This is a genomic window from Sphingobacterium sp. GQ94 (assembly GCF_059758715.1).
The window spans coordinates 1-115343 of sequence record NZ_JCAXEC010000006.1; the positions used below are offsets into that span (position 1 = coordinate 1).

At 36.2% G+C, this 115343-nt stretch carries 107 protein-coding genes (1 of these 107 running past the window's edge); 49 read left to right on the forward strand and 58 right to left on the reverse strand.

Going from position 1 to position 115343, the window contains the following annotated elements; genetic code table 11:
* Window positions 1–220 precede the first annotated feature (220 nt).
* Window positions 221–1903, reverse strand: a complete 1683-nt coding sequence (ettA, locus tag AC6CHH_RS07350; protein WP_498281329.1) for an energy-dependent translational throttle protein EttA — start codon at window positions 1901–1903, stop codon at window positions 221–223.
* A gap of 168 nt (window positions 1904–2071) precedes the next feature.
* On the opposite strand from ettA, the gene AC6CHH_RS07355 reads away from it, so the two are divergent.
* Window positions 2072–4636 carry an ATP-dependent Clp protease ATP-binding subunit gene (locus tag AC6CHH_RS07355; protein ID WP_498281331.1) on the forward strand — a complete coding sequence of 855 codons (2565 nt, stop codon included), beginning with the start codon at window positions 2072–2074 and terminating at the stop codon, window positions 4634–4636.
* 192 nt (window positions 4637–4828) lie between these two features.
* The gene (locus tag AC6CHH_RS07360; protein WP_498281333.1) at window positions 4829–5239 is read left to right on the forward strand and encodes a hypothetical protein; all 411 of its coding nucleotides are present in this window, start codon (window positions 4829–4831) and stop codon (window positions 5237–5239) included.
* A 63-nt stretch (window positions 5240–5302) separates the two neighbouring features.
* On the opposite strand, the gene recN is transcribed toward AC6CHH_RS07360, so the two are convergent.
* Window positions 5303–6961: a DNA repair protein RecN gene (gene recN, locus AC6CHH_RS07365; RefSeq protein WP_498281335.1), complete on the reverse strand. Its 1659-nt coding sequence runs from the start codon at window positions 6959–6961 to the stop codon at window positions 5303–5305.
* 92 nt (window positions 6962–7053) lie between these two features.
* Here recN and AC6CHH_RS07370 point away from each other — a divergent pair, with 92 nt between their 5' ends.
* The 3 genes from AC6CHH_RS07370 to AC6CHH_RS07380 are packed head-to-tail and all read left to right on the forward strand — an operon-like array spanning window position 7054 to window position 9842.
* Window positions 7054–7683: a SprT-like domain-containing protein gene (locus AC6CHH_RS07370; RefSeq protein ID WP_498281337.1), complete on the forward strand. Its 630-nt coding sequence runs from the start codon at window positions 7054–7056 to the stop codon at window positions 7681–7683.
* A gap of 34 nt (window positions 7684–7717) precedes the next feature.
* Window positions 7718–9382, forward strand: a complete 1665-nt coding sequence (locus AC6CHH_RS07375) for a M28 family metallopeptidase (protein ID WP_498281339.1) — start codon at window positions 7718–7720, stop codon at window positions 9380–9382.
* A 31-nt stretch (window positions 9383–9413) separates the two neighbouring features.
* The gene (locus AC6CHH_RS07380) at window positions 9414–9842 is read left to right on the forward strand and encodes a hypothetical protein (protein ID WP_498281341.1); all 429 of its coding nucleotides are present in this window, start codon (window positions 9414–9416) and stop codon (window positions 9840–9842) included.
* A 163-nt stretch (window positions 9843–10005) separates the two neighbouring features.
* Here AC6CHH_RS07380 and AC6CHH_RS07385 read toward each other — a convergent pair whose 3' ends face one another.
* The 4 genes from AC6CHH_RS07385 to proS all read right to left on the reverse strand — a co-directional run bounded on the left by AC6CHH_RS07385 (window position 10006) and on the right by proS (window position 13784).
* The gene (locus tag AC6CHH_RS07385; RefSeq protein ID WP_498281343.1) at window positions 10006–10260 is read right to left on the reverse strand and encodes a hypothetical protein; all 255 of its coding nucleotides are present in this window, start codon (window positions 10258–10260) and stop codon (window positions 10006–10008) included.
* Window positions 10261–10334: 74 nt separating this feature from the next.
* Complete coding sequence (locus AC6CHH_RS07390; RefSeq protein ID WP_498281659.1) at window positions 10335–11483, reverse strand: cystathionine gamma-synthase; 1149 nt, start codon at window positions 11481–11483, stop codon at window positions 10335–10337.
* A 31-nt stretch (window positions 11484–11514) separates the two neighbouring features.
* Entirely contained in the window at window positions 11515–12303 is a 789-nt protein-coding gene (locus AC6CHH_RS07395) for a Rossmann-fold NAD(P)-binding domain-containing protein (RefSeq protein WP_498281345.1), read from the reverse strand.
* An 8-nt stretch (window positions 12304–12311) separates the two neighbouring features.
* Complete coding sequence (proS, locus tag AC6CHH_RS07400) at window positions 12312–13784, reverse strand: proline--tRNA ligase (RefSeq protein ID WP_498281348.1); 1473 nt, start codon at window positions 13782–13784, stop codon at window positions 12312–12314.
* Between the two features lie 179 nt (window positions 13785–13963).
* On the opposite strand from proS, the gene AC6CHH_RS07405 reads away from it, so the two are divergent.
* Window positions 13964–15028, forward strand: a complete 1065-nt coding sequence (locus AC6CHH_RS07405; RefSeq protein WP_498281351.1) for a hypothetical protein — start codon at window positions 13964–13966, stop codon at window positions 15026–15028.
* A gap of 72 nt (window positions 15029–15100) precedes the next feature.
* Window positions 15101–16663: an OmpP1/FadL family transporter gene (locus AC6CHH_RS07410; protein ID WP_498281354.1), complete on the forward strand. Its 1563-nt coding sequence runs from the start codon at window positions 15101–15103 to the stop codon at window positions 16661–16663.
* 67 nt (window positions 16664–16730) lie between these two features.
* Here AC6CHH_RS07410 and AC6CHH_RS07415 read toward each other — a convergent pair whose 3' ends face one another.
* Window positions 16731–18083: an NfeD family protein gene (locus AC6CHH_RS07415; RefSeq protein ID WP_498281357.1), complete on the reverse strand. Its 1353-nt coding sequence runs from the start codon at window positions 18081–18083 to the stop codon at window positions 16731–16733.
* 49 nt (window positions 18084–18132) lie between these two features.
* On the opposite strand from AC6CHH_RS07415, the gene AC6CHH_RS07420 reads away from it, so the two are divergent.
* The 12 genes from AC6CHH_RS07420 to AC6CHH_RS07475 all read left to right on the forward strand — a co-directional run bounded on the left by AC6CHH_RS07420 (window position 18133) and on the right by AC6CHH_RS07475 (window position 30216).
* Window positions 18133–18882, forward strand: coding sequence for a hypothetical protein (locus AC6CHH_RS07420; protein WP_498281359.1), 750 nt, complete (start codon window positions 18133–18135; stop codon window positions 18880–18882).
* A gap of 9 nt (window positions 18883–18891) precedes the next feature.
* Window positions 18892–19815: a DPBB and LysM peptidoglycan-binding domain-containing protein gene (locus AC6CHH_RS07425; protein WP_498281361.1), complete on the forward strand. Its 924-nt coding sequence runs from the start codon at window positions 18892–18894 to the stop codon at window positions 19813–19815.
* 26 nt (window positions 19816–19841) lie between these two features.
* The gene (locus AC6CHH_RS07430) at window positions 19842–20471 is read left to right on the forward strand and encodes a uridine kinase family protein (protein ID WP_498281363.1); all 630 of its coding nucleotides are present in this window, start codon (window positions 19842–19844) and stop codon (window positions 20469–20471) included.
* A 369-nt stretch (window positions 20472–20840) separates the two neighbouring features.
* Window positions 20841–21332: a hotdog fold domain-containing protein gene (locus AC6CHH_RS07435; protein WP_498281365.1), complete on the forward strand. Its 492-nt coding sequence runs from the start codon at window positions 20841–20843 to the stop codon at window positions 21330–21332.
* 26 nt (window positions 21333–21358) lie between these two features.
* On the forward strand, window positions 21359–21784 hold the full coding sequence (locus AC6CHH_RS07440; RefSeq protein WP_498281367.1) for a transposase: 426 nt from the start codon (window positions 21359–21361) through the stop codon (window positions 21782–21784).
* Between the two features lie 3 nt (window positions 21785–21787).
* Window positions 21788–22438, forward strand: a complete 651-nt coding sequence (locus AC6CHH_RS07445) for an SCO family protein (protein ID WP_498281369.1) — start codon at window positions 21788–21790, stop codon at window positions 22436–22438.
* Window positions 22438–22863: a c-type cytochrome gene (locus AC6CHH_RS07450; RefSeq protein WP_498281371.1), complete on the forward strand. Its 426-nt coding sequence runs from the start codon at window positions 22438–22440 to the stop codon at window positions 22861–22863. Before AC6CHH_RS07445 ends, AC6CHH_RS07450 begins: the two co-directional genes overlap by 1 nt.
* 600 nt (window positions 22864–23463) lie before the next feature.
* Window positions 23464–24042: a TetR/AcrR family transcriptional regulator gene (locus tag AC6CHH_RS07455; protein ID WP_498281373.1), complete on the forward strand. Its 579-nt coding sequence runs from the start codon at window positions 23464–23466 to the stop codon at window positions 24040–24042.
* A gap of 3 nt (window positions 24043–24045) precedes the next feature.
* Window positions 24046–25377: a TolC family protein gene (locus tag AC6CHH_RS07460; RefSeq protein WP_498281375.1), complete on the forward strand. Its 1332-nt coding sequence runs from the start codon at window positions 24046–24048 to the stop codon at window positions 25375–25377.
* A gap of 44 nt (window positions 25378–25421) precedes the next feature.
* Window positions 25422–26549: an efflux RND transporter periplasmic adaptor subunit gene (locus AC6CHH_RS07465; RefSeq protein ID WP_498281377.1), complete on the forward strand. Its 1128-nt coding sequence runs from the start codon at window positions 25422–25424 to the stop codon at window positions 26547–26549.
* A gap of 27 nt (window positions 26550–26576) precedes the next feature.
* Entirely contained in the window at window positions 26577–29747 is a 3171-nt protein-coding gene (locus AC6CHH_RS07470) for an efflux RND transporter permease subunit (protein ID WP_498281379.1), read from the forward strand.
* A gap of 163 nt (window positions 29748–29910) precedes the next feature.
* The gene (locus AC6CHH_RS07475; protein WP_498281381.1) at window positions 29911–30216 is read left to right on the forward strand and encodes an FtsB family cell division protein; all 306 of its coding nucleotides are present in this window, start codon (window positions 29911–29913) and stop codon (window positions 30214–30216) included.
* Between the two features lie 23 nt (window positions 30217–30239).
* On the opposite strand, the gene AC6CHH_RS07480 is transcribed toward AC6CHH_RS07475, so the two are convergent.
* The 6 genes from AC6CHH_RS07480 to AC6CHH_RS07505 form a co-directional block, all read right to left on the reverse strand.
* The gene (locus AC6CHH_RS07480) at window positions 30240–30944 is read right to left on the reverse strand and encodes an FkbM family methyltransferase (RefSeq protein WP_498281383.1); all 705 of its coding nucleotides are present in this window, start codon (window positions 30942–30944) and stop codon (window positions 30240–30242) included.
* A gap of 45 nt (window positions 30945–30989) precedes the next feature.
* Entirely contained in the window at window positions 30990–32354 is a 1365-nt protein-coding gene (locus AC6CHH_RS07485) for a pyridoxal-phosphate dependent enzyme (protein WP_498281385.1), read from the reverse strand.
* Between the two features lie 47 nt (window positions 32355–32401).
* Window positions 32402–33223: an AMP nucleosidase gene (locus AC6CHH_RS07490; protein WP_498281387.1), complete on the reverse strand. Its 822-nt coding sequence runs from the start codon at window positions 33221–33223 to the stop codon at window positions 32402–32404.
* Window positions 33224–33292: 69 nt separating this feature from the next.
* Complete coding sequence (clpX, locus tag AC6CHH_RS07495; RefSeq protein WP_498281389.1) at window positions 33293–34543, reverse strand: ATP-dependent Clp protease ATP-binding subunit ClpX; 1251 nt, start codon at window positions 34541–34543, stop codon at window positions 33293–33295.
* A gap of 6 nt (window positions 34544–34549) precedes the next feature.
* A complete protein-coding gene (gene clpP / locus AC6CHH_RS07500; protein ID WP_498281391.1) occupies window positions 34550–35245 on the reverse strand; it encodes an ATP-dependent Clp endopeptidase proteolytic subunit ClpP in 696 nt (231 codons plus the stop codon).
* A 46-nt stretch (window positions 35246–35291) separates the two neighbouring features.
* Window positions 35292–35756, reverse strand: a complete 465-nt coding sequence (locus AC6CHH_RS07505) for a type I restriction enzyme HsdR N-terminal domain-containing protein (RefSeq protein WP_498281393.1) — start codon at window positions 35754–35756, stop codon at window positions 35292–35294.
* Between the two features lie 69 nt (window positions 35757–35825).
* Here AC6CHH_RS07505 and holA point away from each other — a divergent pair, with 69 nt between their 5' ends.
* Window positions 35826–36833 carry a DNA polymerase III subunit delta gene (gene holA, locus AC6CHH_RS07510; RefSeq protein ID WP_498281395.1) on the forward strand — a complete coding sequence of 336 codons (1008 nt, stop codon included), beginning with the start codon at window positions 35826–35828 and terminating at the stop codon, window positions 36831–36833.
* 4 nt (window positions 36834–36837) lie between these two features.
* A complete protein-coding gene (locus tag AC6CHH_RS07515; protein WP_498281397.1) occupies window positions 36838–37401 on the forward strand; it encodes a hypothetical protein in 564 nt (187 codons plus the stop codon).
* Between the two features lie 122 nt (window positions 37402–37523).
* On the opposite strand, the gene eno is transcribed toward AC6CHH_RS07515, so the two are convergent.
* From eno to AC6CHH_RS07550, 7 genes are all read right to left on the reverse strand, one after another.
* Complete coding sequence (eno, locus tag AC6CHH_RS07520; RefSeq protein ID WP_498281399.1) at window positions 37524–38822, reverse strand: phosphopyruvate hydratase; 1299 nt, start codon at window positions 38820–38822, stop codon at window positions 37524–37526.
* Between the two features lie 264 nt (window positions 38823–39086).
* Entirely contained in the window at window positions 39087–40187 is a 1101-nt protein-coding gene (carA, locus tag AC6CHH_RS07525; protein ID WP_498281401.1) for a glutamine-hydrolyzing carbamoyl-phosphate synthase small subunit, read from the reverse strand.
* 318 nt (window positions 40188–40505) lie between these two features.
* Window positions 40506–41816, reverse strand: coding sequence for an RIP metalloprotease RseP (rseP, locus tag AC6CHH_RS07530; RefSeq protein ID WP_498281403.1), 1311 nt, complete (start codon window positions 41814–41816; stop codon window positions 40506–40508).
* A 26-nt stretch (window positions 41817–41842) separates the two neighbouring features.
* Window positions 41843–43009, reverse strand: coding sequence for a 1-deoxy-D-xylulose-5-phosphate reductoisomerase (locus AC6CHH_RS07535; protein WP_498281405.1), 1167 nt, complete (start codon window positions 43007–43009; stop codon window positions 41843–41845).
* Between the two features lie 17 nt (window positions 43010–43026).
* Entirely contained in the window at window positions 43027–43815 is a 789-nt protein-coding gene (locus AC6CHH_RS07540; RefSeq protein WP_498281407.1) for a hypothetical protein, read from the reverse strand.
* 114 nt (window positions 43816–43929) lie between these two features.
* Window positions 43930–46050 (reverse strand): S9 family peptidase, encoded by a 2121-nt coding sequence (locus tag AC6CHH_RS07545; protein ID WP_498281409.1) that lies wholly within the window; start codon window positions 46048–46050, stop codon window positions 43930–43932.
* A gap of 219 nt (window positions 46051–46269) precedes the next feature.
* Window positions 46270–46608 carry a DUF3276 family protein gene (locus tag AC6CHH_RS07550; protein WP_498281411.1) on the reverse strand — a complete coding sequence of 113 codons (339 nt, stop codon included), beginning with the start codon at window positions 46606–46608 and terminating at the stop codon, window positions 46270–46272.
* A gap of 457 nt (window positions 46609–47065) precedes the next feature.
* Here AC6CHH_RS07550 and AC6CHH_RS07555 point away from each other — a divergent pair, with 457 nt between their 5' ends.
* Genes AC6CHH_RS07555 through AC6CHH_RS07565 form a run of 3 tightly spaced genes read left to right on the forward strand, consistent with a single transcriptional unit; the run spans window position 47066 to window position 49715 of the window.
* A complete protein-coding gene (locus tag AC6CHH_RS07555) occupies window positions 47066–47929 on the forward strand; it encodes a LiaF transmembrane domain-containing protein (RefSeq protein ID WP_498281413.1) in 864 nt (287 codons plus the stop codon).
* A gap of 8 nt (window positions 47930–47937) precedes the next feature.
* On the forward strand, window positions 47938–48978 hold the full coding sequence (locus tag AC6CHH_RS07560; protein ID WP_498281415.1) for a sensor histidine kinase: 1041 nt from the start codon (window positions 47938–47940) through the stop codon (window positions 48976–48978).
* Complete coding sequence (locus tag AC6CHH_RS07565; protein WP_498281417.1) at window positions 48975–49715, forward strand: LytR/AlgR family response regulator transcription factor; 741 nt, start codon at window positions 48975–48977, stop codon at window positions 49713–49715. Before AC6CHH_RS07560 ends, AC6CHH_RS07565 begins: the two co-directional genes overlap by 4 nt.
* Before the next feature lie 157 nt (window positions 49716–49872).
* On the opposite strand, the gene AC6CHH_RS07570 is transcribed toward AC6CHH_RS07565, so the two are convergent.
* Both AC6CHH_RS07570 and AC6CHH_RS07575 read right to left on the reverse strand, forming a co-directional pair.
* Entirely contained in the window at window positions 49873–50718 is an 846-nt protein-coding gene (locus tag AC6CHH_RS07570; protein ID WP_498281419.1) for an SDR family oxidoreductase, read from the reverse strand.
* A gap of 36 nt (window positions 50719–50754) precedes the next feature.
* Window positions 50755–51165 carry an Rrf2 family transcriptional regulator gene (locus AC6CHH_RS07575; protein ID WP_498281421.1) on the reverse strand — a complete coding sequence of 137 codons (411 nt, stop codon included), beginning with the start codon at window positions 51163–51165 and terminating at the stop codon, window positions 50755–50757.
* Between the two features lie 327 nt (window positions 51166–51492).
* Between AC6CHH_RS07575 and AC6CHH_RS07580 the strand changes: the two genes are divergently transcribed.
* Window positions 51493–52929: a serine hydrolase domain-containing protein gene (locus AC6CHH_RS07580; RefSeq protein WP_498281423.1), complete on the forward strand. Its 1437-nt coding sequence runs from the start codon at window positions 51493–51495 to the stop codon at window positions 52927–52929.
* A gap of 181 nt (window positions 52930–53110) precedes the next feature.
* On the opposite strand, the gene AC6CHH_RS07585 is transcribed toward AC6CHH_RS07580, so the two are convergent.
* Window positions 53111–53635, reverse strand: a complete 525-nt coding sequence (locus AC6CHH_RS07585; RefSeq protein WP_498281425.1) for a peroxiredoxin family protein — start codon at window positions 53633–53635, stop codon at window positions 53111–53113.
* A gap of 111 nt (window positions 53636–53746) precedes the next feature.
* Here AC6CHH_RS07585 and purN point away from each other — a divergent pair, with 111 nt between their 5' ends.
* A complete protein-coding gene (gene purN / locus AC6CHH_RS07590; protein WP_498281427.1) occupies window positions 53747–54322 on the forward strand; it encodes a phosphoribosylglycinamide formyltransferase in 576 nt (191 codons plus the stop codon).
* Window positions 54323–54520: 198 nt separating this feature from the next.
* Here the strand turns inward: purN and AC6CHH_RS07595 are convergent, their stop codons facing one another.
* A complete protein-coding gene (locus AC6CHH_RS07595) occupies window positions 54521–55693 on the reverse strand; it encodes an alpha/beta hydrolase-fold protein (RefSeq protein WP_498281429.1) in 1173 nt (390 codons plus the stop codon).
* An 84-nt stretch (window positions 55694–55777) separates the two neighbouring features.
* On the opposite strand from AC6CHH_RS07595, the gene purH reads away from it, so the two are divergent.
* The 4 genes from purH to rimK all read left to right on the forward strand — a co-directional run bounded on the left by purH (window position 55778) and on the right by rimK (window position 60167).
* A complete protein-coding gene (purH, locus tag AC6CHH_RS07600; protein ID WP_498281430.1) occupies window positions 55778–57304 on the forward strand; it encodes a bifunctional phosphoribosylaminoimidazolecarboxamide formyltransferase/IMP cyclohydrolase in 1527 nt (508 codons plus the stop codon).
* A gap of 265 nt (window positions 57305–57569) precedes the next feature.
* Window positions 57570–58748: an AIR synthase related protein gene (locus AC6CHH_RS07605; protein ID WP_498281432.1), complete on the forward strand. Its 1179-nt coding sequence runs from the start codon at window positions 57570–57572 to the stop codon at window positions 58746–58748.
* An 11-nt stretch (window positions 58749–58759) separates the two neighbouring features.
* Complete coding sequence (locus AC6CHH_RS07610) at window positions 58760–59191, forward strand: ATP-dependent zinc protease family protein (RefSeq protein ID WP_498281434.1); 432 nt, start codon at window positions 58760–58762, stop codon at window positions 59189–59191.
* A 40-nt stretch (window positions 59192–59231) separates the two neighbouring features.
* The gene (rimK, locus tag AC6CHH_RS07615; RefSeq protein WP_498281436.1) at window positions 59232–60167 is read left to right on the forward strand and encodes a 30S ribosomal protein S6--L-glutamate ligase; all 936 of its coding nucleotides are present in this window, start codon (window positions 59232–59234) and stop codon (window positions 60165–60167) included.
* A 33-nt stretch (window positions 60168–60200) separates the two neighbouring features.
* Here the strand turns inward: rimK and AC6CHH_RS07620 are convergent, their stop codons facing one another.
* From AC6CHH_RS07620 to AC6CHH_RS07645, 6 genes are read right to left on the reverse strand one after another with little or no spacing between them, the layout of a single operon-like run.
* On the reverse strand, window positions 60201–61052 hold the full coding sequence (locus AC6CHH_RS07620; protein ID WP_498281438.1) for a glycerophosphodiester phosphodiesterase family protein: 852 nt from the start codon (window positions 61050–61052) through the stop codon (window positions 60201–60203).
* Between the two features lie 53 nt (window positions 61053–61105).
* Window positions 61106–61702, reverse strand: coding sequence for a histidine phosphatase family protein (locus AC6CHH_RS07625; protein ID WP_498281440.1), 597 nt, complete (start codon window positions 61700–61702; stop codon window positions 61106–61108).
* Window positions 61703–63136 carry an FGGY-family carbohydrate kinase gene (locus AC6CHH_RS07630; protein WP_498281442.1) on the reverse strand — a complete coding sequence of 478 codons (1434 nt, stop codon included), beginning with the start codon at window positions 63134–63136 and terminating at the stop codon, window positions 61703–61705.
* A complete protein-coding gene (locus AC6CHH_RS07635) occupies window positions 63137–64585 on the reverse strand; it encodes an FGGY-family carbohydrate kinase (protein ID WP_498281444.1) in 1449 nt (482 codons plus the stop codon). It lies immediately after the preceding gene.
* Window positions 64586–64591: 6 nt separating this feature from the next.
* Window positions 64592–65599, reverse strand: a complete 1008-nt coding sequence (locus AC6CHH_RS07640) for an NAD(P)-dependent oxidoreductase (protein ID WP_498281446.1) — start codon at window positions 65597–65599, stop codon at window positions 64592–64594.
* Window positions 65600–65613: 14 nt separating this feature from the next.
* Complete coding sequence (locus AC6CHH_RS07645; protein ID WP_498281448.1) at window positions 65614–66867, reverse strand: MFS transporter; 1254 nt, start codon at window positions 66865–66867, stop codon at window positions 65614–65616.
* 559 nt (window positions 66868–67426) lie between these two features.
* Between AC6CHH_RS07645 and AC6CHH_RS07650 the strand changes: the two genes are divergently transcribed.
* Entirely contained in the window at window positions 67427–68191 is a 765-nt protein-coding gene (locus AC6CHH_RS07650) for a DeoR/GlpR family DNA-binding transcription regulator (RefSeq protein ID WP_498281449.1), read from the forward strand.
* A gap of 279 nt (window positions 68192–68470) precedes the next feature.
* Here the strand turns inward: AC6CHH_RS07650 and AC6CHH_RS07655 are convergent, their stop codons facing one another.
* From AC6CHH_RS07655 to AC6CHH_RS07680, 6 genes are all read right to left on the reverse strand, one after another.
* Window positions 68471–70780, reverse strand: coding sequence for a GH92 family glycosyl hydrolase (locus AC6CHH_RS07655; RefSeq protein WP_498281451.1), 2310 nt, complete (start codon window positions 70778–70780; stop codon window positions 68471–68473).
* 154 nt (window positions 70781–70934) lie between these two features.
* Window positions 70935–71279, reverse strand: a complete 345-nt coding sequence (gene rplT, locus AC6CHH_RS07660) for a 50S ribosomal protein L20 (RefSeq protein ID WP_498281453.1) — start codon at window positions 71277–71279, stop codon at window positions 70935–70937.
* 103 nt (window positions 71280–71382) lie between these two features.
* On the reverse strand, window positions 71383–71583 hold the full coding sequence (gene rpmI, locus AC6CHH_RS07665; RefSeq protein ID WP_498281455.1) for a 50S ribosomal protein L35: 201 nt from the start codon (window positions 71581–71583) through the stop codon (window positions 71383–71385).
* 37 nt (window positions 71584–71620) lie between these two features.
* Window positions 71621–72184: a translation initiation factor IF-3 gene (gene infC / locus AC6CHH_RS07670; protein WP_498281457.1), complete on the reverse strand. Its 564-nt coding sequence runs from the start codon at window positions 72182–72184 to the stop codon at window positions 71621–71623.
* A 12-nt stretch (window positions 72185–72196) separates the two neighbouring features.
* Window positions 72197–74122, reverse strand: coding sequence for a threonine--tRNA ligase (gene thrS, locus AC6CHH_RS07675; RefSeq protein WP_498281459.1), 1926 nt, complete (start codon window positions 74120–74122; stop codon window positions 72197–72199).
* A gap of 339 nt (window positions 74123–74461) precedes the next feature.
* Window positions 74462–74749: a hypothetical protein gene (locus tag AC6CHH_RS07680; RefSeq protein ID WP_498281461.1), complete on the reverse strand. Its 288-nt coding sequence runs from the start codon at window positions 74747–74749 to the stop codon at window positions 74462–74464.
* A 299-nt stretch (window positions 74750–75048) separates the two neighbouring features.
* Here AC6CHH_RS07680 and AC6CHH_RS07685 point away from each other — a divergent pair, with 299 nt between their 5' ends.
* Window positions 75049–75672, forward strand: coding sequence for a 7-carboxy-7-deazaguanine synthase QueE (locus AC6CHH_RS07685; protein ID WP_498281463.1), 624 nt, complete (start codon window positions 75049–75051; stop codon window positions 75670–75672).
* A gap of 196 nt (window positions 75673–75868) precedes the next feature.
* On the opposite strand, the gene AC6CHH_RS07690 is transcribed toward AC6CHH_RS07685, so the two are convergent.
* Window positions 75869–76945 carry a Gfo/Idh/MocA family protein gene (locus AC6CHH_RS07690; RefSeq protein WP_498281465.1) on the reverse strand — a complete coding sequence of 359 codons (1077 nt, stop codon included), beginning with the start codon at window positions 76943–76945 and terminating at the stop codon, window positions 75869–75871.
* Between the two features lie 18 nt (window positions 76946–76963).
* A complete protein-coding gene (locus tag AC6CHH_RS07695; RefSeq protein ID WP_498281467.1) occupies window positions 76964–78226 on the reverse strand; it encodes a Gfo/Idh/MocA family protein in 1263 nt (420 codons plus the stop codon).
* A 114-nt stretch (window positions 78227–78340) separates the two neighbouring features.
* Here AC6CHH_RS07695 and AC6CHH_RS07700 point away from each other — a divergent pair, with 114 nt between their 5' ends.
* From AC6CHH_RS07700 to AC6CHH_RS07725, 6 genes are all read left to right on the forward strand, one after another.
* Window positions 78341–79606: a DUF819 family protein gene (locus tag AC6CHH_RS07700; protein WP_498281469.1), complete on the forward strand. Its 1266-nt coding sequence runs from the start codon at window positions 78341–78343 to the stop codon at window positions 79604–79606.
* A 134-nt stretch (window positions 79607–79740) separates the two neighbouring features.
* Entirely contained in the window at window positions 79741–80184 is a 444-nt protein-coding gene (locus AC6CHH_RS07705) for an acyl-CoA thioesterase (RefSeq protein WP_498281471.1), read from the forward strand.
* Between the two features lie 32 nt (window positions 80185–80216).
* Window positions 80217–80879, forward strand: coding sequence for a 16S rRNA (cytidine(1402)-2'-O)-methyltransferase (gene rsmI, locus AC6CHH_RS07710; protein ID WP_498281473.1), 663 nt, complete (start codon window positions 80217–80219; stop codon window positions 80877–80879).
* A 41-nt stretch (window positions 80880–80920) separates the two neighbouring features.
* On the forward strand, window positions 80921–81658 hold the full coding sequence (locus tag AC6CHH_RS07715; RefSeq protein ID WP_498281475.1) for a PH domain-containing protein: 738 nt from the start codon (window positions 80921–80923) through the stop codon (window positions 81656–81658).
* A 4-nt stretch (window positions 81659–81662) separates the two neighbouring features.
* The gene (lnt, locus tag AC6CHH_RS07720; protein ID WP_498281477.1) at window positions 81663–83291 is read left to right on the forward strand and encodes an apolipoprotein N-acyltransferase; all 1629 of its coding nucleotides are present in this window, start codon (window positions 81663–81665) and stop codon (window positions 83289–83291) included.
* 14 nt (window positions 83292–83305) lie between these two features.
* On the forward strand, window positions 83306–84439 hold the full coding sequence (locus tag AC6CHH_RS07725; protein WP_498281479.1) for a cysteine desulfurase family protein: 1134 nt from the start codon (window positions 83306–83308) through the stop codon (window positions 84437–84439).
* Between the two features lie 94 nt (window positions 84440–84533).
* On the opposite strand, the gene AC6CHH_RS07730 is transcribed toward AC6CHH_RS07725, so the two are convergent.
* Entirely contained in the window at window positions 84534–84950 is a 417-nt protein-coding gene (locus AC6CHH_RS07730) for a copper resistance protein NlpE (protein ID WP_498281481.1), read from the reverse strand.
* Between the two features lie 67 nt (window positions 84951–85017).
* Window positions 85018–85350, reverse strand: a complete 333-nt coding sequence (locus tag AC6CHH_RS07735) for a tetratricopeptide repeat protein (RefSeq protein ID WP_498281483.1) — start codon at window positions 85348–85350, stop codon at window positions 85018–85020.
* Between the two features lie 289 nt (window positions 85351–85639).
* Between AC6CHH_RS07735 and AC6CHH_RS07740 the strand changes: the two genes are divergently transcribed.
* The 4 genes from AC6CHH_RS07740 (at window position 85640) to AC6CHH_RS07755 (ending at window position 89523) form a co-directional block, all read left to right on the forward strand.
* Window positions 85640–86371: an electron transfer flavoprotein subunit beta/FixA family protein gene (locus tag AC6CHH_RS07740; protein WP_498281485.1), complete on the forward strand. Its 732-nt coding sequence runs from the start codon at window positions 85640–85642 to the stop codon at window positions 86369–86371.
* Window positions 86372–86392: 21 nt separating this feature from the next.
* Complete coding sequence (locus AC6CHH_RS07745) at window positions 86393–87367, forward strand: electron transfer flavoprotein subunit alpha/FixB family protein (protein WP_498281487.1); 975 nt, start codon at window positions 86393–86395, stop codon at window positions 87365–87367.
* A gap of 103 nt (window positions 87368–87470) precedes the next feature.
* Complete coding sequence (locus tag AC6CHH_RS07750) at window positions 87471–88127, forward strand: bifunctional nuclease family protein (RefSeq protein WP_498281489.1); 657 nt, start codon at window positions 87471–87473, stop codon at window positions 88125–88127.
* Between the two features lie 31 nt (window positions 88128–88158).
* Window positions 88159–89523 carry a nucleoside permease gene (locus AC6CHH_RS07755; RefSeq protein WP_498281491.1) on the forward strand — a complete coding sequence of 455 codons (1365 nt, stop codon included), beginning with the start codon at window positions 88159–88161 and terminating at the stop codon, window positions 89521–89523.
* Window positions 89524–90031: 508 nt separating this feature from the next.
* On the opposite strand, the gene AC6CHH_RS07760 is transcribed toward AC6CHH_RS07755, so the two are convergent.
* Window positions 90032–91216, reverse strand: a complete 1185-nt coding sequence (locus tag AC6CHH_RS07760; protein WP_498281493.1) for a beta-helix domain-containing protein — start codon at window positions 91214–91216, stop codon at window positions 90032–90034.
* A gap of 70 nt (window positions 91217–91286) precedes the next feature.
* Window positions 91287–94022, reverse strand: a complete 2736-nt coding sequence (locus AC6CHH_RS07765; RefSeq protein ID WP_498281495.1) for a TonB-dependent receptor — start codon at window positions 94020–94022, stop codon at window positions 91287–91289.
* Between the two features lie 176 nt (window positions 94023–94198).
* Between AC6CHH_RS07765 and AC6CHH_RS07770 the strand changes: the two genes are divergently transcribed.
* From AC6CHH_RS07770 to AC6CHH_RS07780, 3 genes are read left to right on the forward strand one after another with little or no spacing between them, the layout of a single operon-like run.
* Window positions 94199–94840, forward strand: coding sequence for an ABC transporter ATP-binding protein (locus AC6CHH_RS07770; protein WP_498281497.1), 642 nt, complete (start codon window positions 94199–94201; stop codon window positions 94838–94840).
* A gap of 6 nt (window positions 94841–94846) precedes the next feature.
* Window positions 94847–96217, forward strand: coding sequence for an ABC transporter permease (locus AC6CHH_RS07775; RefSeq protein ID WP_498281499.1), 1371 nt, complete (start codon window positions 94847–94849; stop codon window positions 96215–96217).
* Between the two features lies 1 nt (window position 96218).
* Window positions 96219–96701: a hypothetical protein gene (locus AC6CHH_RS07780; protein WP_498281501.1), complete on the forward strand. Its 483-nt coding sequence runs from the start codon at window positions 96219–96221 to the stop codon at window positions 96699–96701.
* Here the strand turns inward: AC6CHH_RS07780 and AC6CHH_RS07785 are convergent.
* From AC6CHH_RS07785 to AC6CHH_RS07825, 9 genes are all read right to left on the reverse strand, one after another.
* Window positions 96698–97417, reverse strand: a complete 720-nt coding sequence (locus tag AC6CHH_RS07785) for a 16S rRNA (uracil(1498)-N(3))-methyltransferase (RefSeq protein WP_498281503.1) — start codon at window positions 97415–97417, stop codon at window positions 96698–96700. The genes AC6CHH_RS07780 and AC6CHH_RS07785 overlap by 4 nt on opposite strands.
* Window positions 97418–97441: 24 nt before the next feature.
* Window positions 97442–98755, reverse strand: coding sequence for a hemolysin family protein (locus AC6CHH_RS07790; protein ID WP_498281505.1), 1314 nt, complete (start codon window positions 98753–98755; stop codon window positions 97442–97444).
* A 523-nt stretch (window positions 98756–99278) separates the two neighbouring features.
* Entirely contained in the window at window positions 99279–99821 is a 543-nt protein-coding gene (locus tag AC6CHH_RS07795) for an inorganic diphosphatase (protein ID WP_498281507.1), read from the reverse strand.
* 18 nt (window positions 99822–99839) lie between these two features.
* Window positions 99840–100484: a DedA family protein gene (locus AC6CHH_RS07800; RefSeq protein ID WP_498281509.1), complete on the reverse strand. Its 645-nt coding sequence runs from the start codon at window positions 100482–100484 to the stop codon at window positions 99840–99842.
* A gap of 94 nt (window positions 100485–100578) precedes the next feature.
* Window positions 100579–100989 (reverse strand): HIT family protein, encoded by a 411-nt coding sequence (locus AC6CHH_RS07805; protein ID WP_498281511.1) that lies wholly within the window; start codon window positions 100987–100989, stop codon window positions 100579–100581.
* A gap of 145 nt (window positions 100990–101134) precedes the next feature.
* A complete protein-coding gene (gene greA / locus AC6CHH_RS07810; RefSeq protein WP_498281513.1) occupies window positions 101135–101608 on the reverse strand; it encodes a transcription elongation factor GreA in 474 nt (157 codons plus the stop codon).
* A gap of 135 nt (window positions 101609–101743) precedes the next feature.
* On the reverse strand, window positions 101744–102451 hold the full coding sequence (locus tag AC6CHH_RS07815; protein WP_498281515.1) for a response regulator transcription factor: 708 nt from the start codon (window positions 102449–102451) through the stop codon (window positions 101744–101746).
* 13 nt (window positions 102452–102464) lie between these two features.
* On the reverse strand, window positions 102465–104132 hold the full coding sequence (locus AC6CHH_RS07820) for a sensor histidine kinase (RefSeq protein ID WP_498281517.1): 1668 nt from the start codon (window positions 104130–104132) through the stop codon (window positions 102465–102467).
* A 7-nt stretch (window positions 104133–104139) separates the two neighbouring features.
* Complete coding sequence (locus tag AC6CHH_RS07825; protein ID WP_498281519.1) at window positions 104140–106023, reverse strand: alpha/beta hydrolase family protein; 1884 nt, start codon at window positions 106021–106023, stop codon at window positions 104140–104142.
* 94 nt (window positions 106024–106117) lie between these two features.
* Here AC6CHH_RS07825 and AC6CHH_RS07830 point away from each other — a divergent pair, with 94 nt between their 5' ends.
* Window positions 106118–106411: a DUF4286 family protein gene (locus tag AC6CHH_RS07830; protein WP_498281521.1), complete on the forward strand. Its 294-nt coding sequence runs from the start codon at window positions 106118–106120 to the stop codon at window positions 106409–106411.
* A 4-nt stretch (window positions 106412–106415) separates the two neighbouring features.
* Here AC6CHH_RS07830 and AC6CHH_RS07835 read toward each other — a convergent pair whose 3' ends face one another.
* From AC6CHH_RS07835 to AC6CHH_RS07860, 6 genes are all read right to left on the reverse strand, one after another.
* Window positions 106416–106817, reverse strand: a complete 402-nt coding sequence (locus AC6CHH_RS07835; protein WP_498281523.1) for a DUF983 domain-containing protein — start codon at window positions 106815–106817, stop codon at window positions 106416–106418.
* A 2-nt stretch (window positions 106818–106819) separates the two neighbouring features.
* On the reverse strand, window positions 106820–107104 hold the full coding sequence (locus tag AC6CHH_RS07840; protein WP_498281525.1) for a hypothetical protein: 285 nt from the start codon (window positions 107102–107104) through the stop codon (window positions 106820–106822).
* Window positions 107105–107136: 32 nt separating this feature from the next.
* Window positions 107137–107841, reverse strand: a complete 705-nt coding sequence (locus AC6CHH_RS07845) for an RluA family pseudouridine synthase (protein WP_498281527.1) — start codon at window positions 107839–107841, stop codon at window positions 107137–107139.
* A gap of 163 nt (window positions 107842–108004) precedes the next feature.
* Window positions 108005–109009, reverse strand: a complete 1005-nt coding sequence (locus AC6CHH_RS07850; protein ID WP_498281529.1) for an MlaD family protein — start codon at window positions 109007–109009, stop codon at window positions 108005–108007.
* An 8-nt stretch (window positions 109010–109017) separates the two neighbouring features.
* On the reverse strand, window positions 109018–109794 hold the full coding sequence (locus AC6CHH_RS07855; protein ID WP_498281531.1) for an ABC transporter ATP-binding protein: 777 nt from the start codon (window positions 109792–109794) through the stop codon (window positions 109018–109020).
* Between the two features lie 5 nt (window positions 109795–109799).
* On the reverse strand, window positions 109800–110558 hold the full coding sequence (locus AC6CHH_RS07860; RefSeq protein ID WP_498281533.1) for an MlaE family ABC transporter permease: 759 nt from the start codon (window positions 110556–110558) through the stop codon (window positions 109800–109802).
* A 216-nt stretch (window positions 110559–110774) separates the two neighbouring features.
* On the opposite strand from AC6CHH_RS07860, the gene AC6CHH_RS07865 reads away from it, so the two are divergent.
* From AC6CHH_RS07865 to AC6CHH_RS07875, 3 genes are all read left to right on the forward strand, one after another.
* Window positions 110775–112244, forward strand: a complete 1470-nt coding sequence (locus AC6CHH_RS07865; RefSeq protein WP_498281535.1) for a DUF6600 domain-containing protein — start codon at window positions 110775–110777, stop codon at window positions 112242–112244.
* 414 nt (window positions 112245–112658) lie between these two features.
* Window positions 112659–113837: a nicotinate phosphoribosyltransferase gene (pncB, locus tag AC6CHH_RS07870; protein ID WP_498281537.1), complete on the forward strand. Its 1179-nt coding sequence runs from the start codon at window positions 112659–112661 to the stop codon at window positions 113835–113837.
* On the forward strand, window positions 113830–114531 hold the full coding sequence (locus tag AC6CHH_RS07875; protein ID WP_498281539.1) for a class I SAM-dependent methyltransferase: 702 nt from the start codon (window positions 113830–113832) through the stop codon (window positions 114529–114531). The genes pncB and AC6CHH_RS07875 overlap by 8 nt, the downstream gene beginning before the upstream one ends.
* Before the next feature lie 70 nt (window positions 114532–114601).
* Here AC6CHH_RS07875 and serS read toward each other — a convergent pair whose 3' ends face one another.
* On the reverse strand, window positions 114602–115343 hold the 3' portion of the coding sequence (gene serS / locus AC6CHH_RS07880) for a serine--tRNA ligase (protein ID WP_498281541.1). It continues 530 nt past the right edge of the window; 742 of the gene's 1272 nt are visible here — the last part of the coding sequence; the start codon falls outside the window, past its right edge; it ends in the stop codon at window positions 114602–114604.

Sequence of the window (115343 nt, forward strand, 5' to 3'; positions counted from 1 at the left end):
GCAAACGACAACTGCCTGGAACATTGACGAATAAATTTTAACACTCCAAAAAAAAATACAACAAAAACAACGGATCTCATCAAGCGCTGAAGTCAGCATCCTTATATATAACATATTTAAGAGAGCCCTCTTCCTTAGCATTGGAAAATTTTAACTTGCCTTCTTGGATAGAAAATTCAGACACCCAGAACAGGATTTCATAGATTCATTCAATACTTTCTTACTTAATTAATTTCTTATATTTAATCCGTTTAGGACCAACATCGCCTAAACGCTTCTTTTTGTTCTCTTCATATTCCGAATAATTCCCTTCAAAAAAATACACCTGAGAATCGCCCTCAAATGCTAAAATATGTGTACATATTCGGTTTAAGAACCATCGATCATGGGAAATAATGACAGCACATCCACCAAAATTCTCAAGTCCTTCTTCTAATGCTCTTAATGTATTTACGTCAATATCATTAGTTGGTTCATCCAATAACAACACATTAGACCCTTTCTTCAAGTTGATTGCTAAATGAACGCGATTCCTTTCACCTCCTGAGAGTACAGAAATTTTTTTCTGTTGATCTGCACCATTAAAATTGAATTTAGAAACATACGCTCTTGAATTTATCTGTTTATTCCCCAATAGAATATTTTCATTGCCCTCAGTTATATTCTCCCAAACAGATTTTGAAGGATCAAGGTCATCATGCATTTGATCCACATAACCCAATACAACGGTTTCTCCTACCTTAAAAGTTCCAGAATCGGGCCGTTCTTGACCAGTAATTAGACGGAACAATGTAGTTTTTCCTGCTCCATTCGGACCGATAATACCAACAATGCCGGCAGGAGGTAATGAAAAGCTCAAGTTTTCAAATAAAATACGATCACCATATGCTTTTGAAACATTATCTGCATTTATAACAACATTTCCCAAACGAGGTCCAGGAGGAATAAAAAGTTCCAATTTGTCTTCCCGCTCCTTAGTTTCCTCAGAGGCTAATTTCTCATAATTATGTAAACGTGCTTTAGATTTTGCATGTCTAGCTTTAGGTGCCATTTGGACCCATTCCAGCTCTCGTTCTAATGTCTTTTGCCTTTTAGTTTCCTGCTTTTCTTCTTGCGCTAACCGTTTAGCCTTCTGATCCAACCATGAAGAATAATTTCCTTTCCATGGGATGCCTTCTCCTCGATCAAGCTCAAGAATCCAACCAGCCACATTATCAAGAAAATATCTATCGTGGGTAACTGCAATTACAGTTCCTTTATATTGTTGTAGATGTTGTTCTAACCAATCTATAGACTCTGCATCCAAATGATTGGTGGGTTCATCAAGTAATAAAACATCAGGTTCTTGTAACAACAAGCGACACATTGCCACTCTTCTACGCTCACCTCCTGACAAATTGGCAATCAACTCATTTGGCTCAGGACAACGTAATGCATCCATAGCTCGTTCTAGTTTAGAATCTAACTCCCAGGCGTTTGTTGCATCGATAATATCTTGAAGCTCCCCTTGTCTGTTGAGAAGTTTATCCATTTCATCTGCATTTTCATAGACTTCGGGAAGACCAAATTTTTCATTAATTTCTTCGTATTCTTTCAATATTGCGATTGTCTCTGCTACGCCTTCTTCTACAACCTCTTTAACAGTTTTTGTCGTATCTAATATGGGTTCTTGGGCCAAATACCCAACGGAGTACCCTGGAGAAAACACAACCTCACCTTGATAAGATTTATCTAGACCGGCGATAATTTTTAACAAAGATGATTTTCCGGAACCGTTTAAACCAATAACTCCAATTTTTGCTCCGTAGAAAAAAGAGAGGTATATATTTTTGAGGACTTGTTTTGATGGGGGATAAATTTTATTTACCCCAGCCATAGAAAAGATAATTTTCTCGTCTGACATAAGTGTGATTTAGCTTTTTCCACAAATATAATGTAAATACTGACAAATTGATAGTTTTAGGTCTATGGCTTAATTGTTGATAAAAAATATCTATAACAAATGGCTGTGATTTGTATTTTTCTTACATTTATAAAATACAACACCCATATTAATTGAGAAAGGAATTTAATGGAAGCAAAATTTTCACCACGAGTTAAAGATGTCATCTCCTACAGTCGAGAAGAAGCCTTGCGTCTGCGTCATGATTATATAGGAACAGAGCATCTGTTACTTGGACTTATAAGAGAAGGAGATGGTGTAGCAATAAAGATATTAAAAAATATCGGTGTTGACTTGAGTGCTGTACGCTTATCAATTGAGAATACTGTGAAAGGTTTTGCCGTTTCACGTTCTCCAATTAGCAATATGCCACTCACTAAACAAGCAGAGAAGGTATTAAAAATCACTTATTTAGAAGCAAAAATCTTTAAGAGTGATATTATAGGGACAGAACATCTATTGTTAGCAATACTTCGTGATGAGGATACTATCGCATCACAGATTTTACAACAATATAATGTTACATACAATTTATTCAAAGCTGAGGTTGAACAGGACACTTCAGGAATCACAGATGAAGCATCAAATTCTCCATCCGGGGGCGAAGATGAGTATGGCGATGAAGAATCGCAATTCACTACACCGAAAAAAGTATCAGATATAAAGTCAAAAACACCAGTATTAGACAATTTTGGTCGTGATTTAACAAAAGCTGCTGAAGAAGGCAAACTAGATCCAATTGTCGGTCGCGAAAAAGAAATAGAAAGGGTCTCCCAAATTCTTTCGCGTAGAAAGAAAAATAATCCTATTCTTATTGGTGAACCTGGCGTTGGTAAGTCCGCAATTGCGGAAGGATTGGCTTTACGAATCATTCAAAGAAAAGTTTCGCGCGTTCTATTTAATAAGCGTGTGGTAACTTTGGATCTGGCCTCTTTGGTAGCCGGCACAAAATATCGTGGTCAATTTGAGGAAAGAATGAAGGCTGTTATGAACGAACTTGAAAAATCCCCTGATGTGATTTTATTTATCGACGAAATTCATACCATAGTAGGTGCCGGTGGAGCCTCAGGATCATTGGATGCCTCCAATATGTTTAAACCCGCTTTAGCTAGGGGAGAAATCCAATGTATTGGCGCGACTACTTTAGACGAATATCGACAGTATATTGAAAAAGATGGCGCGTTAGATCGTAGGTTTCAAAAAGTAACCGTTGAACCAACGGGCTATGATGACACTATTGAAATATTAAATCAGATTAAGGACAAGTATGAAGAACATCACAATGTCACCTATACGCCGGAGGCTATAGAGGCATGTGTTTCTTTAACAACCCGGTATATTACGGATAGATTCTTACCCGACAAAGCAATTGACGCTTTAGATGAATCTGGATCACGAGTTCATTTAAATAACATCCATGTACCTAAAAGCATATTGGATATAGAGGAAAAGATCGAAGAGGTAAAAATTGAGAAGAATAAAGTCGTACGCAGTCAGAAATATGAAGAGGCAGCTAAACTTCGCGATACTGAGAAAAAGTTGATTGAAGATTTGGAAAAGGAAAAGACAGCTTGGGAAGCAGAAACCAAAACCAAACGTTATACTGTATCTGAAGATAATGTAGCTGAGGTTGTTTCAATGATGACCGGGATTCCTGTTCAACGTGTAAGCCAATCAGACAGTCAGAAGCTCTTAAATATGGGAGAGCTGATGAAAGGTCGCATTATCGGACAAGACGATGCAGTACATAAATTAGTTAAAGCAATTCAACGTACCCGTGCTGGATTAAAAGATCCCAAAAAACCGATTGGTTCATTTATTTTCCTTGGTCCAACAGGAGTCGGAAAAACTGAACTTGCGAAAGAATTAGCTCGTTTCATGTTTGATTCAGAAGATGCTTTGATTCAAATAGATATGAGTGAATACATGGAGAAATTCGCTGTATCACGCTTGGTAGGAGCGCCTCCAGGATATGTGGGCTATGAAGAAGGTGGCCAATTAACTGAAAAAGTTCGTAGAAAACCATACTCTGTGGTCTTATTAGACGAGATCGAAAAAGCGCATCCAGATGTATTTAATTTATTACTTCAGGTTTTAGATGAAGGTCAACTAACTGATTCATTAGGAAGAAAAGTCGATTTTAGAAATACGATCATCATCATGACCTCAAACATTGGTGCTCGTCAATTAAAAGAATTCGGGCAAGGTGTTGGTTTCACTACTGCTGCCAAGGAAAATCAAATGGATTCACATTCAAGAGGTGTAATTGAAACTGCTTTAAAACGCGCGTTTGCACCAGAATTTTTAAACCGAGTTGATGACGTCATTGTATTCAATACATTGAGTAAAGAACATATCTTCAAAATCATTGATATTGAATTGAGATCATTATTTACAAGAATTGAAGGGTTAGGTTACCCGATCAATTTGACGGAGAGTGCAAAAAATTACATTGCCGAAAAGGGATACGACAGTAACTTCGGAGCAAGACCTTTAAAAAGGGCGATCCAAAAACATTTGGAAGACCCAATCGCGGAGGAGATTTTAAAAGGAAAAATGAAAACCGGAAACACAATCCTCGTTGATTTTGATGAACAAAAGAAGGAAATAGTAGTCAACTCTAAAAAAGAAGATTCAAAAGACGATGACTCTCCATTAGCATCTGATATGAAAGGAAGCAAAAAGAAAGATTAACACACATGCCTTATCCTGAAATGGAAATACAGGGTCTTACCTAAGGCATATTTAAAACATAAAAGGCAGCTGAAAAAAATCGGCTGCTTTTTTTTATGGCAATATATTTGCGTGGATTAAACTTTCATAAGACTTTATTGTCTTAACCTAACAAGTATGTATAATTTAATTTACACTATAACTATACCACCTATGAAAAATCTTTTATTAGCTCTAGCAATTGGAACGGCTTCTATCGTTAGTTTCAGTTCTTGTACCAAAGAGTATATCACAAACTATACCCCTGGTACCACCTATGTTTATCCTATTGCATCAAATGATTGGTCAAAAAGCGGAACAGTATATTCTAAAACTATAAATATTGGGGAATTAGATGCAGAGACGTTTGAGGACGGTTTTATAGATGTTGCAATATCTTTCGATGATAATCCCGATTTTTATGAGAATATCCCAGCATTAATAGGAGATTACAACTATTCTGCTAACTACGGAATCGGTGAAGTAACCATCTTTGCAGAGTATGTTGGGCCAAGCAGCTCCATAGCACCTCCTGTAGATATGATTACAAAAATAATGCTTTCGTATGCAGAAATAGGCAATTAATAGTTCCTGCCTTTAAAAAGAGATTTATTTTGATCCTATAAGATATATTTTTCGCGGGCAAAATTAATCTCTTTTTAACATTTTCTTTGCATGCTCGATTGCGGTATTTTCTGGATTGGATCCACTCAACATCTCTGCTATTTCAATAATCCTATCAGATTTATTAAGTATTGAAATATTTGATTTTGTTTTTATACCCCTATCTTCTTTATAAACTTTAAAATGGCTCTTTCCTTGAGCTGCAATTTGAGGTAAATGCGTTATGCTAATCACCTGCATGTCGTTCGATAATTCGTCCATTAGCTCTCCTACTCTTAAAGCCACTTCACCCGATATTCCTGTATCAATTTCATCGAAGATAATGGTTGGTAAAGCAGAAGATTTTGCGACCAAAGATTTAATGGCAAGCATCACCCTGGAAAGTTCTCCTCCAGACGCTACTTTACTAATCGTTTGCAAAACCTGTCCCTTATTTGCTGCAAATAAGAAAGAAATATCATCGGTACCATTTGATTTAAAGTGATGCTGTTTTCTAATTTCGATTTTTAATTGTGCCCAGGGCATACCAACCTTTGAGAGTACTTTTTGAACTTCACTTTCAACAGTTTTAGAAGCTTTTTGTCTGTTTTCAGAAAGTTTATCAGCTAGTTTTTCTAGCTCGACCCTTAAAGAATCAATAATTCGATTAAGCTTATCAATTTGAATTTCTTGATCGTCTGATGCGAGCAATTTATTCTCTACTTCAGATTTAAAACTCAATAAAGCATCAATTGAATCAAGTCTATGCTTTTGCTGCAAATTATACAACATAGATAGTCTATCATTTACGATAGATAATCTTTGCGGATCCATAACAATTTGGTTAGAGGCTTGTTCTATTTCAGTACCTAAGTCCTTTAATTCTATAAATGAGCTTTGCAATCTCTCTAGCAATGGTTCCATACTTGGTAAATACCTCACTCCATTTTGAACAGAAATAATAACTGATTTTAAACCTTCTAATACATTTATTTCGTTATCTTGAAGCTCAGTATATGCTAGATGAAAATATTTTTTAATCTCTTCAGCATTTTCAAGTTGAGCTTGCTCAATTTCTAGAGTTTGTTGTTCACCTAAAATCAAATTAGCCTCATCCAATTCATTAAATATGAATTGAAGGTAATCTTGTTCTGCTTGAGATTTAGTAAGTTCTTCTTGCAAGGCATTTCTTTGCGAAATTGATAAATTATATTGCTTAAATTTCTTCTTATAATCCTCGAGCAAATTAAAATGTTGAGCAAGACTGTCCAAAACCAGTAGCTGAAAGGCTTCCGTATTGATTTGAAGTGTAGCATGTTGGGAATGTATATCTATTAATCTCTCACCTAAATATTTTAGTGTTTGCAAGTTGACAGGAGTATCATTTATAAAAGAGCGAGATTTTCCATCCGCGTGAATTTCCCTTCGAATGATCGTTGTTTCCTCATAGTCTAAATCCAATTGTTCAAAGGCATCCTTAAGGTGGTAATTTTTGATATAAAAATGTCCTTCGATAATGCATTTAGTTTTTACATCGAATAAATGTTTACTTTCAGCTCTATTTCCTAAAATCAATCCTAGGGCTCCCATTATAATGGATTTACCAGCACCAGTCTCCCCTGTAATAATATTGAGCTTTGGATCAAAGCTAATATCTAATGCATCAATTAATGCATAATTTTTAATTAGTAATTTACTTAACATGAAAAGTTTTATAGTATGTCAAATATACTTAATTCTAATGCTAGACGGAAACAATGCATTTTATTTAAATTTTAATATGTTTGTAAAAAACCATGGTAGATTACAGTAAACAATTAAGTAAATATATTCCAATCTCCGCTGCACCTATTGTTTCGCAATGGATCAATGACACGAACTGTAGATTCAAAATTACAAAAACCAGGATTTCAAAACTAGGTGATTACAGATCTCCTTTTCGAAATCAGCCTCATCAAATCACCGTTAACAATGACTTGAACCAATATTCTTTTCTAATAACGACTGTCCATGAATTTGCTCATCTAAAAACTTGGCAGAAGTATAAAAACAAAGTGAAACCACATGGTATCGAATGGAAAGCTATTTTTCAAGAACTAATGGAAATTTTTATAAAATTAAACCTTTTTCCTACCGATGTTAACCTTGCCCTAATACAATATATGAGTAACCCAGCGGCATCAAGCTGTACAGATATAAATTTGTTTAAAACACTCAAAAAATATGACACGGTTAAACACGGACAAGTTACCGTCGATTCGCTAAGCATAAACCAGTATTTCAGAATGAAGAATGGAAGAGTGTTTCAAAAACAAGAAAAACTAAGGAAAAGATATAAATGTTTGGAAGTTTCCACTAAAAAGATTTACCTATTTCATCCAATAGCGGAAGTAATCCCGTTTGAAATTACATCGCAAGTTACATAGAATTAGAAAATAAGTAAAAATAATTATTAGATCCATGAAAAAGCTTTTTTTATTTAGCTCCGTATTACTCCTTAGCTTAGTAGCCTGTAATTCAACATCTGTTGAATCCAATTATGATCCAACTAGTCTAGATACAGTTGCGATATCAGAAATCTCAGCGGATAGTTATAAAAATTATGTTAGCAAGATTTCATCGGATGAATTTATGGGAAGAAAACCTTTTACTGAAGGAGACACCCTTACAGTAAACTACATCAGCGAAGAATTTAAAAATCTAGGTCTAGAACCTGGAAATGGTAATTCTTATTTTCAAGAAGTACCTCTCGTTGAAATCAACAGTAAACCAGCGGAACCCAGGATGACCTTTGTCTCAAATCAAACATCACTGACAATAAATCATCTAGAAGATTATGTCATTGCAAGTCCTCAAATGTTTTCCAATATTGATATAACAGATACAGATTTAGTATTCGCAGGTTTCGGAATTGTAGCTCCAGAATTCAATTGGAATGATTACCAAGATTTAGATGTAAAAGGAAAAACAGTTGTGGTGATGATCTCCGACCCAGGGAGGTACGACAAAACATTGTTTAAGGCAGATACAATGACTTATTATGGTCGTTGGACATACAAATTTGAGGAAGCGTCTCGACAAGGTGCCACTGGAATCCTGTTAATTCACGAATCACAAGCAGCTAGTTATGGTTGGAATGTTGTTAGAAACAGTTGGTCTGGTCCCAGACTTTCTTTAATTCCAGATAATAAAGGGGAAGATTTAGTAAAGTTTCAAGGTTGGATATCGAATCAGACAGCAATGAATTTATTCAAACTAGGAGGTCTAGATCCAAAAGTGATGGAAGAGGCAAAAAAAATTGGATTTAAAGGCATCCCTATGAAGGTTAAGACCAAAGTTAAACTAAAAAACAGTATTCGAGAATCTAAATCTAACAATGTAATTGCCACTCTGAAGGGAAGTAAAAGACCAGATGAAACAATCGTTTACACAGCACATTGGGATCATCTAGGTATTGGTGAGGCCGTGGAGGGTGACTCAATTTTTAATGGCGCAATTGACAATGCAACTGGTGTAGCGGCATTGTTTGAATTAGCAAAAGCATTTAAAGGCACAAAAATTAAACCTGAGCGTAGCATTGTGTTCTTGGCCGTTACAGCTGAAGAACAAGGATTATTAGGTTCACAATATTATGCGGAACACCCAATTTATCCCTTAAAAACCACCGTTGCTAATTTAAATATGGATTCATTTAATCCAGTTGGCGCAATGAACGGTTTTAGGGTCGTAGGGACTGGGCAAACTGAACTGGAAGACTATGCGATTCGATCAGCTCAAAAATTCAACAGAGAGATAAAACCTGAAGGAAGTCCAAGTGCAGGTGGATTTTATCGTTCTGATCATTTTAATTTCGTAAAAGTTGGAATTCCGGGATTGTATATGGGAAGTGCGGGGGACTATCTTGAACCAGACACATCCGTAATTACAAACAGAACAGCAGCATTAGCTGAAAGGTACCATTCAGTTACAGATGAATTAGATGAAAATTGGAATTTCGATGGCATCCTTGCGGATATTAGATTGTTTTTTGATATAGGTTATACCTTGAGTATGGAAAAATCTTTCCCTAATTTTAAGACAAAATCAGAGTTTAAAGAATTAGGCGACAAACGACTTTCAAAATAGTATATTTGTATTGAATAAAAAATAAGAAACCATGCTTACAGGAATGAAACATTTACACTCTACACTGGCTATAGTATTATTAATAGCCTTAGTTATCGCTATCATAATTACGTTAGCAAATTATGCGGGAAACAAAGCCTACAACAGAAAAATAGCACTCATAGGATTAATCAGTGCGCATTTACAATTGGTGATCGGCTTTATCATTTATTTTATATCCCCATTAGGACTAAGTAGTTTCTCGGGAGAGAATATGAAAATTAGTGGATCAAGACTTTATTTTCTTGAACATCCTCTGATGATGATTATTGCGATTGTATTGATTACAATAGGCTATTCAAAAGCGAAAAAAATTACCGATTCTAAAAAAGCAAATCAAACCGTATTGATTTTCTATATCCTTGGACTAGTTTTCATTCTATCAAGAATTCCATGGTCAACTTGGTCTCTATTACAATAATATAATAATAAAGAAAAGGAGTCGTATCAATTTACTAATTAGATACGACTCCTTTTTATTTCCTCGCTGATTTATTATAAAGGTTTATAAATTCTAATTCAACAAAAAAAGTCTAATCAAAACAGAGTAGACTTTATATAATATTTTTGTATTTTCTAAAAGACTATTTTTTACTAAAGCCTAGAATTTTAAAAACGACCTTAAACGCTAAGAATGACGCAACCAAAAGTGCAATATTCGCAATCCATGAAAAAAGCGAAGTTTGTTGATTTAAGGCAGACACTACATCTGGAAGGAAGCGTATAAATACACCTACCAAGCCAATAGCGATTGCAATAACTAAAGAAATGTAATATTCTGTGCGGTTAGCATTATTATCCGTATGTTTTGCTGGTCTTTCTACTGTTGTATTTTCCATATTTGATAATCTCTTAAAAAGCTGTACAAATGTACAAAAGTCTCTGTGCTTAATAAAATAATAATTAAAATTAATTACTTTGACAAGGCCTGTCCTAGGTCAGCAATCAAATCCTCACCGTCTTCAATACCTACTGAAAGGCGTAAAAGATTATCTACTACCCCTACTTTTTCTCTGATCTCTTTCGGAATAGATCCATGAGTCATGGTTGCAGGGTGATTAATTAAAGATTCAACACCACCTAGTGATTCAGCCAAAGTAAATACTTTAAATCCAGATGCTATTCGAAAAGTTTCGTTCAAATCAGCGTTTTTAAGGACGATAGACACCATCCCACCAAAATCTTTCATTTGTTTTTTAGCAACCTGGTGACCTGGATGATCCTCAAATCCTGGCCAATATATTTTCTCAACTTTGGGATGATTCTTTAAGTAGTTCGCAACTAAACGACCATTTTCGCAATGCGCTTTCATCCTTAAATGCAAGGTCTTTATTCCTCTGAGCGCCAAGAATGAATCTTGAGGTCCGGGAGTTCCTCCACAAGCATTGTAATAAAACCAAAGTTTTTTATACAGCTCATCATTGTTTAAGACCAAAGCACCCATCACAAGATCAGAATGACCCGATATATATTTGGTAACTGAATGCATAACTATGTCAGCACCTAAATCAATCGGATTTTGCAAATATGGGGAGGCAAATGTATTATCCACAGCATAAAGAATTTTAAATTCTTTAGCAATCTTACCTATTTCCTCAATATCTGCTAATTTAAGTGTCGGATTAGTTGGCGTTTCTATCCAAATCAACTTAGTTTTATCAGTAATTGCTGCACGAACAGAATTTGCATCGGAGGTATCAACAAATCTAAAAGTAATACCAAGAGGTTCATACACCTTGGTGAAGATACGATATGATCCACCATAAAGATCATCACCAGTCACAACCTCATCACCCGGTTGTAAAAGCCTCAGCACACAATCAGTAGCAGCCATTCCGCTTGCGAAAGCTAGGCCATATTTACCGTTTTCTAGAGAGGCAATACAATCTTCCAATGCCTGCCGAGTTGGATTGGTACCTCTGGAATATTCATAACCTTTGTGATCTCCAGGAGCCTTTTGTTGGTACGTTGAAGTTTGGTATATCGGAGTCATTACAGCGCCAGTTGTAGGATCAGATTGTTGTCCTGCATGAATCGCTTTTGTTGCAAACTTATAATCCATGTTGTTTTTTAATTTATTCAATGCTAAGTTATTAAAATTCTATCGGAGAACGGTATTTAAAAGTGTAATTCAACAGTTCTGTGATTTTATGAGAAATGACGATTTTTTGAAAATCATTTTGCGGTTCATACCCTAAAGGATAATTAAAAAAATACTTTTGAGCACTAGCCTCTATGGCTTCCTTTTTCGAGGGATGCTCTGGACAAACTATATTATAATAGCCGGGGGGGCCTAACAGATCAATAAATTTTTTCAATATAGCTATAACATCATCAAGATGTACAAAATTAGAAATTTGATTTCCAACGCTAACAGTTTTTTCTTGAAAATATTTAGCAAAGATTCTATTTTTACCAAACAAACCTCCAAGTCGGAAGACGGAAGTAAAAGGTAACGAGGACATCTTAATTTCAGCAATTCGCAATCTCCTTGACATCAGTTCCTCCTCAGCAAACGTTTCATCGAAAACCCCATCTTTGTCTGGGTATACCCCTACTGAACTTAAAAATATATGCTGTTTATAAGAGATTGAGCTTAGTAAATTAAAAAGACGGTCAAATCGCCATTCAATCTCATTTTCACTGTTTCTTTTGCTTGCTGGAATAGAATTTAGGATTACGTCAAAGTGTACCTCAATAGGTAAATCAAGTGGTAAATCAGTATCGAAATCGTGTAAATTCGCAAAAATACCATCGCCTATTAACCGGTGGTATTTTTGCAAACTTGTGGTGGTCACCCACACCTGCCAACCTTTTTTTTTAAGATCATGAGCTAACTCTTCTGCTAGCCAACCACAGCCTAAAATCAGCAAGTTTTTCATTTTACTTTTTAGTATGCTTTAGCAAATAACACCCTTTTGTTAGAGGGTTTTCCAGTAAAGATACAAATGCCGTCCTCTAACTCTACATCTAAAGGAATACAGCGAATTGTTGCTTTAGTTTCTTCCTTCACTCGCTTTTCAGTTTCTACCGTTCCATCCCAATGACAACTAACAAACCCTCCCTTATCTTGAAGAATTTGTTTAAATTCATCATACGTATTCACCTGAGTAATATGGCTATCCCTAAAGGTCAGTGCCTTTTGATAGATATTATCCTGAATTTCATCTAATAATGCAACTATTTTATTTGCCAATCCCTCTTGTAGGGTCGTTTCCTTAGTTTGAGTATCACGACGTGCTAATTCAACAGTTCCATTTGCTAAATCACGAGCCCCAACAGCAACACGAACCGGAACACCTTTTAATTCCCATTCAGCAAATTTAAATCCTGGCCGTTGGGTATCGCGATTATCATATTTCACCGAAATATTCAAGCGATTAAGTTCAAGAGTTAATTGATCAACAAAACCGTCAATTTTAACCTGCTCTTCTTCGGTTTTAAAGATTGGAACAATTACAACCTGAATAGGAGCTAATTTTGGCGGCAATATTAAGCCTTGATCGTCTGAATGTGCCATAACCAAAGCCCCCATTAGTCGTGTAGAAACCCCCCAAGAGGTTGCCCAGACATGTTCCAGCTTACCCTCTTTGCTTGTAAATTTGACATCAAATGCTTTTGCAAAATTTTGCCCTAGGAAATGTGATGTTCCAGCTTGTAAAGCTTTCCCATCCTGCATTAAAGCTTCGATGCAAAATGTGTCTAGTGCACCAGCAAAACGTTCATTTTCTGTTTTTCTTCCCCGTATTACGGGTACCGCCAAAATTTTCTCCGCAAACTCAGCATAGACATCCAGCATTCTTTCGGCCTCTTGGATGGCCTCCTTTTCTGTGGCATGAGCTGTATGCCCTTCTTGCCAAAGAAATTCAGCTGTTCTTAAAAACAATCTAGTCCGCATTTCCCATCGCACCACATTAGCCCATTGATTGACTAAAATTGGCAGATCCCGATAAGATTGTATCCAGCCACGATAGGTGTTCCAAATAATTGTTTCCGAGGTAGGTCTGACAATAAGCTCTTCTTCTAATTTAGCATCTTCATCTACGACAATATTTCCATTTCCGTCATTTTTTAAACGATAATGAGTAACGACCGCACATTCAGTAGCAAAACCCTCAACATGTGATGCTTCTTTGGAAAAAAAGGACTTAGGAATAAACAAGGGGAAATAGGCATTTGAATGACCTGTTTCTTTAAATCTCTTATCGAGAATTGCTTGCATTCTTTCCCAAATTGCATAGCCGTATGGTTTTATCACCATACATCCTCGGACAGCAGAATTTTCTGCTAAATCTGCTTTAATGACCAGATCGTTATACCATTGCGAATAATCTTCGCTACGACTTGTTATTCCTTTACTCATTTGACAATTAACAATTGTTATTACTTAATAAATGTGGTGTACATCCACTTAAAATGGTGATTTCAATCAGATCGAAAAATAATTCGTATTTTTGAATGATCAATTAAACCCCGACATAAAAATCGGGTCTAAGATAATAATTAATGACTGTATTATCGAATTTTAACTGTTTTAGAATCATGAAAAGCAACAAGATATTATTAGGAAGCTTAGCATTTACCGTAGCGGTAATGTTTAGCTCCTGTGCCACTAGCAGTCGGACCGTATATCGCGATGATGTGTATAACAACAAAGACACGCGTGGCATTTATCAGAGTCCTGACTATTACTACACTGAAGGAACTGAAGAAGAAGAATATGTAGGAGACTCTGAATATTATGCAGATGAATATAGCGATGAAAATTTCCAAGAAGGGGAATACGAAGAATTAGAATATGCGAATCGAATTAATCGATTTTATTATAATTCTCCGGGAATGAGTTATTATGATCCGTTTTTTGACCCTTGGTTTGGTTATTCAGGTTTCGGGTTAGGTTGGGGAATGTCCTACGGACTTGGATGGGGTTCACCGTTCTATAGTTTTGGTTGGGGTTCACCGTATTATAGCATGGGTTGGGGATCGCCTTACTATGGATGGGGATCACATTATTATGGTTACAATTATTGGGGACCTAGCTCCTACTATAGTTACTGGGGCCATCCATATTATGGATCTGGACAATATGGCTCGGGAGGTAATTACCGCGTTGCATCAAACAGAAGTAGAGAGTATAGAACTCCTTCATCTGGAAGATCATCAATTACAAGAAGTGGCAATGGAAGGCTGTTGACTGGAAGATCAGCTGCTGCGAGTGATAGGAGCAGAACGACGAGATCAACAACCAATCGAGCTATAAATTCTAGGTCAAATGATGGGAGAAATCAATCAACTACCGAAAGGACTCCAACTAGTAGATCCACAAGAGATAGATCGCAAGGAACTATTAGAAGGACGGAACCTTCCTCAAGATCTACAACTGGCAGATCAGAGGGGAATGTTGAGAGGAGACCGACTAGACAGGCCACACCTACAAGACAGGCAGCTCCTACAAGGCAAGCTGAACCTAGATCGACAACTCCTAGAAGCGGAAGTTTTGACAGAAGCGGCTCCAGCAGTGGTAGCAGCATGAGTAGAGGAAGTTCTGGTTCAAGTAGAAGTAGTGGTGGTGGTGGCTCTTCCTCAAGAAGTGGTAGTAGACGTTAATCAAATATAAAACATAAATACGGTAGCCAATATAGAATTATATTGGCTATCCTTTTTCAAAGAATTTAAAAAATGAGAAAAACTGTTCTTTCCGTAACATTCCTTGCTCTATCAGCTATTGTTTTTAATTTACATGCACAATCAACGTTAGAAAATACGTTTTTAATTTCTCGAGATCTGACAAACGGCTCCGCCAGATTCAAGGCGATGGGAGGTGTAAATACGTCCCTTGGTGGAGACATTAGCTCAATATCCGGCAATCCAGCTGGATTGGGATTCTATGAACAATCCGATTTCTCGATTACAATTAATTACCTTAACAATTTGAATAAATCCAAGTATTTTGATCAAACCACAAATTTAAATAAAGGCCAACTCGGATTGGAGAACATAGGCATTGTCTTAGAGTATCCTACTTACAATAACACAGGTTATGGATGGCAAAATTTTAATATAGGAATCAGCGTCGATAAAAAGAATAATTATTTTGATCGCTTAAATTATGCAGGAATAAATGCAAATAATTCTTTAGTTCACAACCTAACAGATGTTATGTTTGAAGATGATCAGTTTGCTTCAGATTTCAAGTCATCCTATTTAGTCGAAAATTTTAAAGGCTCATCAAATGATTATTTTCCAACGGTATTAGAGGCGGATCCCAAATCACAACAGTTAGACTTAGTTAATAAGGGATTTAAATATCAAACAAACCTATCCTTTGGAGGAAACTATAGCAATAAGTTTTATTTGGGAGCAACTTTTGGTTTTGTTTCATATAATTACGAATCCAATAACAGGTTTAGTGAAATTGGCTGGACAAAAACAGCTTCAGAAATCCGACCTGATAATGATCATTCTGATTTTTTGGAGATAGGTTCTAAGGCAAACGGATACACTGATATTAACTATGAATTGAATGATTATATCGATCAAACAGTTAAAGGAAGTGGAATTAATTTTGGGATTGGAGTGATATACAAACCTAATTGGGATTGGAATATTGGTCTGAATATCACATCACCTACATGGACATCTGTACAAGAAGAGAGCTGGTTGCAAACAACGGCAGATTATTACAAAGACGATCAATCAACTACACCTTTGCATGCCGCATATAGTTCACAGATGGGAGGGGGAACTTTTGACTATGCAGTCATTTCTCCATGGAAGGCAGCTTTTGGAATAACTAAATTTTTTCCAAGAGGATTACTTTCAGCAGACCTTGAATATATAAACTATGCTTCTATAAAATATAGAGAAACAAGTTCGGAGCCAGATCTACAGTTTCAAACTCTCATAGAAAATCAAATTGCTGATACTTACCAAACAGCATTAAACCTACGTATAGGGACCGAATTTTTGTTTACAGACAGATTAACTGGGCGAGCTGGATTCAATTATTTGGGTTCAGCATTTAAAGGTGATGATGATGCCGATTATGTTGGAAGCCTTGGTTTAGGATACATCTTATCTAAATCCATTTATATTGATTTAGCATACATGCAATTCAATACATTAAACTATCAACAAACAGCTTATCCTTTAAGCCCCGAGCGATGGGATAGTCCTGAGCCATACGCCGATATTACAAACAAAAGATCAAACGTTGTCCTAACCATCGGGAGCAAATTCTAAAGATTAATAGAAAAATGTCATATACAGTTGGGAAATCAACATTCTATGACATTTTTTTAATATTTTTTCAACCCTTTCTTTCAGACAATTTTCTCACAAAGAGATTATAGTTTTCATGTTTTTCGACATACACGTCCTCTTCCGCATCAATAAAACCATCTAAGGCGACGGCATCATACCAGACTTGATCAATTTCGATTTTTCCACTGGGGCGTAAAACTGTTTTTGCTTTACCCACCTTATTAATCAAATTTGTTTTCATTACCGAAGAGGTATATCCTACTTCAGATCGTTGTTCATCTTCCAGAACTAAGCGTTTAAAGGAAGAAGATTTTAAAATATTCTTTCCAAAAATCACCATGAGTACAATCGTCAAGATCATAGCCCCAATTACTATTATAAATGAATTCATCAATAATCCAGGTTGTGTTAATTTAAAATCAAAATAGTCATTGTCAACCATTGAAAATGCAAGACCACAAAGTATGAGAATAATTCCACAAATCCCAGCGACACCAAAGCCCGGTATCACAAAAATTTCGAGAATGACAAGTATGACGCCTAATGCAAAAATGGCAATTTCCCAGTTATCAGCTAAACCCTGTAAATATAAGGGTGCAAAAAACAAGGATGAACTTATTAGTGCAACCAATAAGGCAAAACCAATCCCGGGAGTTTGAAGTTCGAAGTAAATCCCACCTATAATACCCATTATTAATAGCCCACTCACCAAAGGGTTAACCAAGAAACCAATTAAGTGGTCAACCCAGGTCAACTTATGATTAACTACCTGTGGATTTGTAATATTTAGTACTGAATATATATCCACTTCACTCTTGACTTCTTTTACGGCCAGTCCTATCTTCACAGCCTCTGAGGTTGTCAAAGTTAATAATTTTCCATCTTCTTTTAATTCCGGAATAGAAACCGAGGGATCCACAAAAGCCTCAGCCATTTTTGGATCACGCCCCCTAGCCTCAGCAGTTGCCCGCATTAATCCCCTCATATATGATTGATATTTTTCAGGCAGAATCTCCCCTTGATTATTAACCACTGTTGCAGCACCAATACTAGCACCCTTGTGCATAAAAATATAATCAGCCGCTAAAGAAATTAAAGCCCCAGCCGATGCAGCATTATTATTTACATAGACTACAGATTTAAATTGATTATCCAGCAGTAAACTGGAACGCATGGAGTCTGCAAAATTCAACGTTCCACCATACGTATTCAGGTCAATTAAAAAATATTCAGCTTTTAACTCCTTCGCTTGTTGAATTGCATTTTTCATGATGCGCCAGGAATTTGGTCCAATATCCTCTTTAATTTGAACCGTATAAACAGTTTGAGCATATCCCGAAAATATAGTCAATAAATAAATCGAGATAATTCCTAAAATGAATTTTGTAATTTTGCTCATATCAATAAAATTAATTTTTACCTTTCACCCACATTGTAGCAAATGTCGAATGACTAAATATACAATAAATAAAGTCTTCCATAAAACATTCCCATCGAATATATGGAAAATAGAGGTTGACTCAGAGGCTTCCCAAATTGCTGTTGAGACACGAGATATGGACACAACCATGGCCGAGTTTCACGTTTTTGACTTTGACGGGTATAATCTAATGTCTCCATGCAAGGCTAATGGGAAAGAATGGACCTTAGATTCAATACAAAAAGGACATCTAATTTTAAAAAAAATCGGGGAACATACCCCTATTCAAGAAGGCATCCAAATACTCAGAATTAAGGATAATAAAATAATATTTAACTCCTATGAATATATTTTATTAGATGTTTATCAAGACATCGTCCATGCTCGGCACAGAAGTATTACCTCAGGAGAGACAATTACGATTAACCTTTTGAGTGGAGAATACACAAGAGCCGTCGACAAACGTTTCAAATTCGCCTTAAATAAAATTCAATACCCAATTCCATATTCAGAAATTCCAGAATTCTTAAAATCAGAAGTAGTTATTGAACCGTTGTGGTTAAGTAAATGTGGATCAAATTACCTTTGGTGTTATCATCAATATATGGAAGGTAAATTTAACTTAAATTTCACCTTAAGCAATTTAAACCAAATCCTTGAGAGCAAAGTCATACTACAGGGAATGGACAAAATGATCCCACAACCTTATTTTCAAATTGAACAACAAATGTTCTTTATGTCTTTTAATAAGCGAGAAATTATCTCATATTTAGTATAATTGCAACTAATGATGAATCAACGATTAATAAGTAAGTCAATTACAAAGGCAATATTCATGTTTTCAACCTGTTTTTTGCTAGCAGGAATGAATTTAGTACATGCACAAACAAAGATTGAAAGTCAAAAAACGACCACCATTAATGGAGAGATATATTTGATACACTCAGTTACTGCAAAAGATACTTATTATCAATTAAGTCGAGCTTATGGAGTACCTGTAAAGGATATCATCGCGGCAAATAATAAAAAAAACTTACGCGTAGGTGACACCGTAAATATTCCTCAAAAAAATCAAAAGAAAAATAACGAGGAACAACAAGTTCAGGATGATAAAGAAAAAGATCAAGAAATTAAGACTCTTGATGCGCCGCATGAAATGGTAAATATTCAGGCGAAAATTCTAACAGAATATAAGGTAGGACAAAAAGAAACTCTCTATTCCATCGCCCGCCGATTTGCGACATCTATTCAAGACATCAAATTGTTAAATCAATTAGATTCAGATTCTCTACAAGAAGGTCAATCCTTAAAAATACCAGATGGACCGGTAACCCTAATTGAACCAAAAGTAGCAACAGAACCTAATTATCTGCCCATCCCGGAAATAGAGAGGCAAGAAATTGAGTTTGAAACCAATAGATACGGAATCCGTGAGAAAAAAGAAAAAGGAATTGGATTATGGATGGAAAACCTAGAAACTGATGGTAAAAGCAATTTGGCCTTGCATCGTACCGCACCAGTGGGAACAATACTTAAAATTACAAACCCATTGACAAAAAGTGTTACCTTTGCAAAGGTTGTAGGAAAATTTACCAATACAGCAGAAAGTCACGACGCTATTGTTATCCTTTCCAAGTCTGCGGCAACCTACATCGGTGCATTCGACAAAAGGTTTTTAATTGAAATCACATATGGTGCGCCTGTTAATTAAGATTAAAAAGTCGCAATAGTAATACAATGAAAAAACCTTATGTAATAGGAATTGCTGGAAGTAGCGGTTCAGGTAAAACTTTTTTCCTAAAGAGTTTCTTAGACCATTTTAGCCCAGATGAGGTGACTTTGATCTCGCAGGATGATTACTATATTCCTGCAAACACAAAAACAAGAGAAGAAAATCGGTTATATAATTTTGACCTTCCTACCTCAATTGACAGAAGTAATTTTTACAGTCATTTCAAGGACTTGTTTGATGGAAAAACTGTTTTCCAAAAGGAATACACATTTAACAACCCAGACCTAACTCCTAAAATACTAGAAATAAAAGCGGCACCTATATTAGTGGTTGAGGGATTGTTTATTTTTCATTACACCGAAATTAACGCATTATTGGATTACCGTATTTTTTTAGACGCAGATGAACCGATAGCTTTAAAAAGACGATTAAGAAGAGATTTAATCGAACGCGGATACGACCATGATGACGTCATGTATAAATGGCTCAATCATGTTGTTCCATCTTATAATGAATATCTATTACCTCATAAAAATGAATGCGATTTGGTAATTAAGAATAATATAGACGATCCTTTAATTATTCAAGAATTCACACGCGATATTGCTATAGAATTACGCAAAATAATAGGATAATAAGTTATTTATAATTAATCTAAATTACTTATCTTTGTATCATGTATGATTCAATGATCAAATTGCATGTGCTAGAAAACACACCTTTCCAAGACTCGAAGGGATATTTCCCCTTTCATGATCATGCAGAAACAGGTTTAAAAAAATGCTGTAAAAAATATAAGAAAGGGAAACGTTGTAAAAAGTGTCCTAACAGGATATAAGAATAAGATCATCCAGCCCCCCTTCCTTTGGAAAATATCTTTTAAACAAGACGTAAATAACATTTCATAAGTCAAGAAGAAAGAGAATGGACTATTTAAATATAGATAATTTTTTTAGACTTACATAAAATGTAGAATCTTCTAAATAAAGCCGTATTTTTACCGCATGAAAGTATCTCAAAATGCTTTAAAATGGGCACTGCGCCTATATCCACCATTTTTTTTCCAAAGAATATGGATGAAAAAAATCCACAATAACTTCCTTGGTGCTGATTTGACCATATTCCGAAGCTTCTTAAATATAAATACCAATAAAACAATTTTTGGAGGAACAATCTTTTCCGCTATTGATCCATGTTATCCCATTCTGCTCGATCAATATTTCAAACATAAAGGAATAGAGAGAACTGTAGCGTGGTTGAAAAATGCACATATTGATTACATAAAACCTGGCCGTTTTGATTTATTGATTTCTATACGATTAAACGAATCTGTTTTGGATGCCGCTTTCCAAACAATCAAAGAGGAGGGAAAAGTTCTTAAGACCTTCGAAACTCAAGTATTTGATAAACATGGAACACTTTGTGCAATTGCACATAATGAAATCTACATAAGAGACTTAAATTTTGACTTCAAAAGTTCATATAAAGACAACTAACAGTAAAATATCTAATAAAAAAAAGCATGAAAAATATATTATTATTTACCAGCGCACTTTCGTTATCATTTGTATCATGTCAAAACTCAAATGAGAATAAAGACCAAGAGCTTTCCGAGAAAACAATTGCTATACACGATGAAATAATGCCACAAATTTCATCTTTTGATAAAACAACGCTTGTAATCGATTCGATTTTAACAAATCTTCAAAATATTAAGGCTCAAAATAAAGAACTTGACACTACTCATGTCAGGTTAGAACTAAATCAACTAAAAGATAGCTTGGATGCAGCTACAGACCAAATGATGAGTTGGATGAAAGATTATGACCCCGCAAATCAAGAAACTCAATATCAGGAAATTGAATTTGAAAAAATATCAAAAATGAAATCTCAATTTGATAGAGCACATTCAATGATTGACAAAAATTTAGCTCCATTTAAACAATAAACTATGATTATAAATACTAAAATAAGGGTAATCATCTTTGCTTTAATAAGCAGCTACTGTTTATCCTCTTGTAATTCAACTCAACGTAAGCTGCCTATATATGGTGAAAGAATACCTGAGGAAAAGATAGTGGATGGCCAAACCATAGTAGACACCATTTATCATACCATACCTGATTTCTCGTTTATAAATCAAGACAGTACATTGTTAACTCAAGATTTTTTTGAAAATAAAATTTATGTGGCAAATTTTTTTTTCACGCACTGTCCTAGCATTTGCCCTACCATGCAAAGAAATCTCTTGAAAGCTTATCAAAAATATAAAGGAAATGACAAAATAGCTTTCCTATCCCACAGCATCGATTTTAAATATGATCAACCCCATGTTTTAAAAGACTATGCTACTAAATTAGGAGTAGACAATAATCAGTGGCAATTTGTCACTGGATCAAAAAAAGACATCTATGGTATCACTAGTTCTTATTTAGTTCTTGCCAAAGAGGATAACACAGCTCCCGGTGGATATGATCATCAAAGTTATTTAGTTATCATAGACCCACAAAAAAGAATAAGAGGAGCCTATGATGGGACCGATGATGAGCAGGTACAGAAACTTTTAAATGATCTTGATATTATCTTAAAGGAATATAAATAATGATCTTGCGTATATCTGTTGGGGTATTCATTGTAGTTTCGATGCTCAATTTCTTATTTTCATGCAAGAATGAATTGAGTGTGGAAACTATGCAATATGCAACCATTGGGAAAAAGCTATACCTTACACATTGCCAGAATTGTCATGGAAACAAAGGTGAGGGTTTGGGAAAATTGTATCCGGGATTGACCGACACCTCCTTTCTCATTAAAAACAGAAATAAACTGGCCTGTTTTGTCAGAAATGGGATGAACGGTAAAATCGTTATAAATGGTGTTGAATACAACCAACAAATGCCATCATTTCCAAACCTCTCCTCATTGGATGTAGCATATGTGTTAACGTATGTCACAACCTATTTTGGAAATAGTAAAATCCACTTTAAGCAAGCAGAAATCGAAGAATTCCTTAAGAATTGTCCGTAAAAAATCAAAAGTTATGCAAACTCACAGCTTACAATGATTTCATTTTTCACCTTTTTTATGGGCGTGGGAAAGTGGACACTTAACAATATATTTAATAGTCCTAAGTGATTATTAAAACCATACCATAATCTACTTGTACGATGTTCACATAGACAAGTCTTACTTAAGAAATCAAAAAAAATCGTCTCTGATTCATAAAAACCCAAAAACGTAACATCAACATATGTTCTTAATAAAGGTACTATCAAAAAATTAGTATGCTGTTTTCGACTTTTCTCGTCCCCGAATAGATTAAAAATTGATACTTTATAAGTAAACGAATACAAAGATTTTTGGTAAAATCCTATTTAACAGTTCAATAGTACACATTGGGCTGGAATATCTGTTAAAAGATAAAGGTTTTCAAACGGGGAGAATGAAAACCTTTAATAACCAATTATAAACCTAAATTATGATACACAAAGATAGTGTAATTTCTACACATGTCAAGTCTTTTTTGAAAAATTAACAATTTCTTAACACAGGAAGCCCTAGAGACCGATTGATTATAACGTATAAGTGACAAAAAAAAGCATAAAATATATATATATTTGGATCCGAATGAACATTCAATTAACAGATAAAAAGATTCAAATCTTTGAAAGCACGCTTAATCTAATCCATGAATTTGGGTTTCATGGATCACCTATGAGCAAAATTGCAAAACATGCGAATGTCGCTGTAGGTTCCATCTATCATTATTTTCCCTCAAAAGAAGATTTAATCATAGAATTATACTGGCATTGTAAAGAAATTCTAAATTCTGATGTTTTTCTGGAACAAGATGATAATTTGCCTTATGAATTGAGATTTAAAAGCATTTGGAAAAATTTAGTGCGGTTTTACATAAACCATGCTGAAATATTCAGCTTTTTGGAACAGTTTTATGGCTCCCCTTTTTATCAAGGGGTTAGACAAAGTATATTCAAAAACAAATCTACTAGAAATAAAACAATCAATTTTCTAGAAGAAGGAATCCATATAAAGCAATTGAAAGTGTCGAATACTCTTATTCTTATTTCAATTTTTATGGGCCCTATTATTCCGTTGGTAAGAGGTTGTCTACATAATGATTCTCCAATGGACGAACAGGAAGTAGATGAATTAGTTAGCATTATTTGGAACAGCGTAAAATTTTAACATATGAAACTTAACATTAAGGACTTATTACTTTATTTCTCCTTTACAGCGATCTCAATTGGATCGGCTTTTTCCCAAAACTCAAATACTTTAGGCAGTAATGCTACGCTGGATGAACTCATCAGTTATGCACTGAATAATAAAATAGAAATTAAACAAGCAAAAATCGACCAAGAGATTGGTGAAAAAGAAATTGCGTCTGCGTTGTCTGGATGGTTTCCTCAAATTAATGCAACAGGTAACCTAACTTACTTTACTCAACTGCCTACGACAAACTTCAATGGTCAAGACATAGCGATGGGGCAAAAAAACTCATCTGCGCTAAGTTTTCAGGTAGATCAGGCCCTAATCAATCCCGGACTATTTCAAGCATCCAAAGCTTCAAAATATATTCGAGATCAAAACTCTCTCTCTCTTGAGAGTACAAAAATTAATACTGTTGTTCAGGTTAGCAAGGCATACTATGATATTTTAACCAGTGAAGAACAAATTAATATTATAAATGAGAATATCGCTCGACTGAATAGGCAATATACAGAAGCGAATGCTCGCTATGAAACAGGTTTGGTTGATAAAACAGATTATAAACGAGCACAGATCTCACTCAATAACGCGAAAGCTGAATTAAAATCTGCTGTTGAATTCAAAAAATACAAATATGATTACCTTAAAACACTTTTAGGCATGAACCCCTCAGAAGGTGTTACCTTATCTTTTGAGAGTCAAAATATGGAATCAAATATTTTATTAGACACCACCGAATTAGTTCAAATTGCAAATAGAGTAGAATATAAACAATTAGAAACTTTGATGGATATTCAACAACTAAACACTCAATATCAGAAATGGATGTTCTTACCAAAATTGGGCGCATTTGCTAATTATGGACTAAATTATAGAAATAATAATTTCGGAGATTTATATTCAAATAATTTTCCTCAATCGAGTATAGGTTTAAGTTTATCTATCCCAATTTTTCAAGGAACAAAAAGAATTCAGGAAGTCAAAAAATCTGAACTTCAGGAATCTAGATTAGCATTGGATTTAGAAAATCTAGAGAATCAGATAAGTGTAGAGTACTCTGCGGCAATGGCCAATTACCGGGCGAATATGAATGATTGGAAAAATGCGAAAGAAAATATGGTTCTATCGGAGGAAGTTTACAATACAATCAAGCTTCAATACGACGCTGGTGTGAAGACCTATTTAGAATTAATGACCTCAGAAACAGATTTAAAAACCAGCCAACTCAATTATTTAAATTCACTTTATGCTGTACTTGCGAGTAAATTAGATATTCAACAAGCATTAGGAACAGTTAATATTCTCGATTAAGAAAAAACAAGCTAAACATTAATATACTTAAGATTTTACATCCAATGAATACGAATCAAATATTTTCATCACTTCTTCTAGGTTCTGGTTTAATTCTAACATCTTGCGGTGATAAGCAGCAAGGATCAAACACAGGAGCTCCAACTCAAATGCAAGAGGTAGCCAAGGCAGTTTCCATGGATACTGTTAAGAAAGAAATCGTCACTAGCGTTCGTTCCTACCCCGCTAATGTTGTCCCCTTACAAGAAACTGAACTTAGAGCAGAGGTGTCTGGCTACATTACAAAAATATATGTTTCAGATGGTTCCAACGTAACAAAAGGTCAGAAACTATATGAGATTGATCGCGTTCGCTATGCCGCAGCTCTAGATCAAGCAACTGCGAACTTAGAAATCGCTAAAGCAAATCTTTCACGTGTGGAAAAGGATTTACAACGTTATCAAACCTTAGCAGAAAAAGACGCAATTGCAAAACAAACTTTAGATTATGCAATAACTGATGTTAATAATCAAAAAGCGCAAGTACAAGGAGCTGAAGCTGCATTAACTACAGCTAAAACGAATCTACAACGTTCGTCTATCATTGCTCCATTTTCTGGTACAATTGGCATTTCTATGGTTCGTACCGGCGCATTGGTATCAGCTGGTTCAACGTTGTTGAACACCATTAGTTCAACTAATCCTATTGCGGTTGAGTTTCAAGTCAGTGAAAAGGAAATTAAAGAGGTTAGTGATTTGCAATCTGGTAAGTCAAAAGCGGAGATTGGACTAACAATGCCTGATGCTAATTATTATCCTACATCAGGACGAATTACCACGATAGACAGAGCCGTAGATCCACAAACTGGTACGCTAAAAATTAGAGCAGCTTTTGATAACCCAACCAATGCTTTACGAGCCGGAATGAATTTAACACTAAACATACAAAGCAATACATCTAAGCAGGAACTGGTAATTCCTTATCGTGCTATATTTGAACAACTTGGCTCATTTCAAGTCTTTACTGTTAACGATAGCAATACCGTTGATTTAAAACAAGTCACTTTAGGTCAAAAATTAGAAGACAAGGTTGTTATTGTAAGCGGGTTGAAGCAAGGGGAAATCATTGCTGTGGATGGAATTAGTTCCTTAAAACAAGGATCTAAAGTGATTGATAAAAACAAACAAAAGTAAGTGCTATTCCTATAAAATTATTCAAGCATGATTTCAGAAGTATTTATAAAAAGACCAGTAACGGCAATTGTCATCTCTATATTGATTGTAATAATAGGGGCAATATCCATTACTACCCTGCCTATTAGCCAATATCCCAATATTGCTCCGCCCACAGTTTCGGTTATGGCAAACTACACTGGTGCAGATGCACAAACAGTAGAAAAGACTGTAACAACACCTATAGAAAGTCAGATAAATGGTACCCCAGGGATGATCTACATGAACTCCAACAGTTCCTCTGATGGTGGATCTCGTATCACCGTTACTTTTGAAGTGGGTACAGATATAGACATAGCAACATTGGATGTTCAAAACCGGGTAAGTATTGCCGAACCAGTTTTACCAGAGGCCGTACGTAGATTAGGGGTAACCACTAGGAAAGTTAATACGGACATACTTATGATGGTATCATTAACTTCTCCTGATGGGTCAAGAAATGCAAACTTTTTAGCCAATTACGTAAACCTCTATTTAAAAGATGCATTGTTGAGGGTAAAAGGCGTAGGTGATGTGCAAGCATTTGGTCAACCATTCGCGATGCGGGTTTGGTTGGATGCAAACAAATTAACCAACCTTAGTTTAACCCCTTCGGATGTTAGCAGTGCTATTGCAGAACAAAATTCCAGAATGGCTGGTGGTAGCGTTGGTGCTAGACCACAAGAAAACGCTCAGGTTTTTGAGTATCCAATTGTGTTAGACTCAGATTTAGAGGAAGTAGAAGACTTTGAAAATATTGTTGTAAAGACCAATATTGATGGTTCAATTGTTTTATTGAGTGATGTTGCTAGAGTAGAATTGGGTCAATTTAATTACGGTATAACCACTAAAGTAAATGGAACTGTTACCTCAGGAATGATGATTTCACAGACTCCAGGGGGAAATGCTGTTGAAACTGCTGAAGGAATTTACGAGACATTAAAAGAACTCAAAAAATCGTTTCCCAAAGGTGTCGATTACGTTGTTCCTTATGAGACCGTATCCGTTGTAAATGCTTCGATCAGTTCCGTAATTACGACGCTCTTAGAGGCACTAGTTTTAGTAACAATAGTTGTATTTTTCTTCCTCCAAAGTTGGAGAGCAACTCTGATTCCTGTTCTAGCTATTCCTGTTTCCATTATAGGAACTTTTATATTTTTTACGCTATTTGGATTCTCTGTCAATAACTTAACGATGTTAGCCTTTGTTTTGGCTATTGGAATAGTTGTGGATGATGCGATCGTTGTGGTGGAAGCTGTCCAGCATTATATTGATCATTATAATATGGATGCTAAAGAAGCAACCAAACGGGCAATGAAAGACATTACGGCACCTGTTATTGCTATTGCATTGATATTAGCAGCTGTATTTGTACCTGTTGGTTTTATTCCAGGTATGGTGGGTCAACTGTATCAGCAATTTGCGATTACCATTGCTGTCTCAGTAATGTTATCTGCATTCATCGCTCTATCGCTCACTCCAGCACTTTGTTCTATAATGCTGAAGCCTTCAGCTACAACCAAGGATTCAAAAGGCTTAAACAAGTTTTTCTATTTATTTAATAAATGGTTTGACAAGGTAACCTATAGATATTCCAAGGGAGTTAAAAAAGCAATAAAAGCAGCGCCATTAATATTGATCTTATTGGTTTGTATCTTTATTGGAACAGGATTGATGTTTACCAATAAAAAAAGTGGATTTATTCCGAATGAGGATGCCGGAATATTTTTCATGGGGGTAAACCTTCCCGAGGGAGCATCAAGTGCCAGAACAGAGGCAGTTTTAGAAGAACTTTCTGAAGATCTGCGAAAGACATTTCCTGAAATTCAATATGTGACGGCAATTAATGGAATGAATTTATTAAATAGATCTGCAAAACCTAATGGAGCTAGTTTATTTGTTTCTTTATTACCGTGGGATAAAAGAGAAAAGGCTGTCTCCCAAATCACTGGCGAGATCATGGCCAAATATCAGGGATACTCGAAAGCAACTGTTATTGCAGCCACTCCTCCACCAATACCTGGCTTAGGTTCATCTGGAGGTTTTACGATGGAAATTCAGGATCGATTAACCGTTGATATTAAGGAATTTGAAGGTATGATTCACAATTTTCTAGCAGCGGCCAACCAAAGGCCTGAAATTGGAATGGCCTACACGCTATTTAATAGTAATTCACCAAACTATAAATTAAAGGTTGATCGAGAGATGGCCAAACGTATGGGTGTACCTATTTCAAGTATCTACAGTACAATATCCTCCTATCTGGGTAGCAGTTACGTGAATGATTTTACCAAATATGGAAGAAATTTCAGAGTTGTTACACAAGCCGACACGAGTTACAGGATGCAGATTGAAGATTTAAACAAATTGTATGTGAACAACCTTAAAGGTCAACCAGTCCCGATTAGCAATCTGGTAGAATCTGAGTTAATCACTAATCCCGCAATTATCAATCATTTTAATATATTTAGATCAATCCAACTTAGTGGCGAGGCAGCACCAGGTTTTTCATCAGGGGATGCCATTCGAGCTTTGGAAGAGGTAGCCGCACAAACCTTATCTGATGGCTACTCTTATGAATTTTCAGGTATTTCATTGCAGGAAAAACAATCTGGAAGTAAAACTATTCAAATTTTCGCCTTATGTATTTTATTTGTATTCTTACTCTTAGCCTCATTGTATGAGAGTTGGTCTGTACCTTTCTCCATCCTTTTATCGGTACCCCTTGGTATATTTGGGTCCATTTTAGCTCTCACCTTGATTCCTAGCCTTGATAACAACATTTTTGCTCAAATTGGTTTGGTAACTATTATTGGTTTGGCCGCAAAAAATGCCATTTTAATCGTAGAATTCGCAAAAGAACGGGTGGATATAGGAATGAATCTGGTGGACGCTACTATTGATGCTGTCAAGCTGAGGTTACGCCCCATTATCATGACATCGTTAGCTTTCATATTAGGGATCATTCCTTTAATGTTATCTACAGGAGCAGGTGCAGTTTCCCGTCAGACAATAGGCTGGACCGTTTTTGGGGGCATGACTGCTGCCACAATACTTGCCATATTTATAGTTCCAGTGTTATTCGTGGTTATTACACGTTTTGCCTATGGGAAGAAGAAATTAGCAGAATTAGAATCAAATTTTGATAAGGAGAAAATGAAAGACTTAAGTGCCCATTAATCATTAATAAATTTTTATACTTAAAAAAAATGATGCTTTAAGCATCATTTTTTTTATATCATCGCCAAGAAAAAGAATTAATAGAGATCAAGTAAACAGAATTGCATTGTTAAATCTAAAATTCATATCTTTATTTAATATTTATCCAATATTGTTTGGCCCTATGGAACGTTTCATAAATACGATCAGAAATCAATACCTAATTGCCGGAGTTGCATTCCTAATTTGGATGTGTTTCTTTGATCGGTACGATATTACCACCCAATATAATTTCCAAACAGAAAAAACAAAATTGGAAACAGAAAAGGCGTTTTATACAAACGAAATTGGGAATATTGAAAGGTTAATTAAAGATGTTCAATTCAACCCTAGTGAAATTCAACGGATAGCTCGAGAGAAATATAAAATGAAGAAAGATCAAGAAGATATCTATATCATCACAGAAGTCGAGTCGGATAAAAAAAAATAAATCCAACTCGTGAACTTAAGTCTTTAAGAAGTCTTAACTAAAGAGATTTCCTGATACGTATCTGAAATAGCAAATATTCGATAACCATGATTTCTTAATAGGTGAAAAAATTGTTCTCCTTTATGTTTCCCATCACTGAAAAAACGTTCATGCGTTTCCACTAAAATTTGTCTTATAGGAATGCCTGATTCAAGTATCCCTTGCATGACAGCATATTCCGAGCCTTCTATGTCCATCTTAAGTACGTCAATATGTTGATGTTCTAACTCTATAACAATATCTTTAAAACTTTTAAGCAGCACCTCCACCGAATTGCTTTGATCCACAAGTGAATGATCATATATGCTTCCTGAAACATGATCATTATTTTTGGGAAGATGAAAGATAACCTTTTCAGTTTTTTCTCCAATTCCGAACGGGTAAAAATGAAAAAGGTTTGGTACTGAATTGTTATGTATAAAGTTTATGGATTTAGGAGTTGGATCGAAACCAAAAACCTGGCAATTGTGTTTATTAATAATGTCTGTATCAAACGAAATATCTTCACCAATACCAAAGGAATAAACGACGGCATTTTGAGGAATTAGAGTGGGATCCACATAGAATCCTCCATATCCATTTCCATACCATTTTTTAACTCTTTTATCTTCTATTTTTATAAAAGATATTTTACCCAGACGGGCTTTCAGCCAATACTCAAATCTTTTAAGTTTATTATTTCTTTCCATTTATTTTTTGGTTGTCGATAAATATAACTAAAAAATCAGAGAAGCCTAACCTTCAGAGATAGCATTTATGATATCATATTGAGTGATTATATTGAACTTACCATAATCATCTTCGACCAATACAGCTTGTGTTTCTTTATTTATTAAGCCTGAAATTTTATCGATTGACGTATTCAAGTCAACAAAGGGGAATGGTTTAGTCGCGATGTCCTCAACAGGGGAAGATTTCAACATTGGATTTTCCAATAGAGCAGAAAGGATATCGGATTCAGTTACCTTTCCTATTACCATGCCCTGTTGAGTAAGAGGTATTTGAGAAATATTTAAGGACTTCATAATATTGAAAGTTTCCAAAACACTCTGGGTTACGTCAGCTGTAACAATCTCCTGATGACCTCTTTTTTTCAAGATAGATTTTGCAGTTAATTTTTCATCTTTCAGGAACCCGCGTTCTCTTAGCCAATCTTCGTTATACATTTTACCCATATAACGTGATCCATGATCATGGAAGATAATCACTACAACATCCTCCGAATTAAGGTCGTTTCCTAATTGCAACAAACCAGCTACCGCCGCTCCTGCTGAATTACCAGCAAATATTCCCTCCATTCGAGCTAAATCCCTTGTCATTAAGGCCGCATCTTTATCTGTCACTTTTTCAAAAAGATCAATCTGACCAAAATCAACATTTTGCGGAAGAAAGTCTTCCCCTATCCCCTCAGTGATATAGGGATAAATTTCATTTTTGTCGAAAACTCCGGTTTCTTTATATTTTTTAAAAACGGATCCATAGGTATCAATTCCCCAAACTTTTATGTTTGGATTTTTTTCTCTTAAAAAACGAGCCGTTCCTGAAATTGTTCCTCCAGTACCTACCCCAACAACAAGGTGGGTAATTTTTCCTTCCGTTTGTTCCCAAATTTCTGGACCAGTTTGCTCGTAATGTGCTTTTGAATTCGAAAGGTTGTCATACTGATTTGCCTTCCAAGCATTAGGCACCTCTTTTTCTAATCGGCTCGAAACCGAATAATACGACCTTGGATCATTAGGTTCTACATTGGTCGGACATACAATAACTTCTGCTCCGAAAGCTCTCAATGCATCAATTTTCTCTTTGGATTGTTTATCTGTAGTGGTAAATATACATTTATAACCTTTTACAACTGCAGCCATTGCAAGACCCATTCCCGTATTCCCCGAAGTTCCTTCAATGATCGTCCCACCTGGTTTCAAAAGACCTGAATCTTCGGCATCTTGAATCATCTTTAAAGCCATTCTATCTTTAATAGAATTTCCAGGATTAGTTGTTTCAATTTTAGCGAGTATGGTTCCTTTAAGGTGCTTGGTTACAGTATTTAATTTAACCAAAGGAGTGTTCCCAATAGTTTCTAAGATGTTATTATACCACATAAGTTAAAATAAAGCGATGTCTATGACTAAACAAAAGTAGACAATTTTTAGAACTTCAAATGTTTTACAGTAAGCCCATTATTGATCAATTGCTTTAGCGCATCAATTCCAATTCTTAAATGAGTTTCCACGTACGATTTGGTTACTGTTACATCGGAAGAATCCGTTTTAACTCCCTCTGGAATCATCGGTTGATCGGAGACCAATAACAATGCACCAGTTGGAATTTTGTTTGCAAAACCAACTGAAAAGATGGTCGCAGTTTCCATATCTACCGCCATGGCTCGAATTTCTTTCAGATATTTCTTAAATTGCTTATCATGTTCCCAAACCCTCCTATTAGTCGTGTACACCGTTCCTGTCCAATAATCCCTAGAATAATCACGAATGGTAGTAGAAATAGCTTTTTGAAGAGCAAATGATGGTAAGGACGGCACCTCTGGAGGAAAATAATCGTTTGAGGTTCCCTCTCCTCGTATTGCAGCAATCGGAAGGATTAGTTCTCCGACTCCAATCTTTTTCTTTAACCCTCCCGTTTTTCCTAAAAACATGACTGCTTTTGGTGAAATGGCAGAAAGAAGATCCATAATAGTAGCGGCCACCGGACTTCCCATTCCAAAATTTATAATTGTAATCCCTTCGGCAGTACAGGTTTGCATAGGCTTATCTTGCCCCATAATTTCAGCATCACCATGCATTTGAGAAAATAACTTTACATAATTACTAAAATTGGTTAATAAGATATATTCCCCAAAATTTTCAAGCGCCCTACCAGTATATCGTGGCAACCAGTTATTCACGATTTCCTCTTTGGTTTTCAAACCAGGTTTAACCGGAGAATCAATCTCTTTATTCTTTTTCTTTCCCATAATATCAAATAAATTAATGAATTAATTGGATTTAAAAAACCCCCGCTTGATTAGCGAGGGTTTCAGTGATTAAGCGACTTGTAATTTTTTAAAATCAGTTTTTGCAAATTTATTTTTCGCATAATCCAGGGTTATCTGCAGCGTCCTGTCTTCGGTATGCTCCTTCGCCGACGGCGTTTCAAACATGGCATCTAACATAATGGCCTCACATATACTCCGCAAACCACGAGCTCCTAGCTTGAACTCCCATGCTTTTTCAACGATAAATTCAAATACCTCCGGATCGAAACTTAATTTAACGTCTTCATATTCGAACAATTTAGTATACTGTTTAACTAAAGAATTTCTAGGTTCTGTCAGGATATTCAATAGCGTTTTTTTATCCAATGGATTTAAATGCGTTAGAACAGGAAGTCGACCTATTAATTCAGGTATTAAACCGAAGTTTTTTAAATCCTGAGGAGTAATGTATTTATAGAGGTTTTCTAAGTCAATCTCATCATCATCATCGTTCATTTTATAACCAACAGTTTGTGTCCTTAATCGATTTGCAATTCTTTTTTGAATACCATCAAATGCGCCACCACAAATGAATAATATATTGCTTGTGTCTACTGTAATCATTTTTTGATCCGGATGTTTACGTCCGCCCTGAGGTGGAACATTCACATTGGTTCCCTCTAAAATTTTGAGTAAGGCTTGTTGTACACCTTCACCAGAAACATCTCTTGTTATGGATGGATTGTCACTCTTACGTGCAATCTTATCAATTTCATCAATATATATTATTCCTCTTTCAGCAGCTGTTACATCATAATCAGCGGCCTGTAGTAACCGCGTTAAAATACTTTCAACATCTTCTCCTACATAACCAGCTTCTGTTAATACAGTTGCATCTACAATACAAAAAGGCACATTCAATATCTTTGAAACTGTTTTGGCCAATAATGTTTTACCAGTACCGGTTTCACCAACAATAATAAGATTAGATTTCTCAATCTCAGTTTCATCTGTTTCAACACGTTGATTCAACCTTTTGTAGTGATTATAAACAGCTACAGAGATCACTTTTTTTGCATCGTCTTGCCCAATGACATATTGATCTAGGTGTTCTTTAATTTCCTTTGGCCGGATTAATTTAAGTGCACTTTGAATAGATTTATTCTTACGCTGCTTAAGTTCTTCAGACAAAATTTCCCCTGCTTGCTGCACACATCTGTCGCAGATATGCGCTCCATCACCCGCAATAAGCATTTGTGCTTCATTTTTACTGATACCACAAAATGAGCAATGGATAACTCTATTGTTCGTTTTACTCATCTTTTTTTAAATTATTTCTTTCTTGGGCTGTAACACCTCATCTATCATACCAAAATCTTTTGCCTCAGCGGCTTTCATCCAGTAATCACGATCTGAGGACTTCTCAACCCAGTCAAAAGTTTGACCAGAATGCTCAGAAATAATTGTATATAATTCCTTTTTTAACTTAAGCATCTCACGCAAATTGATCTCCATATCTGAGGCCACTCCTTGGGCACCACCAGAAGGTTGATGAATCATCACCCTGGAATGTCTCAATGCAGCACGCTTACCTTTGGCTCCAGCAACTAGCAAAACAGCACCCATTGAGGCTGCCATTCCTGTACAAATTGTAGCAACATCTGGAGTAATGTATTGCATCGTATCGTATATTCCCAAACCAGCATACACGCTGCCACCTGGGGAATTGATGTAGATCTGAATATCGCGCTTAGCATCTGTTGATTGTAAAAACAACAATTGCGCCTGAACTATGTTTGCTACCTGATCGTTGATGCCATCACCCAAGAAGATAATACGGTCCATCATCAATCTAGAGAAAACGTCCATTTGAGCTACATTCAGTTGACGCTCTTCAATAATATAAGGCGTCAAATTACTTGGAATTTGTTGATTTCTAGAAATATAACCGTCAACATGTTGACTCCCAATTCGGTGATGCTTTATCGCATATTTTCTGAATTCGTCTTTATCTATATTCATTATTTTCTTCTATATGTTAGCTACTAATATAATATTTATTTTAATATCAATAATTTTTGTGATCAAAAGATGGCAAATCCGTTAGAAATTCAAACTTCTTTTGTACAAAATCTATTCTACAATAATAGTGCTGAATTCCATTACTGACTAAAAGTAGCGGAATTCTATAAACACTGTTGTAATTTGCAATTTGAGAAAACGTTTTTTCGGTAATTTTGACAGTTGGCGCTTTAAACTCTGCCAAAAGAATCCGCTCTCCTACAGTATTGTAAATGACCAAATCGCTACGCTTTTGCAAGCTATTAAGTTTTAAACCATCCTCGATTTTCATTAATGACATGGGATATTGATAGTTTTTATTTAAAAAATCCACCCAATGTTGACGAACCCATTCCTCAGGAGTCAACAACAAATGTTTTTTCCGAAGTTCGTCAAAAATAAAATATTGTTCTTGTTTTTTGCTAATTTTAGCTGTAAAGGGGGGTAAGTTTAATGGGATTGGCTTAAACATGTACAAAATTACTAAATTATCATACCTTTTCCAATTAATAAAATTGCCTATTATTTTGTAAATTCGGGCATGAATATCCAAGCCATTTTATCCGATATTAAAAAGAAAAAGTTAAGCCCTGTTTACTTGTTGCATGGTGAGGAGTCTTTTTATATTGATCTGGTTTCAGACACTATAGAAAATAGTGTTTTACAAGAGACACAAAAAGGATTTGACCAAACGGTTATTTATGGGAAAGATGTGGACTTTAGCGCCATTATCAGTATGGCTAAACGCTATCCGATGATGAGCGAGCACCAGGTCATTTTGGTCAAGGAGGCGCAAAACTTGAAATGGAAAGATGACGAACAACTGCAGAAATATCTAGAAAATCCTACGCCAAGTACTGTATTGGTGTTTGCACATAAGTACAGCAAATTTGACAAACGCAAGAAAACTTATAAATTAATGGATTCTGCAGGTATTGTTTTTGAATCAAATAAAATTTTTGACAATAAAGTTGCCAGTTGGATTGAAGAACAGCTCGGAACAATGAACCGTAAAATTCATCCACAAGCTTCCCTGATGTTAGCGGAATACCTTGGAACTAATCTCTCGAAGATTGCCAACGAGTTGGAAAAACTAATACTTAATACCGCTCCAGGTAAAGAAATAACAAATATAGATATTGAAAACAATATTGGTATAAGTAAAGAATTCAATGTTTTTGAATTAAACTCAGCCCTTGCTAAGAGAAATTCATTAAAAGCCTTTCAGATTATTGATTATTTTGCAGCCAACCCAAAAAGTAATCCAATGCCAGTTGTTATTGGCTCATTGGGAACTTATTTTATAAAAATTCTAAAATACCATTATTTACCTGACAAAAGCACATCTATTGCCGCTAAAGAACTCGGCGTTCATCCCTTCCATTTTAAAGAATATGAATTGACAGCAAGAAATTATAACCGAAAAAAAACATTCGAAATAATTCATCTTATTAAAGAATATGATTTAAAGTCCAAAGGTATGGACACTGGATATTTGACAGAAAATGGTGACCTATTAACAGAGTTGATATATAAAATTCTCAACTAAAGAAATGCGCATACTTCTTCTAGCTCTAGTTTTTACTTTAATAAGTAAGATTAACTTTGGACAACAGTCTTATTATACTCAATTTCAAGGAGGTGCAAATCTAGGTCTATGGAACCCTGGATACAAAGGAACTTTTAATGGCTATTCTGTCCATTTCATATTCGGCCGAAACATGAATGAAAAAGCATTTTTAGGAATTGGAGTTGGCAACGAAACACTCAAAGGCGATTACCAATCAGAAGATCAATTTGAGGAAAATCCAAAAAATTACAAATACAACAGAAGTCTATTTCCCATCTTTTTGGATGCCAAGCTACCAATCTTAGATTTTAGAAATATATCTAGGTTGGGTATTTTTGCAAATGTAGGATATGCGCCAAGAATCGGGGCAGTTTACGACCAAGGAAGTCTTTTAAGAATGGGTTTATTTTATTTAAATGATTCCATTAGTCGCAGAAAATTTACCGTATCGGCAAGTTACGGTCTGCAAGAGCTAAAAGGAAATTTCTATAGCGAAAAGTTCTATCATCAACATGTGAACATCTCTATTGGTATACTTTTGAAGTAAATCCTAAAAGCAAAAGCTCGAAGGGAATGGAAAAGGAAATCTGACCTAACCAAATTCACCCTTAAACGAAAAAATCGCCTAAAAAGATTAAGCGATTTTTCAATTTTGGAAAACTTTGAAAATTATTTCTTGGGAGAGTACTTGAAATCCTTACCAATGAATTTGGCATTGCTTCCCAACTCCTCCTCAATACGTAACAATTGATTGTACTTGGCAATCCTATCAGAACGCGAGATTGAACCAGTTTTGATTTGACCACAGTTCAATGCAACTGCTAAATCAGCAATTGTTGTATCCTCAGTTTCACCTGAACGGTGAGACATTACCGAAGTATAACCATTAGTTTGTGCCAATTGAACAGAATTGATCGTCTCAGTAAGTGAACCAATTTGGTTAACTTTAACTAGAATTGAATTCGCTACAGACTCATCTATACCCTGTTGTAGACGTTTTGTATTTGTAACAAATAAATCATCACCAACTAGTTGAACATGATCACCAATTTTCTGAGTCAACAGTTCCCATCCTTTCCAATCGTCTTCGGCCATACCGTCTTCGATTGAAATAATAGGATATTTAGTTGTTAACTCTGCTAAGTAATCAACCTGTTCTTCGATAGTACGAATCGCCCCTGTCTTGCCTTCAAATTTCGAATAATCATATTTTCCCTTCACAAAGAATTCTGTTGAAGCACAATCTAAAGCTAGACAAATTTCAGATCCAGGTTTATAACCAGCTTTTTTAATGGCCTCAAGGACAGTTTCGATAGCATCTTCTGTTCCCTCAAAAGTTGGAGCGAAACCTCCCTCGTCACCCACAGCCGTAGATAAATTACGATCATGAAGGATCTTTTTCAAGTTATGAAAAACTTCAGCTCCCCAACGCAATGCCTCAGAAAAAGATTCAGCACCAACTGGCATTATCATAAATTCTTGAAAAGCAATCGGAGCATCTGAGTGAGCACCACCATTGATGATATTCATCATTGGCAGAGGTAAAGTATTTGCATTGACCCCGCCGATGTAGCGGTATAGCGGTTGACGACTCTCTTGAGCAGCTGCTTTAGCTACTGCCAAAGAAACTCCCAAAATTGCATTGGCTCCCAATTTACCTTTGTTTTCGGTGCCATCTAAATCGATCATCAATTGATCAATTGCATTTTGTTCAAATACATCGACACCTTCTAGCGCTTTCGCAATCTTAGTATTTACGTTTTCAACTGCTTTTAAAACGCCCTTACCCAGGTATTTCTTTTTATCTCCATCACGTAATTCAACCGCTTCGTGGGCACCTGTAGACGCTCCAGAAGGAACAGCTGCACGACCAACAAAACCGTTTTGGGTTGTAACATCAACCTCAATTGTTGGATTTCCTCGCGAGTCCAAGATCTGGCGCGCATGTACGTCAATTATCAAGCTCATTTTCTATATATGGTTTATTTAAATTTATACTTAGTGTATTAAAGACACTAATATACAATAATTATTAGTAAATCAAAAATATGAAAAATCTAACGAGTTAGATCGTTCATTGTGGAATTTTTCAAAGATTCAAAAAACATTTTATTATTCTACTCTGATTGATAGAATCTAGCGTATAGGCACAATAAATTCATACATCTTACTTCATAATTTGAAGCTAAAAAAAGTTATCAATTAATTGATAACTTTTTTATTTTAAGTAGATTATCCTTTTATCATTGCGATAAAATCATCAAATAAGTATCTAGAGTCATGTGGACCAGGTGAGGATTCCGGGTGATATTGAACAGAAAATGCCTTCTTCCCTTTAATTCGAATTCCCTCAATAGAATCATCATTTAAGTTAACATGAGTAATTTCAACCAAATTGGAATTCTTAATATCATCAGCAACAACACCAAAGCCATGATTTTGAGATGTAATCTCACACCGATTTGCAATGATATTTTTAACTGGGTGATTAATTCCACGATGACCGTTATGCATTTTGCTCGTACGAATTCCATTTGCAAGCGCTAAGATCTGGTGACCAAGACAGATACCGAACATCGGTTTATCAGCTATTAAGATATCTTTAACGGTCTGAATCGCATAATCCATTGCCGCTGGATCACCCGGACCATTTGAAATAAAGTAACCATCTGGATTCCATTCTTCCATTTGCTGAAATGTTGTTTTCGCAGGAAAAACCTTCGCGTATACTTGACGACCATCAAAATTACGTAGTATGTTCTGTTTGATTCCCAAATCCAAAACGGCGATTCGAGTTGAAGCTGATTCATCACCAAAATAATAAGATTCTTTGGTAGAAACCTGAGAAGAAAGTTCCAGACCATCCATAGATGGAACATTTGCTAATTCAGCCTTTAAAGATTCAATATCCAAATTTTCAGACGAAATAATGGCATTCATCGCTCCTTTACTACGAATGTGACGCACCAAAGAACGCGTATCAATATCAGAGATACCTACCAAATTTTCCTCCTCAAAATAATTTTGAATAGATTGATCAGCCATCTTTCTACTGTAATTGATGTTGTAGTTTTTACAAACTAAACCTGCAATCTGAATTTTTTTTGATTCCTGATCTTCTTCATCAATACCATAGTTTCCAATGTGAGCATTAGTGGTCACCATGATTTGCGCAAAATAGGAAGGATCTGTAAATATCTCCTGATAGCCAGTAGTTCCTGTGTTGAAACAAATTTCACCTGAAGTGGTACCAATTTTCCCTGCTGCTTTCCCATGAAAAACGGTCCCATCAGCTAGGACTAAAATTGCCGGCAATTTACTGTAGTTGGTCATTCTTATATTGAGTTAAAAAATATGTTCATCTGTTCAACCTTTGCTCAAAACTCTGGACACAAAAAAAGCCCAAACGGGCTAACAAATCAATTACAATATTGACAAGAAGTTGAAGCTTCTTTATGTGCTGATATCAGATAAAAGGTCTCTTTCATTTACTGAAAGACAAAGGTACAAATATTTTTAAATTGCAAACAATGATTTGTTATTTTATTTCTAAGTCATCTTATATATTGCCTACCAAGTACCTAAAACAAAAGAAATGCCTTCTAATTTTGGAGGGCATTTCTTTTGCTATTTAAACCTTAATACACGAAACTACTTGGTAAGTTTAAAAATATCATTCCCAAATACGAAAATCATCAGTGCTACTAAAATGAAAAAACCAACAACTTGGGCTCTTTCTAAGAATTTTTCACTCAAGGGCTTGCCTTGGATCATTTCAATTAAAAGGAAAATGACATGCCCTCCATCTAAGGCTGGGATAGGTAGAATATTCATAAATGCCAGAGCCATAGAAAGCATTCCTACTAAACTCCAGAACCGCATCCAATCAATCTCCGTTCCAAACATGGTCGCAATTCCTACGGGACCTGATAAAGCCTTATCTGCACGAACTTCTCCTTTAAATATCTTGCCGAATCCCTTAATATTATCGGTAATTACAGAGAATGCTTTATTTGAGCCAATTGGAAGAGCCTCCATAAAACCATAACTTTGCCGAACTACAGGTAAATTGCTAAAACCAAGCTTTGAGGAAGTATCTGCCCTAGCCGTTAGGGACAATTCTGAACCAGAGCGCACGAGATTCAATTTAATTTCTTTTCCTTTATTTGCTATTAGGAGGTCCTCAAAATGTTCTAAATGTTTGACTGATACACCATTTACTGAAAGGATACTATCCCCTACAGCTAAGCCCATCTCAAACGCTCGCGTATTATTAGCAACTTGACTTACAGGAAGCATTTTAAACATGGGTTGTACAAACTCATTTTTCTTATGATCAGAGACATCATTCAGAATATCGGGAGGTAACGTAATTTCCAATTCTTTCCCGTCTCGTTCAACTGTTAACACCGCATCTCCCATCAAAACTTCTGAGCTCATCAAATCATGAAAGAATAAATTTGCCTTATTACCATTCACCTCCAATATTTTATCTCCTTCAACAAGACCAATTTTTTTACCGATTACGCCAGGTTTAACACCATATAATTGAGTGTTGTCTAGATCAGTAGAGCCATATTTAAAGGTAATCATCCAGAAAACAAGAATACCAACCAATACATTAACGATGATCCCCCCTAACATAACAATTAAACGTTGCCAAGCGGGTTTAGAACGAAATTCCCAAGGTTGAGGTTCACCTTTCAACTGCTCAGTATCCATAGATTCGTCTATCATACCAGCAATCTTGACATATCCGCCAAGGGGTAACCAACCTATTCCATATTCACAACCTTTAAAATTGAATTTGAACAATTTCACACCCCAGGCATCAAAAAACAAATAAAATTTTTCTACTTTGATTCCAAAAGCTCTTGCCGCTAAAAAGTGGCCAAGTTCATGAAGAATAATTAATAATGACAAGCCCAAAAGCACTTGTCCAACCATGATGACAATTCCCATCGAATATTATTTATTTATTTTATATTTTATTTCTTATACTTTTCTATTAAACTTCGTGCCACTATCCTACTTTGTTCATCATAGTAAAGATAATCCTCTAAAGATAATTTATTCTGTTGAGGAACCTGACACAATGTCGCTTCTATCACCTCGCTCATGGCTAAAAAACCCAACTCATCATTCAGAAATCCCTCGACTACGACTTCATTCGCCGCGTTTAATACACAAGGGCTATTTCCTCCGTTCTCCATAGCTTGAAAAGCCAACTTCAAATTTCCAAAAGTGTCTAGATCAGGTGCTTCAAAAGTCAAATTAGGGTAATCTATAAAGTTAAACCTAGGGAAAGAGTTTTCTAGCCGCTCAGGATAACTTAAAGCATATTGAATGGGAAGCTTCATATCAGGAAGGCCCATTTGAGCCTTTAAAGATCCATCTTGAAATTGAACCAATGAATGCACAATGGATTGTGGATGCACGATAACATCGATTTGCGAAGGTTGTAAATCAAATAACCATTTAGCTTCAATTACCTCCAATCCCTTATTCATAAGAGAAGCTGAATCAATAGTAATCTTCGCTCCCATAGCCCAGTTCGGATGTTTCAATGCCTGCTCTTTGGTAACTTGTGCCAGATCATATTTGGTTTTCCCTCTAAAGGGACCACCTGAAGCTGTAAGGATAATCTTTTCGATTGGATTTGATTTCTCACCGGACAAACATTGGAAAATTGCAGAATGTTCGGAATCTACAGGGAGTAACCTTACATCGTGTTTAACAACAAGCTCTTTAACAAGTTGTCCTGCCACGACCAAAGTTTCTTTATTTGCTAAAGCAATGTCCTTCCCTTTTTCTATAGCCGCAACAGTAGGTTTTAAGCCCGCTGAGCCTACAATAGCAGTTAACACAATATCAATTTCATCAAGTTGCACAGCTTCACATAATGCTTCCTCACCATATCTTACTTCAATGGAGGTAGCTTTTAAGGCCAATCTCACCTTAGAATATGCAGCCATATCACAGACCACAACCATTTTGGGTTGAAATTTCCTCGCTTGCTCAATTAATAAATCGGCATTTTTCCCTATCGTCAACACGGATACACGAAAACGGTTTGGAAAGGCCTCGATGACCTGTAAAGCTTGTGTACCAATACTTCCTGTCGATCCTAAAATCGCTATATTTTTCCTGCTCAATACGTACCTTTCAATGATTATATAATATTGTCAATTAATGATGGATCAGCTCCCCCCTTATAGGCTTTCATCATATCTATATAGACAATTGACATGACAACACTAACCAATGGGACAATAACAAAAGAATTTACCAGACTTAGAATTTTGGACACCAATGTATACCCCATATACTCTGTTCCTAACTGCATTAAGTGTGTAAAGGCTATAATAAATATAATGACTAATAACCTGATTACATTTCCCTTGGTCATTGCTAAACTGAATTTATAGGCTCTGACAGTTCCAAAATCGTTTTCAATAATAAAAAAAGGAAAAAATGTGGTTCTAATTAGAACGAATAACATAATAACACCCGTCAAAAAGGGATGTATTTCGTATCGGACTGTATCCATCGATATCCCTAAAAACAATAAAGGAAACAACAATACATACATGATACAATATATGGTAAGTACAATCAGACTATATATAAATAAGCCAAAAATATAATTCAAAAATTGAGAAAACGAAGGCACATATCCCCAGAACCCTGGACTTTTATTTCCTTTAGCCAGACAAACTGCATTTTTCAATAAGACTAATTGAAGACTAAAATACAAACCCACAAACAAAAGAAGCAATAGAACCTTTAGGAAAACATTGATATCATCAAAATATAATGCCAAAAAAGAAGATAAATTTGAGGTAATAAATAACAACAAGCACAGACCTGCTATGGAAATATAATTCCGCAATAAAATATCAATTGCCCTTAGGACAACATCATTCGCTTTAAAAGTAATGTCTTTAAGAAAATCTAGCATAGTCAATTTGTTACAGCAAAGATGATAATTTTTTGTTGGAATCAAGGATTGAACGATGGATTAATGGCAAAAAAAAGGCTAAGAATCAATAATCTTAGCCCTTTCGTGTTTCATTTATTTCAAATTATCAGGGACGGGCTTTTCCAAAAGAAATTCATAATAAAATCTCGCTCTTTCGTTAAAATCATATGCTCTTTTTGAACGGTTAAATCCATGTCTACTTCCAGGATAAATCATCAGTTCAAAAGGAACAGCACGATCGGTTAAAGCATCGACCAATTGCATGGTGTTTTGCATATGAACATTGTCATCAATGTCTCCATGCATAATTCTTAGCCTACCTTTGTACTTATCTACATACGAAAGTATAGACCCATTTCTATATCCCTCAGGATTATCTCTTGGTGTATCCATCCAGCGCTCCGTATAGTGAGTATCATACAATTCCCAACTCGTTACAGGCGCTCCAGCAATACCAAAATCAAAATAATCAGCCCCCTTGGTCAGCGCCAGACAGGTCATGTATCCTCCATAACTGTGCCCTGTAATCAATAATTTACTTTTCTCAACCCAAGGCTTAGCTTTCAACCATTTGGCAACCGTAATGTAATCAACCAATTCCCAATTTCCTAAGTTTCTATGCATCCATGCAACTCCCTTTTTTCCATAATGACCTGAAGCCCTATGATCACACTCAATTTGGATAATGCCTTGTTGGGACCAGTATTCACCAGAAACACCTTTCCAAGTATTCCGCACTGAACCTGCATCAGGTCCCCCATAAATACTCATAACAACAGGGTAAACTTTAGATTCATCAAAATCTGTTGGATAAGTAATAATTACCGGTAAATCAAATAAACCATCATCTGAAGGAATGGTAATGTATTCTCTTTTTGCCACTTTATAGACGTTAAAATCCTCTGATTTACTATCCGCCAGTTCCTTAATTAATTTCCCTTTATTATTTAATAACGCATATTTAGTTGGGGTATAAATGTTAGAATATTCAGTAATGAAATATTTACCATCTGGAGATACATTGACCGAATGTGTAAAATCACCGAATGTTAAACGTTTGAAATTTTTGCCTGAAAAGTTGACGCTATAAAGATCAACAGTAGCAGAATTTTCTTTTCGTGCCGTAAAATACAATACCTTGTTTTTTTCATCGATATGAGAGATTGAAGTAACTTGCCATTCTCCTGAGGTCAATGGATTGATTAATTCACCATCTAGATTATATAGATAATAATGTGCCCAGCCAGATTTATCAGACTTCAAAATGTAATGTTTGTTGTCAGCTAAATACGTAATTCGTTCATCATGATCTAAATTAATCCAAGTAGGTTGTTCCTCGTTATATGTTTCTTTCTTAACACCATTAGAGGGATTCACCTCATAGAATTTCAAGTTAGTTTGATCTCTATTCATCCATTGAACCATGATAGATCCACTATCGTAACTCCAATAAGGTTGCCCAAAATATTGGTCATCCTTTTGATTAAAGTCTGCCCAAACAACATCAGAACCAGCAGCATCAACAAATCCAACCTTTACCTGTGGATTAGGATCTCCTGCTTTCGGGTAACGCGTTTGCTCTAAAAATCCATGTTGTCCTTTTGTAACATAAATAGGAAACATTGGAACTTGTGTGTCATCAAATCGCATGAAAGCTATTTTTTTGCTATTTGGTGACCACCAAAATGCTTTATAATTTGTTGCTCGGCCTAAGATCTCTTCGTAATATACCCAAGAAGACCAACCATTGTAAATGACGTCGGTACCATCCGTAGTATATCGAATCTCTTTACCGGTGGCAATTTCTAATCCATATAAATCACTTTTACGTGTAAAAGCAACATATTTTCCATCGGGAGATAGTGTTGGATTTTGCTCTTCTAGATCTGGCGATTTGGTTAGTTGTTTTTCCGCGGCATCAGGATACTGAATAAAAACATCTTTCTCTTTAATTAAAACCCGTGTACTGGTGTTTTTTGGATACACGTAATTCTCTGTTTTGCCAGATTTAACGTGAACTTTATACAGCTGATTATTCCTTCTCTCAATAAAGTGTTCTGCATCTGCCCATCCCTCAAAGCGACTAATTTCTTTGGTCAAAGAAGGTTTAGAACCCCAAGCTTGTTCAAAACTTAATTTCTTACTCTGCCCTAAAGAAGAGTTAACGGATAGGAATAATACAGCAACACATGCTACCGTAAATAATTTATTCATAAATACTTTATTTTGAATTTAGAACTATAATTTTCGAAAATACCAAAAACCATTTAATCTAGTAAATTGAAGGCTGTAACATATTTAATAGTCTATGCTAAACAGACCAATATCAATGATTTAAAAAAAATCAAAATGGCACGGCGAAAATTCGATTTTTAAAAAATAGCCACTAAATATTAGTGGCTATCTATTTTATTATTAGATTTTAGATGGTGTTTAAAAAGAAAAATCGTCTTTTTGAACTAACTCTCCATTTCCTTCAAACCCCGTGTCGTCTTGATTTGGTTCATATCTTTTTTCTACTACATCCTGATTATCTTTGATGTACGCTACTACATCTTGTAATCCTTCCGCGAATTTTTCAAAATCCTCTTTGTATAAGAAAATTTTGTGTTTTATAAATTGTCCGTCCTCAAAGCGTTTTTTACTTTCTGTAATTGTTACATAGTAATCGTTGGAGCGAGTAGCCTTTACATCAAAAAAATAAGTACGTTTTCCAGCTCTCACCTTTTTCGAAAATACCTCTTCACGCTCTTTGTTATCAAAATCTCCCATTGGATTAGTATAATTATTTAAGTTTTATCATCAATTTTAGTCATAAATATATAATAATTAATTTCAAACAACCAAATTTTTTAAAAATTATTACAGTTAGCCCTAGTCATACAGGATAAAAATCCATGAAATAATTGACTGTTGAAATTTCAACAATACATTTTTCGCAAAAAGAAGAAAATTCCATGTAAAAAAATCTACGCGAATCTCAAAAGCAAGAGGATTCTGTTTTATGATAATTTTATCTGCATCTATTTTAACGCCCAAAAGTAAAATGTGCTAAAGCTAGGAAGCATTGTGAAACTGAATTGGACCATGCGCAAATCAAAACCAAAAGTTATTTCACCGAATAATTTCAGACTTTCACCGAAAAAAAACACCTAGAGGCCTATTTGCTGTTAATGGTTGCTTATATTCGTAATACTTTTGAGTATAACGAAATCAAAAGAGAAAGACTATGAATAAGCAAACAACGAAAACGGATTACGAAAAACCCCCTAAAAACAACCGATCATCAAATCTCGTCGGATTCATTATTATCTTCTTGGGGGTAGCCATTTTGTTTAAAAACATGAATTTAGGTCATATTGTTCCAAATTGGTTTTTTGGATGGGAATCCATATTGATCATTATCGGATTGGTGATTGGGGTGAATTCAAAATTCGAAAAAAAATCTTCCATTATATTAATTGTAATAGGATCGTTTTTCTTACTCAATAATGAATTCAATCTACATGTTGGAAAATTCTTAATCCCGGTAGCGGCAATAGGCCTTGGCTTTTATTTAATTAATCGCAATAAACAAGGACCCAATCTTCCACCTACCCCGCCAAAAGATGATGAATTTGACTGGGACAAACGAGTGGAATATACCCAGAAAGACACTTTTAATTCCCCAAGTAATCCAAATACAAATGATTCCTATACTCAGACTCATCAGTCTGAGTATAGGCGTATTCCAGGTAATTACTTACCTGATTTCGAGAATTATCTAAAAGTAGATAATTTCTTTAGTGACACAAAAAAGGTAATATTAAGTAAGGATTTTCTAGGTGGAAATATCACTTCTGTGTTTGGCAGTACTTCTTTAAATTTCTTGCAAGCTGATGTCAAAAAACCAGTTGTTATAGATACTTTTCAGTTATTTGGTAGCACCAAAATAATTGTACCAATGCACTGGAGAGTTACCTCGACTGTTTCATCAATTTTTGGAGAAATAGATGATCGTCGTCCGGCCATCGAGATTTCAACAGATGAAAACAAGAAAATTTACATCACAGGCACATCAATTTTTGGAGGATTAACCATTAAGAATAGTTAATTTCACTTATGCAAAAACCAATTTCCGAACAATCGAAAAGTTCTGTGATCCACGCCTCGTCTTGGATTATTTGTGTTTTGTATTTCGTTATTATTTATGGATTGCTGCTCTGGTCGAATATAAATAGAAGTATTGCAGTGTATGACGCTCTTTTGAGTGCCGTTACGATGACCGGCATCACTTACATTATTTACAGTACCCTCCAATTTTATCTTCCAAATAATCGAAACTATTGGAAACTGTTTTCCTTAGCAGCTATTTTTTCCGTAATTAGCATAACCATTACCCGATTCATAATCACGCAATTCTTTCCCGATGAGGAGCTTTTATACCTTGATTTTAGTCTGCCATTTCGGTTTGTAATTAATTTCCTAATCATAACCTGCGTGATGACAATAAATGTTTTTTGGAATATTCAAGAAGAACTACACATCAACAAAAAGAAAAAAGAAGAAAATGAAAAAATGGTCAGAGATGCTGAGCTCTATAACCTGCGCCAACAACTTCAACCTCATTTTCTTTTTAACAGTTTAAACTCCATAATAGCCTTAATTGGCAGTAAACCCACTGAGGCTCGAAACATGGTTTTTCAACTCTCTGATTTTCTAAGAGGCACCATGAGAAAAGATGAAAAACAATTCAGCTCAGTCCAAGAAGAATTAAAGCACTTAACACTTTATCTAGATATTGAAAAGGTTCGTTTCGGACATCGTTTATCTACAGCCTTCGAATATGACGAAGATGTCCTTGAGGCAAAAATACCGGTAATGATACTTCAACCTATGGTCGAAAATGCAATCAAATTCGGACTTTATAATGTAACTGAGGACGTAACGATAAAAACAAGCTTAAAATTAGCGAATAACCTGCTGACCATTAAAATTAGTAATCCTTTTGAGGACGATCAAACTAACTACAAAAAAGGAACTGGTTTCGGGTTGTCAAGTATTCAACGAAGAATGTATCTGTTGTTCGGGAGAACTGATTTATTAATGACAAAAACAAAAGACAATACTTTTATTACTATCCTTAGAATACCACAATTATGATTAAAACGATATTGATAGACGATGAGCCTTTAGCACGGAATATGGTTTTAGAATACTTGAACCAGCATCCTGAATTTCAAGTAGTCGCTGAATGTAACGATGGTTTTGAGGGGGTCAAAGCGATTCAACAACACGAACCAGATCTTGTTTTTTTGGATATCCAAATGCCAAAGCTTACCGGTTTTGAAATGTTAGAATTATTAGACCAGCAACCACATATCATTTTTACAACAGCGTTTGACGAATATGCGCTTAAAGCCTTTGAAAAAAATGCGATAGATTATTTGCTTAAACCAATCCGACCAGACAGATTTGATAAAGCGATAGACAAATTCAAAAACGCGTTCCAAACACAAACAGCCCCCAAGATAAACGCAGATAAATTACAAGAATCTATGGGGGAAGATGCCCTTGAACGCGTAGTAGTAAAGACAGGTTCTCAAATCAAAATCATTCCAGTCCAACATATCAATTTTCTTGAGGCATATGATGATTATGTAAAAATCCATACCAACGATGGTATGTATTTAAAAAACAAAACTATGAGTTCATTTGAAAAACAATTGGATGCTAAACAATTTGTTAGGGTACACCGTTCTTTCATCGTTAAAGTTGATCAACTCCAAAAAATTGAACCCATGGAAAAAGACAGTTACATTGCGACTCTTCTTTGTGGGGGGAAAGTAAATATTAGTAAATCTGGGTACACGCGCTTAAAATTAGTGATAGGTCTATAACATAACGCGTAAATCAGTAAGTTTAATAGCAAGGGAATACCTGAATGCCTGAAAAAAATATTGTTAGGTTATCATTTTTCAGAATTTCCAATTGGTCCTAAAAAAAAGCGTGCGCTACCAAATCGATAAGATTAGGATAGGCACGCCTAGAAAAGTCTTAGGCTAGTTCTTTCTTAACAACTTCAGAAAATGGTGTTGTTGGCCGACCAATTAACTGAGATAATGTTTTACTTTGATCAAACAGATCTCCCTTTGATGCTCCAACATCCATATTTGCAATAAAATGGGCTATTTCTTTTGGTACGTCCAAGGACATCAGAACTTCTGCAAACTCTTGTGCAGAAAGATTCGTATATGGAATCTGCTTTCCGATTTGTTTTGAAACCTCCTGCGCAAGATCGCTCAATGTATAATAATCGTCTCCAGCAAGTTCATAAACTTTACCCAGATGACCCTCTGATGCAAGGACAACCGCTGCGGCCTCAGCAAAATCTTCTCTAGTAGCTGAAGATATTTTACCGTCTGCTGCACTTCCCATAAAGGAGCCAGCTTGTAAGGAACCTGGAATGGAAGAAGTATAATTTTCCGTATACCAGCCATTTCTTAAAATTACATGTGGTATCCCGGAATCTTTTAACATCTGCTCAGTTTGAAGATGTTCTTGGGCTAGTATCATTGAGGATTTATCGGCTCTCAACAAACTTGTATAGGCAAGCCATTTCAATCCCACTTGTTTTGCGGCATTAATAATATTCTTGTGTTGTTCCTCACGCTTACCGACCTCATTTCCTGAAATCAATAAAAGTCTGTCAATTCCTTCTAATCCAGCCGTTAAATCTTCCGGTATAGTGTAATCAAATTTTTTAACTTGGACACCCAAATCTACCGCCTTCTCAGGTGAGCGAACTAAGGCAACGATCTGATCTGAACCAATCCTTTGTTTTAACTTTTCAACAACCAAACGACCCAATTGTCCAGTTGCTCCTGTAATTCCTATTTTCATATTGTAATAAATTTTGTTACATTTTTATTTAAAATTTTAATCGAATTGGTCAACAAAATCTTTTAAGGACTTATGCTTGAGCGATGCAATTACAATTTTATCTGTTTCAACAAACAAATTATCTAGGCGTTGATTTATATTTTTCCCAATCGGACATTGAACATTTGGGTTTAGATTTTTCTTTCCCAAAATTTCGGTATTCCTGACTGCCTCATAAACATCTGCCAACGTAATTTTTCCCGGTGAAATTTGAAGCTTTGATCCTCCAGTCTTCCCTTTTCGACTCACAATCCAGCCATTAGCATGCAAAGTGCCCAATTCTTTCCTCACCATTACCCTGTTGATATTAATGCTCTCGGCTATCCATTCGGAACTTAACCATTCTTGTGGAAATTTCGCCAGAACAGACAAAATGTGAATGACTGTTGCAAACCTTGTATTATTCATAATGGAACAAAGATAAGTAGAAATTTAAATGTAACAAATTTTATTACATTTAAATTCAACTTTTCTATCCTTCAGTTCCCCTTTTATAAAAAGTACCGTATTGAGCGTCGATAAAAGATTCCCGCTAAATACCAAATTCCTACTAGGTCATTCCTATCTCAAAGCTCGAACAAAGTTGAGTACATGACGAATAGTTTATTGTCAACATGAAAAGAAAAATTAATTTTTCAAAGGTTTGGTGATACAGATAATTTAAGATTAGACAGAAATCATCATTAATTGCTATCATTTTTAAGGACCACAAAGATTTGTTTTGTATTTTTGGGTATGAGATTAAAAATATTTGGAATCATTATATTCCTAAACTCCTTAACATCAGTAGCCTTACATGCACAATCAACTGACCAAAAAATTAACAGATCAGTATATAACAAAATTGAATATTTTTTTAATTCCCAACAAGCCGACTCTATTTATCAGATGGCCAATGACGATTTTAAAAAGCAAATTACAAACACTCAATTAACAGGAATTCTTGAGCAGTTATTTATTTTAGGAAAAATAACCAATGCTAGTATTTACAAATTTGAAAATGGAATTGCCGGGTATAAGGTAGATTTTGATTCAGAAACAATGTCCATCATCTTAGGCGTTGATTCCAATATGCAGTACAATACGCTAGCTTTTCAGCCTTACAAACAAGATATACAAGCACAAAAAGACACCATCATTTCCAATGTCGAAACCAGAAGTCCACTGGATCTTTTCGTAGATTCAGTAGCAAGAAATTATGCTAAACAAGGAGCAGCTCAATCGCTCTCTGTTGCTATCATTCATAAAAACAAGATAAACACCTTTTTTTATGGAGAAACTAGCAAAGGCAGTCAAGTGCTACCAGATGCTAATACCTTATATGAAATTGGATCATTAACGAAAACTTTTACCTCTTCCCTGCTTGCGGACATGGTCAATAAAGGTATTGTTAATTTAGACGATAGCATTGCCAAATACCTTCCGGATTCGGTTGCTCAGAATCCAGCAGTCCAAAAAATAACTTTCAAAATGCTTGCAAACCATACTTCAGGCTTACCTAGAATGGCCAATAATTATAATACATCCTCTACATATACACCAAATGACCCATATGCCGATTATAATCGAGATGATCTATTTTCGTTTTTGAAAAATTTCAAACCGACGACTGAGCCAGAAACTGCTTATTTATACAGCAATATTGGTTACGGCGTACTTGGAGAAATCCTTTCAATAATTGGCAAGAAAAGCTACATGCAATTAGTCCGAGAATTGATTCTGACACCATTAGAGATGAATTCAACCGTGGATAAAATTGGACCTGAAAATAAAAACATTGCGATTCCGCACGACGAAAATGGACAAGAAGTTCCATTTTGGAATTTTCAAGCATTGGCAGCGGCGGGATCTTTAAAGTCGAACTTAAATGATTTGTTACGTTATACCATTGCCCAGCTTACTTATCCCGAAACAGATATACAGAAAGCGATGAATTTAACAAAACAGTTCACTTACAATGTTTCACCTTCCTCAGATATCGGTTTAGCATGGCATATGAATATGATTGAGGGTTTAATTTATTATCATCATTATGGAAAAACCTTGGGTTCCAACTCATTTATAGGGTTTGTACCGGATGAAAAGTCTGTCGTAATTGTTCTATCAAATTCAGCATTAGGCATTGATAAAATTGGGAATGAGCTACTGGAGAAGGTCTTGACAACCAAATAAATAATGGTTTATCGAATAAAAAATCGATTATGAATGTTAAAAAATGTTAATTACTTCAGTTTAAATACACGAAAGGACTTTAAATTGCGTTATAGATGCAAAGAGTAATAAAATTTAAAATTTCATAATTTAGGTTAATAATTGGTTTGGTAAAATCCTGGGGTTCCCCGCCTCAGGATTTTCATTTTTTAACGAACAGAAAAGGTATGAATTTTCTTAGCTCATTCTCACCATCAAAATGTACTAATAAGTCCAGACTTTTTTCAGCATAAATGTATGAAGATGGAAAATCAGTAGGATTAAATTTTAAATAAAATTCCCCTTGTGGATCATAAATAAACTTTACTTGCGGATGATTCTTTAATGATTTTGCAAACATGTTGATAAAACCAGTAACATGTGTCTTATCTTGCATAGAAAAAAAATAGATATCCACCAGTTTATCGATGCGAGCTATTGAATCAGCCAATCCGTTGGCTAATTTCTGGCAATGTCCACATCCCGGATCAAACAAAATAAAAAACTGCCTATGGCTGCGGTCTAAGGAATCCGAACTAAAGGGCTTCGAATTATTTAAATTTAGCATATTCGCAAAGGCTGGCATCTTCTTTGGCACTTGAGCACTGATTGAATCCAACGAAAGACCAATTCCCAAAAGCAAGGCAAAGATTAGTCTCACATGGGAGTAAAATAAAATTCTAAACATTCTTAAATCTAAGAAAAAAGCACAATAAAAGCCTTATTTTTAGCAGGTATCTGCGAAAAATCAGCTATATTTGCATGTATATTAGGTTCATCATTCAATCAACAAAACACTGTGAAAAAGCGTATTGCCATTTTTGCTTCAGGTTCAGGTTCTAATGCTCAAAAAATTATGGAGCATTTTAAATATTCCGATAGCGCTGAGGTGGCCTTAGTATTAAGTAATAATCCGGATGCCTATGTACTTCAACGGGCAGATAACTTCGAAATTCCAACACACGTGTTTGATAAGAATGAATTTATTGATTCCAATGATGTGGTAGATTTATTAAAACGATTGGAAATTGATTTAGTCGTATTGGCTGGATTCCTATGGTTGGTACCCGAGAACCTACTTCAGGCATTCCCAAATAAAATCATTAATATTCATCCTGCCCTATTGCCAAAATTTGGAGGCAAAGGAATGTATGGAGATCGTGTTCACAAAGCAGTTTTAGAGGCAAAAGAAGAAGAGCACGGTATTACAATCCACTTTGTCAATGAGAATTTTGATGAAGGTGAGATTATTTATCAAGCTCGTTTCCGTATTGAACCCAATGACACGTTAGAAATCGTTAAATTCAACGGACAACAACTTGAACATCAGCACTATCCAAAAATAATAGAAAATTTGCTCCGTAAATATAATTAATCACGCCTTATTTACTTGATCGTGAAAGTTATCCCTCCAACAAGAGCGTTCATCTCAAGTTCGTATTTCGGTGATTAAGCACAACCTTCTTCACATTTTTGATTAAAGTATGTATCAAAATAACTTTAGAGAGTTTAGATTGACACGTTGAATTGTGCTCATTGCGTATTCTTACAGGATCTACTTAAAGTTACTATATTACTCTACAAACAAAAGTTTAGAGAATTCAACCAAATAATCACGCCAATTGGACCACGTATGTCCTCCTTCAGACTCCTTATAAGTATAGCTCATATTCAATCCGTCCAATTTTTTTCTATACTCTAAGCCTGTTTTGTATAAAAAATCTGTTTTTCCCATTCCTATCCAATATAGCTTATATCCTTTATTTTTCTGGTGCAACAAATTTTGATCAAGGTTATCATACACCTCATGCTTTATGTGATCATTAATTCTAAAAGCGGCCGAAAATAGTCCAATGTAATCAAAGGTATTCGAAAACTTAGAGGCAATAAACAACGCATGAGAACCGCCCATGGATAAGCCTGCAATTGCCCTGTTTTTCTTATTTTTTTTCACTCGATAATTCTGTTCCACATACTCAATAATTTCCATAAAAGAAGATTCAAAATCACCCGAACCAACATCGGGAGCAGCAAATTTCACCGGATATTCTCCCTTTTCAGAATCACCTGGACTTGCTGAATTACTCGTATGTCCATTAGGCATCACCACAATCATGGGTTTAATTTCACCCTGAGCCACTAAGTTGTCCATAATTTGCTTTACCCTACCCAATGTGGACCAAGCTGTTTCGTCTCCGCCCATTCCATGTAGCAAGTATAAAACTGGGTAGTTCTTCTTACCTCCCTCATAGCCAGCCGGAGTATATACAGTCATCCTACGCTGGCTGTGATTCAGTTTGGATGGATACCATTCCATTCGCACAGTTCCGTGAGGGACCGATTTAGTCTTATATAAATCTGCCCTTTTACCATTGGTCAGAAAATAATTAAAATTTTGGTTGACATCGCGAACCTGATATACATTTAGTGGATCATTAATCTTCACCCCATCTACAATAAAATTATACAAGAAAAGATCAGAGGGCAAACCTTTTTCTTCATATAACCAAACGCCATCCGCTCCCTTATGCATGTTTTTTATCCCAGATTCTATCCAATTTCCAGATAATTGTACAAGCTTGGCTTCTTTAGCAGAAATTCGGAAAACTACAGAATTCTGCTCCCCTACCTCGGGGAATACCAAAACTTCCTTAGACCGGCCAATGTTTTCTTGGGCCGAAAGTATTCTTGGAGCAAGAAGAGCTAATATGTTCAAAACAAATAGAATAGAGCCTTTTATTGTCATAATTCACGTTCTTTTAGAAAGGTTGAATCAAGGTACTAAAAATATATTTTAATTCTATATATTTGCGGCTCCAAATAAAGCACAATGAATCATACCGTTAAGATCAAAAATGCATTGGTTTCCGTCTATTACAAAGATAACCTTGCTCCTTTAATTCAACTTCTAAATAAATTCGGAGTTAACTTTTACTCAACCGGTGGCACAGAAACTTTCATCCGTGATTTAAACATCTCTGTGGAACGTGTTGAGGATTTAACTGGTTATCCTTCCATTTTAGGTGGTCGCGTAAAAACCTTACATCCAAAAGTTTTCGGTGGCATTCTATCGCGTAGACCATTGGATGACGACAAAAAACAGTTGGAGCAATATGAAATACCGGAAATTGATTTAGTAATAGTAGACTTATACCCTTTCCAAGAAACAGTAGCATCGGGTGCAAGTGAAGAGGATATCATCGAAAAAATCGATATCGGGGGAATCTCCCTGATTCGTGCTGCTGCTAAAAACTTCAATGATGTGGTCATCATTTCCTCGAAAAATGACTACAAAGAACTTGAGGAATTATTAGCTGCCCAAGATGGATCTACTTCTTTAGAGCAACGTAAGTCATTTGCTAAACGAGCATTCAACATCTCCTCTCATTACGATACTGCAATCTTCAATTACTTTAATAGGGAAAATCCAATAGAGGTCTTCAAACAATCTGAGCAACAGGCTCAAATCCTGCGTTACGGAGAAAACCCACACCAAAAGGGCATCTTCTTTGGTAATCTGGATGCGATGTTTGATAAATTAAATGGAAAAGAATTATCGTATAACAACTTGGTGGATGTCGATGCAGCCGTTGCCATCATCGATGAATTTTCAGAACCAACCTTTGCAATCTTAAAACATACCAATGCATGTGGAGTTGCTTCTCGCAATTCTATAAATGAAGCTTGGGAGGCCGCTTTGGCTTGCGATCCAGTTTCTGCATTTGGAGGAGTGTTAATCTGTAATCGTCAAATTGATAAAGAAACTGCAGATCAAATTAATAATTTATTTTTTGAAGTCTTGATAGCTCCTGATTACTCTCCACAGGCAATTGAAAGCCTAACGAGAAAGAAAAACAGGATAATTCTTCGCCGCAAAGAAACAGAGTTACCAAACCAGCAATTCAAAACATTGTTAAATGGTGTGATTATTCAAGACAAAGACAATACAATTGAAGGTCCTGAATTGATGCAAGCAATCACAGAAATTAAACCAACAAAAGAACAATTGGAGGATTTATACTTTGCAAACAAAATTGTGAAACACACAAAATCGAATACGATTGTGTTTGCAAAAAATGGGACTTTAATCGCCTCTGGTGTTGGTCAAACGTCCAGGGTAGACGCATTGAAACAAGCCATTGAAAAAGCAAACGCATTTGGCTTTGAAATCAAAGGTAGTGTAATGTCCTCAGATGCTTTCTTCCCTTTCCCAGACTGCGTCGAAATTGCAGCAGATGCAGGTGTTACCGCAGTCTTACAACCAGGTGGATCAATTAAAGATCAACTTTCAGTAGACATGGCAAACCAAAAAGGGATTGCGATGGTCATTACCGGGGTACGCCATTTTAAACATTAATATCCCAAAACAGGTATTGGATTCGTCTCCTGTAGAATCCAATATCTGTTTCAACAATCTCTCAACATTCCGTAATTCAATCTCGACCAAATTCCGCATAGGCTTGGCTAGTCGTTTATCACCTATACCCTGTTGACAAAAGGACTTTTAGCTCGACAACTTAAACACAAATTAACTTCTCAAATAAACTCCTATATCAGTATATAAAGTTGTCTTGTAAAAACTTTCGCTATAATCAGTAGGTTTGTTTATTTTTGCAATCAAGATGTCAGACTTAAAATACAACCAAAGAGGTGTATCCGCTGGTAAAGAGGATGTACACAATGCAATTAAAAACATTGATAAAGGCTTATTTCCACAAGCCTTTTGCAAAATCATTCCTGATATATTAGGCTCGGATGAATCCTATTGCAATATAATGCATGCCGATGGGGCTGGCACAAAATCATCACTTGCCTATGTCTATTGGAAAGAGACGGGTGATGCTTCCGTGTGGAGGGGGATTGCCCAAGATGCGATTATCATGAATTTAGATGATTTACTATGTGTAGGTGCTATCGACAACATCTTACTCTCATCCACAATAGGTAGAAATAAAAGCTTAATTCCTGGCGAGGTCATTGCAGAAATAATTAATGGAACGGAAGAAATCCTCGCTGAGCTAAGGGCTTTAGGGATTGGCATTCACTCAACAGGAGGGGAAACCGCCGATGTGGGAGATTTGGTTCGAACAATTATCGTTGATAGCACAGTCACCTGCCGAATGAAGCGTGAGGATGTAATTTCAAATCATAAAATAAAAGCAGGTAACGTAATTGTTGGTTTAGCCTCCTTTGGGCAAGCCAGCTACGAAAAAGAATACAATGGCGGGATGGGGTCTAATGGATTGACCTCCGCCCGTCACGATGTCTTCAGCAAATATATTGCAGAAAAATATCCAGAAAGTTTTGATCCAGCTGTCCCTTACGATTTAGTTTTTGCTGGAGGAAAGGCCCTAACTGATGAGATCACAGTGGAAAATGGAGCAAAAATTAAGGCTGGTAAATTAGTGTTATCCCCGACACGAACTTATGCACCTGTCATCAAACAGATCGTGGACAAATACCGCAGTCAAATTGCTGGAATGGTTCACTGCTCTGGAGGTGCTCAAACCAAAGTATTGCACTTTATCAACGAAGGTCACATCATTAAGGATAATTTATTCCCGATTCCAGCGTTATTTGAATTGATTCAGAAAGAATCGAATACGGACTGGAGTGAAATGTATAAAGTATTTAACATGGGACATCGGATGGAATTATATATCCCTGAAGAAATCGCTCAGGATATCATCCAAATTTCGACTTCCTTTGGTATACCTGCTCAAATAATTGGACGTGTTGAAGCATCCGCCAAAAAACAAGTAACGATTCGTTCTACTTACGGGAATTTTATTTACCAATAAACCGTTTGTAAGTGAAAAACAAGAAGATCATAGGAAGGAAAGAAATCATTGACCTTCCTGAACTTGGACTCTACAATATACAAGCAAAGATTGATACAGGAGCAGAGACCTCTGTTCTTCATTGTGAAGAGATGGAGGTGCAAAAGATAAATGGTCATATGTATATTGTTGCACTTATTCGTCCAGAACAGGAAAGTGATCGAACCTTGAAATTAACTTTTCCTGTTCATAGAGAAAGAACCGTAAAGAGTTCTTTTGGACAATCTGAAATCAGACACATCTTTTTGACAAAGATCCGAATGTTTAATGAGCTTTTCGACATCAAGTTGTCGTTTAGAAATCGTTCAACAATGTCCTATCCCATGCTTTTGGGAAGGAATTTTATAACTGGAAAATTCTTAGTCGATGTGTCCAAAAAGAATTTAGCAGCTAATATTATATAAAGTAATGTTAGCATTTCTAACTGTTTAATATATAATCCAAGTGAAAATAGCTGTATTATCGTCTAATAAATCTTTGTATTCTACTAGCCGTCTGGTCGAGGCCGCCAAGAAGTTAGGGCATGAATGTGAGGTCATTGATCACAGTAAATGTTATGTTGGCATCCAACAAGGAAAACCCTCCATACATTACAAAGGGGAAGAAGTCTCAGGAATTGACGCCATAATTCCAAGGATTGGTTCCTCAGTAACCTTCTATGGCTCTGCCATTGTTCGGCAATTTGAGGTCATGGATGTGATCTCGGCGAACCCAAGTCAAGCTATCACTCGATCAAGGGATAAACTACGCTGTATGCAAATTCTTTCTGGAGCGGGGTTAGGACTTCCTATAACGGGTTTTGCTCGCACCGCATCAAATGCTGATGATTTAATAAATATGGTCGGCGGAGCGCCTTTGGTAATTAAGTTACTCGAAGGAACACAAGGCATTGGTGTTGTATTAGCAGAAACAAAAAAAGCCGCCACCTCAGTGATAGAAGCCTTCTACGGATTAGGTAATAATATTCTGATCCAAGAATATATAAAAGAGGCAAAAGGTACTGATATACGCGCTTTCGTGGTTGATGGAAAAGTGGTTGGGGCCATGAAACGCACAGCCAAAGAAGGAGAATTTCGTTCAAATTTACATCGGGGAGGAACGGCCGAGGTTGTAAAGCTCACACGAAAAGAAAAAGAAACAGCAATTGCAGCAGCGCGCGCCATGGGGCTTACCGTTGCAGGTGTTGATTTACTCCCATCTGCTCGTGGGCCGTTAATCCTAGAAGTTAATTCTTCCCCAGGATTAGCAGGTATAGAAGATGCTACGGGAGAAGATATCGCGGGTGAAATAATCAAATATCTTGAAAGACAATTTGAAGCAAAGCAATTATTAAAACCTGTAAACTCAAAAAGAAAAATAAAGAAAGAAAGCAAACTATAACAGTTTGCTTTCTTCTAAAAAAACGTTGTCCCTCTACTCAACAATAGCTTTGCTAACCTCAATGGGCAAGTCCGACTCCAAAATCTTTGCACCCTCATCAAAAACAGCTCGGAACATTTTAGCTCTTTCCTGTGTATCCTCTAATTTGTCATATGATGGTGCCGAAGAAATCATACACATGACCCCTTTTTGTTTAAAAAACTGATACATTGATTGATTGGTTTCTCCAATTTTAGAACCTATATATACAATCATTCGATTATATGGTAAACCTGAAGATTTGAACGCTTCTAGATCCTGTTGAGTTTTAATATGCATGGAAAGAAATTGTTTCGGATTTTTATCTAAATAAAACTTCGCTTGTTCCACATTATGTACTGTTACCCAAACCCACGCATATGCATTGTGTTTACGAATAATCTCCGCAGTAAGTTCCATCGGAAGATCCTTTTTATCCAAATTCAATATGGTTTTACCTTTTGCCCATTTAATCATTTGATCCAGGGTATTAATTTTGTATTTCGTAGGATTTCCATTATGGTCCTTCAGCTTCAACTTCTGAAGTTCTTTCCACGTATAATCACTGACTTTTCCTTTACCAGTTGAGGTGCGTTCCAAAGTAGCATCATGTATCATTACTGGCACATTATCCTTCGTTAAACGAGGGTCTACCTCAAAGATAGCTGGAGTGTGTTTGAGAACTTCTTCCATCGCAGCAATAGAATTTTCAGGCATTTGATTTTCAATCGTCCCGCGGTGACCCGAAATCACTTTATTCCCGGAAGAATAATGGAAATAAGCATACATATCGTGAACATCATTAAAATGCAACGTATGCAACTTTTGAGCAACTAATGTTCCCCCTTGCAATAAAAATAACAACAAGGTCCCAAAAATATATATATATATTTCATTTTCAATAGGTTTAGAATATAAAACTAAGCATTCAACTTTAACAAATTGAAACCATTCTGTTTATCTAATGTTAACAATGTTAAAGCGGAGTTCTCTTGCACAATCCTGCGGTAATTTTTTAAAGGCATCCCTAATTGGTTTGCCATAAAAAGTCGATTAACTCCATTATGTCCTACAACCAAAATAGTCTTCTGATCATATTTTTCCAATAATTCGAGATAAAAACTATCCAATCGATCAATAACCTGTTTGCCCGTCTCCCCCGTTCTCCCAGCTGCATGCACACTTGGGTCCAAAAGCCAATTTTCCCATGAAGCAGGATCCCGAGCACAAAATTCCTTCATATTTAAACCCTCCCACTCTCCAAAATCTACCTCAATCAATCTATGGTCTTGAATCACCTTTGCGATATTCCCACAAGCTATCTCAGCCGTCCTTCGTGATCTTTTGAGTGGTGAACAGAACACTTTATCAAATTCATACTTTTTCAAAAGTTCATTCATACGATTAGCTTGAGCAATCCCATTCTCATTAAGCTCAATGTCGGTCCTTCCACAATATTTATTACCCTCTGCATTGTAAGCAGTTTCACCATGTCTTAATAAACAGATTGTTATCATTTACAAATACTTTAAATCTTTGAGTTTTTGTTTAAAATCCTGGTATTGCTTTTCATATTCCTTAAGAAGTTTTTGGTCAGGATAGACCTCTTTCTGCTTTACGCACATCAACTTAGCCGCCTGACTTAATGAGTTATAAAATGTATAGCTCGCAGCCATTACTGCAGCTCCAAAAGCACCGCTAGCCTCTTTACATTTATAAATAGGCACATTTAGCACAGAGGCCCTAATTTTTAACCAAACATCACTATTGCTTCCCCCTCCCGCAGAATAAACAGCAGTAATTTTTTCTCCAGAAAGCTCCTCAATGATTTCATAAGCGAGTCTTTCTATGTAGGCAACACCTTCCAATTTAGCGGTAAAAAGAGTCTCCTTACTCAGTCCATCAGGCAAAAAGCCCTTGGCTGATGGAGCTATAATAGGAAACCGTTCTCCCTTTTGTTTCAGAGGCCAAGCCAACTGGCCGGTTGGCATACAATATTCAGCAGCCACATTTAATTGATCTAAATCCTTTGAATAATCAATAGAAATCCAATCCGCACCCGTATTACTTGCTCCCCCTGGCATCCAATATCCATCAGGATGACGATGACTATATAGCCTTCCTAAAGGATCAATCACATTTGAACTGGTAACCCCCTTAATAACCAAAGTTGTCCCAATTGTTGTATTCCATTCTCCTGGATTAACTGCACCTGAGGCCACTTGACTCGCGCAACCATCAGTCATACCGACGACAACCTTTAGTCGAGGAATCCCCATGTTTTCAGCCAATTCTTCATTCAACACTCCAACAACAGTTCCTGAGGGAACAACAGATTGCAGCCATTCTTTTTTAATGCCAAGCTCACTAATTAGATAAGCTGGCCATTCTAGTTTCTGCAGATCAAATCCAGTCTTTAACACATTGGTATAATCCGTGGTTTTATAATTACCGGATAATTTTCCCACGATATAATCAGAAGCATGAATCCATAAAGCAATTGCATTACATTTATTTGGATATGATTCTACAAACCAGCATATTTTGGAAATACCGCTCGAGGAGTTAAATCCTGTATATCCGTCTTCGATATACTTTTGAGCAATTTGTTTGCATTTTTCTCCTTGTTTTACCGAGCGAGGATCACTATACATCAATGCATTATGAATTGCATTATTTTGAGCGTCCAATGGAATCATTGTTCCCGAGGTAGAGGTAACACAAATGGCTTCGATCTGATGCCGGTCAAAATCACTCGGTAAACTTTCGACCAAATCAATGAGCATTTTTTGACAATTGCTCCACCATACTTCCGGTGACTGCTCTTCCCTAAAAAATTTATCTAAAACAAAACTTCTCTTTTGAGATGCCTTTAGTACCCCCAATTGGTTAACCAAAAGTACCCGAACACCTTGTGTACCTATATCTACACCAAAAAAATATTTATCCATCTAAGAAGCTACTTGTTTAAAAGTTTTACGAGCGTTCCTCCATTCCTGATAAAGCTTTTCGAATTCATGATGATTTTCAGGATGAATTTCCTCCAGAAGCTCTGGACTTTTATTCTGCAACGACAAGGCCTGATTACATACAAATACACCACCCAAAACCGAGGCTTGACGAAAAGTATCTCTTATTTTTATGGTTTTACCAAATAAATTGGCAATAAATTGTCTTAATTTCCGACTCTCGACACCGCCACCACATGCCCAAATATAGGATTCGTTGTGAGGAGAAACCTCACATAAAAATTTGTAATTTTCATAAATACTGCATGCAATATCCCAAAGGATGGCAAATACAAAGCTGCCCCGAGTAAGTTGATGGGAGACAGGTGCATTAAAAATAAACCCTCCTTTAGTCAAAGGCACATCTTCATCCGCAATTAATGATCCCAAAGAAGCCACACACTGCGAATACGTAGCGGCCTCCAATTCCTTTTCGATGACCTCGTAACCCTCATTGGGGTAAAATATTTCCTTTAATCGCTGATAATTTAAACCCGTTACACCAGCGTTTGCCTCTAAAATATAATGGTTTGCATCTATATGTCTGCTAGTCCACGTCCTTTGCGCATCATCTTTTTCAAAATTGTCTACAATCTTGATAATTGGGGTCGTGGTTCCTGAGACGATAACAACATCATTAGCAGATGGTTCCATACTACGAATGGCCAATTGAGTGTCTCCTCCTCCAACCACCACAAGAGCATCCTCGGAGATGGATAATTCTTTTGCCAAATCCGGCAAAATACTTCCTAGGATTGAACCTGAATCCCTCAATGGAGGCAAAATATCTTTTGATAAATTAAATTCTGCAAGCAATTCCTCTGACCATTGTTTATTCTGAACATCATATAGCAATGTTTCAGATGCCTGAGAATGCTCATATCCTGCAATTCCAGAGAATTTATATTGGATCCAATCACTAATACTCATAACCAAATGAATGGTTTCAAAAAGTTCGGGGTAGATACGCTGAACACCGATCAATTTAAATGCAGAAAATAAAGAGGTAGGATAACGTCCAGAAAGATTATACACCAAATCCTTGTTTAAAAGATCCTTCTCCCATTTGCGGCCACGATGATCTATATTTGGCATCCCTAATAAAGATTTCCCATCAGCATCAATAATGACTATACCCTCGCGTTGACTTGTTGCGCATATTGCCTCTACTCGAACTCCTGGCACCTCAGATAATACCTCTTTCGCCAAAAATAGTATTTGCTTCCATAATACATTTGGATCAAAGTAAATAGATTCTTCATAATGATGATCAACTTGGTAATGAACATTCTCCCTTTTTATACTTAAAATCTCACCATTCCCATCAGCTAGAGCAACGCGCGCATTTCCAGTACCAATATCAATGATCAAATAAGCGCTTTTATTTACCATAATATTTTATTGTTTGTTTTGAAGTATAGCCTTATTAACCAGTTGTTTAATTGCATTGTTACCATTCTTAAAATACTCGCGTAGATTATTATTCATTATAAAAGCATGGTGATCTTCTACTTCATGAGTGGCACCTGCAATATGTGGGGTTGCTAATACCTTTTTATGTGAAATCATTTTATAATCGATTTCATCTGGTGGTTCGTTATAAAACACATCCAGTATCGCACCGCGTATTTTTGAATTTTCAATGCAATATAATAAATCATCCCTTTTGACAACCTCAGCCCTGGCTGTATTCACAAAAATGGCACCCTCTTTAAGCAGGGAAAGGTATTTGTGATCAATCATCCCTACGGTTTCCGTGGTCACAGGCAAATGAATTCCTACTACATCGCATTCAGAAAATAATTCTTCTAGTCCTACCTTTTTATACGCTTGATTTTCATCCGTATAATAAGGGTCAAAATAATAAATCTTACACGGGAAGTTTATGAGCATTTGAGCAATATGTTGGCCAACTGCCCCAAAGCCAACCATTCCGACCCGCTTACCAGCCAATTCGTTTCCTTTAAATTGCAAATAGGAAGTATGAGCACCCTCACCCCAATTTCTTCCTTGTAACCAGCTCACTCCTGCCAGCGTATTGCGCATCATCGTTATTACATTCGAAATAAACATTTCAGCAACTGCCTGAGCATTTCTTGCTGGAGTATTAAATACGGGAATTCCCAATTCGCTTGCAATTTTCAAATCAATATTAGAAGGAGTACCACGGCAAATTCCAATGAATTTCAAATGGGGATGTGCTCGTAAAACTTCTTCTGTGATTTCATCGTGTTCCGAAATTAAACCTTGTGCTTGAGATTCATCTAGCAGCGCTATTAATTCGGATGGATTATACGCACGCCCATGTGGTTTCCAAGAACGGTATACTACTTCATCAAATAGACCTTTCAATTCATCCAATGCTTCAAGATTCTCATAAGGTGCTGTTAATAACACTTTCATCATTTTTTGTATACTTATTATTTTAATTCTATTAGATTCTCTTGCTTATTTAGATCAGTTTCCGTTATGCGAATAAACTTTGTCAATACTGCACTGATGATATATAAACCAGCTAGTACCCAAATAATACCTTCACTACCGATATGGCCTATTAAGATCCCAACCAAAGCCGGTCCCACGAAGACAGGTAAGCCCGCTCCTAGATTCAAAATAGCCATTGCAGCCCCTTTATCTTCTTTTACCAATGAAGGAACCAAAGCTGACAAAGGAACATACCCAGCAAGTAAAGCTCCCCAAATTACACCTGAAGCCATTACAGCCCAATAATTTCCGTCAAACCAAATTGGTGAATAATAAAAGATTACGGTACTAATTGCGCATCCTACACCACCAAACCACATAATTGTATTTTGCCAACCCAACCGATCACCCACAAAGCCAAAAATCAAATTAAATACAATATTACTTGTGAAAATAGTACCCCAAATGGTCAACCATTCCGTTGTTTCAAAACCATGCTCGGCCATATAGATAGGAAGAAAAACGGGAAATGCAAATTGAGCAGTTGTATTGATAACTCGGACGATCCCACCAATTAACACCTTAGGTTCCTTTTGTACAATGGTTAGACCATTCAATAACTCTTTAGATTTAGATGCATTGGCAGCTTTAGGCACAAATTTATCACGATTTAAAACCAATGCAAAGAAGGCCCCGACCAACACCCATAGTATAGAACTCCACAGCGTATTTTGGTATCCAAATTTCAACAGAGCCCAACTTGAATAATATGCCCCCAAAACATTCAATCCACCTGTAAAAACAAACCAAAACCAACCGACCGCTCTACCTAACATATTTTGGGGTGTTCGATAATTAATCCATACCATAAATGAATAAGCAAAAAGTGGATACCCAAAACCACGAATAGCATAAAAGAATAGCATAGAAGCATAATCCAAATTGGTCATCCCTAATTGAATAAAACCAATTGTACCGATGATATAAAGTAATAATCCCATTATCATCGATCTCCTTGGCCCGTAACTTTCAGCCAAAACACCAGAAAACCAGGATGAAATGGCAATTGTGATTCCATACACAGTGAACAAAGTAGCTGATTGTTCAATACTCATTCCATGTTCAAGCAAATAAGGACTAAGCCATCCTTGCTCTACGCCATCACCCATCATGAATATAAGGATCCCCAGATATCCCCACTTCAAATTGCCAGGTATTCCTAGCTTATTCATTAAATTTCTTTGTTCCATTTGGAAAGTTTAAGGTTATAAATATTTTGGCAAACCAATATAAATAAAAAATAACATAATTAAATATTTTTAAACCAAAATAATCAAAAAAACACAAAACATGATCAACTAATAGCGTATATCCATTCAAACTATTTAATTTTTTTCTTTTTACTACCCCATTTAAATGACAATAAAACACTCAAAATCAGGATCATTCTTGTAAATGTCTTATAAATCTTCGGATTCGTTCTTCCTTAAAACTTTCCCCATTTGAAGGTCCAGTTCTCTATTTCCTCGCAATGCATATCTTATCAAAGATGCCCGATTTCTTAAATGCCTTGAATCCTGCAAAAAATCTATCGTGCATAGGTGAATATCGGTTACTATTTCAAATAAATTTTTGAAAACAATGAAGTTTTTCAACTACATCAAATATTTTTTTAGTCCAATTGGCCCTATAAGGAAATTAGATCTATCTAAATAATAAATTAAAAAAAACATTTTTAAACAAAAAAAAAGAATTTAATAAAAGTAAAAAGTAGACTACCTTTGTTTTAGACTAACTTATTAATGAATTATGATGAACATTACAGATAGACACGAATTCATCCTTAAGAACTTGAAAGAAAAGGGGAAAATTACAATCGAATGGCTTTGCGAAAAAATGACCGTTTCAAGTGTAACCATTCGAAAGGACCTTAAGGTTCTTGAGGAAAAAAATCTTCTGTTTCGTATTAAGGGAGGTGCATCAAACACTAATCCATACGCTATAGACCGTCCCATCCTGGTCAAGGAGTCAATCAACAGTGAAGAAAAACAAAAGATTGCAGTGGCGGCCTTAAAGCTAATAAAAGACAACGATTCTATTATGATTGGCTCGGGAACGACCGTCTTTACCTTAGCAAAGCACCTCGAATCAAAACACGCATTAACGATCATCACCCCAGCCTTAAAAGTTAGTTTAGAATTGAGTGGAAAACCAAATATTGAAGTCCTCCAATTAGGAGGTTTGATTCGGTCAAATTCTTCTTCGGTTGCCGGTCATTACGCTATGCGCATTTTAGAAGAGATTAGCTGCGGAATTCTCTTTCTAGGTGCCGATGGTATTGACCTGGAATTTGGAATTTCAATTAGTAATCTCTCTGAGGCAACGCTTAACCAAAAAATGATTGAAAATGCACAAAAAATTGCTATTCTAGCAGACAGCTCAAAATTTGGTAAAAGAGGATTAGGCAAAATTTGTGAACTCATAGATGTAGATTACATTATCACCGACGAGAAAGTATCCCCCAACACTATAAAGTCCATCGAAGACTTAGGAATCAAGGTCATCATAGCTTAATACAATCAGCAGGGACTAAAAAACATTCTAGATATTTTATATAAAAATGAAAATTATATTTAAGCCTGTTGAGGAAAAAATCTACGGGATTCTGAGTGGCTGGTATTGTGCCTAAACCGTAAAGGATTTCGTGTGTACCATAAGAAAAAGGAAGATTTTTTCTGGAATGACGAACGTAAATCAAAAATGAACTGCAGAAAGGATTAAATTCCGCAGGTCATTTTTCTATTTTTTCATTCCTGAATGGAAAACAGATTAATGGTTAAAATGAGTACTGACTTAATTTGATTTGTCAGACGAACTATTTTTAATCCGCTCATTGCTAAATGAATATGGAAAATCACTTTCTTGGATCCCCCTATTCTTGTTTGGCATGTCAGTCATAGTGAAATCAAGTTTTGTCCCTTTGATCATTTCATTATAGCGCAAAAAATTCTTACTATACGTTTTTCCATTCATTTTTAAACTCTGAATATATACTTCTTTCTCACCTTGGTTTTTTGAATTAACAACAATTTTTTCCCCATTTTCTAAATGTACAATGACCTTTTCGAACTGTGGAGATCCTATCACATATTCTCCAGATGCAGGAGCAACTGGATAAAAACCCATTGACGAGAAAACGTACCAAGCTGAGGTTTGACCATTGTCTTCGTCCCCGCAATAGCCATCGGGAGTTGGTTGGTAGAGTTTATCCATAATTTTACGAACCCAATATTGAGATTTCCAAGGTTCGCCAGCATAATTATACAAATATGGCATATGCTGGATGGGTTGATTACCATGGGCATATTGTCCCATATTCATAATTTGCATCTCCCTCATTTCATGAATCATGCTACGACTTTTCATTCCTTGATAACTAGGGATCACAAATACGGTATCCAACATCGCTACAAAAGCTTTATGACCACCCATTAAGTCAATAAGTCCCTGCGGGTCATGAAACACACAAAAACTCCAATGCCATGAATTACCTTCCGTGTAATCTTTAGACCAAGCGCTAGGATCAAAATCAGTTCTAAATTTCCCGTCCGCATCTTTTGCACGCATCAACTTGGTTTGGCTGTCGTAAAGGTTTCTATAATTCATAGCTCTTTCTGCATAAACATCCGTTTCAGCACTTGGACGTCCAATTTCTTTTCCAAAGCGATAAATGCACCAATCATTATAGGCATACTCTAAAGTACGTGCGACATTCTGGTTGATATCTTTTCCAAAAGGAATATAGCCTAAATCATTATAAAACTGAAATCCAGTCCTCCCAGTCGCTGATATAGTAGGATGCACAGAATTTGCTCCTTTTTGAAGCGCATCCCAAAGAATGTCTTTATTGTATCCTTTTCGGCCAGTAACAAGAGCGTCTGCTACGATTGAAGCAGAATTGTTCCCAATCATAGATTCTCTATGGCCCGGGCTCGCCCACTCGGGAAGAAAACCACTCTCTTTATAAGCATTTACTAACCCCTCTTGCATTTTATCATTCATCGAGGGATATACCAAATTTAACAAAGGGAATAAGGAACGAAAAGTGTCCCAAAAACCTGTGTCTGTAAACATATAGCCGGGCAATACTTTTCCATTGTATGGAGAGTAATGCACACGATTACCTTGCGCATCAATTTCAGAAAAATCTCTAGGGAATAAAGTAGAACGATATAATGCTGAATAAAAAGTTTTAATATGTTCGATATTATTATCTATTATCTCAATCCGCCCTAAAACTTCATTCCACCGTTGCTTACCCTCCATTTTAACTGTTTCAAAAGATTTATTAGCAACTTCCTTTAAATTAAGCTCAGCTTGATCAAAACTTATAAAAGAAGACGACACCCTCAGGGTAACCTCTTCTCCCTTTTCAGTTTTGAAACCTACAATACCACCAGCATGTTGATCCTTTATTTCTAACTCATCTTCGTTGATTACATTATTCCTTACCCCAACATGATAAGTAAAAGGTTTATCAAATTCAATAATAAAATAATTTTTAAAATTATCCGGCACCCCACCTGTATTCCGAGTAGTATACCCAATGATCTTGTTTTGCTCCGGGATGATCTTTATATAGGATCCTTTATCAAATGCGTCCACGGCGATAAATGCCTTATCCGTTTCAGGAAAAGTTAACTTAAATACAGCAGATCGTTCAGTGGGGGTTAATTCGGTTGTAATATCATAATCGGCCAAATAGACACTATAATAATATGGTTTTGCTATTTCAGCCTTATGAGAAAACCAGCTCGCTCTTTTTTCTTGATCAAAAATAGCCTCCCCAGTCATAGGCATGATGGAAAACTGTCCATAATCATTATTCCAAGGGCTGGGTTGGTGAGTCTGTTTAAATCCTTTTATCTTATCAGCAGTATACGTGTAAACCCAGCCATCTCCCATGTTACCTGTTTGCGGCGTCCAAAAATTCATCCCCCATGGTCTAGCAATTGCAGGATAGGTATTACCATTCGATAACTCACGTTTAGAGAGAGTACCAATAAGAGGATTTACATAATCTACAGGAGATTTTATTTGCGCGCAAAGAGCCGTAGCGGAGACCGACAGCCAAAGTGCAATTATTGTTTTACTTAAGTTCATCCCTAAAAATATTGATTCAATTTCAAAAAAAAGAATATTTGCTAAATCAATTTAGTCGATTGATATTTTTTATAGTAACTGACTATAAATATAAAGGCCACCCTAAAAGGATGGCCTATAAATATCTAACAAATTGATTGCGGGTTAAAAAACTTTATTTTACTGCGTCAATAACTGCTTTAAAAGCATCTGGATTGTTTAAAGCTAAGTCAGCTAAAACCTTACGATTTAAACCGATGTTCTTAGTGTTTAATTTGCCAATCAATTGTGAATAAGAAATTCCATATTGACGAGCCCCAGCGTTAATACGTTGGATCCATAAAGCTCTAAACTCGCGTTTTTTGGTTTTACGGTCACGGTAAGCGTACTGTAAACCTTTTTCTACTGTATTTTTAGCAATAGTATATACTTTGCTACGAGATCCATAATAGCCTTTGGCTAGTTTAAGGATTCTTTTACGTCTTCTTCTAGAAGCGACTGCGTTAACCGAACGTGGCATAATCTTAAAAATTTAGTTTGGTATGAGGTGTTACGTTTTTCAGTAATCTTACTACCCAATACCCGGTTAAAAATATTGTTATTAAAAAAAAATTGTATAAAACTTATTTACCGATACAAAGCATACGTTTAACGTTACCTGTATCACCATCAGAAACATAACTCGTTGTCGTTAAGTTACGTTTTTGTTTGGTAGTTTTTTTAGTCAAGATATGGCTTTTGTAAGCATTCTTTCTTGCTATTTTACCTGTTCCAGTCAATTTAAAGCGTTTTTTCGCGCTGGAATTGGTTTTCATCTTTGGCATAATACTATAAATTTTATATCAATCTGTTAGATACTTCTTATTTTTTTACACTTGTCTTAGGTGCTAAGGTCAGAAACATACGCTTCCCTTCTAACTTAGGTAGCAATTCTACCTTACCATATTCTTCCAAAGCTTGCGCAAAACGCAATAACAAGATTTCTCCCTGTTCTTTGAAGACAATTGCACGGCCTTTAAAGTGTACATAGGCACGTACTTTCTCACCTGATTCTAAGAAACGCATAGCATGCTTCAACTTGAAGTCAAAATCATGTTCACTGGTATTAGGTCCAAAACGGATCTCCTTGATAACAGTTTGCTTTGCATTCGCTTTAATTTCCTTTTGTTTTTTCTTTTGTTCGTAAACGAATTTACTGTAATCGATAATTTTACAAACAGGAGGCGTAGCATTTGGTGAAATTTCAACCAAATCCAACTCCAACTCATCAGCAAGTTGTAAAGCTTGTCTAGTTGTAAAAACTCCTTGTTCTACATTATCCCCAACTAAACGAACTTCTGGAACACGAATATGTTCATTGATACGGTGTTCTGGTTCCTTTTTTCTAATTGGGCCTCTATTGCCGAAATTGTTACTTTTTGCCAAATGTTTTTTTAATTAAACAGTTATTTCTTTTATTAATAATTCTTGAAACTCTTCAGTAGTCATAGAACCTAAGTCCACTCCTCCGTGTTTACGAACAGAGATTGTCCCGCTTTCCATCTCCTTCTCCCCTACGATGACCATATAAGGTAATTTTTTGATTTCTGCATCGCGGATTTTACGTCCGACTTTTTCATCGCGTAAATCAATCAGACCGCGAATATCGGAATTATTTAGCGATTCTAAAAGTTTTTGAGCATATTCTTCATATTTTTCTGACACTGGCAAGACGATAAATTGCTCAGGAGCAAGCCATAACGGGAATTGACCGCCACAGTGTTCAATTAAAACAGCAACAAAACGTTCCATGGAACCAAAAGGTGCCCTATGAATCATCACTGGTCGATGTTTCTGGTTGTCACTTCCTGTATATTCCAGCTCAAAGCGCTCAGGAAGGTTGTAATCCACCTGAATGGTCCCCAATTGCCATTTTCTTCCTAAGGCGTCCTTAACCATAAAGTCTAATTTCGGGCCGTAAAATGCAGCTTCACCGTATTCAACAATGGTTGGTAAACCTTTTTCCTTAGCAGATTCGATGATTGCGGATTCGGCTAATGCCCAATTTTCATCGGATCCAATATATTTAGTTTTATTTTCTGGGTCACGTAACGAAATTTGCGCTGTAAAATTTTCAAATCCCAATGCTTTGAACACATAAAGAACCAAATCGATTACTTTTTTAAACTCATCCTTTACCTGATCCGGCCGACAAAATAAATGTGCATCATCTTGCGTGAATCCTCTAACGCGTGTTAACCCGTGTAGCTCGCCAGATTGCTCATAACGATAAACTGTTCCAAATTCTGCATAGCGAACAGGAAGTTCCTTGTAAGAACGCGGTTTAGTTTTATAAATTTCACAATGATGAGGACAATTCATTGGTTTTAACAAAAACTCCTCTCCTTCAACCGGCGTGTTAATAGGTTGAAAGGAATCTGCTCCGTATTTTTCATAATGACCCGAGGTGATATAAAGTTGCTTATGACCAATGTGCGGAGTAATAACAGGCTCATAACCAGCTTTAACCTGTGCTTTTTGTAAAAAATCTTGAAGTTTCTGTCTTAGGGCAGTACCTTTTGGTAACCATAAAGGTAAACCCATACCAACCTTTTCAGAAAACGCAAATAATTCAAGTTCTTTTCCCAATTTCCGATGATCACGTTTCTTGGCCTCTTCAATGAACCTCAAATACTCGGTGAGTTCCGAGGCTTTAGGGAAAGTGACGCCATAGATTCGAGTCAATTGTTTACGCGTTTCATCGCCACGCCAATAAGCACCCGCAACATTTGTCAGTTTGACAGCTTTGATAACACCCGTATGAGGAATATGAGGTCCTCGGCATAAATCAGTAAATTGACCTTGTGAATAAAAAGTGATTTTCCCATCTTCTAAATCTTTAATAAGATCTAGTTTATATTCGTCTCCCTTTTGCTCAAAATACGCCAGAGCATCTGCTTTTGAGACCGGCTTACGTTCAAACACTTCTTTTTGTTTCGCTAATGCGATCATTTTATCCTCGATAGACTTGAATTCATCGGAAGAAAATTCGTGATCACCAAAATCCACGTCGTAATAGAAACCAGTTTCAATGGATGGTCCAATACCAAATTTAATTCCAGGATAAAGTTCTTCTAAAGCTTCCGCCAACAAGTGAGCGGAAGAATGCCAAAATGTAGATTTACCTTTTTCATCGTTCCAGGTTAATAGTTTTACTGATGAATCCGTTTCAATGGGACGAAACGCATCCCATATCTCACCATTTACCTCCGCGGCTAATACATTTCTCGCTAGTCCTTCTGAAATTGATTGAGCGATCTCAAGCGCTGTTGCGCCCTTTGCAAACTGACGAACTGAGCCGTCAGGTAGTGTAATGTTAATCATTTACAACTATGATTTAATGTTTGTAATTATTTAATTAGCAATGACTTACAAATATCCAGCTTACTAGACTGTAAATTATCTGTAACTCTTTCATAAATAATTCGCAAAACCTTTTCAATTGTGCGAATTATTATTTACAAATATGAGCAAAAAAAAATTAAGGAATTTAATTTTTGTAAAAACGAGCAGAAAATGGATTAGACTTTATTCAACGGATTATAAACGACAAATGCTCTCTTGAGACAGAATAGTGATCGATAGTTCAGATCGTACATCTTTGAAAACACCCCTTTGCCCAGAAGGTTAAAAACGCCTAATCTTTGGCTATATAATCAATATTTATTTTAAAAGGAGTAGCTGAGATTTCAGTTTAGCATTCAGCCAATGTTTAACGCCAACTTCAATATTAAAATAATCTCCTGAGCGTAGCTCAACACGTTGATCTTTTTCATCCTGATAAACAACATATCCGCTTACACACAAGAGTAAGGCTGGAATATTAGTAACATGTTCCTTTAGTGTACAATCCTGTCCAAGCTGAATTGAGGAAAGAATTCCTGAATTAGCCGTAAACATTTTAACGGCAGAAATTTGCCCGTCTATTTCATGTAATTCTTCTATATTCATAATTTTATATTTGCAGCAGTATTTAGAAATCAATTTAGTTAAAAATACCAATTAAATCAATTTGATTCCCCATTTTAAAACATCTGAACCTTAACTTTACATAAACCCAACATACTTGGTTTTTGAAATCAAAAACAATACGCTTTAAAGACGAAACCCGGAGCGTTTACCCTACCCTTAAGGTGATCCTTGTTAAAATCATCTGAATGTGAAATTCGCAGACAGATCCTACACTTTATGATAAAAGGCGCAAAGTTGAACTTCTTTTTCTTATTTTTGCACTCTTTACTATTTACAACATGTCAAATCAAGTTCCTCAAGACGGCACACTACTTCCTCTTATGGAAGAATTTTACACCATTCAAGGTGAGGGTTACCATACAGGAAAAGCTGCATATTTTATTCGATTAGGTGGCTGTGATGTAGGTTGTCATTGGTGCGATGTGAAAGAAAGTTGGGACGCGAATTTACACCCCTTAACTCCCGCAGATACCATTGTTGAAAACGCAAAAAAACATCCTGCTAAAACGGTGGTCATTACAGGTGGTGAGCCATTGATTTATAACCTCAGTTATTTAACACAAAAACTAAAAGAGGCTAACATCAAAGTATTCCTGGAAACTTCTGGCGCCTACCCACTCTCGGGATACTGGGATTGGATTTGTTTGTCTCCAAAAAAGTTCAAAGGTCCCAGGGAAGACGTATTGAGCGCCGCCGGAGAACTAAAGATTATTGTCTTTAATCAAAGTGATTTCAAATGGGCAGAAGAGCATGCTAAATATGTGGGGGCAAATTGCAAACTTTTTCTACAGCCGGAATGGTCTAAAGCATCTGAGATGACACCATTGATCATAGATTACGTCATGCAAAACCCAAAATGGGAGATCTCCTTACAAACACATAAGTATTTAAACATTCCTTAATCGGCTCGAAAAACACCTAATTCTCAGTAAAAGCTTGATTTGTATAGAAATTATTCAAGGATAAATAGGATTGCAAAATGGAAAATTAAACGATTTCCACAGCCCTCAACAAGAAATAAAATCAGAACCAATAAGACAAAAAAAATAGGTTTAGTGTAAAATCCAAACCTATTTTTTTGTTAAATTTTATACCGATTTACGACAATCGAACAATCTCACCAGTTTTCACTGACTCATCACAAGATATTGCGATGCGCAAACTATTAACCGCATCTTGAATTGACTTTTGAAGATCCAAATCTTCCACGATCGATTGCAAAAAGAAACGTTGTTCACGGTTACAAAGCTCCTGGTGATCCGGTTCATCCGTTAAATCAATCCACTGATCTTCTCGAGTAAACTCATTCTTTTCGTCAATATCGGCGTAATGAACCTTAAGTGATTCCGTCTTAGTATGCGCTTCAACAGAATCCGACTTTCCTTCTTTAGCTGCATTATTGGCCACAATCGAAACACATCCTTTTGGCCCTATTACATCCTTAACAAAAAAAGCGGTTTCACTTATCATAGGTCCCCAACCAGCCTCATACCATCCCACGCTTCCATCATCAAAACGAATTTGAAGTTGGCCGTAATTGTAATTATCATGCGGAATATCGTTCGTCAAGCGAGCCCCAATTGCTGAGACCGAAATAGGTTTTGCATCCGTCATTTGGCACATCACATCAATGTAATGAACGCCACAATCCACAATCGGACTTAAACTATTCATTAGGTTACGGTGAACATCCCACATATACCCATGACTTTGTTGGTTCAAATTCATACGCATAACCAAGGGATAACCCAAGGATTTCCCTACTTCAATAAATTTAATCCATGAAGGGTGATACCGAAGAATATATCCGACCACCAGTTTTTTCCCGGCTTCCAGAGCCGCATTTGCAACCCTCTGAGCGCCAAGAACGGTGTCAGCTAAAGGTTTTTCAATAAAGACATGCGCTCCGGCCTGAAAAGCCATGATTGCATATTCTTCATGTGTATCAGGATAGGTTGAGATACAGACAGCATCCGCATTAGCTTGCTGCAGTGCTTGTTCAAAAGTGGAATATAGCGGATAGTTAGCCTTAAGTTTTTCATTAAGAAGTCTTTTGCTCTCACCACGGGAAACCAGACCTACTATTTCAAATTCTGGCATTTCGTGATATGACTGTGCATGAGAGGCGCCCATATTCCCACAGCCAACCACTAAAATCTTTATTTTATTATTCATTCTTTGATTCTATGCAAATTATTTAGTTGCCAATCCTGGTCTTGGTATTAAAGCCTTATCCACTTCCATTTCCCAATTGTAACCTTCTGAATTTGGTCCTAAAGTGCTTGTGGAATTTTGGATTTCATCAAGACTTATAACTTTTCCAGTATAAGCCGCCTGACGCGACCAGATTGCTAATAAAGTTGAATCGGCCATTGCATCTCCATCATTAATGGTTTGCTTGTTTCTAATGGCAGCAAAGAGTTCATCGTGTTCCGTTTGATACATGTTGTCCATCTTCCCTGAATATTTCCATGGATTTTCTCCAAAGATCTCATATTTACTCAATAGACTTACGTCAAAATGGCCTTTTGTTCCAATCGCTTCAACGGAGTTACGTGGTTGAGTTCCGTTTTGCTGACGTCCAAAATGAAAACCTTTAACACCATCCCCGTAATCATACTCAATGGCAAAATGATCAAAGACATTCCCAAATTTATCCCAAGGTTTACTTTGTCTACCGCCTGTTCCAGAAACAGTCTTTGGCAATCCTCTGTTTAATATCCAGTGCATAAAGTCAATGCTGTGAACAGTCTGCTCAACGATGATATCTCCTGAATAACGTTGGTAAAAATACCAATTATATAACTGATAGGTTAAATCATTCCAACCAGCTTGTCTAGGTTTTTCGGTTAATTCACCACCCAAACGAAAAGTGCTCATTGAATAGATATCGCCAATAGCACCCCCATGGATTAATTTTGCTAATTCCCTATTCGGGCTAGCGTATCGGAAACAAAAACCCGAGACTACGTTCAATTTCTTTTCTTTTGCTAGTTGAACAGCCTCACGTACTTTGTGTACCCCTGGAATATCAACAGCCATCGGTTTTTCACAAAAAATATGCTTCCCTTTTTTAACAGCCTCTTCCAGATGATCAGGTCTAAATACTGGTGGAGTTGCTAATAGAACGACATCCACATCTGAGGCAATTAAGTTTTTATACGCATCAAATCCAACGTATTTTCTTTTCTCGGGGACATTTACCCTATCTTTGTGAGCCTCAGTCAGCGAAGCTAAAGCTGTTTCTAATTGTTGAGAAAATATATCAGCTAAAGCGACAATTTCTACATCTGGATCAGCAGTTAATGCTTGAAAAGCCGCACCTGTACCCCTTCCTCCACAGCCAATTAACCCGACTTTGATTTTTTTCTTTATATTAAGTCCAGAACTAGGAATATCAAGGGTTGTGGCTCCAAGGATTATACCACCATTTTTAATAAAATTTCTACGGTCCATTCTTTATTTTTTTGAATGATTAGATTGATTTTGAAAATTCAATTTAGGAATATTTAAACAAATATTCGATAGAATTCTATATTTTCACAGCAAAATTACAATTATTACATAGCTATGCAAGTAACTACAGCTGAAACCATTCCTATGATCACCAACACGACGGTTGTCTTTGGATTGTTGATGGGGATATTAGGTCTGGTATTTTACACCTCTAATCTGACAAATAAATACATTAAAGGGTTCTATAATATAATCCCACCCTTATTGCTCTGTTACTTTCTGCCTGGATTATTGAATTCCTTTCATGTAATTGACGGGGAAAATTCCCCGCTAACGAGCATTGGTAGTCGATATTTCCTACCCGCATGTTTAATTATGTTTGTATTAAGTTTAGACCTCAAACAAATGTGGGCCTTGAGAAAAAGAGCTGGTTTAATGTTTATTACAGGTACCATTGGAATAGTTCTTGGCGGACCGATAGCTATTTATTGTACCGCTATTTTTGCACCTGAGGTCGTTGGTGGTACCGGGGCAGATGCCGTCTGGCGTGGATTGGGTTCCTTAGCGGGGTCTTGGATTGGAGGAAGCGCTAACCAGGTGGCATTGAAGGAAATTTTACAACCCTCTTCAAATTTATTTTCCTCAATAATAGCTGTTGATGTATTCGTTGCATATATATGGATGGCCTTTTTACTTTATGGAGCAAGTAAATCCAAACAGTTTGATAAATTTTTTAAGGCGGATTCGACTGATGTAGACGAATTAAAAATCAAGATGGATGAAAAAGTAAAAGCTAATAGTAGAACCCCAGAAACCAAAGACTTCATGATTATGATTGCTTTGGCCTTTGGCGGAACCGGACTAGCCACCTTATTAGCTGAACCATTAGCCAGCTTTATGGCTACTCATTACCCCGAGACTGAAAAATTTTCATTGACGAATAGTTTTTTTTGGTTAATCTTATTTGCTACAATTATAGGGATTTCTCTTTCCTTCACAAAAGCCAAAAACCTCGAATATGCAGGAGCCTCTAAAATAGGTACCGTGATGCTCTATGTCCTCATTACCACTATAGGCATGCAAATGAATATTTTGGCAATCATGGATAATCCTGGTTTGTTTATTGTGGGTATAATTTGGATCTCTTTCCATGCATTATTACTATTAACTGTCGGAAAAATATTCAAAGTTCCATTCTTTTATTTTGCTGTAGGAAGTATGGCTAACATTGGAGGAGTTGCCTCGGCATCAGTAACATCTGCCGCATTCCACCCCTCCCTTATATCGGTCGGTGTGATTTTATCGGTATTTAGCTACGCTATTGGCACCTACGCCGGATGGCTGACAGCGATCTTAATGCAAATGGTATCCCCAGGCTAGTATTCTGAATTTTTAATTTCTTGAACAACACTCTCCACCGAACAAATTCGTTTGAAGCAATAAATCAACTGAGTAAAATCCCCGAGAGATGTTGGGGATTTTTTTTTAATTTAGACGTGTTTAAACAGAAAATCATGGGAGATAACATATTTTATAGAGGACAAGTTTTGTGGTCTCAAATCGATGCAAATATGCATTTACGTCATTCTGCCTATGCCGACTTTTGCGCTCAAGCACGTAGCAATATGCTCAATCAAATAGGCCTTTCACTTGATGCATTTAACAAACAAAAGATTGGCCCCATTCTTTTTAGAGAAGAATTGAACTACCTCAAAGAAATAAGACTTGACGAATATATTTCAGTGAGCACGGAAATCACAAAATACAATTTACACAATTCTCGGTTTTCCTTTCGACATGAAATCTTTAGAGAAAACGGTATGCTGGCTGCTGTTGTTGACGTAGATGGTGCATGGATGAATCTGAAGGAAAGAAAACTGACAGCCATTCCATCCGAATGGAAAGATTTAATCGATAAGATTCCAAAATCCAAAGATTATATCCAGATTAACGATTAATATTCTAAAGGTTTATTCGCTATCTTTGAACTATGTTATATATCGTTCCCACACCCATAGGAAATTTGGAAGATATGACCTTCAGAGCGGTTAATGTTCTAAAAAAGGTGGATATTATCCTTGCTGAAGACACCCGTACGAGTGCTCCATTATTGAAACACTTTGGTATCGAGAAGAAAGTGTTTGCCCATCACCAGCATAATGAGCATAAAGCAGTTCAGGAAATTATTCGCTTTTTAAAAGAAGGTAAAGAAATAGCCATGATATCAGACGCTGGGACACCTGCTATTTCTGACCCGGGATATTTACTAGTTAGAGAATGTATCAAAGAAGGTCTTTCGGTACAATGTTTGCCTGGAGCAACTGCATTTGTTCCTGCATTGGTCAATTCAGGTCTTCCTAATGACAGGTTTTGTTTTGAGGGATTTTTGCCCGTAAAAAAAGGAAGACAAACCCGACTTAAATTTCTTGCTCAGGAAAAAAGGACGATGATTTTTTATGAATCACCCCATCGAATTCAAAAAACGATCGAGGAATTTATACTTATATTTGGTCAGCAAAGACAAGCCTCAATTTCCAGAGAAATTAGTAAGCTTTATGAGGAAAATGTTCGTGGCAGCCTTCAAGAATTAAAAGAGCATTATCAGACTAATCCTATCAAGGGAGAATTTGTTATATGTGTTGGCGGACTATAATTGAAAAGAATTAATATTGTTAATCCATAAATATCGTTTTGATGACAAATTACCAAATTGACAAATATTTACAGGACGGTCAGGACCCAAAGGTTGTTGAGAAAATCCATAGTAAGATCATGGACATGTTAACCCCTTCAGAATCCATTAATTATATTGCATTACAAAAAAAACCTGCCGTTACCTTACTACCTGATAGCATTACGCTCAGTAACAAGCGCTTGTTTTTATGCGAGTTTACGAAACTAGGTTTAGCCACTAATTTTGAAATATTTCCCTGGCAGGATATTAAGGACATTTCCTTCAAAGAAGAAATATTTGGATCTAAGGTTACTGTAATCCCTTTCACGGGAGAGAACTTAACTGTTGATTATATTCCAAAAATTCAGGCAAGAAAACTCTATCAATTAATCAAAGCTGCTCTAGATAATCTACAACAGGAAAAATCTCAGAAAAAAACTGAAGAAAAAGGGAGAATCGTCATTCAGAATCATCCAAATTTCAACACTCCAAATACCGGAAGTAATCAAACAGTAGAAAAGCCACGATCTTTTCAAGAAAAATTGGAACAAAAACCTGAAGTCTCAAAGTTTGAGGATGCAATAAAAACAGAAACCACTCCTATTTTCACTTCTGTTCCTGAAAATAAAACATCTTCCACCGAACCCCAAGATGAAATAACTTTAAAGCTCGTAAAACTTAAAAATCTATTCGACAAACAACTCATCACACAGGCTGAGTATGAGACAAAAAAAGCAGATATTTTAAGTAGTTTATAAATCCATGAGAAGAAATTATTTATTAGCCTTACTTAGTTCATTCATCTTATGGCTTGCCTGGCCACCGATGCCCTACACTAGCGTATTACTTTTCATTGGATTTGTTCCGTTACTTATAGGAATAGAACATGTTATCCGGGGGAATTACAAGAAAAAAGGGCGGAAAATATTTGGGATGGCCTTTCTTAGTGGGTTTGTGTGGAATACAGCCTCCATATACTGGGTTTATAATGCAATGCATGCGAATTTAGATGCATTTACTTCTTTGCTAATCGCATTGATTCCTTTTGCCTTAGCCCCATTATTGATGGCCTTAGCATTTAGGTTATATTATCAAATGCGAAAAAGGAATGATTTACCATTAAGTTTCATGGGCTTAATCTCCTTTTGGATTTGCTATGAATACCTACATCAAAGCTGGGAACTTTCTTTTCCTTGGATGACTCTTGGAAACGGATTCGCAAATTTCCACCAACTCATCCAATGGTATAGTTTTACTGGCGTGTACGGTGGAACTTTATGGATTTGGCTGGCAAACTGCTTAGCTTTTTTAGGAATCTGGCAATACAAAGAAAAAATCCAAGTTTACTCAAATAAGTATGTAATGTCCGCTTGGGCGGCCCTTGTTTTAATTCCGAGCATATCTTCCATCATTTGGTATAGTAATTACCAAGAACACGTAAACCCTTCGCAAGTCGTCGCCGTTCAACCCAACATAGATCCCTATTCAAAATGGAGCTCCAACCCATCCGAACAATTGGATGTCTTGATCAATTTATCTCAAAAGGTAGCCAAATTGAATACAGAATTTTTCATTTGGCCCGAGACAGCAATCTCCGATAAAAACGGAATTAATGAGGATGATTTTAGGGAATACAGACAGTATTCTGAAGTGCTAACTTTCTTAGACCCTTACCACAATGGGAACTTGCTCTCGGGTATTGAGAGTTATTCAATTTATAAAGATCGAAAAACCGAGACGGCACAAGCCATTGGACACGCTTTTCATGATAGATTTAATGCTGCCGTATTAGTTGATGGCAGTAGTAAATTACAATTCTATCATAAGTCAAAACTAGTTCCTGCAGCAGAAAAAATGCCCTTTGGTAAAACCCTCCACATCCTTACTCCTTTTTTTGAACACTTTGGAGGTTCAACAGGTGGTTATGGAAGCCAGGCGGAACCCAGCGTTTTTTATTCAGCAAGTGGCATCGGAGTTGCTCCGGTAATATGCTACGAATCTATTTGGGGAAATTATGTTTCACAGTACATTCAAAAAGGTGCACAGTTTATTGCCGTTATCACTAATGATGGATGGTGGGGAAATACTTCTGGGAAAGATCAACATTTACAATACGCTAAATTACGAGCTATCGAAAACCGGCGGTGGGTTGTTCGCTCAGCCAACACGGGTATTTCTGCTTTTATAAACCAACGTGGTGATATCGTACAGCGAAGCTCTTGGTGGGTACCCACAGCACTCTCTCAGGAAATAAATTTGAACGAAAAACTCACTTTCTATACCAAATATAGTGATTTAATAGTCTATTTTTCGTTCCTAACAAGTTTAATATCAATTAGTTTAATCTTTGTCAGAAAAACCAAATTATCAAAAAAATATCCTCACGAATAATTACCTTTGTCCCCATGCAAGTTTATTTTGATAATGCCGCTACTACATCTATGGATAAAGATGTTATCCAAGATATGGTAAAAATATTGAATGAAAATTATGGAAATCCATCATCCATTCACGCTCATGGCAGGGAGATGAAAACCATTGTTGAAAAAGCAAGGAGAACGGTTGCTAAATTATTGAATGCTTCACCTTCGGAGATTTTTTTTACCTCAGGTGGTACCGAGGCGGACAACATGGCTATTGTACGAGGGATACAGGCTTATAACATTACCCATGCCATCTCTTCCCCTTTGGAACATCATGCCGTTCTGCATACCTTAGAAGATTTAGAAAAATCAGGCAAGATCCATTTAGATCTCCTAAATGTTGATTCAGTGGGGAATATTGATCTTTCTCAGTTAGAGAATTTACTTCAAAAGAATCCCAAGACATTTATTTCCCTAATGCATGCAAATAATGAACTTGGAAACTTAACAGATATAAGAAAAGTAAGTGAATTGGCGCAGCAATATGATGCTATATTTCACTCCGATACGGTGCAGACCATGGGACATTACAGCCATGATCTATCTGAAATAAAGGTTGATTTTATTACCGGTGCAGCCCATAAATTTCATGGCCCAAAAGGTGTTGGATTCCTATATGTTAATTCACGTAACAAAATAAAACCGTTAATCTTTGGAGGTGCCCAAGAACGTAATTTACGAGGAGGAACAGAGAATGTTTATGGAATAGTTGGTTTAGCCAAAGCATTAGAGATTGCCTATGACCAGATGCAAGAACATCAAAATTATATCCAGTCCCTGAAGAACTACATGAAAGAAGAATTAACTAAAAACATTCCAGATGTAAAATTCAATGGAGAATTAGAAGCAGAGAAATCCTTATATACGGTTCTAAATGTTTCCCTTCCTTGCACCCATATGGGGGATATGTTATTGTTTAATTTGGATATTAAAGGTATTTCTGCATCCGGTGGTAGTGCATGCAGTTCAGGATCTGACATTGGTTCGCATGTTTTAAAAGCCATAGCGGCCGATCCGACTCGGCCATCTGTTCGATTCTCCTTCAGTAAATACAATACTAAAGAAGAAATTGACTATGTGGTTTCAGCATTAATTGAAATTTGCAATCACAAATAAAATATTCAAATAATAAAAGGTAGAACGAAGGACAATAATGTTGGCCTCTTTTCTACCTTTTATTTTTAAAATACAAGATTCAAGATGAATCCGTTTAGTTAATTTTAACTAAAATATATTTTTCAGCCAAATCTCCCTTTATTTCTTTGCCCGATAGATCCAGCTGATTCAGCTGATTATCACCAATTTTGAAGTTATAATCTATGTTTTCTAAGCTCAATATGTCCTTATCTACATCCCATTTGCCCGTATGTTCAAATACTTCCTCGCTCTTACCAAGATAAATATAGCGCAAATGAAAATTTTTGTTGTTATCGATACTAAGAATCGTTGAGATATTAGTGCAATCTGCACACGGCAACTTACCCTCATAGGTTCCAATCACTGAATATCCCCTTAATGCATTATCATCATTGCTCACCAACTGATTTACATTGGTTTTGTTGTTTACACAACTGAACCCGAAAATCAGCATGGCTAAGAGAATCAACGAAAAAGATAGTGCACGCATAATAAAAACATATGGTAATTAAAACGCAAAAAAGATACCATAATTTCTGAAATCAAGAAATTTAACACTATTCATCTTCATCCAAAAGTCCACTGGCCATCAGATGAGCGTTCTTTAGCTCTCCCAAGGCGTGAAAATTACGCTTTGATTGGGCAATTTGCATTCCGATCTCATAGGTGCGCAGAGCCGATTCTTTTTCTCCTTTACCCTCTAAAAATTTTCCAAAATGATAATAAGTTCCAACGTAATCAGGATAATTGGTAACCAAATCCTCAAAACCAGCCTGAGCACCTGCCATATCCCCTAGCTTAAGCAATTCCATAGTCAATGCATACCTTAAAAATGGATCGTTTGGGGTCTCTGATAAAAAATTTTTTAGCTGATCTAATCTTGTTTCCATAAACAAAAGTAAAGATAATTATCGACGAGGAATAAAACTTCTTTAGGCTCAAATTTACTATGCTAGCATAGAAATGACAAAACCATGACTATTGTAATACTAACAATAAAATTAGCCGAGAAATGATAAAAAAATAACACAAACGCCAGACCATAGCATTTTTGCAAACAATTAGCTTATTTAAAAAGAAAAACGCAATTATTAAATCGAAATCTGACACCAAATTCTGCCTAGAGGCACCTTTGAAATCCTTTTTTAAAAATGTAGGTTTGTGTAAAACGCTAGATTTATGAGAATATTAGTTTGTATAAGTAATGTCCCAGACACTACATCAAAAATAACCTTTACGGACGATAATACGACCTTTAATTCGAATGGCATCCAATACATCATTAACCCTTACGATGAAATAGCGCTATCCAAAGCCATAGAGTTGACCGAGGGAGGAAAGGGCACTGTTACTGTCATTCATGTGGGTCCAGAAAGTTCTGATCCTACCATTCGTAAAGCACTAGCATTTGGTGCAAATGATGCAGTACGCATCGATTCGCAAGCAAGAGACGCATGGTTTGTCGCCAATCAAATCGCTTTTTATGTCAAAAACGAAAACTTTGATTTAATATTAACTGGTCGAGAATCAATAGATTATAACGGTAGCCAAATCGCAGCATTACTGGGTGAATTATTGAATTTACCTTCCGTATCGATTGCCAAGAAAATTGATATACAATCGGACCAGGCAATAATCGATCGTGAGATTGAAGGTGGTAAAGAAATCTTATCGGTCTCTCTTCCTGTCGTTATTGGAACCGCTGAAGGAGTTGCTGAGGTTAAAATTCCAAATTTGCGTGGAATTATTGATTCAAGATCAAAACCGCTGCAAGTGATTCAACCAATCGATGTGCCGGAATTGTCTTCAATTAGCAAATTTGAATCCCCAGCAAAACGTGGTGCTGTTCAGCTGGTAGAAGATGTTGATCAATTGGTCCAATTATTACACACCCAGGCAAAAGTTATCTAACCAATTAAGCAAGAAATTATTATGGCTATTTTAGTTTATATAGAAAATACAGAGGGTATATTAAAAAAATCAGCATTTGAAGTTGCATCCTATGCCAAATCGGTTGCCGATCAATTGGGAGAGTCTCTTACCGCCTTGTCTATTGGAAATGTTGAACAGACTGAACTCGAGAAACTAGGAAAATATGGTGTCTCAAAAATATTGAATGCCAATCAAGACAATCTAAAAAACTTTGTCAACAAAGCGTTTGCCTCCATCATTGCTGCGGCAGCTAAAGAAGAACAATCGCAGGTCGTGGTTTTATCCAATTCATTCAGCGGAAAGGGACTAGCGCCTAGACTTGCAGTAAAATTAGAGGCCGGACTTGCCGATGGAGCGCTAAATCTTCCACATTTTGATGGACAAAATATGGAAATCAAAAAATCAGCATTCTCTAACAAAGCCTTTGCTACCCAAATCGTTAGCTCCCCGACAAAAGTTATTGCTCTAAATCCGAATGCCTTTGAGTTAAAAGAATCACCAACAAATGTTGAGGTGGTTCCTTTTACTCCTGACATTCAAGCACAGGATTTTGGCGTTTTAGTAAAAGAAATCGTAAGGGCAACTGATAAAATCTCATTGCCTGAAGCAGAAATTGTGGTATCAGCTGGACGAGGGATGAAGGGGCCGGAGAATTGGGGAATAATTGAAGAGTTAGCTCAGGTATTAGGGGCGGCTACAGCTTGTTCTAAACCTGTATCCGATGCCGGTTGGAGACCTCATTCAGAACATGTCGGACAAACTGGAATCGTTGTCAGTCCTCACTTATATATTGCAATTGGTATTTCGGGCGCAATTCAGCACCTTGCTGGAGTGAGTTCCTCAAAAACCATTGTCGTAATCAATAAAGATCCAGAAGCTCCTTTTTTCAAAGTTGCCGATTATGGGATCGTCGGTGACGCATTTGATATAGTGCCAAAACTTACCCAGGCGATAAAAAACCTGAAAAACAACTAAATTAACTAAACAATGAATCAGTGGCCTTACTTAAAAAATCGTAGGGTCACTTTTTTTTTGCTGTTAATATTAGCATCTTTGTATTCAGGTTAATGTGTTATCAATGAAGAAAATCAAGTTAGATATAGTGGGTTTATCCTATAGTCAGACTCAGTCTGGCGCTTACGCATTGGTATTGGGAGAAATTGGAGGGAACCGCCGATTGCCTGTTATCATCGGTGCATTCGAGGCACAGTCTATAGCAGTTGAAATTGAAAAAATGACGCCTAGCAGACCCTTAACACATGATTTATTCAAATCTTTTGCTAAATCGTTTAAAATTAAATTAGAAGAAATCCTTATTTATAACTTAGTGGATGGAATATTTTTCGCAAAACTTATTTGTTCAGACGGTACGCAGCAAACCGAAATAGATGCTCGCACTTCAGATGCGGTTGCCTTAGCCGTTCGCTTTGAATGTCCAATATTCACTTATGATTTTATCATGAATACTGCTGGAATTGTGATTGAAGGTAATGATTTTGCTTTTTTGGAAAATATTGAAAATGTAGGTAACTATAAACAATCCGAAACAAGCACAGAACAAAAAGAATCAGAAAAATCAGAAAAATCAGAAAAAAAACAAGCTAAAAGCAAACCCTCTCCTTATGCTTCCTTAACCATGGATCAACTAGAAAGTACTCTTGAAAAAGCAATCCAAAGTGAGCAATATGAAACCGCAGCTAAAATAAGAGACGAAATAGAAAAACGTAAATCTTAACTTCTTCTTTCATCCTATAATATCATACCTGATGTCCATTAAACTGAGGTTAACCATTATGAACTTCCTGCAATTTTTTGTTTGGGGAGCGTGGTTAATAACGATTGCTAATTATTGGTTTGGAACCAAAAACTGGGATGGCACGGAGTTCGGCGCCATTTTTTCGACCATGGGGTTAGCCTCTCTTTTTATGCCAACTTTAATAGGTATTATGGCTGATCGATGGATTAATGCTGAAAAGTTATATATTACCTTACATTTATTGTACGCCATTTGCCTAATTTATTTGGCCGGAGTAGATGATCCAGATACATTTTTCACTGTCATGCTTTTGGCCATGATTTGTTATATGCCAACCTTAGCCTTATCCAATTCCATAGCATATACAGCGTTAAATCAAGGTAATTACGATCTCATAAAAGCCTTCCCTCCAATTAGGGTATGGGGTACAATAGGATTTATTGCCGCTATGTGGATTACAAATTTAACGGATAGTAAATCCACCGAAGGCCAATTTTTTATCGGCGCAGCGGGATCGGTACTATTGGGAATTTATTCCATATTTAATCTACCCAAATGTCCTCCTCAACATACCACAAAAGAAAATGCATCCTTTTCCCAAATTTTGGGTTTAGAAGCTTTCAAATTATTTGGAAACTTCAAAATGGCAATGTTTTTTGTCTTTTCAATGTTCTTGGGAGCAGCATTGCAATTGACCAATGCTTATGGTGATGTGTTTTTAGATGAATTTAAATTTTTCCCAAAATATGTTGACTCATTCGTGGTAAAATATTCCACGATAATTATGTCCATATCCCAAATATCGGAAACACTATTCATTCTTGCTATTCCGTTCTTTCTAAAGAAATTTGGAATCAAACAGGTGATGTTGATGGCTATGGTTGCGTGGATCCTTAGGTTCGGATTATTTGCTTACGGTGACCCCTCTTCAGGTCTGTGGATGATTATACTCTCCTGTGTTGTCTATGGAATGGCATTCGATTTCTTTAATATATCAGGATCCTTATTTGTGGAAACGACAACAAACAATAAAATTCGTTCATCGGCACAAGGATTGTTTATGATGATGACCAATGGTTTTGGTGCCGTATTGGGTTCTAGACTCTCTGGTTGGGTAATCGATAAATATTACACCCTTTCTTTCACCAACAGCAATGACTTAGCTGAATTCCTAGATACAACAGCTGAAAATCAAGAACTTTTAAATTTCATCTCCTCCAGAGGTATCCATATTGCAAACGGATTATTTGATCAGAGTATAGAGTTAAAGGATTGGCGTCAAATCTGGCTTTCGTTTGCCCTTTATACGCTTGTAATAACTGTTTTATTTGCAATCCTGTTTCGACACAAGCATTCTTCTTCCAAAGAAATTTAGAAGGCACCTTGTCATCAAAAATTCTTTATTAATCGGGTAACAGAACAGGGATTATTTCCCCCTTCTCCTTAGACCATTACGCCCCGTTCGGTATACGACTCTCGGCTTATTCTAACAGCAAACTTTACTCTTTACGTTCATAAAAAACACAGGTCTGCGCGAGATCTTCTCAGATAAAAAAGACAACGTTATTCTTTGTACGCGCTACATTTACCTTGATACTTCTCCACAATAGGGGGCTTGGATTTGCCACCCAAACTCATTCAGCAACTTTAGCCTTACATTTAGTTTCTGCCCTGATCTGAGTATGTACCTAGCGCATTAATTTCATCTTACACCCTTTATACTCAATTCAGTTTACATTTCCCACGGCAAAGGTTCAAGGATGTTTTGGTTACCTCCTTCCCAAAAGTATCGTTCATGCCCTAGGCACCAAAAAAAACCCACTTCAAGATGAAGCGGATTTTCTTATTATATGAATTGAGGTTAATAGAATGTGACAGTAAGCTTAGAACTGATAACCCGTCCAAGCGAATACGGATGTTTGAGCACCTGTAAGACCTGTTTTTGGAGTTAGGGTAGCGCCGACAATGGTTTTTACATTCGCTCTATTTAAATTGTTTGCAGGATCAAATGAATACTCTATTGAGGTACCTGCTGCTGCATCACCTTTACCATCCTTTAAATCGATTAAGTCAACCTTAACGGCATCCAAATCGTCAATAATGTTTGTTTTGGGACCAAATTTCACAAACGCATTCGTGATAACAGCTTTCGCTCCTCTTCTAATTTTGAATACATCGTGCATGGTCAAGTTTGCTCCACTACCTGGGGCAAGATTTACAATTGTAATTCCATTCACTTTAAAATTAGATTGATTCGCATCAGTAGGTGTATCTCCGTCCATATTGCCATCGGCCTCGATCCCTCTAGGATCAACGGTAACAGCAGTGTAAGATTCCTCTCTAAGACCATATACGTTTGTTAAAGTACCTGAATATCCCTCAGTAAAATCAAACATATCATCCGTACAGTTTAGCACAAATATATTAGATGCGTTAACTGTTCCGCCGAAGAACTCAATAGCATCATCATCACCATGAGCTAAATAAATATTAGAAATTTTGGTTTTATTACCAACACCGTTCAAAGTTAAGCCATTGTGCTCTTTGTCATCTGAAATACGGGCTCCAGTGTATTCAATCCTTACATAGTTTAAGATACCTGAATCATCATCAGCAACAGAACCTCCATATAGAATTGATGTACTTACTTCAGTATTGTTTTCTGCAACTTTTCCTGACGGGCCACTAATTGGAGCTTTACCATTAATGATTACGCCACCCCAGTCACCTGCTTTTGGACTAGATGCTGAAGAGGTAAAGGTAATTGGCTTTTCAGCAGTACCATTTGCAATGATTTTACCACCACGTTCTACCAGTAAAAAAACGTCCGTTCCAGCATCTTTTGCTTTGATCACTGTTCCAGCAGGAATGGTTAATGTAGCTCCGCTTTTTACAAACGCAGTTCCAGATAAAGTATATTCGGTATTTGCATCCAATACCATATTTGAAGAAATATCTCCTTTTAAATCTGTTTCACCAATTGGTTTTGGAGTCACCGAATTGTCTTCAGAACAAGCAGTGAATGTCAATGCAGCCGCTGCTAAGATGGAAAATAATTTTGTTTTCATATTGTTTTAATTTCTATACAAAGGAATACTAATCAATTAACCTTAATGTTAGGTTATTATTAATAAATCGTTAAAATTTATAAGATACACCAACACTAAAGTCAACGCCGGTTTTATAACTCTCAAACAAGATCTCAGGTGCACCACCGGAAAAACCTCTAGTAAACTCTCGTTGAGGATTAAGGATATTTTCTGCCTTAACATTAAATCCAAACTTTTTCTTTACTGTACCATTCAATACAAAATCTAAAGTTGGGAATCCTCTTTCCACGATATTTTCAAAATTGGATGTTCCAAGTGTATAAATACGATCTGAGAAGTAATTAAATATCACTGCAGGCATCAACTCTACATTCGGATAACTCAGCTTATAGGTTAAATCCGCATTGATTAATAAGGGTGAAGCACCTTCTAGCTTATCGTCTGTTTTAGTATATCTTGCTAAAGGGTCATCAAGTTTCTGATTGGAATACAAATAGGAGATATTAAAACCAGCAGATAAGCCGTGGCTACCTTGGGCAGTAGTTATCAGGAATAGATCCTTTTTTATCTCCATTTCAGCTCCCATCACCTTCGCGTGGCTTCCTATATTTCTAAAAGTCATCATCTCACCGCTTGAATTTGCTCGCACACGTGCAATTGGATCGTTGATCATCTTGTAGAATAACCCAACCGAAATTAGTTCACTATTCTTCGGGTATAATTCCCATTTCAAATCCACATTATAAACCTTTGATGGTCTTAAAGAACTATTTCCCTCAATGCTAGAAGTTGGGGCATCGTAGGTCATCCTAGCAACTTCAATAAATTGTGGCATGATGTAGGTTTGGCTACCCGAGGCTCTAAGGATCATTTTCTCTGACAAAGCATATTTCAGATTTAAACTCGGCATAATAAAGCTAGTATCTATTAATGAGGGACCATAAGAATCACTTGAACCCAAATTGGTAGAATAATCTACACGCTGTTTCACTTTGTCAAACCGGAAGCCTAGAATGGCCGTAAATTTATCATTAAATTGATAGGTCCCACCGATGAGCGCACTGTGAATATCTTTTTTACCGTTATAATAAAATTCGTCTAACGCATTCGAACCTGACCCTCTTCCAGTCTGCAGCTCAAAAATATCACCAATTGTCTGGCTATTAAGTATTTGATCAACATCATTTACATCAATATTACTTGGAATCGATCCAATCAATTTATGATTAAAAATAGTGGATCGGTAATCCCTATTGATCATATTTCCATTGTAACCAAAGTCAATTTTACGATCAAATCCTTCATCATTAATAATTTTATAACTCAAAATGGCTTTGGATACCAATCCTGTTTCTTTCATATCCGAATAAAAACGCTCATTCTCTCCAGCAGAATTCGAAGACATATTCATTACGCCATTTCTTTCTAAAAAATTATTGATTCGTCTGTCTGGTTCATTTCCAATAACATAATTAAAACCAACTCCCAAATCTGCTGACCAATTTTCGTTAAAATTTAAGGTTGAATGCAATTGATTAACAAATAAATGATTATCATTTACTTGTTGTCTTCTGGTGAATTCCCGATCTCCCTCTTGTTCATTTTTACCTCGTCCAAAATAATCCGCCAAAACTTGTTTTTGGTCGTGAATATAGAGAGAACTGTAAGAGATGGTATGTCCAGCCCATCCATAACGTAAATTGAGTAATCCAGACTGTGAAACATCATATTGATATTTTGTGAAGTCTTTGTCTAAATAGAGTAACCCTTGTGTATTCGCATTTTGTATTTTACCTTCGGCAAATCTGTATTTAGAATCCAAATTCGCAGAAACAAAAAGGTTTAGAGGATTATTCCCTATCATAAATCTACGACTACCTAATAACTTCAGCCCTGAATTTAAGAGATGATTCTGCGTTTTAGGGTTCCAGTTGTTTTTAAAATCATACTGTTGTAAGTCACTTATTTGCGGTTTAGAACCAGCCGCTAATGTGCCGAACCAATTTGTACCGTCAATTCTCTTAAAATTATCCTGAGTAATTGTTTGACTGTTCAACCCTTGTGAGACGCCAATTTCAAAACTATTTCCACTAGCTTGTTTGGTATATATATCAATATTGGCTCCGGCAACATCACCATTAAGGTTCGCATTAAATGTTTTATTAACACGAATACTTTCAATAACATCTGAACCAAAGAAATCCAATGAAATATTTTTATATAAAGGATCCTCAGAAGGTAATGGCAAACCATTTAAAGAGGTTGAATTGTATCGGTCACCCAGCCCCCTAACAAATACGTTTTTAGCTCCTTGCTGGCGAGAGATACCTGTCATTTTCGTTAATGCTGCTCTTGCATCACTAACGCCTTTTCTATTGAGTTCCTGAGCGCCGATAGATTCCACCATAAGATTATTTTTTCTTCGGTATTCCAACAGTGCAATCTCGCCTACCTTATTGCGTACCCTTTTAATGACAACCTCCTCTATTACGGCATCTTCACTTGTAAGAGCAAAAGATATAAAATCAGATTCTTTTTCATTCTGATTAAAAACTAACTCTTGTGGATTATAACCTAAGAAGGACGCCCGAATCAGAACATCTGTTGTCTTACCCTCAGGCAAGGAAAGGGAGAATTCTCCCTGTGTATTGCTGGTAGTTCCAATTTGATACCCTGGAATTGAAATAGTTACGCCTGCTAAAGGCTTAAGACTCTCAAGGTCCATAACAACCCCTTTTATACCGGATGGTTTTTGTTGGGAATGCAATTGTAAAACCTGGCAACACAATAGCACTATTAAACTGATTTTTTGAATATAACTCATACTCTTTTCTATTATGTTGCAAAAGTATAATCGTATTGTTATATTAATGTTACCTCATAATTATCTTAAAGTTAGACTAAGATTAATAAATTGTTAAGTAAGCTGAACTCCTAAAATTCGACCTACTGAATTGGGATAAACCAGCAATTAGTGTTAATTTGCAACAAAGAAAGATTATGAGTGATTTCGTCTTAAAAACCACAGATTTAACATATCAATATCCAAAAGGATCAAAGTTATCTTTTCAAGATTTACAAATTCGCCAGCAAGAACACACCTTAGTTTTAGGCGAATCGGGTTCAGGAAAATCGACGCTTTTAAATTTAGTTGCCGGCTTTTCTTACCCAGGCACAGGTAGTGTAACAATCAAAGATCAAAATTTGTATGAATTGCAGGGAAGTGAGTTGGATAAATTCCGTTCTCAGAATTTAGGTTTCATTTTTCAAGAAGCTCATTTACTAAAGAATCTGACCGTGATCGAAAACATTAAATTAGCACAATCTTTAGCTGGATTATCGGTGAATGAAAATGTAATCGAAGAATTATTAGAAAGACTTCAAATTGCAGGCTTTGGCACAAGAAAACCAAATGAATTAAGCCGGGGGCAAATACAACGCGTTGCTATAGCTAGGGCCCTGATCAATAAACCAACCCTATTGATTGCTGATGAACCAACGGCTTCGTTGGACGATAAAAACACTTTTTTAGTAATTGAATTAATTCAGGCTTTGGCTAATGAACAGCAAAGCACCATCCTTATTTCCACTCACGATAAGCGTTTAAAGGATGCATTCACAAACAATTATCTCTTATCCTAACCCAAGATGAACACATTACAACTTGTTTGGAAAAATATTACCCAGCAATGGGGTTCAACTTTATTGAGTATTATTCTAACCGCATTTGGTGTCGCCATTTTATGCAGCATCTATCTCGCAAGTGACACCTTTGAAAAACAACTCGAAAATAATAGTAAACAGGTTGATTTAGTCATTGGAGCAAAAGGTAGTCCATTACAACTCATTCTTTCTGCGCTCTATCACATAGATAATCCGACAGGTAACATCAAATTAGCAGAGGCCCAAGCGCTCAAAACAAATCCATTTATCGACTTGTTAGTTCCCATTTCTTTGGGAGACAATTTCAAAGGTCATCGAATTGTTGGTACAGATTCTACCTTTTTGAGCATGTATGCGTTAAGCTTCGAACAAGGTCAAATTTGGAAACAGAGTTACGAAATAGTTTTGGGTAGTGAAACTGCGCGCAAAAATAAATTAAAGTTAGGTGATAAAATTCATGGCGCTCATGGATTGGCAGAAAATGCCCATCTACATGAAGAACATCCATTCACAGTAGTAGGAATCTTAAAACCTTCAGGAACCATTGTAGATAATCTTCTGTTGAGTAACTTAGAGAGTGTGTGGGATGTTCATGGTATAAAACATGAAGAACACGATCATGAGGATCATTCTGGTCATGAACACCCCGACCATGAAGATGAAATTGAAGAACATCATTCAACACATCAGCACGATCCTCAAGATATACATTCACAAAATGATTTCAGCAGCTCACCCGATAGCGTGGTCTCTGAACGTCCAAAACAAGATATTTTTATTAAAAGTATTGGGGAAGATATACATCAGGATAAAGGTTTAGAAATTACAGCTCTATTAGTAAAATTCAACTCACCCGCAGCAATAGGTGTGATTCCAAAACTGATTAATCAGTCAACCTCAATGCAAGCGGCTTCACCTGCTTTGGAAACTGCCAGGTTATTTTCTTTATTGGGTGTAGGAATTGACTCTTTAGAGATTCTCGCCTATGTCCTTATGATTATCGCAGGTTTAAGTGTTTTTATCAGTTTATACAACGCCTTAAAGGATCGAAAGTATGATTTGGCCATTATGCGAACTTTAGGTGCAACTAAAATTAAACTATTTTTAATGCTCATTGTCGAAGGATTACTCATTACGAGTATTGGAGGATTGATAGGCTTGGGCCTTGGACACTTGGGATTGTATTTTATCAGTACCCAAACCAGTCAAAGTGCTGATTTTGTCGAAGCTTTTCGTATTAATAATAAAGAATGGTTAATTTTGCTTACAGCCTGCATAACTGGAGTAATTGCATCTATTATACCTGCTATCAAGGCATATCAAACAACAATATCTTCCATTTTAGGTAATAAATAACATGAAGCGACTAATTTATACACTATTTTTTTTAACCTTAACCCTTGGGCTTGCAAAAGCACAAATCGGAAATTACAACGAATCAGCAGTTCCTGATCATACCCCAATGATGAACTCGACATGGGATGCGATTGATAAGATGATGTACAAGGTCACCACCAAAGGGAACAAAAAGGTGTATACCCCCACATATCCGGCTCCATTAAAGAAATTAGAGAATACAATTGTGGAACTCCCTGGTTATATGGTACCCTTGGTGAGTGGAAGAAACCACAGTACCTATATGCTGTCTGTTTTACCCATTGCCCAGTGTCAATTTTGTGGAACGAATGGAATTCCTCCCATGGTAGAAATATTCATGAAGAAAGGGAGCATAAAATTCACCGATGAACCTATAAAAGTTAAGGGGAAAATGGTGTTTAATCCAGAACCATTAAAAGGGAATGCTGAAATTCAAATCCTGGATGCTGTTTTAGTTAATTAACGATTAAGCAGTGCTATTTCAGCGCAAGTATACAAGGCTGCAGTTTCTGTTCTTAACCTGGCTTGTCCAAGAGAGATCGGTATAAATCCGCCAGAAACAGCGGTTTCAATTTCCTTGCTCGAAAAATCTCCCTCAGGCCCTATTAAAACCAAATAGCTTTGCTCCTTTTGGAAGATCTGATTTAAGAACTTTTTCTCATCTTGCGGTTCACAATGAGCAATCGCTTTGCTCAAATGATTTTCTCGTTCTGCTTGCGTAATAAAAACATCAAATGCCACAGCCTGATTGATAATAGGTTTATACGCCTTCATAGATTGTTTCATTGCTGATATAACGACTTTATTCAATCGATCAATCTTCACCTCTTTTCGCTCGGAATGATCGGTAATAATAGGAGTTATTTCATGAATACCAACCTCAGTTGCTTTTTCTAAAAACCATTCGATGCGATCTATATTTTTGGTAGGCGCTATAGCAATGTGCAAATAATGATTACTTTTTTGAAATTCAGGGGTGTAATTAAGCATTTTTAAAAGGGTCCGTTTTGGATGGGCATCTAATATTTCTGCTTCAAACCACCCTCCCAGGCCATCAATCAAATGAACTTTGACACCTTGCACTAGTCGAAGTACACGAATAGCATGTTTACTTTCTTCTTCAGAAAGCTGATAATGACTTTGGTTTGCAATAATATCCGGTGTATAGAAAAGATGCAAGGTATCCTCCTTATTTATTTTTGATTAATCATTTTCCGGATCTGATGAAGATTCGATCAAATCAAGTTTTACAAATTCGATATTCTGTTGAGTTTTCTTAATGATGGTAATCCGGTAGCCTAGTTCATAGGTGGTATCACCAACATCAGGAATTTTTTCAAACAAATGAGAAACTAAACCAGCTACAGTGTCATAATCTGAACTCTCAGGAAGTTCCAATGGAAGAAATCCATTTGCATCATGTACACTTGCCCCGGCATCAACCATGAATTCAGTTTCTGAAATTTGTTCCACTACAGGAGTTTCCTCATCATACTCGTCTTGGATTTCACCCACAAGCTCTTCAACAATATCCTCTAGGGTAACCATTCCAGCAGTTCCTCCAAACTCATCCAATACAAAGGCAATTTGTATACGTTTTAGTTGAAATTCGGTCATCAGATCATTGATCTTTTTTGTTTCGGGTATGAAGTAGGGTTTACGCATGATATCCTTTAACACCACTTCTTTACCTTTAAAAATCAAAGGAAGGATGTCCTTGGTATGCACCACCCCTATAATCTGATCAATATTATCGTCATAAATAGGTATACGGGAATAACCTTCTTCAGTGACAGTATGAATAAATTCGTCAGCAGTATCGTTCTGATCAACCGCAACGATTTTGGTTCGGGGAACCATTATATTTTTAACAATACGCTCATTAAAATCAAATACGTTTTTAATCAACTCATGTTCAGCATTATTTAAGGCTCCGCTTTCTTTACCTTTTTCCAATAAATATTGTAATTCTTCAGAGGAGTGGTTCGATTCATGACCGCTCACCTGTATGCCAATTAATCGCAACAATAAATTAGCAAAGCCGTTCAAACACCAAATAATTGGTCTAAAAATATAGTAAAAGAACTGCAAAGGAATTGCAATTTTCATAGTTGTAGCGACAGGTTTTTGAATGGCAATAGATTTTGGCGCTAACTCACCAAATACGATATGCATAAAGGTAATGATACTAAATGCTAAGACATGTCCTAGATTTGTGGCAAGACTTCCGGAAAGTTGGACATTAAAGAAAGCAAAAATCTCGTGTACAATTTGCGTCATCACGGCTTCACCCACCCAACCTAAGGCAAGAGAAGCTAAAGTAATACCTAATTGCGTGGCTGCCAAATAACCATCCAAATGATCTGTAATGCTTTTGGCGATTTGCGCTACTTTACTCCCAGATTTGGCCTGTAATTCTATCTGCGAGGCCCGGACTTTGACAATTGCAAACTCAGCTGCAACAAAGAAACCGTTTGCAAGCACTAAAAAGATAGTCCAAAAAATATCAATTGCCATTGTTTAGGTTTTTATTACCAGTTTTTTGCTTTTTTAATTCTAAGCACCCTAATATAACATTTTGAGTGAAAGCTCGTTTAATAATTCTAGTAATTTTTATCATTTTGTATTCAAGTTTAGAAAACAATTGAATAAAATGAATCTCTTCTTCCATGTTTTGTGATGGTAATATTGTTATTGTATTGAGTTCTATTAGTCAGCACATTGTTCAATAAGGCAAAACGCTGATGCGCAAAAAGTCACCCTTTGCGACCTTCATTATTTTTTTGTAATCCTAAATCCAAAGTTCGTATTGATCTCTGAATATGTCAATAATAGATTTTAATCAAATTGATAACACGGGTGAAACAAGCCTCTTTACCTAATCAATAGCAGATTTTGTAACACCAAAATTCACTTAAAATCTATACAAATTTAAAAAGATTTTTGGCGAAAATTTCTAAAAAGAAACCTGCTGCCAAAAATCTTTCATATCAACAACAATTAAAGCGTCATTGAGTAATTTAACTGTTTACTAGATAGACTATTTGTTTCTAATCTCTTTGTTGTACAGCTCTATACTTTCCATAATTATGTTTTGCGCATATTTACGACCATACAGGTTTTCAATCGTAACATTTTTTTCTTCCAATGCTTTGTAATCTTGAAAAAAACGAACAATTTCCTTCATCGTATGAGGAGGGAGCTCAGACAAGTCATTAATGTAATTAACAGACATATCATTTTTGGCGACCGCAATGATTTTATCATCTTGTTCACCATTATCAATCATATGCATAACTCCAATTACTTTAGCTTCAACAGAACACATCGGGTATACATCTACAGAACATAATACCAAAATATCCAGCGGGTCTTTATCATCACAATATGTTTGTGGAATAAAACCATAATTTGCCGGATACATAACTGAAGAAAATAATACACGATCTAATTTGATCAAGCCACTTTCTTTGTCAATTTCATACTTTGCTTTGGAACCCTTTGGGATTTCTATAATGGCATTTACGGAGTTAGGCAAGTCCTCTCCAGGAGAAACTTGATGCCAAGGATGTTGTCTACTCATTAAATTATTACTGTTTGTTTAATTAGATGTTTGTTTTTTATTTTTTAACCATTTTTTCAAAAGTGCGATCACTATCGGTAAAAAAGCAATGGCAATTAAACCAACTATGATATATTCTACATAATTGATAATCCACGGAAATTCAATTCCTAAATAGTAACCTGTCAACGTCAATAAAGAGACCCAAAGAAAAGCTCCAAAAACATTGAAAATGACAAATTTTTTAAAATTAAGCTGAACCACCCCCGCAAATATGGGAGCAAATGTACGAATTATGGGTACAAATCGTCCAATTATTAATGCGGTACCACCATATTTCTGATAAAATTCCTCCGCCATAATGACGTATTTTCTCTTAAAAAGAAAGGAATCTTTCCGCTTAAAGAGCATTGGCCCCGCTCGATAACCAAACCAATAGCCCGCAAAATTCCCTAATATACCTGAGGATAAAATTCCGAAATATAATGTAACAATTCCTACATCAATTTTCTTAAGTGCACAAAATAAACCCGCCAAAAAAAGTAAATAATCACCTGGAAGAAAAAATCCGAAGAAAAGGCCAGTCTCTGCAAATACGATTAAACATACGAGATAAAAACCGCCGTGACTCAATAAGTATTCTGCGTCAAGCAATTGTTGAAAAGACAACAAATATTCATGCATATTTTTTAATATTTACCCTCTAATTATTTTCATTCATCATTCGAATTTATCGAACATGTTACCCTATAAACACCAAGAATTTAGGATGAAATGATTAAGGGTTAGTAATAGAAGAAATTGCTTCACGAATATTATCAGCTATTTCGATCATCGTATTTTCTTCCAATATTAATTTTGGTTTTTCGAAGTTCATATCATGAACTTGATTCAATGGAATTAAATGAATATGTGCATGGGCAACTTCTAAACCCACAACTGCAACTCCAACTTTCTTACATGGAAGTGCTTTTTTTATTCCTTGAGCTACAATTTTCGCAAAAACCCATAAACCCATATAATCATCATCATTAATATCAAAAATATAGTCTGTCTCAATTTTTGGAATCACAAGTACATGGCCCTGAGCGATTGGACTTACATCTAAAAATGCTAGATAATCATTGCTTTCAGCAACCTTGTGAGCTGGAATTTCACCAGAAACTATTTTAGAAAATATTGTAGACATAAACGACCTTTGACTTCGTGAGTAGCAAATATAATAAAAATCTAAAGATTCATCAGATTTTAAACCATGAAAAAAGCCCCATTACTGAGGCTTATTATTTTATTGCTTGTGCGGTTATGGCATACCGCACATAACCACCTTAAGGCTATCTAGAAATCTCTAAGATTTCAAACTCCAGCTCGCCCGCTGGAACAGCAACCTTGGCTACATCGCCAACCTGCAAACCAAGCAAACCTTGAGCAATAGGAGATTTCACGGAGATCTTACCCGCTTTCATATCCGCTTCTGTTTCAGAAACTAGTTGATAAGTCATGGTTGCTCCGTTGTTTTTGTTTTTGATTTTCACATAGGAAAGGGCAAGCACTTTGGAAGTATCTAAACTTGATTCATCAATAATGCGTGCCGAAGCAAGTATTTCGCCTAATTTAGCAATCTTAGCCTCATGTAGACCTTGCGCTTCTTTCGCTGCATCATATTCCGCATTTTCAGACAAATCGCCTTTATCTCTGGCTTCCGCAATTGCTTTGGCAATATTTGCACGACCTTCTGTTTTGAGGTATTGAAGTTCAACCTTCAATTTATTTAATCCTTCCTCTGTGTAATAAGTTACTTCTGCCATAATATTAACCTTTACGCTTTAAAATTTAAATTTATTAATAAACAAAAAAAGACAAGACCACACTATCCAACAGTAGGACAATATGGTCTTGCACTTCTGACGAAGATAAAGATTTAATTTGATTTAAACAAATATCTAACCTTCCTTTTCAGACTCCTCAGTAATGAATTTATACCCTAAACCCCTAACTGTTTGCAGATAATGCGGTTTATCTGGATTTGTTTCAATTTTTTTCCGTAAGCGGACCACGTGCATGTCTAATGTCCGTGTGTTGACATTTGAACTATACCCCCAAACAACCTCCATCAACTCCTCTCGTGTGATATCACGGCCTTTATTTTGTAAAAAATGTAATAAGATTCGATTCTCCAAAATTGTTAATTCAATCTTTTTTCCCTCACGAATCAACGAATGAACATTTGGATGGTGTTCAGTATCGCCAAAATGATAAACTTCATTTTGGGTTTTAGGCACGAAAAACCGCACTTTATTTTCAATCATAGCCACCAATACATCCATATTGAAGGGCTTTGTGATGTAATCTGTTACTCCATAACTATAAGCATCTATTTTATCAATGTCTTGTGCCTTGGCAGTCATCATGATAATGATGTTCTCAAAGCCTGATTTGCGAACGGCCTCACAAACTTCAATCCCTTCTTTTCCGGGCAACATCCAATCCAGCAAAACAATATCAGGTCTTTTTTCTAATATTACTTTTTCAGCCTCTATACCATCGCCGCATTGAATGACTTGAAAATTTTCAGTTTGTAGACGATGAGTTACTAAAAATCGTAAATTATCATCATCTTCAACTACCGCAATCGTTATATCTTTATTCATAGTATTCTTAAGATTATCTTGGGAAATTTAGTGTAAATATCGTGCCTTCATTTTCAACACTACTTACTTTAATTTCTCCCCCCATAAATTCTGTAATTTCCTTACAAAATGCTAAACCCAAACCCACACTTCCACTTTGATTAAATTGATTCTTAACCCTATAAAACTTTTTAAATATATTTTTTAACTCATTCTTATTTATTCCGATACCCTGATCGGTAAATTGCATCACAAAACTTTTTTTTGTTTGTTGAATACTAATATCTATAAATTTTCTCGAAACTTCTGAATATTTATATGCATTATCAATCAAATTTTGAAACACTGAATTCAAGAGAACTGGATCTGTATAGATTTTACTATCCACCTGTATATTGTAGGATAGATTTAAATCCGGATACTTAATTCGAGTTGCATCAAACAATTCATCACAAAAACTGTTCAAATCAATGTATTCTCCCTTAAATTTTAATGACTTATTTTCTATCTGCGTGAAAGACAGCAACTTATTCATTAAATTATTTAGCTTCTCTGCCTCCTGATCTAATATTTTTCCATACATTGATCTTTCTTGATCAGAAATCTGTTCAGCACTTTTAATATTATTTCCCGCTATTTTAATAACGCTCACAGGAGTTTTGAATTCATGTGTCAAATTATTGATAAAATCATATTGTAATTGAAACATTCTACTATTGATCGCAATATTGCGGTATATCAAATAATTAATTAAAAGTAAGATGAGATAAATTAGAGAAACACCCAATACAACCGGAAAGAATTTCCTATTTATTTCCCCTGCAATAAATTCTTTGGAGGATTCAAATTGCAACTTGTAATCAGAAAGTGCTCCAGCAAGTGGCATGTCTGTTGTTAAATAGGGGCTTTCTTGCATAACATCTGGTTCTGCAATTGCCTTAATTTGAACCTTTTCATACAACTTAGGTTGCGTATTTTCAATCTTTATTTTCAGCGGATTTACTTTAAAAACAAATAAATCTTGGTCAAATGCCAAAGGTACTTCTAAATTAACATCGCCGTCTATCAATGATTTATAGGCGCGTAATGCGTTAACTCTCGGGATGTTCAGGTAACTAATTTTTCCTGGAACGGCATGATAAAAAATCCGATAAATATCATTTTCTGTCAATGAGGTAGAATCATCCAATACATCTAAAAAGTTCACCATTTTGATGGCCATATTGTTAAAGTCATCTGAGGTAGGCCGATTTTCATTGGGTGAGATCCTTGCTTTCAATAATTTATTTCCTTCATTCAACTTGAAGGCATATATCGATCTGGGGAATATTAATAAGTTTTGGAACTGAACACCACGAACCGCAGACCTTTGATTGGTAAATAAAACATCATAAAAAACAACTTCTTCAATATAGGGGTTTTTGCGCAAAATTTTCTCAGCATAATTTACCGCAAGTAAAGAATCCAAATAACCTTGATAGTTTGATACTTCAGAAATCTCATTTGTAAAAAAATTATTAAAAGGTTTCAATGTACTATCAAAAACATCGACCTTTCGATAGTAGAATTCAGATTCTACGTAATTAGATATCATGGTTCGAGCCAAAAAAACAGCAATAATATACAAGACCGTTAAAAATGCTAAGAAAGCAACTAGCAATCCAACGTTCTTTCTATATTTACTTGCTTTTCTAACAACCATGCTGCTCTTACTTCAGATACTGGGCTAAAAAACTTTCTACCTCTTGATAATATTCCACGACATTCTCCTCATTCTTAAACCTTTTTCCTTCATTTTTTTTAAACACGTACCGGACTGGAATATCGTTATTCCTCAACTTACCGACAAACTGATTCGCATCTGTTACCGAGCTATATTTATCTCTTCCACCTTGAAAGAACAGGACAGGAATCCTTACTTTATCTGCGTGAAAAACTGGAGAAATAGATTGAAAAAGTTCCGATTCTGTTTCCGGGTTTCCAATTATTTTATAAAACAGCTGAACATAGTGCTTTAAATGAGGTGGAATTTCTCTAAAATAAGTAAACAAATTACTATAGCCTGAGGAAGAAATAGCGCATCGAAATAATGAAGGGTTAAACGCTGCCGCATACAATGCAGAATACCCCCCAAAACCTGAACCCATAATCGCTATTCTATCCTTATCGGCGACACCTTGATGGATTAACCAGGCCACTCCATCGGTGATATCGGATTGTATCTTGCCTCCCCACTCTTTAAAACCGGAAGACCAGAACTCCTTGCCGTAGCCAACCGATCCTCTATAATTTACCTGAAAGACAGCATATCCACGATTTGTTAGAAATTGGACTTCTGGATCAAAACCCCACTCATCCCGTCTATTGGGACCATCATGAACCAAAACCACAACCGGAAAATCCTTCGTTTGGCTTTCAGGAAGCGTCAGATAGGCATGTATTTCACGATTATCCCTTGACAGAAATTTCACATCTTTCATCTTTTGAAATGGCAAATTCTTCAATTTAGGGTTATCCTGAGAAAGTAATTGAAAACTATTCGTTACTTTATTAACATAATAGGTTTCTCCTGGATGAATATCAGAATAAATCCTAACTATAAACCCTTGAAGGCTGTCATCTTGATCTAAAAAACTGACTTCATCTTCAGGAAATTTATCTTTTATAAATTGATATAATTCTTTAAAAGACTCATTAAAAAAATGTTTTTCGTTCTTATTTACAAAAGACGAGGCATAAGCCATCTGTTGAGTCCTTGGCAAATAACCGCCAATAGAAAGGTCTCCTGATTGATTCTGATGAATTTCGCGAACTTCTTTTCCCTTTTGAGCATCAAATTCAATTAAGGCCATTTTGTCTCTATCTTGATTAGACAATGCGTAGATGTTGTGTGTTGAATCTTTCACAAATCCCAGCGGAACAAAAAAAGTTTCAAAGTCATTTCGCATGACTTCTCTAAACGGTTCTGATTCACCCGGACGGTACAATATAGACTCCTGAACACTATCACTAGTTAAGGCTAAACGAACCTCCCCTTGGGGAGTAGCAAGCCAGCGGACCACATTCCCTGGGTTTTGATACACCATCTCAGGCGCTTTACCATCCAAATAAATTCGGTGTAAATCAAAAACAGAAGAGTCCCTTTGGTTCATTCCAACAACAATACTTCCATTTCTTTCTACGATAGGATAAATCCACCGGAGCCTCGCTTTTAATGGAGGAAGAAAAGCGGTCCGCTTCTCTGTTTGAACATCTATATGATAAAGCTTAAGACTATCTGAAGACTGTGAGTTTGAAAATACAATTTTTTCATTTCCCAACCAGAAGAAACTCTGAACATTCAGATTTTCCTGATAGGTTAGTTGTTTCGAAGAATCGGAATTAGTTAAGTCTAAAATGAAAATATTTTTACAATGATCGTGCACTCCCAAGTAGGCAATTTTTCGGCCATCAGGAGAAATTTTAAAAGAAGTTCTTTCTGAATTTACAAAAAAGTCTTCAATGGGAATGGAATTCTGATTCTGCTGTTTCTGTTTACACGAAGAAAAACATATAAGAGCACTAAAAACAGCGAAAAAGATTTTTAAATTCATATACTTAATTTCTCCTCATACCAAATATTAAAAAAAAATACCAAAAAGTTCGATTTGCAACCTTAATTTTACAGCTAACATAACAATCAAAACTATGTATTTATTTAATCTATCTGTTATTGTTGAGGATTCTGTTCATCAAACGTTGCTACCAATAATAAAGCGTGTAGCCTCAAAATACAAAGACAATGATTTAAAACTATTAAAAATGCTTCATTCCCCTCATCCGGGACAAACCTACTGCTTACAAATAATAGCCAGTAATGAAATTGAACTGAATCAGCTAAAGATTGAAATTATGCAGGAATTACAAGAATATATTTCAAATAATTGTGCAGAAAAAGCATTTTTATTTGATAGCATCATGCAATATCTCCCAGCGCACTAAAGTATTATTTCTGAATAACCTCCTTGTTGCCGAACATATTTGGATTGAATGAAACTCTAGGGGAAAGATAATGCAATAAAACTAATCGAGAATACCTCAAGTTCGCTGGCGCAAAAATAATGATAGCCGTAAATAAAACTGCAATATAAACCCATGGCGATTCACTCTTTGTAAGTATGGCTGTGATTAAAGCCATTATCAAAACCTGCCCAACCGAAAACGCATAGCTTACATACATTGCTGCATAAAAGTACCCAGGCTCTATTTCAAACTTAAATCCACAATGTGGGCAAAGTTCATTCATTTTCTGTTTGGAAAACCCATATACTGGACCATTAAACATTTTTCCAGTTCTACATCTAGGACATTTACTTTGTAAAACGGCCTGTATTTTTGAAATTGACATCACTAATTATCAGATTTTTCTGCTATTGGATAATCACCTTTTGATGTATGTCTAAAGCGAGTATACCAGACTATTCCGACGCCAGTAACAATAAGAAAAGGCATCGCTAACAAGAATAAAATCCCATCGTTTAAACCATTTCCTTGAGTATTCCCTCCTTTGGTACTGTTTTCTGCATTTAAAGAACACATTGCACATTGTGCAGATGATGATTTCGGAGCAGCTAAAAGTACCAAAGACAACAGAACGCACAATGTTTTTATTTTCAAAACGAAGCTCATTTTCATAATACAAAGTTAAGGATTAATATGTAATTTTCTTATACATCGCCTTTTAGCAGGACGTTAAACTTCTCCCAGAACCCATCTTCAGGAAGCGGCGCCTTTATATTCATAGTTTGTTCCTTTACCGGATGTTCAAAACTTAAAGATCTAGAGTGCAGACAAATGGTCCTGCGATGACTGCCACGTTGGTATCCGTACTTATTATCTCCAACAATTGGACATCCCATATACGCTAATTGACATCTTATCTGATGTGTTCTTCCTGTCAGAGGATTTACCTTCAACAAATAATAACCATCTAATGAGCCCACTACCTCATAACTTAATTCCGCATAACTTCCATTTTTAACTTCCCGGTCATAGGCCTTGGTTATCATTTTCTTACGATCTCGAAGCAACCAGTTTTTTAAAATCCCTTTTGCATTTTGTGGTTTCTCGCGAACTAAGGCTAAATAATATTTTTGAACTTTTCGATCATGAAATAAACGGTTCATTCGATCTAATGCCTTGCTGGTTTTGGCCATTAAGATCATCCCACTCACAGGCCTATCTAGCCGATGGATAACGCCTAAGAATGCTTCATTAGGTTTATTGTATTTCGTGACTAGATATTCCTTAACCATTTCCTCTAAGGACTTATCACCAGATGGATCCACTTGCACAATGTCACCCCCTCTTTTATTAATTGCTATGAGATGATTATCTTCAAATAATACATCATGATCAGTAATGTTTGCCATACTCAATTAGTACATCATTTTTCGATTGAAAAATGATAAATTTATCGTTGAAATCAATCTTTAAATTCAGGACAGTATCCCCTTATTGTCACCCTATTAAACGGCGAATCCAACCTTTGATAATCAGGTTGGTTTCACAGTCATTACATGTAAAAAGATTAGATTAGTTTTCTATGCCAGATTGCATTGTATCTTTTGCTAACGCTTCTTCTTTCGCCTTTTTCTTAAAGAAACCTCTTAACAAAAAATTGCTTTGAAGGGCTTCCATATTTTGATCAAGTTTTTGAGTACTTGTATTTAAATTCTTAAGGATTTCTCTAATTTCATTGGCAGCATTTGGATCATTGGTTAGAACGCCAATAGCATTATCTTTATCGTTTAACCTAGCCGTTGTTTCGTTCAAATTAGACATCAGCGCTGAGGCAGTTTGAGTTACTCCTTGTAATTGAGCTGCTGATTCTTTAAGACTTGCAAAAACGGCAGTGTCTGTACTCAACTGATGAATCAATCCTTGGTCGTTATTAAGTTTATTCGTGATGGCTGCCAAGTTATTCACCGCCTGATTCGCTGTTTTCATCGTCCCATTCAAGGATACCACAGAAGCCTTTAAGTTATTTGCAATAGTCTCATCTGTCAGCAAGGCACCTACCGTTCCTTTACCCTCCAACAATTGCTTCGATAATGTTGCAAAATTACGGGTAACTTCCACTAAATTTTCATTATTTACTTGCAAGGTAGCAAGCATAGCATCCATTCCTCCAGAAACACCAGACTTAATTTCATCTCCATTTTGAATCGCTGGAAATGATTCAGAACCACCAATTAGACTAATAATTGCATTTCCAATTAGTCCATCAGAACTCAGTGTTGCAATAACGTCCTTGCGAATGAACTGACTAGATTTCTCTTCAATATTCAAAATCACCTTTACATTCTCAACACTTTGGAAACTAATTTCTTTAATAATCCCAACTTTAACACCTGAGAACCAGACATTATTTCCAACTTTTAACCCCTTTACATCTTTAAAATAAGTTGTTACAGTAAGATTTTTTGAGAATTTATTTTGTTGGGTCCCTAAAACCAAAATCCCTCCAACTAGAATAATTAATCCTATGAAGGTAAACAATCCCACTATGATCGATCGTTTTCTATCTGTTGTTGCCATATATCGTTTTATACAATAAAATTATAATCATGAAAAGGTTTTACCCTCTGATCATTTGTATCAAATATTTCTGAAAAAGTACCCACACGTTCAAACTTTCCATCCAGTAACATGGCCACACGATCGCCTACCATTTTAGCACAGGCTAAATCGTGCGTAATAATTATGGAGGAAGTTTTATAACGTTCCTGCACCTCATTAATTAAAGAGTTAATGTCTAAACAGGTAATCGGGTCCAGTCCTGCTGTAGGTTCATCATACATCATGATATCAGGACGTAGAATCAATGTCCTGGCAATACCAATCCGTTTTCTTTGACCTCCTGATAATTCTGAGGGCATTTGATTAATCGTTTGTATTAAGCCTACCCCGTCCAAGACATCTTCCACCTCCTTGTTAATTTCTGCTCTGGTTAAATTGCGTTTATTGCGAACCAGCGGAAACTCTAGATTCTCGCGAACAGTCATACTATCATATAATGCACTATTCTGAAAAGAAAATCCAATTCTCAAACGTAAATCTCTGAGTTGCTTATCGTTTATTAAATTAACCGTTTCACCCAAGACATGAATATCTCCAGAATCTGGTTTCAATAATCCAGAAATCAATTTGATAAGCACAGATTTACCAGTTCCTGAACGTCCTAAAACGACTAGGTTTTCTCCATTATAGAGTTTGAGGTCTACGTTTTGCAAAACATGCAAATCGCCAAACGATTTACTCACATTCTCAACGTGGATAATCACATCCTGGAAATCTATATTTACTTGTTTTTTTTCTTCCATTTTCTTTACCCCACTAATGCTAAAACCTGAACAATTAGAAGCTCTTCAATGAAAACAATAAACATGGAAGCAACAACAGCGCTATTCGCGGCTTTTCCAACTCCCTCTGTTCCTTTTGAAGAATAGTAACCCACATAGGTACTCACAAATCCAATAGTAAATCCAAACACCAATGACCTGAAAACCATCGCAAAAATATCCTTGGGAGCAATGGCTTCAAAGACCTGGGTAATGTAACTTAAAATACTCAACTGGTCCTTTGAAATAATACTCAAATACCCACCCGCCAGACCAACACCAGCGACGTAGAAACACAGTATAGGAATCATTAAGGTTGTTGCGATAATGCGGCTAACAATTAGAAACTTAAAGGGGTTTGTTCCTGAAACTTCCATAGCATCAATCTGTTCGGTGACATTCATTGATGATAATTCAGCGCCAATTTGTGAGCCGACTTTTCCAGAGGCAATTAAAGCGGTTACCAAGGGCGCTAATGCCCGAACTATGGCAATAGAAATCAAAGCCGGAAGCCATGAACTGGCTCCAAATTCTTCCAAGGAAGGCCTCGACTGTTTGGTAAACACAAAACCCACAATAAAACCAGTTAAACTGATTAATGGAAAAGACTTCCATCCTACTTCATAACACTGTCTAATAATCTCTTTTATTTCGTACGGTGGGCTAAAAACTTCACGTAAAAAACGCATCAAAAATCGATGCAGATTTGCGAATTCTAGAAGTAAGGCCTCAAATTTCCTTGTCATTAAATATATATTAAGCTGTATTCACCATTTACCGCTGGTTTAATTACCAAGCAAATGTACAAACTTTTATTTTATCTCAATCTTAGGATGACGCAATAATATCCAAACAATAAATCCGGTAATAAAGTTTGACATTTAGATTATCGAATTAAACCTTTACATAAACTCCATGGTCATACCTACAAAATAAAGCGTAAACTTTTAAATAGTTCACAGATGAAAACTTTAAAAAGATCAACGATATTAGCAGCATTCTCATTTATGATGATCGGTCTATTCTCAATAACGAATACTCAAGCACAAGATTATGACGATGTAGATTTTGATGTATTTTATGATGAATTAGATCCTTATGGAGATTGGGATGATGACCCCGAATACGGAAACGTATGGTATCCAGATGCAGGTTCAGATTTTCGTCCCTATGGTTCAGATGGTTATTGGGCGATGACTGAATATGGCAATACATGGGTTTCTAATTATGAATGGGGCTGGGGTCCGTTTCATTATGGAAGATGGGTTCATAGATCTCACAGAGGATGGGCTTGGATTCCAGGCTACGAATGGGGACCGGCTTGGGTTGATTGGAGAACCGGAGGAGGTTACTATGGCTGGGCGCCAATGTCTCCTGGGGTGAACATCCACGTAAATGTGGGAATTCCTTTAGATTTTTGGATTTTTCTTCCAAGCAATCGTATTTATGAAAGATACCTACCGAGATACTGGTCGCATGGCCATAGAAATGTCTATAACAGAACAACGATCATTAACAACACTTATATTGTGGACAATCGTCGCTATTATGGCGGACCTGCAAGAAGAGATATTGAAAGACATTTAGGTAGACAGGTAGATGTCAGAAATGTAAGATTTGCAAGTAACCGAAGCAAAAGCCGAGTAGACCGCAGTTCGGTATCTATTTACCGTCCAGATCGCAATTCTTCGAGAAGTGCTCGGATAAATCGCGGATCTAATGATAACAGAGTCACCTCAGCTGTAAATGATAGAAATCGCAATACGAGCTCCCGATCTGGGCGTGATAACAAAATCACCACCAATCGGAATGGACAACGCGAGATGCATATTGGCAGATCAAATAGCAGAACAGAACGTGCAACGCCAAGTACTGGAAAGACAACAAGAGACAATCGTACGCAATCGCGTGGTTCAAATTCGGATCGTGGAAGTAATGTTCGTAGCTCAGAGGTATCTAGGAGAATGGATCAAAGAAACTCTTCTAGACGGGAAACACCAAATAGGAACGAGACTAAATCTCGTGTAAAATCTAGAGAGTCTAGACCAAGTGTACAACAATCTAGAACACAATCTAGAGAGTCTGCACCTAGGCAACGCCAACAGTCTAGACCAAGCGTACAACAATCCAGAACACAATCTAGAGAGTCCGCACCTAGGCAACGCCAACAGTCTAGACCAAGTGTACAACAATCCAGAACACAATCTAGAGAGTCCGCACCTAGACAACGTCAACAGTCTAGACCAAGTGTACAACAATCCAGAACACAATCTAGAGAGTCTGCACCTAGACAACGTCAACAGTCTAGACCTAGTGTACAACAATCTAGACCACAGACTAGAGTTCAACACACGAGCAATAGACAAGAAAGACCAAAAGCACAATCTTCCCAAAGGGATCAAAGAGGTTCCTCAAGGGGAAACAGAGGATAATACACTTGTTAATTGAAATAAATTTGTTAGAAGGGTTGATTTATCAATCCTTCTTTTTTTGCTTATTTTCCAAATCTGCTATTGCTGATCCAACAAGGCTAATGATTCTCCCTATCTTTCAATTATTTACAAACAAGTTTGTTACTATTTTACAGGCCATGATCGCGATGAAAACATGAAGTGGAACAGAACTAAGACAAGAGAATTCATTCCTCATTTTAGTTTTTAAATTCATCAAACAATGACCAAATAGCAATACAAGAAGAGCAGTATAGATTATTAAAAGGAAAAACCATAAATTAGCAAAAATGAAATTCATTCAAAATTTTGGATAGAAAAAAATAGAAAATAGCGAAGAATCTAGATAGAGTTCTTATAAAATATTCTATTGTGAAAAGCACTACAGATTACTAAATGGCACAACTTACATCCATCCTAGATAATGATTTCTATAAGTTTACAATGCAATATGCTGTTGTTAAACTTTTTCCGAAATCAAAAGCACGCTATCAATTCATCAATCGAGGAGAACATAAATTCCCAGAAGGATTTGCAGAACGTCTAGTGCAGAGCGTTCAGAAAATGGCTGATCTGAAATTAAGCCAGGCCGAAAAGGAATTTTTCTCTCAGACCTGTCCATATATTGACCCGACTTATTTCGATTTTTTACAAGGATATCGATACAATCCGCAGGAAGTCACGATTTCTCAAAACCGGGATGAACTAAGTGTAACGATTGAAGGCTACTGGTATCGAACGATCCTATGGGAGGTTCCTTTAATGGCCTTAATCTGTGAACTTTTTTATGAGATGGCTGATCAAAAACGAGTTGATGATAGCCAAGTTATGGAAATTGTGCATAACAAAATGCACAAATATGACAAGCTTAATATCACCATCGCAGACTTTGGCACAAGACGTAGGCACTCTCATGTTGTTCATGATTTAGTTATTCAAGCCTTAAAAGAACATCCCTCGACTACCTTCATTGGTAGCAGTAATGTTTATTTTGCAATGAAGTACAGAACAAAACCGATCGGCACACATGCACATGAATGGTTTATGTTTCATGCTGCAAAATATGGCTACAAAATGGCAAACCTTTTAGGTTTAGAAAATTGGTCAGAAGTCTTTCGGGGAGATTTAGGGATTGCTCTTTCTGACACCTATACCACTGAAGTGTTCTTTAAGCAGTTCGACAAAAAATTAAGTAAATTGTTTGATGGGGTAAGGCATGACAGTGGAGACCCTTTAGAATTTACGCAAAAAACCATAGATCACTATCTAAGCAAAGGCATAGATCCATTGAATAAGACCATCATATTCTCTGATGGGCTAGATTATGATAAAGTAGAAAAAATTGTGAAATTTTCGCAAAATAAAATTGGACATTCCTTTGGTATAGGAACAGATTTCACAAACGATGTAGGTTTAAAACGGATGAACATTGTACTAAAAATGACCGAAGCTCTCCCAAATGAAGGTGCATGGACACCGGTAATCAAACTTTCAGATGAACCCAACAAACACACGGGTGATCTACAGGAAATAAATGTGGCTAAGCGATTTCTAAATATTCCAAATCATGAGTAAGGATGTATATGGAGAAGCCTTGTTTAACTACTTTCAAAAAAAGGAATTAAATGAACCTTTATTATTGCATACAGGTTACGGTGATATTGAGGAAATGCCAATTGAAGTCTTTTTTCGTGAACCAGATGATATACCCGAACTGGAATTCATTGCCCTCTCCCTTTGTGATGGTAATGTACTTGACATAGGGGCTGGTACAGGAGTACATGCTCTTTACTTACAAGACAAAGGATTCCAGGTAGATGCAATAGAAATCTCGCAAATCGCCTGTAAGATTATGAAGGAACGAGGCGTTCAGCATGTCATCCATGGGAATTTTTTTCAACCTATTGAAAAAAAATACGACACGCTGCTTTTTTTAATGAATGGAATCGGTTTAGTGGAAACTTTGGACGGTTTTAGAAATTTACTGAGGCATGCTAAATCAATGCTGACCAATACGGGGCAATTGTTGTTTGACACTTCGGACATTTCTTATTTATACGAAGAATATACTATTCCCCTACCCGAACATTATTTTGGGGAAATAAATTTCCAATACGAATACAAAAATCAAAAAGGAGACCCCTTTAGATGGCTGTATATTGATCAGCAGACTTTAATACACATTGCTAAGGAAGAGGGATGGGTAGTACAAATTTTATTTGAGGATGAAAATGATCAATATCTGGTTCGAATGGAAACCAGAAAATAAATCAGATTAATCCGTTTAAAACATAAAAACCTCCAAATTCGAGGTTTTTATGTTTTAAACTAGATATCCATTAATCAATATATTCAAAACCAACATAAGGAATCAATATCGCAGGTATTTTAATCCCCTGATCGGTTTGATTGTTTTCCAAAAGTGTCGCAACGATTCTAGGCAGTGCCAATGCAGAACCATTTAAAGTGTGAGCAAGTTGCGTTTTACCTTCCTCGTTTTTAAATCGGACTTTAATACGATTAGATTGATAAGTCTCGAAATTGGAAACAGAAGACACCTCTAACCAACGTCCTTGGGCGGCGCTGTAGGTTTCCATATCGTATGTCATTGCAGATGTGAAACTCATATCACCTCCACATAAGCGCAATACGCGGTAGGGAAGTTGCAATTTTTGCAATAAAGACTGCACATACCCACTCATTTTTTCTAAGGTATCGTATGATTCCTCAGGATGTACAATCTGCACCAACTCTACCTTATCAAACTGATGTAAACGATTTAAACCTCGAACGTGTGCACCATATGAACCAGCCTCGCGTCGAAAACAAGGGGTATAGCTGCAATGTTGAATCGGAAAATCTTCAGCCTTAACAATGGTATCCCGATAGATATTTGTAATCGGAACCTCGGCCGTAGGAATCAAATATAAATCATCATTAGTTACGTGATACATTTGGCCTTCTTTATCTGGTAATTGGCCAGTCCCATAAGCCGAATCTTGATTTACAAGGATTGGCACCTGTACCTCCTGATAGCCAGCGGAAGCTGCCTGATCAAGAAAAAAATTGATTAGTCCTCTT

Excerpts from the sequence above, each read along its gene's own strand:
- ettA (WP_498281329.1), bottom strand. The coding sequence starts at position 1,903 with ATGTCAGACGAGAAAATTATCTTTTCTATGGCTGGGGTAAATAAAATT.
- AC6CHH_RS07355 (WP_498281331.1), top strand. The coding sequence starts at position 2,072 with ATGGAAGCAAAATTTTCACCACGAGTTAAAGATGTCATCTCCTACAGT.
- AC6CHH_RS07360 (WP_498281333.1), top strand. The coding sequence starts at position 4,829 with ATGAAAAATCTTTTATTAGCTCTAGCAATTGGAACGGCTTCTATCGTT.
- recN (WP_498281335.1), bottom strand. The coding sequence starts at position 6,961 with ATGTTAAGTAAATTACTAATTAAAAATTATGCATTAATTGATGCATTA.
- AC6CHH_RS07370 (WP_498281337.1), top strand. The coding sequence starts at position 7,054 with ATGGTAGATTACAGTAAACAATTAAGTAAATATATTCCAATCTCCGCT.
- AC6CHH_RS07375 (WP_498281339.1), top strand. The coding sequence starts at position 7,718 with ATGAAAAAGCTTTTTTTATTTAGCTCCGTATTACTCCTTAGCTTAGTA.
- AC6CHH_RS07380 (WP_498281341.1), top strand. The coding sequence starts at position 9,414 with ATGCTTACAGGAATGAAACATTTACACTCTACACTGGCTATAGTATTA.
- AC6CHH_RS07385 (WP_498281343.1), bottom strand. The coding sequence starts at position 10,260 with ATGGAAAATACAACAGTAGAAAGACCAGCAAAACATACGGATAATAAT.
- AC6CHH_RS07390 (WP_498281659.1), bottom strand. The coding sequence starts at position 11,483 with ATGGATTATAAGTTTGCAACAAAAGCGATTCATGCAGGACAACAATCT.
- AC6CHH_RS07395 (WP_498281345.1), bottom strand. The coding sequence starts at position 12,303 with ATGAAAAACTTGCTGATTTTAGGCTGTGGTTGGCTAGCAGAAGAGTTA.
- proS (WP_498281348.1), bottom strand. The coding sequence starts at position 13,784 with ATGAGTAAAGGAATAACAAGTCGTAGCGAAGATTATTCGCAATGGTAT.
- AC6CHH_RS07405 (WP_498281351.1), top strand. The coding sequence starts at position 13,964 with ATGAAAAGCAACAAGATATTATTAGGAAGCTTAGCATTTACCGTAGCG.
- AC6CHH_RS07410 (WP_498281354.1), top strand. The coding sequence starts at position 15,101 with ATGAGAAAAACTGTTCTTTCCGTAACATTCCTTGCTCTATCAGCTATT.
- AC6CHH_RS07415 (WP_498281357.1), bottom strand. The coding sequence starts at position 18,083 with ATGAGCAAAATTACAAAATTCATTTTAGGAATTATCTCGATTTATTTA.
- AC6CHH_RS07420 (WP_498281359.1), top strand. The coding sequence starts at position 18,133 with ATGACTAAATATACAATAAATAAAGTCTTCCATAAAACATTCCCATCG.
- AC6CHH_RS07425 (WP_498281361.1), top strand. The coding sequence starts at position 18,892 with ATGATGAATCAACGATTAATAAGTAAGTCAATTACAAAGGCAATATTC.
- AC6CHH_RS07430 (WP_498281363.1), top strand. The coding sequence starts at position 19,842 with ATGAAAAAACCTTATGTAATAGGAATTGCTGGAAGTAGCGGTTCAGGT.
- AC6CHH_RS07435 (WP_498281365.1), top strand. The coding sequence starts at position 20,841 with ATGAAAGTATCTCAAAATGCTTTAAAATGGGCACTGCGCCTATATCCA.
- AC6CHH_RS07440 (WP_498281367.1), top strand. The coding sequence starts at position 21,359 with ATGAAAAATATATTATTATTTACCAGCGCACTTTCGTTATCATTTGTA.
- AC6CHH_RS07445 (WP_498281369.1), top strand. The coding sequence starts at position 21,788 with ATGATTATAAATACTAAAATAAGGGTAATCATCTTTGCTTTAATAAGC.
- AC6CHH_RS07450 (WP_498281371.1), top strand. The coding sequence starts at position 22,438 with ATGATCTTGCGTATATCTGTTGGGGTATTCATTGTAGTTTCGATGCTC.
- AC6CHH_RS07455 (WP_498281373.1), top strand. The coding sequence starts at position 23,464 with ATGAACATTCAATTAACAGATAAAAAGATTCAAATCTTTGAAAGCACG.
- AC6CHH_RS07460 (WP_498281375.1), top strand. The coding sequence starts at position 24,046 with ATGAAACTTAACATTAAGGACTTATTACTTTATTTCTCCTTTACAGCG.
- AC6CHH_RS07465 (WP_498281377.1), top strand. The coding sequence starts at position 25,422 with ATGAATACGAATCAAATATTTTCATCACTTCTTCTAGGTTCTGGTTTA.
- AC6CHH_RS07470 (WP_498281379.1), top strand. The coding sequence starts at position 26,577 with ATGATTTCAGAAGTATTTATAAAAAGACCAGTAACGGCAATTGTCATC.
- AC6CHH_RS07475 (WP_498281381.1), top strand. The coding sequence starts at position 29,911 with ATGGAACGTTTCATAAATACGATCAGAAATCAATACCTAATTGCCGGA.
- AC6CHH_RS07480 (WP_498281383.1), bottom strand. The coding sequence starts at position 30,944 with ATGGAAAGAAATAATAAACTTAAAAGATTTGAGTATTGGCTGAAAGCC.
- AC6CHH_RS07485 (WP_498281385.1), bottom strand. The coding sequence starts at position 32,354 with ATGTGGTATAATAACATCTTAGAAACTATTGGGAACACTCCTTTGGTT.
- AC6CHH_RS07490 (WP_498281387.1), bottom strand. The coding sequence starts at position 33,223 with ATGGGAAAGAAAAAGAATAAAGAGATTGATTCTCCGGTTAAACCTGGT.
- clpX (WP_498281389.1), bottom strand. The coding sequence starts at position 34,543 with ATGAGTAAAACGAACAATAGAGTTATCCATTGCTCATTTTGTGGTATC.
- clpP (WP_498281391.1), bottom strand. The coding sequence starts at position 35,245 with ATGAATATAGATAAAGACGAATTCAGAAAATATGCGATAAAGCATCAC.
- AC6CHH_RS07505 (WP_498281393.1), bottom strand. The coding sequence starts at position 35,756 with ATGTTTAAGCCAATCCCATTAAACTTACCCCCCTTTACAGCTAAAATT.
- holA (WP_498281395.1), top strand. The coding sequence starts at position 35,826 with ATGAATATCCAAGCCATTTTATCCGATATTAAAAAGAAAAAGTTAAGC.
- AC6CHH_RS07515 (WP_498281397.1), top strand. The coding sequence starts at position 36,838 with ATGCGCATACTTCTTCTAGCTCTAGTTTTTACTTTAATAAGTAAGATT.
- eno (WP_498281399.1), bottom strand. The coding sequence starts at position 38,822 with ATGAGCTTGATAATTGACGTACATGCGCGCCAGATCTTGGACTCGCGA.
- carA (WP_498281401.1), bottom strand. The coding sequence starts at position 40,187 with ATGACCAACTACAGTAAATTGCCGGCAATTTTAGTCCTAGCTGATGGG.
- rseP (WP_498281403.1), bottom strand. The coding sequence starts at position 41,816 with ATGGGAATTGTCATCATGGTTGGACAAGTGCTTTTGGGCTTGTCATTA.
- AC6CHH_RS07540 (WP_498281407.1), bottom strand. The coding sequence starts at position 43,815 with ATGCTAGATTTTCTTAAAGACATTACTTTTAAAGCGAATGATGTTGTC.
- AC6CHH_RS07545 (WP_498281409.1), bottom strand. The coding sequence starts at position 46,050 with ATGAATAAATTATTTACGGTAGCATGTGTTGCTGTATTATTCCTATCC.
- AC6CHH_RS07550 (WP_498281411.1), bottom strand. The coding sequence starts at position 46,608 with ATGGGAGATTTTGATAACAAAGAGCGTGAAGAGGTATTTTCGAAAAAG.
- AC6CHH_RS07555 (WP_498281413.1), top strand. The coding sequence starts at position 47,066 with ATGAATAAGCAAACAACGAAAACGGATTACGAAAAACCCCCTAAAAAC.
- AC6CHH_RS07560 (WP_498281415.1), top strand. The coding sequence starts at position 47,938 with ATGCAAAAACCAATTTCCGAACAATCGAAAAGTTCTGTGATCCACGCC.
- AC6CHH_RS07565 (WP_498281417.1), top strand. The coding sequence starts at position 48,975 with ATGATTAAAACGATATTGATAGACGATGAGCCTTTAGCACGGAATATG.
- AC6CHH_RS07570 (WP_498281419.1), bottom strand. The coding sequence starts at position 50,718 with ATGAAAATAGGAATTACAGGAGCAACTGGACAATTGGGTCGTTTGGTT.
- AC6CHH_RS07575 (WP_498281421.1), bottom strand. The coding sequence starts at position 51,165 with ATGAATAATACAAGGTTTGCAACAGTCATTCACATTTTGTCTGTTCTG.
- AC6CHH_RS07580 (WP_498281423.1), top strand. The coding sequence starts at position 51,493 with ATGAGATTAAAAATATTTGGAATCATTATATTCCTAAACTCCTTAACA.
- AC6CHH_RS07585 (WP_498281425.1), bottom strand. The coding sequence starts at position 53,635 with ATGTTTAGAATTTTATTTTACTCCCATGTGAGACTAATCTTTGCCTTG.
- AC6CHH_RS07595 (WP_498281429.1), bottom strand. The coding sequence starts at position 55,693 with ATGACAATAAAAGGCTCTATTCTATTTGTTTTGAACATATTAGCTCTT.
- purH (WP_498281430.1), top strand. The coding sequence starts at position 55,778 with ATGAATCATACCGTTAAGATCAAAAATGCATTGGTTTCCGTCTATTAC.
- AC6CHH_RS07605 (WP_498281432.1), top strand. The coding sequence starts at position 57,570 with ATGTCAGACTTAAAATACAACCAAAGAGGTGTATCCGCTGGTAAAGAG.
- AC6CHH_RS07625 (WP_498281440.1), bottom strand. The coding sequence starts at position 61,702 with ATGATAACAATCTGTTTATTAAGACATGGTGAAACTGCTTACAATGCA.
- AC6CHH_RS07630 (WP_498281442.1), bottom strand. The coding sequence starts at position 63,136 with ATGGATAAATATTTTTTTGGTGTAGATATAGGTACACAAGGTGTTCGG.
- AC6CHH_RS07635 (WP_498281444.1), bottom strand. The coding sequence starts at position 64,585 with ATGGTAAATAAAAGCGCTTATTTGATCATTGATATTGGTACTGGAAAT.
- AC6CHH_RS07640 (WP_498281446.1), bottom strand. The coding sequence starts at position 65,599 with ATGATGAAAGTGTTATTAACAGCACCTTATGAGAATCTTGAAGCATTG.
- AC6CHH_RS07645 (WP_498281448.1), bottom strand. The coding sequence starts at position 66,867 with ATGGAACAAAGAAATTTAATGAATAAGCTAGGAATACCTGGCAATTTG.
- AC6CHH_RS07650 (WP_498281449.1), top strand. The coding sequence starts at position 67,427 with ATGATGAACATTACAGATAGACACGAATTCATCCTTAAGAACTTGAAA.
- AC6CHH_RS07655 (WP_498281451.1), bottom strand. The coding sequence starts at position 70,780 with ATGAACTTAAGTAAAACAATAATTGCACTTTGGCTGTCGGTCTCCGCT.
- rplT (WP_498281453.1), bottom strand. The coding sequence starts at position 71,279 with ATGCCACGTTCGGTTAACGCAGTCGCTTCTAGAAGAAGACGTAAAAGA.
- rpmI (WP_498281455.1), bottom strand. The coding sequence starts at position 71,583 with ATGCCAAAGATGAAAACCAATTCCAGCGCGAAAAAACGCTTTAAATTG.
- thrS (WP_498281459.1), bottom strand. The coding sequence starts at position 74,122 with ATGATTAACATTACACTACCTGACGGCTCAGTTCGTCAGTTTGCAAAG.
- AC6CHH_RS07680 (WP_498281461.1), bottom strand. The coding sequence starts at position 74,749 with ATGAATATAGAAGAATTACATGAAATAGACGGGCAAATTTCTGCCGTT.
- AC6CHH_RS07685 (WP_498281463.1), top strand. The coding sequence starts at position 75,049 with ATGTCAAATCAAGTTCCTCAAGACGGCACACTACTTCCTCTTATGGAA.
- AC6CHH_RS07690 (WP_498281465.1), bottom strand. The coding sequence starts at position 76,945 with ATGAATAATAAAATAAAGATTTTAGTGGTTGGCTGTGGGAATATGGGC.
- AC6CHH_RS07695 (WP_498281467.1), bottom strand. The coding sequence starts at position 78,226 with ATGGACCGTAGAAATTTTATTAAAAATGGTGGTATAATCCTTGGAGCC.
- AC6CHH_RS07700 (WP_498281469.1), top strand. The coding sequence starts at position 78,341 with ATGCAAGTAACTACAGCTGAAACCATTCCTATGATCACCAACACGACG.
- AC6CHH_RS07705 (WP_498281471.1), top strand. The coding sequence starts at position 79,741 with ATGGGAGATAACATATTTTATAGAGGACAAGTTTTGTGGTCTCAAATC.
- rsmI (WP_498281473.1), top strand. The coding sequence starts at position 80,217 with ATGTTATATATCGTTCCCACACCCATAGGAAATTTGGAAGATATGACC.
- AC6CHH_RS07715 (WP_498281475.1), top strand. The coding sequence starts at position 80,921 with ATGACAAATTACCAAATTGACAAATATTTACAGGACGGTCAGGACCCA.
- lnt (WP_498281477.1), top strand. The coding sequence starts at position 81,663 with ATGAGAAGAAATTATTTATTAGCCTTACTTAGTTCATTCATCTTATGG.
- AC6CHH_RS07725 (WP_498281479.1), top strand. The coding sequence starts at position 83,306 with ATGCAAGTTTATTTTGATAATGCCGCTACTACATCTATGGATAAAGAT.
- AC6CHH_RS07730 (WP_498281481.1), bottom strand. The coding sequence starts at position 84,950 with ATGCGTGCACTATCTTTTTCGTTGATTCTCTTAGCCATGCTGATTTTC.
- AC6CHH_RS07735 (WP_498281483.1), bottom strand. The coding sequence starts at position 85,350 with ATGGAAACAAGATTAGATCAGCTAAAAAATTTTTTATCAGAGACCCCA.
- AC6CHH_RS07740 (WP_498281485.1), top strand. The coding sequence starts at position 85,640 with ATGAGAATATTAGTTTGTATAAGTAATGTCCCAGACACTACATCAAAA.
- AC6CHH_RS07745 (WP_498281487.1), top strand. The coding sequence starts at position 86,393 with ATGGCTATTTTAGTTTATATAGAAAATACAGAGGGTATATTAAAAAAA.
- AC6CHH_RS07750 (WP_498281489.1), top strand. The coding sequence starts at position 87,471 with ATGAAGAAAATCAAGTTAGATATAGTGGGTTTATCCTATAGTCAGACT.
- AC6CHH_RS07755 (WP_498281491.1), top strand. The coding sequence starts at position 88,159 with ATGTCCATTAAACTGAGGTTAACCATTATGAACTTCCTGCAATTTTTT.
- AC6CHH_RS07760 (WP_498281493.1), bottom strand. The coding sequence starts at position 91,216 with ATGAAAACAAAATTATTTTCCATCTTAGCAGCGGCTGCATTGACATTC.
- AC6CHH_RS07765 (WP_498281495.1), bottom strand. The coding sequence starts at position 94,022 with ATGAGTTATATTCAAAAAATCAGTTTAATAGTGCTATTGTGTTGCCAG.
- AC6CHH_RS07770 (WP_498281497.1), top strand. The coding sequence starts at position 94,199 with ATGAGTGATTTCGTCTTAAAAACCACAGATTTAACATATCAATATCCA.
- AC6CHH_RS07775 (WP_498281499.1), top strand. The coding sequence starts at position 94,847 with ATGAACACATTACAACTTGTTTGGAAAAATATTACCCAGCAATGGGGT.
- AC6CHH_RS07780 (WP_498281501.1), top strand. The coding sequence starts at position 96,219 with ATGAAGCGACTAATTTATACACTATTTTTTTTAACCTTAACCCTTGGG.
- AC6CHH_RS07790 (WP_498281505.1), bottom strand. The coding sequence starts at position 98,755 with ATGGCAATTGATATTTTTTGGACTATCTTTTTAGTGCTTGCAAACGGT.
- AC6CHH_RS07795 (WP_498281507.1), bottom strand. The coding sequence starts at position 99,821 with ATGAGTAGACAACATCCTTGGCATCAAGTTTCTCCTGGAGAGGACTTG.
- AC6CHH_RS07800 (WP_498281509.1), bottom strand. The coding sequence starts at position 100,484 with ATGCATGAATATTTGTTGTCTTTTCAACAATTGCTTGACGCAGAATAC.
- AC6CHH_RS07805 (WP_498281511.1), bottom strand. The coding sequence starts at position 100,989 with ATGTCTACAATATTTTCTAAAATAGTTTCTGGTGAAATTCCAGCTCAC.
- greA (WP_498281513.1), bottom strand. The coding sequence starts at position 101,608 with ATGGCAGAAGTAACTTATTACACAGAGGAAGGATTAAATAAATTGAAG.
- AC6CHH_RS07815 (WP_498281515.1), bottom strand. The coding sequence starts at position 102,451 with ATGAATAAAGATATAACGATTGCGGTAGTTGAAGATGATGATAATTTA.
- AC6CHH_RS07820 (WP_498281517.1), bottom strand. The coding sequence starts at position 104,132 with ATGGTTGTTAGAAAAGCAAGTAAATATAGAAAGAACGTTGGATTGCTA.
- AC6CHH_RS07825 (WP_498281519.1), bottom strand. The coding sequence starts at position 106,023 with ATGAATTTAAAAATCTTTTTCGCTGTTTTTAGTGCTCTTATATGTTTT.
- AC6CHH_RS07830 (WP_498281521.1), top strand. The coding sequence starts at position 106,118 with ATGTATTTATTTAATCTATCTGTTATTGTTGAGGATTCTGTTCATCAA.
- AC6CHH_RS07835 (WP_498281523.1), bottom strand. The coding sequence starts at position 106,817 with ATGTCAATTTCAAAAATACAGGCCGTTTTACAAAGTAAATGTCCTAGA.
- AC6CHH_RS07840 (WP_498281525.1), bottom strand. The coding sequence starts at position 107,104 with ATGAAAATGAGCTTCGTTTTGAAAATAAAAACATTGTGCGTTCTGTTG.
- AC6CHH_RS07845 (WP_498281527.1), bottom strand. The coding sequence starts at position 107,841 with ATGGCAAACATTACTGATCATGATGTATTATTTGAAGATAATCATCTC.
- AC6CHH_RS07850 (WP_498281529.1), bottom strand. The coding sequence starts at position 109,009 with ATGGCAACAACAGATAGAAAACGATCGATCATAGTGGGATTGTTTACC.
- AC6CHH_RS07855 (WP_498281531.1), bottom strand. The coding sequence starts at position 109,794 with ATGGAAGAAAAAAAACAAGTAAATATAGATTTCCAGGATGTGATTATC.
- AC6CHH_RS07860 (WP_498281533.1), bottom strand. The coding sequence starts at position 110,558 with ATGACAAGGAAATTTGAGGCCTTACTTCTAGAATTCGCAAATCTGCAT.
- AC6CHH_RS07865 (WP_498281535.1), top strand. The coding sequence starts at position 110,775 with ATGAAAACTTTAAAAAGATCAACGATATTAGCAGCATTCTCATTTATG.
- pncB (WP_498281537.1), top strand. The coding sequence starts at position 112,659 with ATGGCACAACTTACATCCATCCTAGATAATGATTTCTATAAGTTTACA.
- AC6CHH_RS07875 (WP_498281539.1), top strand. The coding sequence starts at position 113,830 with ATGAGTAAGGATGTATATGGAGAAGCCTTGTTTAACTACTTTCAAAAA.